The organism is Micromonospora sp. NPDC049049 (genome assembly GCF_040649115.1).
Taxonomy (GTDB): Bacteria; Actinomycetota; Actinomycetes; order Mycobacteriales; family Micromonosporaceae; genus Micromonospora.
In genome coordinates this window covers 1-101,005 of the sequence record NZ_JBEZEX010000027.1, presented here as the reverse complement: position 1 = coordinate 101,005, position 101,005 = coordinate 1, and the positions used below count along the sequence as shown (strand labels likewise).

The 101,005-nt window shown below is 70.5% G+C and carries 92 protein-coding genes, 4 tRNA genes and 1 pseudogene; 47 read left to right on the top strand and 50 right to left on the bottom strand.

Annotated features, from left to right (window positions below):
• Both AB0B68_RS24805 and AB0B68_RS24800 read right to left on the bottom strand, forming a co-directional pair.
• On the bottom strand, positions 1–128 hold a 128-nt coding region (locus AB0B68_RS24805; protein WP_357263031.1), incomplete at its 3' end, for an SUMF1/EgtB/PvdO family nonheme iron enzyme.
• A 131-nt stretch (positions 129–259) separates the two neighbouring features.
• Positions 260–922 carry a GNAT family N-acetyltransferase gene (locus tag AB0B68_RS24800; RefSeq protein WP_357263028.1) on the bottom strand — a complete coding sequence of 221 codons (663 nt, stop codon included), beginning with the start codon at positions 920–922 and terminating at the stop codon, positions 260–262.
• Between the two features lie 170 nt (positions 923–1,092).
• Here AB0B68_RS24800 and AB0B68_RS24795 point away from each other — a divergent pair, with 170 nt between their 5' ends.
• Together AB0B68_RS24795 and AB0B68_RS24790 are read left to right on the top strand one after the other, a co-directional pair.
• On the top strand, positions 1,093–1,287 hold the full coding sequence (locus tag AB0B68_RS24795) for a DNA repair protein (RefSeq protein ID WP_357199428.1): 195 nt from the start codon (positions 1,093–1,095) through the stop codon (positions 1,285–1,287).
• Between the two features lie 138 nt (positions 1,288–1,425).
• Positions 1,426–1,944 carry a hypothetical protein gene (locus AB0B68_RS24790; protein WP_357199425.1) on the top strand — a complete coding sequence of 173 codons (519 nt, stop codon included), beginning with the start codon at positions 1,426–1,428 and terminating at the stop codon, positions 1,942–1,944.
• A gap of 10 nt (positions 1,945–1,954) precedes the next feature.
• Here AB0B68_RS24790 and AB0B68_RS24785 read toward each other — a convergent pair whose 3' ends face one another.
• Together AB0B68_RS24785 and AB0B68_RS24780 are read right to left on the bottom strand one after the other, a co-directional pair.
• Positions 1,955–2,683: a Clp protease N-terminal domain-containing protein gene (locus tag AB0B68_RS24785; protein ID WP_357199422.1), complete on the bottom strand. Its 729-nt coding sequence runs from the start codon at positions 2,681–2,683 to the stop codon at positions 1,955–1,957.
• Positions 2,684–2,744: 61 nt separating this feature from the next.
• Positions 2,745–3,743, bottom strand: a complete 999-nt coding sequence (locus AB0B68_RS24780) for a glycosyltransferase (protein ID WP_357263024.1) — start codon at positions 3,741–3,743, stop codon at positions 2,745–2,747.
• Positions 3,744–3,855: 112 nt separating this feature from the next.
• On the opposite strand from AB0B68_RS24780, the gene AB0B68_RS24775 reads away from it, so the two are divergent.
• Complete coding sequence (locus AB0B68_RS24775) at positions 3,856–4,671, top strand: DUF72 domain-containing protein (protein WP_357199442.1); 816 nt, start codon at positions 3,856–3,858, stop codon at positions 4,669–4,671.
• A gap of 8 nt (positions 4,672–4,679) precedes the next feature.
• Here AB0B68_RS24775 and AB0B68_RS24770 read toward each other — a convergent pair whose 3' ends face one another.
• Complete coding sequence (locus AB0B68_RS24770) at positions 4,680–6,506, bottom strand: glycoside hydrolase family 15 protein (protein WP_357199440.1); 1,827 nt, start codon at positions 6,504–6,506, stop codon at positions 4,680–4,682.
• Positions 6,507–6,671: 165 nt separating this feature from the next.
• On the opposite strand from AB0B68_RS24770, the gene AB0B68_RS24765 reads away from it, so the two are divergent.
• Positions 6,672–7,097 (top strand): VOC family protein, encoded by a 426-nt coding sequence (locus AB0B68_RS24765; RefSeq protein ID WP_357263020.1) that lies wholly within the window; start codon positions 6,672–6,674, stop codon positions 7,095–7,097.
• A gap of 18 nt (positions 7,098–7,115) precedes the next feature.
• On the opposite strand, the gene AB0B68_RS24760 is transcribed toward AB0B68_RS24765, so the two are convergent.
• Both AB0B68_RS24760 and AB0B68_RS24755 read right to left on the bottom strand, forming a co-directional pair.
• Positions 7,116–8,330, bottom strand: coding sequence for an FUSC family protein (locus tag AB0B68_RS24760; RefSeq protein WP_357263017.1), 1,215 nt, complete (start codon positions 8,328–8,330; stop codon positions 7,116–7,118).
• Positions 8,331–8,387: 57 nt separating this feature from the next.
• Positions 8,388–8,684 carry a DUF6582 domain-containing protein gene (locus AB0B68_RS24755; RefSeq protein WP_357199412.1) on the bottom strand — a complete coding sequence of 99 codons (297 nt, stop codon included), beginning with the start codon at positions 8,682–8,684 and terminating at the stop codon, positions 8,388–8,390.
• A gap of 147 nt (positions 8,685–8,831) precedes the next feature.
• Between AB0B68_RS24755 and AB0B68_RS24750 the strand changes: the two genes are divergently transcribed.
• Both AB0B68_RS24750 and AB0B68_RS24745 read left to right on the top strand, forming a co-directional pair.
• Positions 8,832–9,131 (top strand): amphi-Trp domain-containing protein, encoded by a 300-nt coding sequence (locus AB0B68_RS24750; protein WP_357263012.1) that lies wholly within the window; start codon positions 8,832–8,834, stop codon positions 9,129–9,131.
• A 237-nt stretch (positions 9,132–9,368) separates the two neighbouring features.
• A complete protein-coding gene (locus AB0B68_RS24745; RefSeq protein ID WP_357263009.1) occupies positions 9,369–10,580 on the top strand; it encodes a DUF1996 domain-containing protein in 1,212 nt (403 codons plus the stop codon).
• Between the two features lie 45 nt (positions 10,581–10,625).
• Here the strand turns inward: AB0B68_RS24745 and AB0B68_RS24740 are convergent, their stop codons facing one another.
• The 4 genes from AB0B68_RS24740 to AB0B68_RS24725 form a co-directional block, all read right to left on the bottom strand.
• Positions 10,626–13,295, bottom strand: a complete 2,670-nt coding sequence (locus tag AB0B68_RS24740) for an RICIN domain-containing protein (RefSeq protein ID WP_357263006.1) — start codon at positions 13,293–13,295, stop codon at positions 10,626–10,628.
• A 393-nt stretch (positions 13,296–13,688) separates the two neighbouring features.
• Positions 13,689–16,673 (bottom strand): glycoside hydrolase family 3 C-terminal domain-containing protein, encoded by a 2,985-nt coding sequence (locus AB0B68_RS24735; RefSeq protein ID WP_357263002.1) that lies wholly within the window; start codon positions 16,671–16,673, stop codon positions 13,689–13,691.
• A 250-nt stretch (positions 16,674–16,923) separates the two neighbouring features.
• The gene (locus AB0B68_RS24730) at positions 16,924–17,274 is read right to left on the bottom strand and encodes a DoxX family protein (protein ID WP_357199402.1); all 351 of its coding nucleotides are present in this window, start codon (positions 17,272–17,274) and stop codon (positions 16,924–16,926) included.
• Between the two features lie 77 nt (positions 17,275–17,351).
• Positions 17,352–18,290, bottom strand: a complete 939-nt coding sequence (locus AB0B68_RS24725; RefSeq protein WP_357262999.1) for an oxidoreductase — start codon at positions 18,288–18,290, stop codon at positions 17,352–17,354.
• Between the two features lie 95 nt (positions 18,291–18,385).
• Here AB0B68_RS24725 and AB0B68_RS24720 point away from each other — a divergent pair, with 95 nt between their 5' ends.
• The 7 genes from AB0B68_RS24720 (at position 18,386) to AB0B68_RS24690 (ending at position 24,427) form a co-directional block, all read left to right on the top strand.
• Entirely contained in the window at positions 18,386–19,021 is a 636-nt protein-coding gene (locus AB0B68_RS24720; protein ID WP_357199397.1) for a TetR family transcriptional regulator, read from the top strand.
• 54 nt (positions 19,022–19,075) lie between these two features.
• A complete protein-coding gene (locus tag AB0B68_RS24715; protein ID WP_357262996.1) occupies positions 19,076–22,195 on the top strand; it encodes a hypothetical protein in 3,120 nt (1,039 codons plus the stop codon).
• 98 nt (positions 22,196–22,293) lie between these two features.
• The gene (locus AB0B68_RS24710; protein ID WP_357262993.1) at positions 22,294–22,626 is read left to right on the top strand and encodes a hypothetical protein; all 333 of its coding nucleotides are present in this window, start codon (positions 22,294–22,296) and stop codon (positions 22,624–22,626) included.
• Positions 22,623–23,051: a MerR family transcriptional regulator gene (locus tag AB0B68_RS24705; RefSeq protein ID WP_357262990.1), complete on the top strand. Its 429-nt coding sequence runs from the start codon at positions 22,623–22,625 to the stop codon at positions 23,049–23,051. The genes AB0B68_RS24710 and AB0B68_RS24705 overlap by 4 nt, the downstream gene beginning before the upstream one ends.
• Positions 23,048–23,392: a YnfA family protein gene (locus AB0B68_RS24700; RefSeq protein ID WP_355005396.1), complete on the top strand. Its 345-nt coding sequence runs from the start codon at positions 23,048–23,050 to the stop codon at positions 23,390–23,392. The genes AB0B68_RS24705 and AB0B68_RS24700 overlap by 4 nt, the downstream gene beginning before the upstream one ends.
• 183 nt (positions 23,393–23,575) lie before the next feature.
• Complete coding sequence (locus tag AB0B68_RS24695) at positions 23,576–23,992, top strand: hypothetical protein (protein WP_357262987.1); 417 nt, start codon at positions 23,576–23,578, stop codon at positions 23,990–23,992.
• A gap of 306 nt (positions 23,993–24,298) precedes the next feature.
• Positions 24,299–24,427 carry a hypothetical protein gene (locus tag AB0B68_RS24690; RefSeq protein ID WP_357199382.1) on the top strand — a complete coding sequence of 43 codons (129 nt, stop codon included), beginning with the start codon at positions 24,299–24,301 and terminating at the stop codon, positions 24,425–24,427.
• Between the two features lie 112 nt (positions 24,428–24,539).
• Here the strand turns inward: AB0B68_RS24690 and AB0B68_RS24685 are convergent, their stop codons facing one another.
• A complete protein-coding gene (locus AB0B68_RS24685) occupies positions 24,540–25,109 on the bottom strand; it encodes a kinase (protein ID WP_357262984.1) in 570 nt (189 codons plus the stop codon).
• A gap of 15 nt (positions 25,110–25,124) precedes the next feature.
• Entirely contained in the window at positions 25,125–25,787 is a 663-nt protein-coding gene (locus AB0B68_RS24680; RefSeq protein WP_357262981.1) for a pentapeptide repeat-containing protein, read from the bottom strand.
• A 259-nt stretch (positions 25,788–26,046) separates the two neighbouring features.
• Here AB0B68_RS24680 and AB0B68_RS24675 point away from each other — a divergent pair, with 259 nt between their 5' ends.
• Positions 26,047–26,937: a hypothetical protein gene (locus AB0B68_RS24675; protein ID WP_357262978.1), complete on the top strand. Its 891-nt coding sequence runs from the start codon at positions 26,047–26,049 to the stop codon at positions 26,935–26,937.
• Here the strand turns inward: AB0B68_RS24675 and AB0B68_RS24670 are convergent.
• Positions 26,927–27,151 carry a DUF4326 domain-containing protein gene (locus AB0B68_RS24670; protein WP_357199437.1) on the bottom strand — a complete coding sequence of 75 codons (225 nt, stop codon included), beginning with the start codon at positions 27,149–27,151 and terminating at the stop codon, positions 26,927–26,929. The genes AB0B68_RS24675 and AB0B68_RS24670 overlap by 11 nt on opposite strands.
• Positions 27,152–27,398: 247 nt before the next feature.
• Positions 27,399–27,474, bottom strand: a tRNA-Lys gene (locus AB0B68_RS24665).
• A 431-nt stretch (positions 27,475–27,905) separates the two neighbouring features.
• On the opposite strand from AB0B68_RS24665, the gene AB0B68_RS24660 reads away from it, so the two are divergent.
• Positions 27,906–29,570 carry a Na+/H+ antiporter gene (locus AB0B68_RS24660; RefSeq protein ID WP_357199434.1) on the top strand — a complete coding sequence of 555 codons (1,665 nt, stop codon included), beginning with the start codon at positions 27,906–27,908 and terminating at the stop codon, positions 29,568–29,570.
• A 51-nt stretch (positions 29,571–29,621) separates the two neighbouring features.
• On the opposite strand, the gene AB0B68_RS24655 is transcribed toward AB0B68_RS24660, so the two are convergent.
• Together AB0B68_RS24655 and AB0B68_RS24650 are read right to left on the bottom strand one after the other, a co-directional pair.
• Positions 29,622–32,273 (bottom strand): DUF4132 domain-containing protein, encoded by a 2,652-nt coding sequence (locus tag AB0B68_RS24655; protein ID WP_357199370.1) that lies wholly within the window; start codon positions 32,271–32,273, stop codon positions 29,622–29,624.
• Positions 32,273–32,581 (bottom strand): hypothetical protein, encoded by a 309-nt coding sequence (locus AB0B68_RS24650; protein WP_357199367.1) that lies wholly within the window; start codon positions 32,579–32,581, stop codon positions 32,273–32,275. Before AB0B68_RS24650 ends, AB0B68_RS24655 begins: the two co-directional genes overlap by 1 nt.
• 109 nt (positions 32,582–32,690) lie before the next feature.
• On the opposite strand from AB0B68_RS24650, the gene AB0B68_RS24645 reads away from it, so the two are divergent.
• Together AB0B68_RS24645 and AB0B68_RS24640 are read left to right on the top strand one after the other, a co-directional pair.
• Entirely contained in the window at positions 32,691–33,161 is a 471-nt protein-coding gene (locus AB0B68_RS24645; protein ID WP_357262974.1) for a TspO/MBR family protein, read from the top strand.
• A gap of 121 nt (positions 33,162–33,282) precedes the next feature.
• On the top strand, positions 33,283–34,857 hold the full coding sequence (locus tag AB0B68_RS24640; protein ID WP_357199361.1) for a sigma-70 family RNA polymerase sigma factor: 1,575 nt from the start codon (positions 33,283–33,285) through the stop codon (positions 34,855–34,857).
• Between the two features lie 103 nt (positions 34,858–34,960).
• Here AB0B68_RS24640 and AB0B68_RS24635 read toward each other — a convergent pair whose 3' ends face one another.
• On the bottom strand, positions 34,961–35,692 hold the full coding sequence (locus AB0B68_RS24635; protein ID WP_357200561.1) for an SDR family oxidoreductase: 732 nt from the start codon (positions 35,690–35,692) through the stop codon (positions 34,961–34,963).
• 105 nt (positions 35,693–35,797) lie between these two features.
• On the opposite strand from AB0B68_RS24635, the gene AB0B68_RS24630 reads away from it, so the two are divergent.
• Positions 35,798–36,646, top strand: a complete 849-nt coding sequence (locus AB0B68_RS24630) for a LysR family transcriptional regulator (RefSeq protein ID WP_357200564.1) — start codon at positions 35,798–35,800, stop codon at positions 36,644–36,646.
• Between the two features lie 257 nt (positions 36,647–36,903).
• Here the strand turns inward: AB0B68_RS24630 and AB0B68_RS24625 are convergent, their stop codons facing one another.
• The 6 genes from AB0B68_RS24625 to AB0B68_RS24600 all read right to left on the bottom strand — a co-directional run bounded on the left by AB0B68_RS24625 (position 36,904) and on the right by AB0B68_RS24600 (position 39,808).
• Complete coding sequence (locus tag AB0B68_RS24625) at positions 36,904–37,356, bottom strand: SitI3 family protein (protein ID WP_357200567.1); 453 nt, start codon at positions 37,354–37,356, stop codon at positions 36,904–36,906.
• A 10-nt stretch (positions 37,357–37,366) separates the two neighbouring features.
• Positions 37,367–37,765 (bottom strand): hypothetical protein, encoded by a 399-nt coding sequence (locus AB0B68_RS24620; protein WP_357262971.1) that lies wholly within the window; start codon positions 37,763–37,765, stop codon positions 37,367–37,369.
• Positions 37,766–37,920: 155 nt separating this feature from the next.
• Entirely contained in the window at positions 37,921–38,439 is a 519-nt protein-coding gene (locus AB0B68_RS24615) for a DUF6244 family protein (RefSeq protein WP_357200635.1), read from the bottom strand.
• A 241-nt stretch (positions 38,440–38,680) separates the two neighbouring features.
• Positions 38,681–38,932, bottom strand: a complete 252-nt coding sequence (gene amcA, locus AB0B68_RS24610; RefSeq protein WP_357200570.1) for a multiple cyclophane-containing RiPP AmcA — start codon at positions 38,930–38,932, stop codon at positions 38,681–38,683.
• 153 nt (positions 38,933–39,085) lie between these two features.
• On the bottom strand, positions 39,086–39,526 hold the full coding sequence (locus AB0B68_RS24605) for an NUDIX domain-containing protein (protein ID WP_357200573.1): 441 nt from the start codon (positions 39,524–39,526) through the stop codon (positions 39,086–39,088).
• A gap of 206 nt (positions 39,527–39,732) precedes the next feature.
• Positions 39,733–39,808, bottom strand: a tRNA-Lys gene (locus AB0B68_RS24600).
• Positions 39,809–39,995: 187 nt separating this feature from the next.
• Here AB0B68_RS24600 and AB0B68_RS24595 point away from each other — a divergent pair.
• Positions 39,996–41,258, top strand: coding sequence for an Ig-like domain-containing protein (locus AB0B68_RS24595; RefSeq protein WP_357200576.1), 1,263 nt, complete (start codon positions 39,996–39,998; stop codon positions 41,256–41,258).
• A 249-nt stretch (positions 41,259–41,507) separates the two neighbouring features.
• Positions 41,508–42,800 (top strand): Ig-like domain-containing protein, encoded by a 1,293-nt coding sequence (locus AB0B68_RS24590; protein WP_357200579.1) that lies wholly within the window; start codon positions 41,508–41,510, stop codon positions 42,798–42,800.
• A gap of 109 nt (positions 42,801–42,909) precedes the next feature.
• Here the strand turns inward: AB0B68_RS24590 and AB0B68_RS24585 are convergent.
• Together AB0B68_RS24585 and orn are read right to left on the bottom strand one after the other, a co-directional pair.
• Positions 42,910–42,985, bottom strand: a tRNA-His gene (locus tag AB0B68_RS24585).
• A 112-nt stretch (positions 42,986–43,097) separates the two neighbouring features.
• Positions 43,098–43,688, bottom strand: coding sequence for an oligoribonuclease (orn, locus tag AB0B68_RS24580; RefSeq protein WP_130407816.1), 591 nt, complete (start codon positions 43,686–43,688; stop codon positions 43,098–43,100).
• Between the two features lie 72 nt (positions 43,689–43,760).
• Between orn and AB0B68_RS24575 the strand changes: the two genes are divergently transcribed.
• Entirely contained in the window at positions 43,761–45,044 is a 1,284-nt protein-coding gene (locus tag AB0B68_RS24575; RefSeq protein ID WP_357200583.1) for a glycosyltransferase 87 family protein, read from the top strand.
• A gap of 381 nt (positions 45,045–45,425) precedes the next feature.
• Here the strand turns inward: AB0B68_RS24575 and AB0B68_RS24570 are convergent.
• The 3 genes and pseudogenes from AB0B68_RS24570 to AB0B68_RS24560 all read right to left on the bottom strand — a co-directional run.
• Positions 45,426–45,688, bottom strand: a pseudogene (locus AB0B68_RS24570) (hypothetical protein); the annotation flags it as partial.
• 692 nt (positions 45,689–46,380) lie between these two features.
• Positions 46,381–47,115, bottom strand: coding sequence for a YcnI family protein (locus AB0B68_RS24565; protein WP_355005409.1), 735 nt, complete (start codon positions 47,113–47,115; stop codon positions 46,381–46,383).
• Positions 47,116–47,132: 17 nt separating this feature from the next.
• On the bottom strand, positions 47,133–48,800 hold the full coding sequence (locus tag AB0B68_RS24560) for a copper resistance protein CopC (RefSeq protein ID WP_357200587.1): 1,668 nt from the start codon (positions 48,798–48,800) through the stop codon (positions 47,133–47,135).
• 172 nt (positions 48,801–48,972) lie between these two features.
• Between AB0B68_RS24560 and AB0B68_RS24555 the strand changes: the two genes are divergently transcribed.
• The 4 genes from AB0B68_RS24555 to AB0B68_RS24540 are packed head-to-tail and all read left to right on the top strand — an operon-like array spanning position 48,973 to position 51,938.
• Positions 48,973–49,563 carry a sigma-70 family RNA polymerase sigma factor gene (locus AB0B68_RS24555; RefSeq protein ID WP_357262967.1) on the top strand — a complete coding sequence of 197 codons (591 nt, stop codon included), beginning with the start codon at positions 48,973–48,975 and terminating at the stop codon, positions 49,561–49,563.
• Between the two features lie 32 nt (positions 49,564–49,595).
• On the top strand, positions 49,596–50,120 hold the full coding sequence (locus AB0B68_RS24550; protein WP_357200593.1) for a MauE/DoxX family redox-associated membrane protein: 525 nt from the start codon (positions 49,596–49,598) through the stop codon (positions 50,118–50,120).
• Entirely contained in the window at positions 50,113–50,829 is a 717-nt protein-coding gene (locus AB0B68_RS24545) for a thioredoxin domain-containing protein (protein WP_355005413.1), read from the top strand. The genes AB0B68_RS24550 and AB0B68_RS24545 overlap by 8 nt, the downstream gene beginning before the upstream one ends.
• Positions 50,826–51,938, top strand: a complete 1,113-nt coding sequence (locus AB0B68_RS24540) for a hypothetical protein (RefSeq protein WP_357262965.1) — start codon at positions 50,826–50,828, stop codon at positions 51,936–51,938. The genes AB0B68_RS24545 and AB0B68_RS24540 overlap by 4 nt, the downstream gene beginning before the upstream one ends.
• On the opposite strand, the gene AB0B68_RS24535 is transcribed toward AB0B68_RS24540, so the two are convergent.
• The 4 genes from AB0B68_RS24535 to AB0B68_RS24520 are packed head-to-tail and all read right to left on the bottom strand — an operon-like array spanning position 51,922 to position 54,603.
• Positions 51,922–52,680 (bottom strand): ABC transporter ATP-binding protein, encoded by a 759-nt coding sequence (locus AB0B68_RS24535; RefSeq protein WP_355005415.1) that lies wholly within the window; start codon positions 52,678–52,680, stop codon positions 51,922–51,924. The two genes, AB0B68_RS24540 and AB0B68_RS24535, sit on opposite strands and share 17 nt — an antisense overlap.
• Positions 52,677–53,447 (bottom strand): cobalt ECF transporter T component CbiQ, encoded by a 771-nt coding sequence (cbiQ, locus tag AB0B68_RS24530; protein WP_357200599.1) that lies wholly within the window; start codon positions 53,445–53,447, stop codon positions 52,677–52,679. The genes AB0B68_RS24535 and cbiQ overlap by 4 nt, the downstream gene beginning before the upstream one ends.
• Before the next feature lie 14 nt (positions 53,448–53,461).
• Positions 53,462–53,890, bottom strand: a complete 429-nt coding sequence (locus AB0B68_RS24525; protein WP_357262962.1) for a PDGLE domain-containing protein — start codon at positions 53,888–53,890, stop codon at positions 53,462–53,464.
• The gene (locus AB0B68_RS24520; RefSeq protein ID WP_357200605.1) at positions 53,887–54,603 is read right to left on the bottom strand and encodes an energy-coupling factor ABC transporter permease; all 717 of its coding nucleotides are present in this window, start codon (positions 54,601–54,603) and stop codon (positions 53,887–53,889) included. Before AB0B68_RS24520 ends, AB0B68_RS24525 begins: the two co-directional genes overlap by 4 nt.
• Before the next feature lie 260 nt (positions 54,604–54,863).
• Between AB0B68_RS24520 and bcp the strand changes: the two genes are divergently transcribed.
• From bcp to AB0B68_RS24500, 4 genes are all read left to right on the top strand, one after another.
• Positions 54,864–55,340, top strand: coding sequence for a thioredoxin-dependent thiol peroxidase (gene bcp, locus AB0B68_RS24515; RefSeq protein ID WP_091393498.1), 477 nt, complete (start codon positions 54,864–54,866; stop codon positions 55,338–55,340).
• A 30-nt stretch (positions 55,341–55,370) separates the two neighbouring features.
• The gene (locus AB0B68_RS24510) at positions 55,371–56,306 is read left to right on the top strand and encodes a hypothetical protein (protein ID WP_357262959.1); all 936 of its coding nucleotides are present in this window, start codon (positions 55,371–55,373) and stop codon (positions 56,304–56,306) included.
• A tRNA-Leu gene (locus AB0B68_RS24505) sits at positions 56,271–56,353 on the top strand. Before AB0B68_RS24510 ends, AB0B68_RS24505 begins: the two co-directional genes overlap by 36 nt.
• A 90-nt stretch (positions 56,354–56,443) precedes the next feature.
• Positions 56,444–56,971: a GNAT family N-acetyltransferase gene (locus tag AB0B68_RS24500; RefSeq protein ID WP_357262956.1), complete on the top strand. Its 528-nt coding sequence runs from the start codon at positions 56,444–56,446 to the stop codon at positions 56,969–56,971.
• Positions 56,972–56,975: 4 nt separating this feature from the next.
• On the opposite strand, the gene AB0B68_RS24495 is transcribed toward AB0B68_RS24500, so the two are convergent.
• The 3 genes from AB0B68_RS24495 to AB0B68_RS24485 form a co-directional block, all read right to left on the bottom strand.
• Entirely contained in the window at positions 56,976–57,965 is a 990-nt protein-coding gene (locus AB0B68_RS24495) for an expansin EXLX1 family cellulose-binding protein (RefSeq protein WP_357262953.1), read from the bottom strand.
• A 110-nt stretch (positions 57,966–58,075) separates the two neighbouring features.
• A complete protein-coding gene (locus tag AB0B68_RS24490) occupies positions 58,076–58,894 on the bottom strand; it encodes an MOSC N-terminal beta barrel domain-containing protein (protein WP_357262950.1) in 819 nt (272 codons plus the stop codon).
• Between the two features lie 4 nt (positions 58,895–58,898).
• Positions 58,899–59,732, bottom strand: coding sequence for a class I SAM-dependent methyltransferase (locus AB0B68_RS24485; RefSeq protein WP_357262947.1), 834 nt, complete (start codon positions 59,730–59,732; stop codon positions 58,899–58,901).
• 239 nt (positions 59,733–59,971) lie between these two features.
• Between AB0B68_RS24485 and AB0B68_RS24480 the strand changes: the two genes are divergently transcribed.
• The 6 genes from AB0B68_RS24480 to AB0B68_RS24455 all read left to right on the top strand — a co-directional run bounded on the left by AB0B68_RS24480 (position 59,972) and on the right by AB0B68_RS24455 (position 67,633).
• Positions 59,972–61,045 (top strand): LCP family protein, encoded by a 1,074-nt coding sequence (locus tag AB0B68_RS24480; protein ID WP_357200623.1) that lies wholly within the window; start codon positions 59,972–59,974, stop codon positions 61,043–61,045.
• 120 nt (positions 61,046–61,165) lie between these two features.
• Positions 61,166–62,809 (top strand): sugar transferase, encoded by a 1,644-nt coding sequence (locus tag AB0B68_RS24475; RefSeq protein ID WP_357262944.1) that lies wholly within the window; start codon positions 61,166–61,168, stop codon positions 62,807–62,809.
• A gap of 91 nt (positions 62,810–62,900) precedes the next feature.
• Positions 62,901–63,866 carry a glycosyltransferase family A protein gene (locus AB0B68_RS24470; RefSeq protein ID WP_357200629.1) on the top strand — a complete coding sequence of 322 codons (966 nt, stop codon included), beginning with the start codon at positions 62,901–62,903 and terminating at the stop codon, positions 63,864–63,866.
• Complete coding sequence (locus AB0B68_RS24465) at positions 63,866–64,933, top strand: glycosyltransferase (protein WP_357200632.1); 1,068 nt, start codon at positions 63,866–63,868, stop codon at positions 64,931–64,933. The genes AB0B68_RS24470 and AB0B68_RS24465 overlap by 1 nt, the downstream gene beginning before the upstream one ends.
• Positions 64,930–66,291 carry an oligosaccharide flippase family protein gene (locus AB0B68_RS24460; protein ID WP_357262941.1) on the top strand — a complete coding sequence of 454 codons (1,362 nt, stop codon included), beginning with the start codon at positions 64,930–64,932 and terminating at the stop codon, positions 66,289–66,291. The genes AB0B68_RS24465 and AB0B68_RS24460 overlap by 4 nt, the downstream gene beginning before the upstream one ends.
• Before the next feature lies 1 nt (position 66,292).
• Positions 66,293–67,633 (top strand): O-antigen ligase family protein, encoded by a 1,341-nt coding sequence (locus AB0B68_RS24455; RefSeq protein ID WP_357262938.1) that lies wholly within the window; start codon positions 66,293–66,295, stop codon positions 67,631–67,633.
• 30 nt (positions 67,634–67,663) lie between these two features.
• On the opposite strand, the gene AB0B68_RS24450 is transcribed toward AB0B68_RS24455, so the two are convergent.
• Entirely contained in the window at positions 67,664–69,841 is a 2,178-nt protein-coding gene (locus AB0B68_RS24450; protein ID WP_357262936.1) for a sialate O-acetylesterase, read from the bottom strand.
• 142 nt (positions 69,842–69,983) lie between these two features.
• Here AB0B68_RS24450 and AB0B68_RS24445 point away from each other — a divergent pair, with 142 nt between their 5' ends.
• Positions 69,984–71,012: an acyltransferase family protein gene (locus tag AB0B68_RS24445; protein ID WP_357195340.1), complete on the top strand. Its 1,029-nt coding sequence runs from the start codon at positions 69,984–69,986 to the stop codon at positions 71,010–71,012.
• Here AB0B68_RS24445 and AB0B68_RS24440 read toward each other — a convergent pair.
• Together AB0B68_RS24440 and AB0B68_RS24435 are read right to left on the bottom strand one after the other, a co-directional pair.
• Positions 71,009–73,000, bottom strand: coding sequence for a trypsin-like peptidase domain-containing protein (locus AB0B68_RS24440; RefSeq protein WP_357262933.1), 1,992 nt, complete (start codon positions 72,998–73,000; stop codon positions 71,009–71,011). The genes AB0B68_RS24445 and AB0B68_RS24440 overlap by 4 nt on opposite strands.
• A 90-nt stretch (positions 73,001–73,090) precedes the next feature.
• Positions 73,091–74,695 (bottom strand): DUF6541 family protein, encoded by a 1,605-nt coding sequence (locus tag AB0B68_RS24435; RefSeq protein WP_357262930.1) that lies wholly within the window; start codon positions 74,693–74,695, stop codon positions 73,091–73,093.
• 131 nt (positions 74,696–74,826) lie between these two features.
• Here AB0B68_RS24435 and AB0B68_RS24430 point away from each other — a divergent pair, with 131 nt between their 5' ends.
• From AB0B68_RS24430 to hutH, 6 genes are read left to right on the top strand one after another with little or no spacing between them, the layout of a single operon-like run.
• On the top strand, positions 74,827–75,678 hold the full coding sequence (locus AB0B68_RS24430) for a MurR/RpiR family transcriptional regulator (RefSeq protein ID WP_355005433.1): 852 nt from the start codon (positions 74,827–74,829) through the stop codon (positions 75,676–75,678).
• Between the two features lie 17 nt (positions 75,679–75,695).
• Positions 75,696–77,384, top strand: coding sequence for a urocanate hydratase (gene hutU / locus AB0B68_RS24425; protein WP_357195329.1), 1,689 nt, complete (start codon positions 75,696–75,698; stop codon positions 77,382–77,384).
• Positions 77,381–78,583 carry an allantoate amidohydrolase gene (locus tag AB0B68_RS24420; RefSeq protein WP_357195326.1) on the top strand — a complete coding sequence of 401 codons (1,203 nt, stop codon included), beginning with the start codon at positions 77,381–77,383 and terminating at the stop codon, positions 78,581–78,583. The genes hutU and AB0B68_RS24420 overlap by 4 nt, the downstream gene beginning before the upstream one ends.
• Positions 78,574–79,941, top strand: coding sequence for a formimidoylglutamate deiminase (locus tag AB0B68_RS24415; RefSeq protein ID WP_357195323.1), 1,368 nt, complete (start codon positions 78,574–78,576; stop codon positions 79,939–79,941). Before AB0B68_RS24420 ends, AB0B68_RS24415 begins: the two co-directional genes overlap by 10 nt.
• On the top strand, positions 79,938–81,125 hold the full coding sequence (hutI, locus tag AB0B68_RS24410; RefSeq protein WP_357262927.1) for an imidazolonepropionase: 1,188 nt from the start codon (positions 79,938–79,940) through the stop codon (positions 81,123–81,125). The genes AB0B68_RS24415 and hutI overlap by 4 nt, the downstream gene beginning before the upstream one ends.
• Positions 81,122–82,660 carry a histidine ammonia-lyase gene (gene hutH / locus AB0B68_RS24405; RefSeq protein ID WP_357195317.1) on the top strand — a complete coding sequence of 513 codons (1,539 nt, stop codon included), beginning with the start codon at positions 81,122–81,124 and terminating at the stop codon, positions 82,658–82,660. The genes hutI and hutH overlap by 4 nt, the downstream gene beginning before the upstream one ends.
• Positions 82,661–82,691: 31 nt before the next feature.
• On the opposite strand, the gene rdgB is transcribed toward hutH, so the two are convergent.
• From rdgB to AB0B68_RS24360, 9 genes are all read right to left on the bottom strand, one after another.
• Positions 82,692–83,309: an RdgB/HAM1 family non-canonical purine NTP pyrophosphatase gene (gene rdgB / locus AB0B68_RS24400; protein ID WP_357262924.1), complete on the bottom strand. Its 618-nt coding sequence runs from the start codon at positions 83,307–83,309 to the stop codon at positions 82,692–82,694.
• On the bottom strand, positions 83,306–84,031 hold the full coding sequence (gene rph / locus AB0B68_RS24395) for a ribonuclease PH (protein WP_357262921.1): 726 nt from the start codon (positions 84,029–84,031) through the stop codon (positions 83,306–83,308). Before rph ends, rdgB begins: the two co-directional genes overlap by 4 nt.
• A 135-nt stretch (positions 84,032–84,166) precedes the next feature.
• Positions 84,167–84,910 carry an MBL fold metallo-hydrolase gene (locus AB0B68_RS24390; RefSeq protein ID WP_357195310.1) on the bottom strand — a complete coding sequence of 248 codons (744 nt, stop codon included), beginning with the start codon at positions 84,908–84,910 and terminating at the stop codon, positions 84,167–84,169.
• Positions 84,911–85,133: 223 nt separating this feature from the next.
• Positions 85,134–86,099 carry a pyridoxal-phosphate dependent enzyme gene (locus tag AB0B68_RS24385; RefSeq protein WP_357262918.1) on the bottom strand — a complete coding sequence of 322 codons (966 nt, stop codon included), beginning with the start codon at positions 86,097–86,099 and terminating at the stop codon, positions 85,134–85,136.
• A gap of 11 nt (positions 86,100–86,110) precedes the next feature.
• Positions 86,111–86,512 (bottom strand): MoaD/ThiS family protein, encoded by a 402-nt coding sequence (locus tag AB0B68_RS24380; RefSeq protein WP_357262915.1) that lies wholly within the window; start codon positions 86,510–86,512, stop codon positions 86,111–86,113.
• Between the two features lie 65 nt (positions 86,513–86,577).
• Complete coding sequence (locus AB0B68_RS24375) at positions 86,578–87,066, bottom strand: M67 family metallopeptidase (RefSeq protein WP_357195301.1); 489 nt, start codon at positions 87,064–87,066, stop codon at positions 86,578–86,580.
• Positions 87,067–87,118: 52 nt separating this feature from the next.
• A complete protein-coding gene (locus AB0B68_RS24370) occupies positions 87,119–87,619 on the bottom strand; it encodes a DUF2017 domain-containing protein (protein WP_210780952.1) in 501 nt (166 codons plus the stop codon).
• Positions 87,616–87,906 carry an ATP-dependent Clp protease adapter ClpS gene (gene clpS / locus AB0B68_RS24365; RefSeq protein ID WP_357262912.1) on the bottom strand — a complete coding sequence of 97 codons (291 nt, stop codon included), beginning with the start codon at positions 87,904–87,906 and terminating at the stop codon, positions 87,616–87,618. The genes AB0B68_RS24370 and clpS overlap by 4 nt, the downstream gene beginning before the upstream one ends.
• Positions 87,907–88,054: 148 nt before the next feature.
• Positions 88,055–89,563 (bottom strand): hypothetical protein, encoded by a 1,509-nt coding sequence (locus tag AB0B68_RS24360; protein WP_357262909.1) that lies wholly within the window; start codon positions 89,561–89,563, stop codon positions 88,055–88,057.
• A gap of 235 nt (positions 89,564–89,798) precedes the next feature.
• Between AB0B68_RS24360 and AB0B68_RS24355 the strand changes: the two genes are divergently transcribed.
• From AB0B68_RS24355 to AB0B68_RS24340, 4 genes are read left to right on the top strand one after another with little or no spacing between them, the layout of a single operon-like run.
• A complete protein-coding gene (locus AB0B68_RS24355; protein ID WP_357195294.1) occupies positions 89,799–92,477 on the top strand; it encodes a LuxR C-terminal-related transcriptional regulator in 2,679 nt (892 codons plus the stop codon).
• A gap of 16 nt (positions 92,478–92,493) precedes the next feature.
• Positions 92,494–93,780, top strand: coding sequence for a nicotinate phosphoribosyltransferase (locus tag AB0B68_RS24350; protein ID WP_357195291.1), 1,287 nt, complete (start codon positions 92,494–92,496; stop codon positions 93,778–93,780).
• A 51-nt stretch (positions 93,781–93,831) separates the two neighbouring features.
• Entirely contained in the window at positions 93,832–94,413 is a 582-nt protein-coding gene (locus AB0B68_RS24345; RefSeq protein ID WP_357195288.1) for an isochorismatase family protein, read from the top strand.
• 40 nt (positions 94,414–94,453) lie between these two features.
• The gene (locus AB0B68_RS24340; protein ID WP_357195285.1) at positions 94,454–95,701 is read left to right on the top strand and encodes an MFS transporter; all 1,248 of its coding nucleotides are present in this window, start codon (positions 94,454–94,456) and stop codon (positions 95,699–95,701) included.
• 782 nt (positions 95,702–96,483) lie between these two features.
• On the opposite strand, the gene ctaD is transcribed toward AB0B68_RS24340, so the two are convergent.
• Together ctaD and AB0B68_RS24330 are read right to left on the bottom strand one after the other, a co-directional pair.
• Positions 96,484–98,244: a cytochrome c oxidase subunit I gene (gene ctaD / locus AB0B68_RS24335; RefSeq protein WP_210780947.1), complete on the bottom strand. Its 1,761-nt coding sequence runs from the start codon at positions 98,242–98,244 to the stop codon at positions 96,484–96,486.
• A gap of 130 nt (positions 98,245–98,374) precedes the next feature.
• The gene (locus AB0B68_RS24330) at positions 98,375–99,481 is read right to left on the bottom strand and encodes an FAD-dependent monooxygenase (RefSeq protein WP_357194834.1); all 1,107 of its coding nucleotides are present in this window, start codon (positions 99,479–99,481) and stop codon (positions 98,375–98,377) included.
• A gap of 299 nt (positions 99,482–99,780) precedes the next feature.
• Here AB0B68_RS24330 and AB0B68_RS24325 point away from each other — a divergent pair, with 299 nt between their 5' ends.
• Positions 99,781–100,902 carry a cellulose binding domain-containing protein gene (locus AB0B68_RS24325; protein ID WP_357194836.1) on the top strand — a complete coding sequence of 374 codons (1,122 nt, stop codon included), beginning with the start codon at positions 99,781–99,783 and terminating at the stop codon, positions 100,900–100,902.
• Positions 100,903–101,005 lie beyond the last annotated feature (103 nt).

Here is a 101,005-nt window from a genome sequence, read left to right as displayed (position 1 = left end):
TCGAACGCTGTCGAGGTCCACTCCCAGACATCGCCGATGAGCTGGTGCACACCCAACGGCGAGGCGCCGCCCGGGTACGCGCCCACCGGCATGGATCCGGCCCGGGATCCACGGTCCGCGCCCATCACCCCGCCCCGCCCTCACCCCGCCCCGCCCTCACCCCGCCGATCTTGCAGTTTCGGTGGTTGAGATGCGTGGAATGCCCGGGTGTGTCGCGACAGAAAGTGCAAGATCGCGGACAGCTGCGGCTTCGGGCCGGTCAGCGCGGATAGACCCCGTACGCGCGCCAGCCCCGGTCCGGGAAGCCAGCCGCTTCGGCGACCCGGGCCGAGGCGTGATTGTCCCGCTCATGCAGGTAGGTAGGGATCGCTCCCTCGTCGAGCACCCGCCGCGCAGCCTGGGCCACCAGCCGACGGGCGAGGCCGCGCCCTTGGGCGGCCGGCACCGTGCCGACTGCCAACTCGTGCCCGTACGCGTCGTGCCGTTTGATTGCCGCACCGGCCAGATAGGCGCCGTCCGGGTCACGGACCACCAGCACCGGCCGGTCGAAGAGTCGCAGCCACGGCGGCAGCCCGGTGGCGGTCGGATCGGTCCACTCCCCCACGTCGGGCAGCGGAGCGGGTGTCCGGCTCCACCGGAACGGACCGTCGTGTACGCAGAATTCGGGCCGGCCGACGGCCTCCGGCAACGCGGCGAGCAACCGAGCCGGCGTTTGGCGAACCAACGCGCGGATCGCCGCCACCCGGTCCGGCGCAACAGAGAGCACGGCGCTCTGCCCGGTGTCCACGGCGAGCGCGGGGCGTAGCCGGCCGTCCCAGGCCGGTTCGGCACGCCGCTGCGAGGCGACCACGTGCAACCCCGGCCCGGCCGGCCACTGGCCGAGCCAGGTGGCCAGGTGCAGGTGAAGTCGCCGGTCGAGCATGCGCACCTCCCCGCGTCACCCGACCCGTCGTCGATCACCGTACGCCGGACGGCAGGGCCGGGCGCAGGATACGTCAGGGCCGAGCGGAAAAGGGTCCGGGAACCGAGCACTGGGATTGACCGTCATATGTATTTCCATATCTGGACACCTTTGTTTGGGACGGTGAACGCATGCCGATTCAGCCGAGCGACCACTACCAGCAGGACCCCGAGCGACTCTGGCGGGCCGCGGAGGCCGTCGGGGGCAATCCGCCCCAGCCGCGCTACCGGAACCCTCGGACGGTCGGCGGCAGCGCCCTGTCGTGGGCCGGCCTGAACAAGCTGTCCGTCGGCAGCTCCAGTCGGCACCGCCTGAACAACCACTGACGCACCACCGAGCGGGTGGCCTCTGACGTTCGCTCGGGGGCCGACACACCGGAGGAGGTCCAGCGGCGGCTTTCGCACACCTGTCGGGTAATTTCTTGTGGTCCGCCATCCCGGCCTACGACAGGAGAAGCTCCGCGCATGGGCAAGAAGACGATCCACGTCTCCGACTTCACCGGCACGGTTCTGCAGCAGGACGACGAGGTGGTCCGCGTCGTCGTACTGGAGCACCCGGACCTGGTCGCCGGGCCCGTGCAGTTGGACGCCACCCCGGGCGAGGTGGAGAACATCGACGACGCCGCGTTGGACGTGGCGGTGGTGGAGATCCACGATCGGCACGGCCACGGTGAGCCCCGCCGGGTGGTGCTGACCGCCAGCGAGTTCGACGCGATGGCCACCGACGTGCCGATGGCGCAACTGTTGAAGACGGCCGAGCGGGTCCGCCCACCCAAGGCCCGCAAGACCACCGAGAAGATCGACTACGGCACGCTGGAGCACGCCGGCAAGCCACACCGGGGCCGGGTCACCGAGGAGGAGGCACGCCTGGTGCGCGAGCAGCTCGACGAGGTCAACAAGCGACTCGCCGACGCGGGCGTACGCCAGATCGACCCGGCCGATCCGGAGCACGCCCTGCGTTACGGCTTCCCTGAGGCGTCCTGACCCCGGGTTCTCACTTCTTTCCGACGGCGGCGGCGAGGGCGGCAGCCAGGTCGCCCTCGACCGTCGCCTTGTCCAGGCCCAGGTTGGTGAGCACGCCGGCGCCGTCCTCCTGCTCCAGCAGGGCGAGCAGGATGTGCTCGGTGCCGATGTAGTTGTGCCCGAGGCGCAGCGCCTCCCGGAAGGTCAGCTCCAGCGCCTTCTTGCCGCGCGCGTCGTACGGAATGAGGTCCGGCACCTGCTCGGCGCGCGATGGCAGGACGGCGGCGACCGCCTCCCGTACCGCCTCGGGGGTGGCGCCGCGACCAGCCATCACCCTGGCGGCCAGCCCTTCCGGCTCGGCCAGCAGGCCCAGCACCAGGTGCTCGGGGCCGATCTCGGCGTTGCCGCTGGCGCGGGCCTCCTCCTGCGAGGCCATCACCACGTTGCGGGCGCGCGGGGTGAACCGGCCGAAGCCGGCGTTGGGGTCGAGCGCGGCCGCGTCGGTCGCCTTCGGCACGAAGCGCTTCTGGGCGGCCTGCTTGGTGACGCCCATGCTGCGGCCGATGTCGGTCCAGGAGGCGCCCGAGCGCCGAGCCTGGTCGACGAAGTGCCCGATCAGATGATCAGCGACCTCGCCGAGGTGGTCGGCGGCGATGACCGCGTCGGTGAGCTGGTCGAGCGCGTCGGTGTGCGCCGTCTTGATCGCCTGGATCAGGTCGTCGAGCTTGACGGTGCTACCGATCTGAAGAGGATCTGTCATGCGTCAACCATAGGTTGACGCATGCGCCTCGTCAACCCCGAGTTGACGATCTCGCCTCCAGTCAGGCCGAGTACTCCGGCAGGATCCGGGCGACCGCCGCCGGCGAGGGCATGCCGGCGATCTCGTCGGCGACCGCGCGAGCCGCGTCGCGCTGCTCGGCGTTGCCGTGCTGCGGCAGCAGCCGGTGGACCTGCTCGGCGATGGCACCCGCGTCCACCTCCCCGGGGAGAAGCCGAAGACCGACCCCGGCCGCGGTGAGGGCCTCCGCGTTGGCGAACTGGTCCGCGCCCTGCGGCAGCAACAACTGGGGTACGCCGGCCGCGAGCGCACCGAGGGTGGTGCCACTACCCCCGTGGTGCACCACCACGTCAACGAGCGGCAGCAACTCCACCTGCGACACCCACTGATGCACGCTGACCTGGTCGGGGATGTCGCCCAGCTGTTCCACTGACACCCGGCCCGCCGCGACCACCACCTGCGCGCCAAGCGTCGCCAGACCGGCGATGGCCGTGCGGAGCAGCTCCGGCGTACCGAAAGCGGTGCCGAGGGTCAGATAGATCAACGGCCGGCCCAAGCGAGCGGGCAGTGGGGCCGGCGTCGAGAACGAGACCGGTCGCAGCTCGATCCGGCGTTCGGTGGCGAGGAAGCCCTTGTCCTGCAGCGAAGGTGGCCAGATGTCCAGGTGCGGCCGACCCACGACCTCGGCGTTGCTGGTCGGGAGTTCCAGGCCGATGCCCTCGGGAAACAGCCGGCCGAATCCGTGCCACAGGCCCGGGATCCCGGCCCGGTGAGCCGCCACGGCCGCCCCCGGCAACCCCCACTCGTGCACCACGAGGTCGGGCCGCAGCCGCGCCAGCTCCGGTGCGAGATCCTCGGCGTACACCTCGTAGAAGGCGTCGCCGGGACGGAACGGCCGCAGGCCGTTCGCGGCGAGTGGCGCGTGCACCTCCGTACCGGCGGCGAAGTGGACCTCGTGCCCGGCGTCCCGGGCGGCGATCGCCAGCGGGATCAGCGGGTAGGTGTGACCGACGGACGCAAGACTGGCGAACAGCACACGCATGGCGACGGACCCTACCTGGCGGACCGTGGACCCCGCCGGGTCCGCCGGCCCGGATACGGTGGGCTCCGGTCAAGTCGGGAGGGCGGTCATGCGTCTGCACGTGGGGTGCGCGATGTGGAGTCACCGGTCGTGGCCGGGGCACCGGCTGCCGCCCACCGAGCGCCTGGCGCACTACGCCAGTTGGTGTGACGCCGTGGAGGGCAACACCACGTTCTACGCGACCCCGGCCCGGGAAACCGTGGCCTCGTGGGCCGCCCAGACGGGCCCCGACTTCCGGTTCGTCCTCAAACTTCCCAAGGTCATCACGCACGAACGCCGGCTCACCCACGTCGACGAACCACTGAGCGCCTTTCTGGACGCCATCGAACCGCTCGGCCCGCGCGCCCACGCACTCTGGATCCAACTGCCCGGCTCGTTCGCGCCGGCCGACGTCCCGGCCCTGGGCCGTTTCCTGCAACAGCTTCCGCAGTCCCACAGGTACGCGGTGGAGGTGCGCCATCAGGCGTTCTTCACCGAGGAGCGGGCGGCCCGACTGCTCGGGGCGACCCTCGCCGCCGCCCACGCCGAGTGGATCCCCTTCGACACGACTGCCTTTTTCGCGAGCCCGCCTACCAGTGACGCGGAGCGGGACGCCTGGACCAAGAAGCCCCGCGTGCCGCTCCGGCCCCTCGCGCTGACCGACCGGCCGATCGTCCGCTACCTCGGCCGCGACGACCCGACGCGCACGGTCGAGGGGTGGCAGCGCTGGATCGACATGACAGTGACCTGGCTGCGCGAGGGGCGCTCGCCGACGATGTTCATCCACACCCCGGACAACGCCGAAGCGCCGACGCTCGCCCGCCGGTTCCACGACGAGGTACGGGCACGGGTTCCCGGGCTTGAGGCGTTGCCCGAGCCGATCCCGGTCGAGCCGTTGACGCTGTTCTGACCGGACCGTCAGCCCTGCTCGAGCAGGTCGTCGAGGTGGGCCGCCGTACTGATCAGCGAGAGGTGGCTGAACGCCTGCGGGAAGTTGCCGATCTGCTCGCCGGTCGGCGCGATCTCCTCGGAGTAGAGGCCGAGCGGGTTGCTGTAGGTCAGCATCTTCTCGAAGGTCAACCGGGCGTCGTCGAGCCGGCCGGCCAGGGCGAGCGCCTGCACGTACCAGAAGGTGCACATGTTGAAGGTGCCCTCGGTGCCGGCGAGACCGTCCGGCGAGGCCCTCGGGTCGTAGCGGTAGACCAGGCTGTCGGAGACGAGGTCGGTGTCCATGGCCCGCAGCGTGGACTCCCACATCGGGTCGGTCGGCGAGATGAAGTTCAGCCCGGGCATCGCCAGCAGCGAGGCGTCCAGGATGTCGGAACCGTAGTGCTGCACGAACGCGCCACGTTCCTGGTTGAACCCGCGTGTCATCACCTGCTGGTAGATGGCGTCGCGTTCGGCGGACCAGCGGGCGATGTCGCCGGGGCGGCCCCGGCGTCGCGCGATCCGGATGGCCCGGTCCAACGCGACCCAGGAGAGCACCCGGCCGTAGGTGAAGTCCTGCCGGCCGGACCGGGTCTCCCAGATCCCGTCCTCGGGCTGGTCCCAGTGGTCGCAGAGCCAGTCCATCAACCCTGCCGTCTTGCGCCACCCCTCGTACGGCGGGATCAGCCCATTGCGGTCCGCGAGTTCCAACGAGATGAGCGCCTCGCCGTAGATGTCGAGTTGCAGTTGGTCCGCCGCGCCGTTGCCGATCCGCACCGGTGCCGATCCGCGGTAGCCCTCCAGGTGACCCAGCACCTCCTCCGGAATGTCAGGTGAGCCGTCGATGCGGTACATGATTTGCAGGGGCATGTTGTCGTCCCGTGCCTCACGGATGCGCGCGTCGAGCCAGAGCAGATACTTCTGGGCCTCGTCGGTGAAGCCCAGGCGCAGCAGCGCGTGCACCGAGAAGGACGCGTCCCGGATCCAGGTGTAGCGGTAGTCCCAGTTCCGCTGCCCGCCGATCTGCTCGGGCAGCCCCGCGGTGGGCGCGGCGACAAGTGCGCCGGTCGGTGCGTACGTCATCAGCTTGATGGTCATCGCCGACCGCTCGACCACCTCCCTCCACCGGCCCTTGTAGCGGGAGCGGCCCACCCACCGCCGCCAGTGGTCGCGGGTCTCGGCGAGCAGTTCGCACGCCTCGTCGGTGGTGAGTGCGCGGGGCGCGTCCGGGCTGGCCGTCTCCAGGGCAACCCCGCCGATGTCGCCCGCGTGCAGCGTGAACCGCGCGGACACGCCGTCGGCGTCGCGGTGGAAGTCCCCCACGTGGAACGCCCGCTCCACGTCCTTGAAGGCGGCGAGGGAGAAGGTCAGCGTCGGGCTCCGGAAGACGTCGCCCTCGGGGTGCACCTCCAACTCGTACGGATCACGCCCGTAGTTGAACCGCGGGCGGCAGTGGAAGCGGAACCGCATGCTCCCCCGGACCATCCGGACCAGGCGGATCAACCGATGCCGGTCGGTGGCCTCCGCACCGGTGACGGGCATGAAGTCCAAGAGCTCCCCGACACCGTCAGCGCTGTGGAAGCGGGTGATCAGGATCGGCGTACCGGGCAGGTAGAGCTGCTTGCTGGAGTAGTCGACGCCGTCGGGCGAGAGCTGGAAGTGGCCACCGTTGCGGCGGTCGAGCAGCGCGCCGAAGACGCTCGGCGAGTCGAAGCGCGGCGCGCAGAACCAGTCGACGGTGCCGTCCGTGCTGATCAACGCAGCGGTCTGTAGGTCACCGATCAGACCGTGGTTCTCGACTGCCGGGTAGCTCTGCACGTTGTCCCCCGCCATCCGTGCTGGCAATGGCAGCGACTACCCGGGGACCGCCGAAAGATGCGGCCCGCCGCCCGACACGGTCGAGACCCACCGCTCATTGCGGAAGCGAAGCCTCCGCAGCGGTCGATAGCGTCACCACCAACGACATCGACGAGAGGACACCCGATGAGCCTGCGAGGATTCGCCACACTGAACATCTGGGCGGACGACGTGGCAGCGGCCACGGCCTGGTACGCGGACTTCCTCGGGATCGAGGCGTACTTCATGCGCCCCGGCCCCGACGGACGCCCGGCCTACACCGAGTTCCGCATCGGGGACTACCAGGCCGAGCTGGGCATCATCGACAGTAGGTACGCGCCGGCCGGCGCGGCGACCGGGCCCGGCGGCGCGGTCATGCACTGGTGCGTCGACGATCTCGAGGCGACAGTTACGCGGCTGTTGGCGATGGGTGCCACGGAGTACCAGCCGATCACCCCGCACGGGGACGAGGGGTTCGTCACGGCGGCGGTCGTCGACCCGTTCGGCAACGTGCTGGGCGTCATGAAGAACCCGCACTACCTCGACGTCCTCGCCTCGCTGAAGGCGACCTGACGGAGGTGCCGGGGCGGTTCAGTCCCACTCGTCCCGGTCCGCCGTGCGCCGCACCAGCGCTGCCGCCTCGTCGGCGTTGAGCCCGCTTGCCATCAGCAGGTCGTGTGCCGACGTGCGGAAGTCACCCGCGGCGATCATGCCGGAGTAGCCCAGCCGGTGGGTGTGCGGGCGGGTGGGATCCGACGCGGCGGGTCCCTGCGCCTTCCCGACCAACTCGACGGCGGTCAGGATCTGCTGGCGCGCCTGTTGCGGCTCTGCCCGCGCGCGGATCGCGCAGCGCAGCATCTGCACGCTGTCGGCCAGCAGGTCGATGGCCGCTGGCAACTCCTCCGGCACCGGTTCGCCGTCCCGCAGGACCCTGGTGAGTCTCCTCGCGATCGCGCGCCAGGCGTACAGGCTGCGTTCCATATGTCGGACGGCATCGGTGTAGAAGGCCAGGGATGGGCGCTCCCGCCAGCGCAGTGGCGCCAGTCGCACCACCTCCTGGGCGGCGCCGAGGCCCTCGTCGAGCACGGTCAGCCGGGAGCCGAGGCCGCGTAAAGCGCCCAGGCTCCGCTGGGCGCCGTCAAGATCCCGAAGTCGCAGCGCCGTGGCCAGGTCGTGCATGGCGGCGATGGCCGGGTCGAGGACGGGTTCGGCCAGCCGCTTCACGGTCCGCTGGGGGTGGATGGGCACCACCAGCAGACCGACCGCCAGGCCGATCAACCCGCCGACCGCGGCGTCGACGAAACGGGGCACTGACAGGTCCCGTACCGGGGGTTCCAGGGTGGCGATGAGCACCGCGGTGCCGCCGGCCTGGGTGAGCAGCGAACCGCCGCCCTTGAGCAGCACCGCGACGATGATCGCCAGCACGACGACCACACCGGTCTGCCAGGCCCCGATGCCGAAGAACGGCATGAGCGTGTCGCCGACAGCGAGCCCGAGAACCACCCCGATCAGCAGTTCGATGGTGCGCCGCAGGCGTGAGCCCATCGAGGCGGCCACGATGCCGACCGCCGTGGTGGGCGCGAGGACCGGGGTGGGATTGCCCAGGAACTGGAACACCACGAACCAGGCCAGCGCTGCCGCGACGCCGGCCTGCACGGACAGCAACCCGTAGAGGCGCAGTCGCCAGGCGCGGGTGCGCAGCCCGTGGCGCACCCGCTCGCGCAGGCCGTCCGACACCCGGCCGGCCCGGGCCCCCTCACGCGGCGACGGGTCGCCGCCGGTTGCTGGCTGCTGCTTCGCGGGCATCAGCGCCGCTTACCCGCAGCGGGCGTCCCTATCCAGCAGGTACGCGGCCAGAACCGGTCAGTGGGCCGAATTCGGCGTGTGCGGAAGTTTGCCGAGTTGACGCCAGTTCGTCTCCGCGACCTCGACATCGTAGTGCGCGGCGGCGGCGAGGATGTTCTGAAATGCCAGGTCGCGCTCCTTGTCGGTGACGCCCTGGACCTGGTCGAACCGGGCGATGGCGTTACGGACGTGGCCCGCGTCGGTCATCGGCTCCTTGCGTTTGTCGGGGAACGCGAAAACGCTCTCCGGCAACTCGCGCTTGTCCTTGTCCGACAGGCCACCGTGTTTCTCGTGGGGTTTCCAGGTCGACGTCATCTCCCACACGTACCCGCCAGATGTCCGGTAGCACCTCGCTCGGCGACATTTCCCCTGCTGACCGTCCACCACCACAAGATCCATACCATGCGGCCGACGTGCGTGCGGCCGAAGCCCTTCTCCGGCGGTCCTTTGTGGAGTGCGAGCATGGCCGGCATGGATATCTACGAGGACGCCCGTACGGTGTCACGCTCGGACCTGGCCGCCTGGCTGCGTCAGTTGGCGAACCAGTTGGAAACCGACGGGCGGCTCTTCTACGGCGCCGCGGGTGCCGTGTCCGTGGCGGACACCGTGCGCTGCGAGTTGGAGATCGAACGGGAGAGCGAGACGGAGGTGTCCGTCGAGATCGAGTTCTCCTGGACCGAGCCGACGTCCACGCCGGCGGCGAACGAGGTCGAGGAGCCTTCGAGCGGGGAGCAGCAGGCCGAGGTCACGCCGGAGGCGTGATATCGGGCGGACGACGTACCGAACGGCGGCCATCGACACCGGTGGTCGCCGCCGTCGTCACCCCCTGTGGACGCCGTCCGTCCGTGAGCACGGGACGCGGCCGCTGGGCGGGAGACGAACGACCAACCTTCTTTAAGGAAGCTTTAGGAAGCTGTCGGTCGTGATCGGGAAGCGCCTACCATACGGCGGCCGTGGCCGTCCGGGTCTGCGCCGTCGTCTGCTCGTTGGGAGTGACCCGTGTCGTACGCCTCGTTGCCCGAACCGGACGCGGGCCAACCGCCGCCCCGTCACCGCCCGCCGAGCTGGTTCACCCGCAACAGACTGGGCGCGGCCGCGGGAGCCGCAGTCGCGCTCGTCATCGCCGCCGGAGGCGTGTACCTGGCCAGTGGCGACATGACGCCCGAGCCGTCGAACGCGGCCAACGCCCTCGACTACCCCTCGCCACCGGCCGGGCAGCCGGCGTCGCCCGGGGTGGCGGCATCGACCGCTGCGACGCCGTCGACCGCCACGACCCCGTCGACCGGCGCGACACCGTCGACCGCTGCCGCGCCGAAGGCCCCGGCAACCGGCTGGATTCCGGTCGACCGGGCGACCTGGAAAGCGCAGGCCGACGCGTACCGGGCGTTGAAGATCGACCCCGTTCCGTCCGGGGTGGGCAACCTCCCGGAATTCCGGGCCGACTGCCAGTACAGCCACCGGCTACCGGACGACCCGATCGTCGCCCCCGGCCTACCGGGCGCGTCGCACATGCACTCGTTCGTCGGCAACAAGGCTGTCGACGCGAGCACCGTCGCCGGCGACCTGACGAAGTTCACTGCCACCTCCTGCAAGCCCGTCCAGGACCACTCCGCCTACTGGGTGCCCACGCTCTACGACAACGCGACGGGAAAGCCGGTCGAGACCACCGGGTTCCGGGTCTACTACCGCTCGCTGGCCAAGAACTCGACAGGCCAGATGCCGATGCCCAACGGCCTGCGCATGATCTCCGGCGACGCCAAGAAGAAGAAGCCGACCCCGCGGGGCGCGACCGGCCAGTTCTACTGCGCCTTCTACGGCCCCGGTGACCTCGACGGCATCGCCCGCAGCACCAACGGCAACTGGCCCATCTGCGGGGGCAACGCGACGCTGCACTTCATGATGCAGTTCCCCGACTGCTGGGACGGCAAGCACCTGGACAGCCCCAACCACAAGGACCACGTGGCGTACGGCGGCGGCAACGGCTGCCCGACCAGCCACCCGGTCCGGATCCCGGCGATCACCTTCGACATCAAGTACCCGGCGAAGGGCACCCCGGCGGGCTATTACCTGTCCTCCGACAAGGAAGGTAAGAGCGCCTCGTCGATGCACGGCGACGCGTTCGTGATGTGGGACGTCGACACCATGAACAAGCGCACCAAGAGCTGCGTCCTCGGCCGCCGGACCTGCGACAACTACGGCTACCAGAAGTAGCCCGGGGCCAGGCCCGTGTCGGCCTGGCCCCGGAGTCTGGGTGGATCAGCTACGCAGCGTCCACTGCTGGTTCGGACCACCGTTGCAGGACCACAGGATGATCTTGGTGCCGTTGGCGGTGCCAGCGCCGTTGGCATCGAGGCAGAGCCCGGACTGACCATTCGTGATGGTGCCGTTGCTGTTGACGTTCCACTGCTGGTTCGTGCCGCCGTGGCAGTCCCAGATGATGACCTGGGTGCCGTTGGCCGTGCCGTTCCCGGACGCGTCCAGGCACTTGTTGCCGTAGACGGTCAGTTGCTTGCTGCTGGTGGCGGTCCACCGCTGGTTCGTGCCGCTCCCGCAGTCGTATAGCTGCACCTGGGTGCCGTTCGTGGTCGACGAGTTCGGCACCTCGACACAGCGGCCGGACTGGCCACCCAGGAGCTGCCCCTGCCCCGTACCGCTGCCGCCGCCCTGCTGCTGCCGGATAATCGAAGTCGACTCGGCCGACCGGTTGCCCTGTGCGTCGACGACGTAGAGCCGGTATTCACCCTGGGTGGTGGGCACGGCGATGGACGTCGCGTTGCCGGCCGCCCTGGTCATCGTCGCCCCGGCGGTGAAGGTGGTCGTGCCGTACGGCGCCAACCAGACCGACTTGGTGGCGTCGCCGGTGCTCCGGATCGGGATCGACGCTGTGGCACTGGCGACGAACGTGCTGGCCGGCAGCACGTAGTTCGGCGCGGAGAAGTTGCTCGCCGGGATGATGTCCCGGTACGCGTCCTCAAGGCCGGAGTTCGCCGCGATGCTGTACGCCGCAGCCGGCCACACGTAGTCGGAGGAGACGAGGATGTCGGCGACCGTGCTGTTCGGCAGGTTCTTGTTGGAGACCTTGTTGATCGGGCCGTAGATCTGGGTGATGCTCAGGTCGTGCTTGCGCCCGAAGTCGTCTGAATTAATCATCCAGGTGACGTTCTTGTCGATGCTCAGCACGTTGTCCCGGAAGGTAATGAAGGCCGATCCCTCGTCCGGGTGCAGTCCGTACTTGTGGCCCGAGGGCACGCCCTGGAGATAGTTGTTGGTGATGGTGGTCCCGGGCTGGCTGCCGAGCGTGTAGATCGGCGCGGTGTCACTCAGGCGCTGCACCGTGTCGATGATGTGGTTGTAGCTGATGGTGTTGTTTCTCGCCGTCGTGGTGGGACGGTTGGGCTGGATCGAACCCGACGACCCGTCGAAGTTCCACCAGCCCCAGCCGAGCGTGATGCCCGACCACGGGGCCTTCTCGATCCGGTTGCGCTGGATGGTGAGGGTGTCGGCGAAGTACGCCGAGATGGGGCTGTGCCCGTTGAACAGGACGGCGCTGTCGTACAGGTAGTTGTTCTTGATGTCGATGTTCTTCGGCAGCCCTTCGACCGACGCGGAGTACTTCTCCCGGTTGGTCGACGTGCCGTCGCCGATGTAGACGTGCTGGGGATGACCGACATTGATGGCCGACCCCGCGATGTCGTTGGTGGCGTTCCCGATCAACTGCGTGCCCTGCACGTCGTTGACCATGCTGATGCCGTCCGCGCCGGTGTGCTCGATCCGGTTGCGTTGCAGCAGGAGGCCGTCGGCGTTCTGGATCTGGATGATGCCGGGGGTGACGTCCACGTTGCGGTAGTGGTAGACGTGGAAGTTGCCCTTCGCGTACACCTGCGCTCCGAGGTTGCCCTGCTGCGCCTGCTTGAAGGACGAGCCGGCCACGTTGAACAGGTTCCAGTCCGAGTGCCGCACCGTCAGACCGGAGAATGTGATGTTGCGGGCATGGCTCGACGTCGAGGTGCCGGCCACGCGCAGCACTGTGGTGACGTTGTTCGGCGCGTAGACCGTGGCTGTCGACATGTTCTCGGCACTGGCCTTGTAGTAGTAGACCGTCTTGGTGCCCTTGTCGAAGTAGAACTCACCGGGCGCGTCCAGGAACTCGTACGCGTTCATGAGTTTGTGGGTGCCGCCGACCTGGGCGTTGCCGTTGAACGCGCCCTGCGCGATGGCCGCACCCGGCTGCTGGAACAGGGCGACCCGGCTCCCGCCGTCGGTGGTCACCTGTCGGACGCCGACGATGGCAGTGGTCCAGGTCGTGCCCGTCTCGATCTCGATGTCGTCCTGGTTGCGCGCGATGGCGGGGAAGTCGCTCTGGTTGTACCTGGCGCCGTCACACTGCGACCCCGACTCCCAGGCCCACGCGGCCTGGTTGGCCGTGATGTTGTACGTCCCGAAGCACCCGCCCGAGCTGATCGTCTTCGTCGCCATGACAGCGCGCTTGTCGTTGACGTAGAGCGCCCGCAGCTTGTTGGCGCGGTCGAGCGGCGCCTTCCAGATGTTGCCGCTGTGCTGAGTCCACCCGGTCACCTGGACGCCACCGTCAAGGACCGGCTTCTCGTTGGCGTAGGCACCGTAGCTGATCCGGTATCCGTTGGTGCCGGAGTCACTCGACCCGAATTCGATGGTGCTGGTCACCGGATAGGTGCCGCCCCGGAGAAGGACGTTGACGTCGCCGGTCAGGTTCCCGCTTATCGTTCGAACGACGTCCCGCGCACGTTGGATCGTCTTGAACGGTGACTGCAACGTTCCCGGATTGGCGTCGTTACCGTCCGGGGCGACATAGTAGGTCGCCTGGACCGCGGCCGAGGCCGGGAGTTGGTTTGTCAGCACTGCCGGCAGTGTGGCGGCGACAAGCGCCGCCACCGCCAACACTGACATTCGAGCGGTGGATAAGGCTGACTTCACGTCTGTTCCTCTCACTGGTCGTCGATGTGGTGCCCAAAGTGCGTATCGAGCGACGAGTACGGAACAGCGACGCCACGAAGGGCCGGCGGGGATTTCCGTCGCCCCGACCGCACTCTTTGTTAACCGCCCCGAAATTCTTACTGGGAGCGTAGGTCACACGTCTGACCAATGCAACAGTCAATCGGGGAGCGTCTATGCATAAATACCCACGGACCGGGCAGATCAGCCATGTCGCCCGGACACCCGTGATCACGTCGTCCGACGAATCCACAGTGCTGCGACGACGTCGCCGCTGAGCACCGGGCGGGCACGCGGCCCGAGCCGGGTCGGGGCCGGGTCGACGATCGACCCGGCCCCGATCTCCGGTCAGCTGATGGAGAACTCCGCCAGCCGCAGCGGGGAGTCGAACACCAGGTACACGTCGTGGGTGCCGACGACCCGGGCCAACTCGGTGCTGGCGCTGACGTACCGGTAGTCGTCGCCGGTGCTGGGCACCGTGGCCGTGCCGAGCAGCCGGCCGGTGGGCGACCCCATCCGGATCTGGATCGTGCCGGCACCCGCACCGGCCTTGGCGACCTTCGCGGTGAAGGTGCGCTCGCCGGCACGCAGCGCGGAACCGTCGAAGGAGATCCACTGACCGGCGGCGGTGGCACCGACCGCCGTACCACTGGGTTTCGTCTCGTCGACGAGCCGGACCCCCGCGTACCTGTCGAAGTTCTCCGCCCGGGTGGGCCGGGACAGGTCGCGGGCCGGGATGGTCTCGCCGCGGACCCGGACCGCGGCGCGGGCGCGGATGTCCTCGACGGACGCCCCGACCATCAGGTCGTGGACTGACGACTCGACCACCCACCTGCTGCGGGTGACGTCCCAGTGCGCCAGATCCGCGGCGGGCAGACGCAGGGTCACCGTACGGGTCTGCCCAGGCGCGAGTTTCACCTGCTGGAACGCCTTGAGCTGGCGGATCGGGGTGGCGTCCCGCGAGGTGCGCTGGTGGGTGTAGAGCTGAACGACCTCGGTCCCGGTCCGGCTGCCGACGTTCGTCACGTCGACACTGGCCGTGATGGTGCCGTCGGCCGCCACCGACTGGGCACCGGCACGCAGTTGGCCGTACCGGAAGCGGGTGTACGACAGCCCGTGGCCGAGCGGGTAGAGCGGCTTCGCGCGGTTGTAGAGGTAGGTCTGCCCGGACGAGATGATGTCGTACTCCAGCAGGTCGGGCGGTAGTTGCGCGTCGGAGCGGTACCAGGTCTGGGTGAGCCGGCCGGACGGGTTACGGTCGCCGAAGAGGACGTCGGCGATGGCGTGACCGGTCTCCGCACCCGCGTGGGTGGTCCAGACGATGGCCGGTACGTGCTCCTGCTCCCATCGGATGGTGACCGGGTAGCTGGTCTGGAGCACGAGCACGGTCCGCGGGTTGGCCCTGACCACCGCCTTGACCAGCGCCTCCTGGCCGGCGCTCAGCGCCGTGGAGGTCCGGTCGTGCGCCTCCCGACCGTTGATGAACGGGTTGCTGCCGACCACCAGCACCGCGGTGTCGGCCGCCTTGGCCGCCGCCACGGCCCGGTCGATGCCGCTGCTGATCAGGTTGCGACTGAAGTGGGTCGCGGCGGCCGGGGTCGACGCGCCGAGCTTGAGGGCGCCGTCGTCGCCGACCGTCACGTACGTGTCGGCACCGAACCAGCTCTCCTTGGTCTCGTAGCCGACGTAGCGCAGCACCACAGTTCCGTCGGCCTGCGGCTCAAGCTTGAACTGCTGCTGCACGTACCACCCGTTCGGCTGCTCGTCGCGGGTGACGAACGGCCCCCAGTTGTAGCCTAGGTAGCGGCCATTGGCGGCGTTGCGCAACGTCACCACGTCCTGCCCCCAGTCGACCACGTCGAACTGGGCGACGAGCGCCGGGACGGCACCGGTCCCGAGGACCGGGTCGGCATCGGTGGTGCCGGTGGCCGAGATGTACCGGCCGGTCGACACGTCCTTCAGGGCGATCCGGTCCGCCCCGTCGAGCCCTCGCACACTGGCTGAGCCGCCCAGCCGTTCGCGGATGCCGTCGAGCGCCGTCACCTGGTAGGGCAGGTCGCCGCCGTACCAGTCCGAGTAGAGGGTGTCGGCCAGCGGGCCGAGCACCGCCACCTTGCGGGTCCGGGCCGGGTCCAGCGGTAGCGCCTGTCGCTCGTTCTTCAGCAGCACCATCGCCTCGCCGGCGGCCTGCCGGGCCAACCGCTGGTGTTCCGGACTGTTGATGACGTCCGGGGTGATGTCGCCGTACCGGCCGCCGCCCGGGTCGAACTCACCCAGCCGGAATCGGATGTTGAGGATCTCGCGGATCCGGGCGTCGATGTCGGCCTCGGTCAGCAGACCGGTGGCGAGGGCCTGCTTGATCGCGGTGATGGTCGGCTGCGCGTTCGTGTCGTCGGTGATGAAGCTGCTCAGGCCGGCCTTGATGATCGCCGCGTTGCCCTCGGCCTGGGTGGCGTAGTACTTCTGGGTGTTGACGAGATTATTCGGCGCCCAGGCGTCGGTGACGTTCATCAGCGGCCTGTCGGTCCAGTCCCGGAATACCGTCATCGGGTCCGGGTCCACCGTCGCCGGACGACCGTTGACCAGGTTGTACGACGCCATCACCCCGGTCGCCGCACCGGCCGCGATGGCCGGCTTGAAGGCGGCGCGGTCGTACTCGTTGAGCACCCGAGGCGGCACGTTCGAGGAGGTCACGTCGCGTCGGACCTCGTTGTTGTAGGCCAGGTAGTGCTTGAGGGTCGGTGCGCTCTTCAGGTGGTTCGGGTCACCGCCGGTCATTCCCGACCCGTACGCGGTGGAGATCTTCGCGGTGAGCAGAGGGTCCTCGGAGTAGCCCTCCTCGTTGCGGCCCCACCGGGGGTCGCGCAGCAGGTTGACCACCGGCGCCCAGAGATTGAGCCCCCAGACCCGGGGATTCTGCGCGTGGTAGCCGCGCGCCTCGTCGCCGACGGCCGAACCGACCTGCCGGATCAGGTCGGTGTTCCAGGTGCTCGCCATGCCCACCGGCTGTGGGAAGGCGGTGCCGCGAGCCTTGACCACCGCGCCGTTGTTGTCGATGTCGGTGGACCAGGCCACCCCGTGCAGCGCCTCGGTGCCGGTCTTGAACAGGCCGATGCCCAGCCGGGGAATGGCCGGCTGGTACTGGTGCAGCCAGGAGATCTTCTCGTCCTGCGTGAGCCGGCCGAGCAAGTCGTCGACCCTGACGTTCACGGGCAGGCTGGGATCTCGGAACGGGTAGGAGGGTTCGGCGAGCGCGGTGCCGGGAACGGCCGGTAGGGCCAGCAGGGCGAGCGCGAGCGCGGTGATTCCGCGCCGAAGGCGCCAGTTCCGCATGCGGTTCTCCTCATGTCGTACGACAGACGCCCAGCGGGCGCCGAGGCCGGCGTGACCAGGCTCGACACCCGGCTGACGGGCCTGAACGACGAATCGTCGAAGCGCTTCGACGACCCGGCCGCGTCACCACGGCCATGATTGTTGTGATCCGCGCAACTATAGATGTCTCTCGATTGTCGGGCAATAGCCGCTCCGGCAGGACGAGTTCGTCGAGCCAGCCCGGGACGTCGTGGGAGGCGTACCAACCGATTCACCAGTGATAGAAGACGTTCACTGTCAGCGCGGCCACCTCGGTGACGAAGAAGACGGCCCAGCCCACCAGCTGACGGGAGCCGACGCGCAGATGCGCGATGAGCGCGCCGATGAAATACAGCACCAGCCCAGCGGCGGCGAGAGTGCCCAGCAGCGGTACGGCGAAGCCCGCCAGCAACCCCAGCGAGCCTGCCGCCAGCGCCATGCCCAACCGCGGCACCCATGACCGTGGCACGCGCTTCATGTCCGCCTGGGCCTTCGGATAGTCGTGACCGATCAGGTAGGTGACGGCGGCGAAGCCGGTGAAGATCGACGCGACGATGGTGACCGTGACGTAGGCAGCGAACATTCTTTCCTCCGTTGTGTCTGCTCGCCCCCTGGACGATCTGGCAGGGCGGAACGTGACGGCTGCTGGATGCGCAGCGATCAGCTCGACGGTCGCAGCGCGCCGAACCGTACGCCGGTGGCCTGTTCGGACAGTTCCCACAGACGGCGGCCGTGTTCGGGGTCGGTCGCGGCGGCGGAGAGCTTCGCCGGCGCGGGGTGGCCGCGCAGTTCGCCCGGCCCGCCCGGGGCGACGAGCTTGCCCGGCTGCGCGCCGGGGTCGGTGGCGGCGAACAGCTGCGGCCAGACACCGCGATCGACCGGCTGGGCGAGGAGTGGGTTGCCGATCCGGCCCAGCAGCAGTCGCCAGATCGGCGTGGTAGCGCTGCTCTGCAGATTCGTCGCGGTGTAGCCGGGGTGGGCGAGGAAGCTGCCCAGCGAACTCGCCACGGCGCTGAGCCGCCGGTGCAGCTCGTAGCCGAAGATGGCGTTGGCCAGCTTGGATGTGTTGTAGAAGCCCATCGGAGAGTAGCTTCGCTCGCCGGTCGGGTCGTCGAAGCGCATCTTCGCCTGCCGGTGGTTGACCGAGGTGACGGTGACCACCCGTGGGTCCCGACCGGCCAGCAGGAGATCGAGCAGGAGCCCGGTGAGAGCGAAGTGCCCGAGGTGGTTCGTGGCGAACTGCATCTCGTGACCCTGCGGGCTGAGGGCGCGCGGCAGGGCCATCACCCCCGCGTTGTTGATCAGCACATCCACCCGGCGATGGTCGGCGTGCATCCCGTCGGCGAACTCCCGCACCGAGTCGAGGTCGGCGAGGTCGATCCGCCGGACTTCCAGGTCGACACCCGGCCGGGCTGCGGCGATGTCGGCCGCCACCCGGCGACCTCTCTCCTCGTCGCGCACGGCCAGCACGACGCGCGCACCGCGGACGGCGAGTGCCCGGGTCGTGACCAGGCCGAGGCCCGCCGTGGCACCGGTGACGACGAAGGTACGGCCGCTCAGGTCGGGAATCTGTTCAGTGGACCAGCCATCGACAGTCATGCGACCCACTGTGCTACCCGTGGCACTCAGTGTCAAGCAATGCGCATGATGCCAACAAAGGCACCATGCGGCAGCGAATGACGTAGCATCGGCTGATGAAATCTCGTACGGACAACAGCCTGGCCGAGCGCAAACGCCAGCTCGTCGCCGACGAGTTGCGTGACGCCGCCCTGATGCTGCTCGCGACCAAGGGTTTCGACGCCGTGACAGTCGACGACATCGTGGCGGCGGCCGGCATGTCACGGCGTACCTTCTTCCGCTACTTCGCGTCCAAGGAGGACGTGGTCGTCCGGTTCCTGGCCGACACCAGCGCGGACATCATCACCGAGCTCGCCGCCCGACCGCCCGCCGAGCCGCCGTCGGTCGCGCTGCGCCACGCACTCTGGGTGCCGCTCGCCGCCTGCAACGACCACCCGGAGCACTCCGAGCGAGCCCGGGTCGTCGTCCGTCTGATCCTGGACACCCCCGCCCTGCACGCCCGCTGGTTGGAACGCCAGATCGAGTGGCGCACCGAGCTGTCCGCCGAGTTGGCCAACCGTCGTCGCCTCGACCCGCACACCGACCCCTACCCACGGATGGCCGCCGGGATGGCACTGCTGGCACTCGACACGGTGCTTCAGCGGTGGCAGCCGGGCGACGACGAGCAGCACCTGGCCGAGCTGATGGACCAGGCGTTCGCCGTCGTGGCACCGGCCCTCGACGCGCCGGCCGCGTCACCCGCCGCCGGCTGAGCGCGAGTCAGCGCGCTTTCAGCGCCCTTTCAGGCAGCTCAATACGTTCGCGGCATGACACTCACACGTTCCACGCGCACCAGGCGCGGGACTGCCGTGCTGGCGATGATCACGGTCACCGCGGCAGGCGTGCTCTTCGGTGAGCCCGCGTCGGCCGATCCTGTCCCCGTCCCCATCCCTCAGGCAGCGCTCACCGACCGGGCCTTCGGCCAGGTCGCCGAGATCCACCTCCAGGGCGCCGCTCGGATCAAGACCGCCGTGCTGTCGGCCGAGTTCGTCCAGTGGCACCGGCTGCACCCGAACGCCACCGCCGAACAGGCACAGACCCAGCTCACCGCACGCCAGCAGCTGCTCGACGGCTCGCTGACCACGTTCGACCTCCTGCTGCCCGAACAGGACCTGCTGCTCAAGTCCGTCGACATCCTGCTCGGCGCGCCCGGCGGCGACACCCGGACCTCGCCGGAGATCACCGGCCTGGTCGGGGCCGTGATCGGCAAGACGGTCGAGCCGTGGGACACCCGCGAGGAACTCGCCTCCGGCGCGCTGCGGACCGCCCAGTGGCTGCGCGGCCGTGACGACGCTCTCACCGCGGTGTGGTCCGCGACCCGACAGGCGGGGGCAGCCAGCCCGCCGGTCGCCACCGCCTGGAACGCCGTCCTCGGTGCGCCGGTCGGGGTGGACATCACCAGCACCTACGAGGAACTCCGGCAGGATCCCGGGCTCTCGCACGTGGACCTCGACGCGATCCTGGCACTGCGGGACGACTCGGTGGCGTACGTCGCGGCCGCCAAGCAGCAGTTGGCCAACCTGCACGCGCAGCTGCTCGGCCTGAGCCTGGAGATCCGCCTCGAGATCGGCGAGAACAACAGCAAGTGCCCGCCCGAAGGGCCGCCGAGCGCCGCGTGCACAGCGGCGGCCAAGAAGGCCGCCGAGGACCGGGACAAGGCTCGGCAGCAGACGATCTCCGACGTCAAGGCCGGGTTGGGCATGGTCTCCACCATCATCGGGTTCGCCGACCCCGACGCCGGCAAGAAATCCAAGGTGATCGGGGAGGCGGTCCTCACCACCATCAGCGCGATCTCCAAGTACGCGGCGGCGATCACCGGCCGCGGCCTCGCGGGCTCGATCTTCAGCACCGCGACGTTGGCGATGACCGGCAACATCTTCGGTGCGGTGATGTCCGTCGTCGGGCTCTTCGGCAGCAGCGGACCATCGCTGGACGCGCAGATCCTTGCCCAGGTCAAAGCGTTGCGTGACGAGGTACGGGCCCTCGGCGACGAGATGCGCGCCAGCTTCGCGCGGATCGAGGCCCAGATCAACACGGTGTACGCGAACATGATGGCCCAGTTCGACAAACTGAACGCGGCGATCGCCGGCAACACCGCGCAGATCACCCTGGTGCAGCAGCAGGTCGCCCAGCTCGGCCTGCGCCTGGAGGACATCGCCGCCACCGTGCTGGCCGCGATCGGCGACGCCACCCTGCACGACGCCCGCGCCGACATCAACAAGTACATCGGTTACCGGGAGAACTTCGGTCAACCGATCCCGACGTACAACGAGTTCGTCGACCCGGAGAACGAGTTCCACCTGACCGCGACGCAGCTGGCCGGCGGCGCCGCCTTCGTCGTACCGAAGACCGACGCCGACAACCCGGCGGTCGACCCGACCACCGTCCTGAACAGCTTCGGCGAAGCCCGGTCGATCAACTACCTGGCACGGGTCGCCAACGGGCGTGACCCGTCGATGGCCGAGCCGTCGACACCGGTCGGCAACCCGGCGGTGTGGAACCTCGGCGCGCAGGCGTACGCCATGTTGATGCTCCAGAACCCGACGTACGCCGCCCAGGTCAGCGCCGGCCGCGCCGCACAGATCGAGGCCGAGGGCACCCGCATCGCCGACCTCGCGGCCAGCTTCGGTCGACCGGCCGACGGCAACGCCAACAGCCTGATCACCGGGCTGGTCAACGAGTACGTCGCCGCCACCGGTGAGCTGTCGGCAGCGCTGGCCGCCTTCCGAGCCAACGACGTCCAGGTCCGCTACGAGCCGGACGCCAACGGCGTACAGGTGAAGACTCCCAAGAACTACGACCTGTTCTGGGACACCGACAAGCCGCTCGCCCCGGCGCCGGCCAAGGCCGACGAGGCGACGGTGCCCGCGTGTGAGGGCAGCAGGCAGATCGACCGACCCAGCAACGTCAGCTATGACCTGATGTCGAACATGGTGCGGGCACTCCAGTACACGTACACACCGCGCCACGACGAGCCGCCGGCCGGGGTACGGGAGTTGCCGGAGGTCGGCTACTGCTACACGCCGAGCTGGCACCACACCCGGATCACCGACAGCGGTGGAGTGATCCGCGCCTACGGCAGGCTGCGGTTGCAGATCCACAGCCGGTTCCGGCTGAACTCGTCGGCGGCCTGGCAGAACTCGCGCACCGCCGACTACACCTGGCCGAACGAGCAGGTCTACCAGGTCTACTGCGAGTTCTTCAGCTGCGACAGCGAAACCACGCCTGAGCAGGGTCTGACCCAGAAGTGGCCGTCCGGCCGGTACGCCTTCGCGAGCGGCGCCACGGTCACCACCAACGCGGCACTGGACACCACGCTGACGCCGACCCTGCGCGGTTTCCTTCAGGCCCGGCAGAAGTCCATGTACGACCGGGTACGGGAGCAGAGCACCCAGGTCAGCGGAGCGATACCCACCGCCCTCAAGAAGGTGAACACGACGGCGCGGCTGCTCCAGGCGTACACCCGGTTGGGTCTGCCCAACGCCCTCGACTCGGACGACGTGCTGTCCGCGAACCTGTTCGGGCAGTACCAGATCCCGGTGAACATGCCGACGGACGCCAAGATCGGCAATGCCTATGCCAGGGCGAGCGGAAACTACGCCCAGTGCGGCCCCACGCCGTGCCCACTCGACCCCAGCCGCCCACTGCGCGACCAGGTCAGCCTCAAGGTGCCCTGCGAGCCCGCTGTCGACTCGTCGAACCTGCCCGGTGACCCACTGGGCGACTGCCTGATCACCAGCGCGCGGTCCCGCGCCAACACGCTCCTGCAGCGGTACGAGGTGTGGGCCGACCAGATGACCGCCGGCCTGCACCGGGAGCGGGTGCCGTGGATGAACGACACCCTGCTGGGCCTGCGCATCACCACACGCCTGACCCACGCCAACTGAGCCAGGGGGTTGCCGGCGTCTACGGGCGCCGGCAACCCCGTCTGTCGTGACCGTAGGGCTTGCATCCGGTACCCAGGTACACCCTTACCGTCGTTGGTATGACCACTGACTCCCCGGCGTGGGTGCCCGAGTCGTGCACCTTGCCGAGCGGGCGACTGCCGCTGCGGCTGGCCGAATTCGACGACCTGTTCGCCACCTTCCTGCTGGCGCAGCAGCGGCTGTCCCCCACCGAACTGCTGTGGCGTCTCGACCCGGCCGCCGAGGCGACCGCCCGGGACCTCATCGGCCGGGAAAGCTCCTGCTGCTCGTTCTTCTCGTTCACCCTCGCCGCCGACGCCGGCACGCTGCGCCTCGACGTACGGGTGCCGGCCGCGCACGTCGACGTCCTCGACGCGCTCGCGCTGCGAGCCGCCGCCGGGATGACGGCATGAGCGGATTGCGCAGCGGCCAGGTCGCCGCCGCGGCCGGGGTGAACCCGCAGACGCTGCGCTATTACGAACGCCGCGGACTGCTCGCCGAACCAGACCGAAGCCTCGGCGGGCACCGCCTCTATCCAACCGAAACGATCACCCTGCTGAAGGTGATCAAAGCGGCGCAGCGGCTCGGGTTCACCCTCGACGAGGTCGCCGAGCTTCTCGACGCGGGCGAGCACCGTCACGGTCACCACGCCGACGCCGGCCTGCGGACCCGTGCCCAGGCAAAGCTCGCCGAGGTCGAGGCGAAGATCGCCGATTTGCAGGTCATCGCCGACACACTGCGCGCCGCGGTGAAAGCCGGCTGCGACGACCTCGTCGAGTGCGCCGGGCAGCCGTGCTGCCCCATCCCCTTCACCACCATCGGTACGGTCCACGGATGACCGTCGTCCGCTCGATCCTGTTGTTCGTCGTCGCCGCCCTGTTCGAGATCGGCGGGGCGTGGCTGGTCTGGCAGGGCTGGCGCGAGCACCGCGGCCTGTGGTGGATCGCCGCCGGCGTCATCGCCCTCGGCGCGTACGGATTCGTCGCCACCTTCCAACCCGACCCGAACTTCGGACGCATCCTCGCCGCCTACGGCGGCGTGTTCGTCGCCGGATCCCTCGCCTGGGGCGTGATCGTCGACAAGTTCCGGCCCGACCGGTGGGACATCATCGGCGCCGGCATCTGCCTGATCGGCGTCGCCCTGATCATGTACGCGCCGCGTTCGGCAGGCGGCTCCTGACCGCCACCAAGCCGGTGACCTGAGGTTGCATGACACTTCGACCTGAGAAGCGGCGCACCGGAGGCGTTCGCAGTGTTCGGACCTGTTCGGAACTGCCCGCGCGTCTGTCATTCACAGACGGATCGCACCCACCATCGATCGTGACGACCACACCGGTCGTTTCTCGACGGTAGGAGGTTGCCGATGATCCGCAAGAGTTCACGCTGGTTCGGTGCCACGCTGATGGCGTTGGTGCTCACGGCCACCGGGCTCGTGGCCACCCCGAACACCGCCTCGGCGGGGTACCCAGTGGTCGTGTATTCGGCCGACCCGTACTCCGCCGGCAACGGCTTCGCCATCTACACCAACTCCGGAATCGATGCGGCGTTCCGAGCCTGTGACGAGGGCGCAGCGGACGGTCGCCGTACCATCGGCCGGATCTGGTGGGAGCCCGTGTACGCCAAGGTCACGCTCCACGCGGCGGGCGGCAGCGGCACCTGCTCCGAGCCCTACTACGTCAGACTGCTGGCGGGCACGCGGGTCTATGTCGAAGCATGCGAACGCAAAGGCGCGAACGGCGCCGACGAGAAGTGCCGAACGACCTGGGACATCGTGGCGTGACTGAAGTCGGCCGGCCGGCGTTCGTCAGCCGGCCGGCCGACTTCAGGCCGGTCGCGGCCGGAGTCATCGCCCTCGGCGCGTACGGATCCCTGATCGCCACGGAGCCGATCCTGCGCTCAGGGCCCTCGTCTCGTCGAGGCGCGCGCTTGGCCCCGCGCCGCAGCGTGGCAGGGGTGGCACCACCCCACATGGGGCTAGCCTCCGGGGCCACGCCCGATCCTGCGCCGCGTCCCTGGCTGTTCCTCGACGTGGACGGCACCCTCATCCCATTCGGAACACCCACGGCGACTCAGCCGGGCATGCCGCATGGCCACACCCCGGGCTCCGGCCCTACCGGCCGACGCGCATCCCCTGCTGCATCGGGTCGACCCACGTCGCGGGCTGACCGAGCACGACTTCACGGTCATCGAGAGCTGGCTCGTACGGGCGCGGTAGGCGAGCTTCACGCCGTCGCAGTCGCCGTGCTTGGCGGGCTGTCTGGCCATTCGGGACAGACGTTGGGGAATGGTGCGCCGAAACGGCGGCACCGGTAGCCGGTTGGGCTGCTCTACGGGGGCGGAAGGTTCGGCAGCAGGTCGTCGTCGCGTCCGGTCTGGGGCAGCCCGGCAGCAACGGCGATGGCCTCGACGGCCTCGTCCAGTCCGGTGGTCTCGGGTAGGACGAGTTCGTCGGGCCAGCCCAGGACGTCATGGGCGGCGTACCAGCCGCTCATGTGCTCGGCGGTGAACTCGCTGACCTGCGGGCGGGTGAGGTGCCGGCGCAAGGTTTCGGGCAGGGACACGTCGAGATAGCAGAACAGCGAGCGACCGCGGTGGTCGTCCCGCAGAGAGGTCAGCATGCTGAGGTGGCGGCTCGTGTGCAGAATGCCCTCCAGCACCACGTGGTACCCGTGATCCAGCGCGAACCGGACGGTCTGCCCGATCAATGCCGGTGCCGCGCCGCCGGGCTTGTCGCGCTCGCGCAGCAGGATGCGGCGCAGATAGTCCTGCTCGACCAGGGCGCAGCCCCGGCCGTGCCGGCGTCGTAGCTCGCGGGCGATGCTGCTCTTGCCGGAGCCGGAGTTGCCCCGGATGCAGACGAGGATCGTGTCCGGGCTGCCGGTGGGTTCAGCGAGCACGATGCCTCCTCGGCTTCAGTCGTTGCGCACAGTGAGTTTGAGGGCGGCGACGGCCAGCTGGGTGAGGTCAGGAAGCTGGTCCTCGCCGAGGGTGACGCCGCGCAGGTTGTCCAGCGGCGTCTTGAGGCGCTGGAGCCGGCTGCCCCGCAGGTCCGTGCCGTCGAGGTGGCAGGAGTCCAGTTCCAGTCCGGTGAGTTCACATGACCGCAGCGCGATGCTCCGTAGTCGGCAGGAGGACCACGCCCCGTTGGTGAAAGTGCAGTCGGTGAACGCGACCGAACCGGCGGCGGCGACGCGTTGGAAGGTGGAGTAGTCGAAGCGGCAGCCGTCGAACAGGACGTCCTTGAGCCGTACGTCGGTGAATCTGGTGCCGGTGAACCGGGAGCCGGTGATGGCGCAGCGTTCGATGGCTATGCCGGTCAGGGTCGCGCCAGAGAAGTCGGTGCGGACGATCTCGCAGCCGTAGACGCTTCCGGCTTCCCAGGTGCTCTCGCTCAGGTCCACGCCGGTGATCAGACTGCTGCGGATGCTGACGTCCTCAAGGTGCGAGCCGCGCCACCCTGCGCCCTCGACGAGGGCCTCGGTGAGGCCGTCGGCCAGCTCCGTCGTGGTGTCGAGGTCGTCCGGTTCGAGGTCCGGCAGCAGGACCTTCACGTCGCCGATCGAGGTGGTGCGCATGTGTCCTCAACCGCTCAAACTAGCCGGCTCGTAGAGCCACACCACATCGACCTCCGGCCACATCACCTGCCAGGTCCGGTCCGCGCTGGTTCCCTCATGCCGCCAGCGTAGGGCCAGGTGGGCAGCACGACCCCGCTGACTCCAGCACCACGCCGCGTTTGGCTGAGAGGCCAACCCTCACCCGTTACGGCTAGTGCCAGATCGATTTGATGTGAGACCGTCTGTGTAACTGAAAGTGCCTGGGCGGCTGCATTTAGCGATGTGGGTGGTTCCGTTGGAACAGCTTCCGTTGTGGGGACCGAGCACCGACGAAGATCCGAGACCGAAGCCTGTCCTGGCACGACCAACGACACTCCGCCTCCTGATCACAGTGAAGGCGGCACCCAACCCCTCCGCGCGGTACGGCGAGACGGTCTGCGTCGGGGCACTGGGCATGGACCCGCCCTGGACGGGTTGGATTCGCCTCTACCCGGTCCACTATCGAGATCTCGACGACGACGGCAAGTTCCACAAGTACGACATCATCCACGTCGACGCGCTGCCAGCCAGTCAGGACCAGCGGCACGAGAGCTGGAAGCCGATCGTGGACACCATCACCACCGAGCGGCACCTCGCCAGCCGACAGTCGCGTCGAAACCTCCTCGATCCGCTCGTCGAAGACTCCATGTGCTGGCTGAACAAACAGGCCCGCGACGACCGGAGCGCACGATCGATCGCGCTGATTCGCGTGGCCGATATCTCGTCTCTTCAGGTCAAGCGCCATCCCGGCTGGTCGGCGGAGGATCGCAAGAAGATCGCTGGCTACCTCAACCAGCTCGACCTACTGGAACCAACCAAGCGCAGCCCGCTTCAAGCACCACGCTTCATCGGCGCCTACCGGTATCGCTGCGCAGACCGTCAGTGCCGCGGTCACCAACAGACACTCTGGGATTGGGAGTTCGTCGCTCTACAACGTCGCCTGGGCCAGCTCACCGACGCCGAGGCTGCGGAACAGCTGAGAAACAAGTTCCTCACCCAACTCTGCGCCGCTGACCGCGACGTCGCCTTCTACGTAGGCAACCAAGCGGCAAGACCGCAGTCCTTCAGCATTGGCGGTGTCTACGCACCGAGGCGGCCCAGCTCGCGATACCGATTGCAGGTCAACCGATGAGGTCGGTCAGCACGTCGGCATGGCACGCATCCTCGACGCGGCACCAGCACGCCAACTGCTTCCCCGTGAGTTCCCGCCGGGCCCGGTCAACAAGGGCTGGCTGCCCCAGCAGCCACTGCCGATAGAGGCGTAACGCCTCCGCCCGATCATGCTTTCGCAGGCTGAACGGGTTGGCCCAGGGAGAACGCCGTAACCCGAACCCCTGCCGACCCACATACACGGCTCCCGGCGGCACCACCGGGTGATAGAGATCCCCCTGCACGCGAACCCGGAGCTGTCCCCCCACGCCACCAGCGTAATCGCCACCGACTGGATGCTCGCAGAAGCGCGACGGACGCCTCCGCGGTCGAATGCGCCCGGTCCACCGGGCTACCGAGCACCCGCCGAGCGACCACCCACCGCCGCCCTACGCGAGGAAGGTCCTGACCCAGTGTGAACCACCGGGTCAGGACCTTGATCGTTGGTGCGCCGCCAGGGACTCGAACCCCGAACCCGCGGATTAAGAGTCCGCTGCTCTGCCAGTTGAGCTAGCGGCGCTCACTGACAACGGGACGAGACGCTAGCACGCGGGCGTCACCCGAACAGGCAGGGGTTCGCCTCACCGCAGCGTCAGCGTGACCTGCCCGGTTGCGACTCCGGAGGGGTCCACCACCACCGTGTACGCGCCGGAGGCCGGCAGCGTCGTCGGCTCGATGTCACCAGCCCCGTTGACCCTGGCCGGGCCACAGGGCCAGGCCGAGGCCGCCGTCGGCGGGCGCCGCGACGGCGTTCACGGCACCGGCTGCCAGGGCGGTCAGCAGTACGGGAAGAGTCCAGCAGTCGGTCAGGTCGGTGCCCAGGCGGGTACGCTCGTCACTGCTGCATGCTGCGCCGACGGTGCCATCGGCCGGCTCGGCCGCGAACCCGCGGTGGCTCCGAGCAACCTCGCGCCGATCCAGGGGAATATCAACCAGGTGAGCACCCATTCGATGTTGTTGTTCGTGCTCGCTGCTGTCGCGGTCATCGTCGTCGTGCGGTGGGTGGCGGCTCGCACCGGGCTGCCGGCCGCGGCACTTCTGCCGCTCATCGGCATCGTGTACGCGCTGCTCCCCGGCCCCAACATCGGCCTTGACCCCGACCTTGTGCTCATGATCGTGCTGCCGCCGTTGCTCTACAGCGCCGCACTGGACAGCTCGCTTTTGGACATCCGCCGGAACCTCCGCATCGTGGTCAGCCTGTCCGTGCTGCTGGTGCTCCTCACCGGGGTACTGGTCGGCATCGGGTTCCACCTGTTCGTCGCCGGGGCGACGCTCGCTGCCGGGATCGCGGTCGGCGCCGCCATCGCGCCACCCGACCCGGTGGCCGCCCTGGCGGTGGGCCGCCGGGTGAACCTGCCACCGAAGATGGTCACGATCATTCAGGGCGAAGGGCTGCTCAACGACGCCACAGCGCTGACGATGCTCAGCGTCGCGGTGGCCGCCGCGGTGGGTGGTGAGTTCTCGTTCCCGTCCGCCGTTGCCCAGTTCGTCCTGGCGGCGGTGGGCGGGGTCGCCGTGGGAGCGGCAGTGGCCTGGCTGGTACGTCTGGCCCGACCGTTCACCGCGGACCCACTGTTGTCGAATGCCATCTCGCTCGCGACACCGTTCGTGGCCTACCTGTTGGGCGAGGAACTGCACGTCTCCGGGGTGCTCGCCGTGGTGATCGCCGGGCTGATCGTCGGTCACAAGACACCGCAGCTCACCTCGGGGGCCGCCCGGCTGCAGACCAGCGCGGTGTGGCGGCTGGTCGACTTCCTCCTCGAAGGCTTCGTCTTCCTGCTCATCGGCCAGCAGCTTCCCGAGGTCGTGAAGGGTCTGCGTCAGTACGACACGTCGACAATCGTCATCGCTGTCGCCATATCGGTCGGCGTGGTGCTCCTGCTGCGCCCCGCGTGGCTGGTGATGACCCAGTCCCTCCCCCGGTCGTTGCACACCCGTCTGGGCGGCATTTCCGAGCAGGACGACCCCGACGAACCCGGGAGCGCGCGGCAGATCGAGCGCGCTGACCGCAACGCCCGCCGACTCACCTCCCGTGAGGTGGTGGCGCTGAGCTGGTCCGGCACCCGTGGTGTGATCAGCCTGGCCGCGATCTTCACCCTGCCGCTGACCACCAACAGCGGCGCACCCTTTCCCGACCGTGACCTCCTGCTGTTCTGCACCTTCGTGGTCGTCCTGGTGACACTCGTCGGGCAGGGCCTGACGTTCGCGCCGCTCGTGCGGATGCTGGGCCTGCGCGCCAACGAAACCGACCAGGCCCGCGTACGAAACGAGGCCCGCTCGGCGGCGGTCGAGGCCGCCCTGGCCCGCCTCGACGAGGTTGCCGCGGCGGAGCCGGACAGCTCGGTGGCCGTCAACACCACCCGTACGCAGCTGCTGGCCCGACTGGCGCGCTACCGCGGGCGGCTGGACCTTCTGGAGCAGAGCGACTCATCGGAACTGCCCACCTCCCCGGAGTACGAGAGGGCGCTTCGGGTCCGCCGGACGGCCATCGACGCGCAACGCGAGGAGCTGGTGCGCTGGCGCGACTCCGGCCGCCTGCCGGACGAGGAACTCCGCGTCCTGGAACGTGAACTCGACCACGAGGAGCTGCTGCTCCCGAGGCGGACCTCCAGCTGACCTGCCGGGTGACGGCGCCGTGGCCTCAGCCCGGTGCCGTCACCCGCCGCCTCACAGTTGGCGCAGGATCACCGGGTCATTGATCTTCTTGTCGGCGGCCAGCAGCAACGCCTTGCTGATGATTTCGCCGAGCCGGCTGTCGCCCTCGAAGGGCAGGTACATCTCCGGCTCCTTCGCCTTCACCGAGTCGGGAATGATGCACAGGTACCGGTCGTCCGGGGCGATCAGGATGTTGCCCGAGCCGCAGTGGATGCGGTACGTGTGCAGGTCACCCCGCACTTCGAGGAACCGGTCGGTGAACGTGCACCGGTTGGCAATCGCCAGCCGGGGAATCAGCTCGGCCAGCACCTCCCGGCGGGTCTGGGCCGTCGGGGTGAGGTCGCCGAAGCTGTTCTGCGACCAGTAGTCGCGGTACCGGCCGTCCGGACCGCCGTCGTACCAGTTCGGGTCGTTGCCCACCCCGGCCGCGGCAACGAACAGGTCGACGTCACGCATCACCTCGCTCAATACGACCGCCGGGACCTCCTCCAGCGGCACCGGCGTGCGTTCCCCCCGGAGGAACACGAGTTGGTCGGTCCCCATCGTGTCGAACATCAGGTCGTCGCCCTGATCCTCGATCCCGGCGATGTGCAGCACGGTGCGCATCTCCCAGTCCGGAAGGGCAAGCCAGGGGTCCTGGTAGCTGGCGCCGTCGTTGCGGTGTCGAACGTGCGACCAGCCTCGCCGGGACAGCAGCGCGATGAGTCGGTGCTGGCGCACGATGTGCGCGGCGAACCGGTTGGAGTACGTGCCGGTGGCCCGCTCGGCGTCGGTCAGCAGGTACTGCTCGCGGTGCGCCTGCTTGAAAGGCTGGGTGATCGTGTGCCGGGCCAGGAAGTCCCGCCAGGCCGGGACCGCCGCCGGATCGTCGACCGGGTGCCACAGCCGTACCGTGGCGTCGCCGGCGGGCTCGAACACCGTGCCGTCCACGGTCCGCAGGGCGTCGCCGCCCCAGCAGCAGGCGACGCCGTCGACGGTCCAGATCAGCCGGCGGGCCAGGGTCCGGGCCAGCGGGTGGTCCAGGAACCGCTCCCGCCACTGCTCGACGGTCCACGCGCGGTCGCGCCGCAGCAGCCCTTCCAGGCGGTCGCGGGTCCCGATCAGCGTCGCGCCGATGTCCGCGACTGTCGCCTTCAGCTCCTTCAACTCCTCGCCGTGGTCCTTGCGCACCTGAGCCGGCGGAGCCTTGACCACCTTGTCGTCGGAGTTGCGCCACACCACTGTGGCATCGATGCCGCGCACCTCGACCTCGTACGAGCTGTCACCCAGCTTGTCCGCCAGCGGCAGCCCGAAGCCGGGCAGCGCCATCTCCTCGACGTCCTCACGACCGATGCCGAGCGCCTCGGCGTGCCTGGTCAGGCCCTTCTCGACGATGCGGAGCGTGCTCTTGTAGGTCAACCGCGAGGCCAGCCGGGCCAGCTGCGCGAGGGCGGCGGGGTGATCGGCGTCGACGAGCGCCGCGACGGCGAGGTTCGCCAGCTTCGGGCTCGCCGGGCCGTGCCCGGGAATCTTGCGGGCGGCCCGTTCCGCGATCTGACCGAGGCTGCGCAGGGTCTCGTCCGAGGGCGGGAGCATCGCCCGCATCCAGATCAGCCCCCACAGCAGCCCCACGTTGTAGCGGTCGATCGTCCTTGGTGAGGCATCCGCCAGGTGGCCTGGGCAACACGTCGTCATGCGCAGCGGCAGGGTGCGCGCCTGACCCACCAGCGGGAGCCAGTCGTCGAGACGCGCGGTGAACTCGTCGCCGCCGACCGCGTCGAGCAGGGACCGGGCGGTCTTGCGCCAGGCGGTCGTCGGCTTGGCCTTGTCCGCGCCGAGCGGGCAGTGGACCAACAGCGCGTGCCAGGCGGCCCGACACTCCTCCGGCATCGCCTCGATGTCGGCGACGGCGAGGTCGGCCCACCGCTCGCCGACGTTGGGGATCGGCCACATCCGATCGCCTTCGTCGCTCAGGTAGTACGAGCCGCGCTCGATCCGCGTCCGACGCCAGGTCGCCAGTGCCGCCGGGTGGGTACGTCCGGCCCGCGCCTGGGCCTGGATGGACTCCCAGGTGAGGTCGTTGAGCCCCCAGCTCCACCTGTTGAATCCCAGCCACGCCTGACCGCTCAGCCGGTCGAGCCATCCGGCACTGTCCAGCCCGCCGCCCGAGAGCACAATCTTGATCAGCTTGAGCCGCCCGTCGCTGTCCTCCCCGGGCACCGTCAACCCGTCGAACACCGCCTGCCGCACCCGCACCGGCCGCGCGGCCAGGAACTTCTCCGCCCGGGCCCACGTTTCCCGACGGGCACCGTCCCACGGTTCGCCGATGTAGGGCCGTTGCGGCCGGTACTTGATCAGCGTCAGCGCCGCGGCGACCCACCGATCCGGATCCGCGTCGGCATCATCAAGGTCTGCCAGGGCCGCGCCGAGCACCTGGACATGTTCGGTGGTCTCCGGGAGCAGCACCCGCTGGGCGGGTACGAGATCGTACGGGCCGTCCGGGTCGTTGAGCGCGGCGAGCAGCACCGGGCCCCTGACGGCCGGCGCCAACGCACAAAGCGCCGCCACCTGCCTGGCGTACTCCCGACGGTCGTACCGCGAGTCAAACCCGACGGCTTGCTCGCACCACCCGGTGCCGGTGGCGATCAGCTCGCGTAGCGCCAGCTCCGGATCGGAGTCGCTCATCAGCCACCCACCAGCGGGACGAGCTTGAGGAACGTGATCCGGGACCCGGCGTGCAGGCGGACCTTGTCGTCCAGGGCCGTCACCTGCCGGTCGTCGACCAGCACCACGAAGCCGTTGCGGCCGAACGCCTCGAGCGTCGCCCGGGTCCGCTCCTCCGGATCGACGTGCCCGCCGGACTCCGCCACCTCCAGAAAGACCCGCCGCCGAATCAACTCGCCGAGGCGTACCTCTTCCTCGAAGACGTCCATCGTCCACTCAGGACCACTCGGCGCTCCGGTCACTTCATCGGTGATGGTGATCATCGGCATGGCGCAGAGGCTAACTGAACACTCCGACAGCGTTTCGCTCTCGTTCCACCGCCGGCCAGCCGGCGAACGGGGCGCGGTTGATCCGTCGCAGGCCGGGTAGCTGAACAGCATGCGACTACCAACCCTGGCTAGGACCGCGGCAGCGGTCACCGTGACAGCCGCCGCCGGGGCGACGGTCACCGACGCTTCCTCACGCTGGTACCAACGGCTACGCAAGCCGACCTGGCAACCCCCGCCCGTGGCGTTCCCGCTGGTATGGACGCCGCTGTACGCCCTGATCGCGGTGGCCGGCGCTCGCGTGCTGGACCGCACCAGCGAAACCGACCGCGCCCCGTTCACCCGTGCCTACGGGCTCAACCTGGCCCTCAACTTCGGTTGGAGCGCGCTGTTCTTCAAGGCCCACAGACCCACCATCGCGCTGGCCGAAATCGCCGCGCTCAACGTCTCCAACCTCGTGCTGCTCCGCCGAGCCTCACAGGCCGACGGCGTCGCGGCCGTCGCACTGGCCCCGTACGTCGCGTGGACGCTCTTCGCCACCGCCCTCAACGGGACCATCGTCCGCCTCAACAGCAACAGGTGAGCCTGCTGGTGACGTCGTCACCGGCGGTGGACGATGACAATGTCAGGTTTGTGTGACCTGGACGGGTGCCAACCGATCTCCACGGTGTACGAAGATGTCCCGTGAAGGCGAGGTTGTGAGCGTGACCGAGCACGCGTACCCGAACAGGACCGACATGTCGGCGGCGGTGGACGCGGCACGCCGCGGCGACCAGGCGGCGATGGACGCGTTGGTCTCGCATTACCTGCCACTGGTGTACAACATCGTGGGCCGGGCACTGAATCGGTCGGCGGATGTCGACGACGTGGTGCAGAACACGATGTTGAGCGTCGTGCGCGGACTGGCGGGCGTACGCGATCCGCGGCTTTTCCGGTCGTGGCTGGTGGCCGTCACCATGAACGAGATCCGCGCCTACCGGCAGTACCAGCACACCACGCCGGCGCCGCCGGAGGACATCGACAATCTGGTCGTCCCGGGCTCCGACTTCGAGGACCTGACGCTGACCAAGCTTCGCCTGTCCAATGAGCGCCGGGAGGTGGTCCTGGCCACTCGCTGGCTGGACGATGACCACCGCCACCTGCTGTCCCTGTGGTGGTTGGCCGAGGCCGGTCACCTTTCCCGCGCCGACCTGGTCGATGCCCTACAGCTGGACCCGCACCACGTGACCGTCCGGGTGGCCCGGATGAAGGCACAGTTGGACACCGCTCGGCTGGTGGTAAGAGCACTCTCCGCCCGGCCCGGCTGCGCAGGCCTGATCGACACGGCGTCCGATTGGGACGGCCAGCCCGCGCAGGTGTGGCGCAAGCGACTGGCGCGGCACATTCGCACCTGCGCGCAGTGCCCGAACGCCACGTCGGATCTGGTTCCGGCCGAACGGCTGCTGGCCGGCCTGGCGCTCACACCGCTCCCGGCCGGCCTCGCGTCGGACGTCACGCACAATGCGTACACCGTCTCCGGCACGTCGCAGGGAGTCGCGCCGGCCGGCGCTCCCGTGAAGAGCGCCGGGGCGTTGCGCGACGTCGCGCCGACCGGCGGGGTGTCGCATCAGGCCGGCGTCACGGCACTGTCTCTGCCCAAGACCCTGGTCGGCGCCTTCGCGGCCGTCGCCCTGATCGGAGGCGGCGGGACCCTCATCGCCAGTTACGCGGACAGGCCCACACAACGGCCGGCGAGCGCGACCGGCGCCCAGCCCTCAACCACGATCATCGAACCCGGCTACGAAACCACCGAACCCGCGTTCGCGTCGCCCTCCCCGACGGCGCTCAAGGCATCGCCGTCCACCGCGCGAGCGACCTCCGCGCCCACCAGGTCAGCGAAGCCGACCAGGTCGCCGGCGCCGACCACGTCACCGACCAGGTCGGCACCCAAGGCTGCCAATGCGGCATCCGGTGTCTCCGCCGCCGAACAACGTCTGCTGGTGCTGCTCAACGAGCGACGCCGCGCGCTCGGGCTGCCGGAGGTCGCGCTGCGCGCCACGGAACAACGCGCCGGGGAAGCCTGCGTGAAGCAGAACCTTGATGCGGGCACGTTCGAGCACTGCGGCCATGAGGTCCTCTTCGCGTCCTCGGGCACCGCCACACCCGAGCAGATGATCGAGGCCTGGTTCAACAGTCCCGGTCACAAGACGGCACTGACCTACTCCAGCTCGCGCTTCGCCGGCCCTGCCATCGCCTCCAACGGCACCCGCCAGATCGCGGCCATCAATATCGACTACTGAGGCTTGTGCACGTGGGAGTGGATGCAGCGCCGATGGCGCGAGCGGCCCGGCGCCGACGGGCGCCGGGCCGCTCTCGTCGGGCCGGCGCGAGAGCCGCGAGCCGTCACCAGGGCACCACACCGGCGTCCTCGAAAAACCCGCCGGTGGGGCCCCCGTCGGGCAGTGTGGCCAGGCGGATGGCGGTCGCTGCGCCCTCCTGGGGAGTACGCACGCCACGGAAGCCGTTGAGGTCGGTGGCGACGAAGCCCGGGCATGCGCAGTTGATGAGGATGTTCGTGTCTGCCAGTTCCCGGACGTACTGAAGGGTCACCGCGTTGAGGAACGACTTGGAGGGCGCGTAGGCCACAGCGACCGGACCTGTGGAGGTCTCACCACCGGGGCCGGACTGCCGGGCCAGAGAGCCGACGCTGCTGGACATGTTCACAATGCGCGGCGAGGGCGAGCGGCGAAGCAACGGCAGCATGGCGTTCGTCACCCGGATGACGCCGATGACGTTGGTCTCCACCACAGTGCGGATGACGGCAGCGTCGACGCTGCTCGGCTGCTGCGGCCCGCCGCCGGTGATTCCGGCGTTGTTGACCAGGGCATCGAGGCGTCCGGCGCGTTCGGCGATCAGATCGGCTGCGGCGGCGGCACTGCTGTCGTCGGTGACATCCAACGGGACACCGAAGGCGTCGACGCCGGCGTCCCGCAGCTGTGCCACCGCCGCGTCCCGCCGGGTCTGCTCGCGGGCCCCGACACCCACGCTCCAGCCCAGCGCGCCAAGGCCTGCTGCGATCTCGTACCCGATGCCTTTGTTGGCCCCGGTGACCAGGGCGATCTTCGTTTCACTCATGTCTTCGACTGTGAGTCACGGCCCGCAAGCCGTCCAAGACCACCTGAGTCATGGGCGATACCCTGAAGGTATCGTCGCACCTCCGTTCCCGGCTAGGCTCGACACGTGGAGACACGAGAGCTGCGGTACTTCGTCGCCGTGGCCGAGGAGCTGCACTTCGGCCGAGCGGCGCAACGCCTGGGCATAGCCCAGCCGCCACTGTCGCGGGCGATCAGTCAGCTCGAACGCCGTCTGGGCGTCACCTTGCTGGAGCGTGACAGCCGCTCGGTGACGCTGACCGAGGCCGGTGCGGTCCTGCTGCACGAAGGACGAGCAGCGCTGGACGCTGTGGAAGCTGCCGAACATCGCACCCGCCGCGCAGCCCTCGCCGTCACCGGTCGCGCCAGCGTCGTCCTGGCGACCAAGGCTGGAGCGTCCAACGAGTTGCTCGCGAAGCTGCTGCACGCCTACGCCACCGAACCGGGATCGGTCGACGTCGACGTGGTGCTGTGTGGCCCCGGCGAACAAGAACGGCTGTTGCGGACCGGCCGTGCCGATGTCGCGATCCTTCACCATCCGTTCGACGACCTGACGGGGTTCGACACCGAGGAACTGCTCACCGAGGGCCAGGTCGCCATCCTCCCGGCAGGCCATCCCCTCACCACTCGCAGGAGTTTGCAGCTGAGCGAGGTGACCGAGCTGCCCGACCTGCCTCTACCGCGCTGGCCCGGGAATGACGGCACCTATCCCGACGGCCCAGGCCCTGAGGCACAGAGCCACTCACAACTTTTTCAGCTGATCGCCCTTGGCCGGACCTTGCTGGTCGTGCCTGACTCCGCCCGATCCCAGTTGAACGATGATCTCGTTGCCGTGCCGATCGTGGACGCACCGGAAGTCACCACGGTCATCGCCTGGCCCCCGCACAGCCGTTCCCGAGCCGTCGCTGATCTGGTACGAGCCGCAGTCCGCCGCTAGCCGCTGGCACCGCACCTCGTCGCAGGGGCGTACGCGAAAAAGGCCCTGACCGGCAGAGATCTGCCAGGTCAGGACCTTCATCGTTGGTGCGCCGCCAGGGACTCGAACCCCGAACCCGCGGATTAAGAGATTGATCGCCCAGGATGGCCAGCGCACGGTCCATGCCGCCCGCAGCCGGCCGAAGAAGTCCTTGCGTCTGCGGGCGCGTCAGGGCCGAGGCCCTTGCCAGTCGCGGAATAGGCTGGCCGCCGAGCCTCTTACCGGCTGAGAAGATCGTCCTCGCCGTGAACGCCCCACCAGCTCGGTGCGTGCCGGCGCAGCGTTCCCGAGAAGCGGGTCAGTAGCAGCCAGTCGGCGTCGAGGATCAGCGCGGCGTCCTCCGGTCGCTCGTCCAGCACCCGGGCCACACTCGCCAGCATCTCCCGCGTCGCCCGGTCGGAGGATTCGCTCTTAACCAGCCGGAAGCCGATGGTGACGTACCGCTCCGGTTCCCACTCCCACATCGAGCCGTCACCATCTTCGGCCTCGAAGTAGCCGTGGGACCCGTCGTGGATGCTCACCGTGTAACCACGCCGATCGCTGAGGTCCGCACTCAACACCCGGGGCCTGCCATCTACCGCCGACTCCTCAACACCTTCCGGAGCAACGACACCGGCCAGCGCATCGAGAGGAATGTCGCCGGCCAGCGTCAAGCGGTACTCGGTCGCCATGGATAGCCCTTCAGTCTCGTCGCAGGATCTGGATTATCGCCCCGCTGCGCGTCACCGCCACCAGTTCCTTCAACCCTGCTATCGGCCAGTCGTCGAACTGTCTCTGCAACGCCGGGAGATCGCCACTCCAGTCGTGGAGGTTGACCACCACCCGTTGGGTCTGCTCGCTGGTGATCTTGTCGGATACCCCGCTCCACACGCCTCGCACGCTCTTCGCTGGCATCGGGGAGTAACAGTCGAAGACGTGTCCCTCGATCAGGTAGTCGGGATCCTTGCCCGGTTTCCCGGAATCACCGGTACCGAGCCGGGCGTCAGCGATCTCCTGCCGGCTCGGGTTCTGGTGGAGTCGGTATCCCTCCGCAGCGACGGTATCGGCGCACTGGTTCTCCAGTTCCAGGGAGCGCCGCACGCGCGCGTCTTCTCTCGGAGGAATCTGGGTACGCCGGCCGGTAGGCGAACCGCCGCGCTCTCCGGTCGGCTTGCGCGTCCATGGTGTCACGCCCCTACCGGGGGATGGTGTGTTAACCGAGGCAGGGCTGGTCGGTACGGCACCGCCAGCCCCGCTCAGTTTCCCAACTGTCGTGCCTCGGCGATCGCCGCGTCTACCGCCTGGCGGGTGGTAGCGGTGCACTGGACCAGCACGACAAGCACCTGCTTGACGCTCTCCAGAGCCTGCAGCAGCCCTCCTGGCTGCCCACCCTGCAGAACTCCAACGACAAGCTGCTGCGCCTCACCGACTTGGGTGATCGTGGCGGCCGTCTGGTCACGGATGCCGTCGACCGCACTCTGCACCGGTGTCAGCCCGCTGATGGTCTCCCCCGGACTGGCCTGCCTCGGGACACCAGCGGCCACCTTCGTGGCATCACCGACAGCCCCGGTCAGACCTCCCAGTCCACCCCGGATGGTGGCGATGGCTCCGCGCACCCGCGCCATACCGGCAGCGACCGCAGCGAACCCGGCACCCGCCGCGCGCAGCGCGATCTCCTGCGCCTGCTGATCAGCAGCGGCAGCCAGACCCTGTGCACGTTCGACCCCGGCCGCCAGCGCACGTAGCTCCGTAGTGATCTTCTCGACATGCGACACGCTGCCGGATTCCTCCACCTGACGACGAGAGCTCAGGAGGTCGAACCTGCCGGCACGGCACCGACGTCACCAGACGTCACGGAGGAGTAAGTGATCAGTGGTCGCGGGCGAGAAGGCGGTAGAAGGAGAGAGCGTGAGACGGCGGGAGATCGCGGTCAGCGCGGCGATTCAGCCCCACCGTGGTGTCGGGCGGGCCAGCCGAGGAACCGGTCGAACAGGCCTTTGACATCGCCGCCGGTGCTCAGCGGCGACACAGCCAGAGCGGACGCAACGGCAGATGCTCCGCCGGCACGGGCCGGTGCTGCTCGTCAGCACCGGTTCCGTCCGTACTCATCGGCAGCGGCTTCCGTGCCTGTTGCTCGAACAGGACCCGCCAGACGTGCGTCAACAGCGGCCGTTCGGCCGAGCCCGGTCCCACCGCCGCCGGGACCACCGCTGCGCGGTCTGTCGCCAGCTCGCCGGCCACGGCGTACCGCGACACGTACACCGTCATGGCCGACCCCCGGGGCGGGGCGGTGCCTGGACCAGCGCGCCCCAGTTCCCCGCCGCCGGTCGGCTGGCCCGCCCGACGCGGCGGCCAAACCCGTACCCGGCCGTAGCCGATATCAGTTCAGACTCGACCCTGCAATGGTCTCGCCAAACTGCCCTATACCGAAAGCAGCGCCTCCTCGTTGGAGGTGATGAACTCCTTTAACGCGTCCGGCTTGAGATCCACCGCAGGAAGCTCGTCGATCCTCAACCGGTCAAGCTGGTAGCCACCACGCGACGGGTCAGCGAACTCCTGCCCCGTACGGGCGTCCTCGTTGAGCTGAAGTAGCCGACAGGCAAAGAAGTGCTGGACCGCAACGCCCTCACCACTGGGGGCGGTGAACAGGAGCACCTGGGCGAACCGGTCGGCCTCGGCACCAAGTTCTTCGTACAACTCCCGGCGAAGCGCGGCCTCCAGTGAGGCATCCGTCGACTCCACACCACCGCCCGGCGTCGTCCAGTACGGCGCCCGGCCGGGCTTGATCCGCCTGATCAGCACGAGACGGTCTTCCTCATCCAGAAGAATCGCCCGCACCGACGTACGCATGATGCGACGCACAACTAACTCCCATCCGCGCCCGGGGGATGCACCGGCGGCAGCGCGCCTCACTTGATCCATGGGCCTGTCCGCCGGCATCGCACCGCGTCCCACCGACCCCGGCCACGTCCAACGGCTCCCGAGCACCCACCGAGCGACGCCCATTATCGGCGTACGCGAAAAAGGCCCTGACCGGCAGAGATCTGCCAGGTCAGGACCTTCATCGTTGGTGCGCCGCCAGGGACTCGAACCCCGAACCCGCGGATTAAGAGTCCGCTGCTCTGCCAGTTGAGCTAGCGGCGCTCGTTCGGCAACGGAGAGAACATTAGCACCCCTCCCGAGCGGCCTCCAATTCGGTTCCCCGGGTCCCCCCTTCGGTCGAGCTTTGCCGGCAAAAGCCCCGAACCGGGCACCACCGTCAAGATCGGGACGTGGGTTGCGGCGTCGATGCGGCACGATGTCCGCCAGGTACGCGAGAACAGAGGTGGGCATGGCACGGTTCACGCGAGCCGGGGCGGTGGTGGGCGCCCTGACTCTGGCGGCGGCGCTGGCACTGACCGGATGCGGCGGCGACGGAAAGAAGCCGGAATTCGTTGGCGGTGCGTCCCCGGACGTGAGCGTCACCCCCGGCTCAGCCGCACCTTCGACACCGAGCACACCGAGTGGGCCGGCGCTCACGCTGAGCCCGGCGAACGGCACGAAGAACAGGCCGGTGAGCACGGAGATCAGCGCGAAGCTCCCGGACGGCGGGAAGGTGTCAGCTGTCACGCTGACGGCGGACGGCGGCGGCTCGATCGAGGGCAAGCTGCGGAGCGATGGTTCGTCCTGGGTGCCGTCCGCTCCGCTGAAGTGGGGCACCCGCTACACCGCCACGGTGACGGCCAGCGCGTCCGACGGTACGAGCAGCCAGGGCACCAGCAGCTTCACCACGATGGCCAAGCCGAAGTCGACGATCGGGTCGGGCCTGTACCTCTTCGACGACAAGAGTTACGGGGTGGCCATGCCGGTGGTCACCGAGTTCCACCCGGGTATCCCGAAGAAGGACCGGGCGGCGGTGCAGAAGCGGATGTTCGTCAGGACGGACCCGCCACAGCCGGGCGCGTGGCACTGGGTCAGCAACGGCACGCAGGCCTACTACCGAGCTCCGGAGTACTGGAAGCCGGGCACCACCATCACCGTGCGGATCGCCCTGGCGGGGATGCCCTTGAGCAACGGCAAATACGGTGACATCGACCGCAAGGCCACCGCCAAGATCGGCCGCTCGTTCGAGATGAAGGTCGACAACGCCAACAAGAAGATGACGGTGTTCGAGAACGGCACGCCGGTACGCACCATTCCGGTGAGCCTGGGCAAGAAGAGCACCCCGTCGTCGAGCGGCACGATGGTGGTGATGGAGAAGAAGGAAGCCACTGTCTTCGACACCCGCGACGACCCGGATCCGGCCAACCGCTACGTGACCGACATCCAGTTCGCCCAGCGGCTCACCTGGGGCGGCGAGTACATCCACGCCGCGCCCTGGTCGGAGCACGTGCAGGGGCGGCAGAACGTCTCGCACGGCTGCGTGAACGTGTCGATGGCGAACGCCAGGTGGTTGTTCGACAAGACCCGGATCGGTGACCCGATCACGATCAAGGGCACCGAGCGCAGGATCACCGCCGGCAACGGTTGGACGGCGTGGAGCCTGAGCTGGTCGGAGTTCATCAAGGGCAGCGCGTTGCCGGTGCCCAGTGGCGGGGCCGGCCCGGCGGTCTGAGTCGTCGGCCTCGTTGCGCCGGCTCGGCCGTTGGCCGGGCCGGCGTACTCTTGCACTCCCGCCGGTCGATGACGACGCGGCGACCCCCGCACTCCCGGCACGGAGACGAACCAGGCTCACGAAACGCCGGATAGTAGCAGGATTCGGGCACTATTGACGGCGTGTTTCGGTTCACCCTCGGCAACCGGGGCCGGCTCTGGCGCGTCAGTAAGAGACGATGGGGCAGCGACCACAACTGTGAGGGACTTCATGCGAGCTAGCCAGGACCAGCTGATCAGGCCCGCTGGGCGACGCCGCGTGTTCGCGGCAGGGCTCCTCGCCGTGGCGCTGGCCTTCACCTCGGCCTGCACCGACGGCGACGGCGGCAAGTCGTCCTCGTGGCACGGGGGCGGCGAGAACCCGGCACCGAAGGCCGCGGCGACGATCAGTGAGCCGGCGGCCGACGCCAAGGACGTGGCGGCCTCCACCGGCATCACCTTCACCACGAAGGACGCCGTGGAAACCGCGGTCGAGCTGAAGGACGCCGCCGGCAAGGCGGTCGAGGGCGCCCTCGCCAAGGACGGCAAGTCGTGGCTTCCGGCTGGCGCGCTGGCCTACGGCACGAGCTACACGGCCACCGTGACCGCCAAGGGCGACGACGGGCTTCCGGCCACCGCGACGAGCACCTTCACCACCATGGCCAAACCCGGCAACCAGGTGCGGGTGAGTAGCTTCCTCGGTGACAACCAGGTGGTCGGGGTGGGCATGCCGCTGATCGTGAAGTTCAGCCGGGACATCCCGGAGGACTACCGCGACGACGTGCAGCGCCGGATGACCGTCACCTCGACCCCGGCGCAGGAGGGGATCTGGCACTGGGTCAGCCCCACCGAGATCCGGTACCGGCCGAAGGAGTTCTGGAAGCCCAACAGCAAGGTTTCCTACCGGGTGCAGGCCGGCGGCCTGCCGATGGGTGCGGGTTGGTACGGCCGCGCCGACCTCTCGGTGGACGTCAAGATCGGCGCTGCGGTGGTCATGACCGTCGACAACAAGACCAAGCGGATGACGGTGACCCGCAACGGCTCTGTGATCAAGACCATTCCGGTCAGCCTGGGCAAGAAGAGCACCCCGTCGTCCAGCGGCACCATGGTCGTCATCGAGAAGTTGCGCAAGACGGTCTTCGACACGTTCGAGGAGCTGGGCCCGGACGAGGGCTACCGCACCAAGATCGACTTTGCGCAGCGTCTCACCTGGGGCGGGGAGTTCATCCACGCGGCACCCTGGTCCGAGGGGCAGCAGGGCACCACGAACGTGTCGCACGGCTGCGTCAACGTGTCGATGGCCAACGGCGACTGGCTCTTCAAGAACACCCAGATCGGCGACCCGATCACCGTCAAGGGCACCGAGCGCAAGCTCCAGAACGGCAACGGCTGGACCGACTGGAACATGAGCTGGGACGAGTACGTCAAGGGCAGCGCCCTCCCGTACGAGCCTCCGGCCGACCCGGACGCCACCACCCCGGCCCCGGACGGGGCGGTCACCCCATCCCCCACACCGACCGCCTGAGCCAGCCGACGAAAGCCCCCTCCTCGGAGGGGGCTTTCGCGTCGCCCCTGTCTCGGCCCCACAACGACTCAGGCCCCCTCCGAGGAGGGGGCCTGAGCAGTGAAACCAGTGGGGTGACTGAGGGGAATTGAACCCCCGACAACCGGGACCACAACCCGGTGCTCTGCCAACTGAGCTACAGCCACCATGCCGCCGTCGCCCGGCTGATCGCTCCGGGCGGGGTGCGGACCAATAATAGCCACACCCCGACGTACCTCGTCCAGCGGGTTCCCTGCTCCCCGGGACGAGCCGGCGCGGTCAGAGTTCGGCGGCGATGGCCTTGGCGGTCTCGACGTCCGGGCCGGGCAGCGGAACGAAGACGGTGCGCCGGTAGTACTCCAACTCCCGGATGCTCTCCCGGATGTCGGCGAGCGCCCGGTGCGCGAGACCCTTCTGCGGCTGACCGAAGTACACGCGGGGGTACCAGCGGCGGCAGAGTTCCTTGATCGACGACACGTCGATCATCCGGTAGTGCAGGTGGGCGTCGAGGCGGGGCATGTCCCGGGCAATGAAGCCCCGGTCGGTGGCGATCGAGTTGCCGCAGAGCGGAGCCGTACGCGGATCCTTGACGAAGGTGCGGACGTACTCCAGCACCAGGTCCTCGGCCTCGGCGAGGGTGACCGCCGAACGACGGACCTCCTCGGTGAGGCCGGACTTGGCGTGCATCGTCTGCACGATCTCCGGCATCCCCTCCAGCGCCGCTTCGTCGGCGTGGATGACCACGTCGACACCGTCACCCAGCACGTTGAGGTCGGGATCGGTGACCAGTGCCGCAACCTCGATCAGTTTGTCCCTGCCGAGGTCCAACCCAGTCATCTCACAGTCGATCCAGACGAGGAGATCAGCCACCGGGACAGCCTACGCGCAGCCCACGCCCCGCGGCTGCGCGCTCTCGGCGGACCGGACCGCTAGGGTTTCGGGGTGCCAGCAGAACCCGTCGCACCGCCCGCCGTCACCGAAGACGATCCCGGCGGCCGTACGGTCCGTCGCCTGGTCGCGGTGGTGGCCCTCGGCGCTGTGCTGCCAGCGCTGTACCTGCCCGGCCTCGTGCACAACTTCTTCGATCTCAAGATTTACATGTCCGCGATGGACTGGTGGCGCGTCGGCCACCCGCTCTACGACTACGTCCAGCCCGACCGGGTGCAGGGCGAGTTGTACTTCACCTACCCACCCTTCAGCGCGCTGCTGCTGTGGCCGTTCGGTCTGTTACGGCTCGGCGCCACCGTGGCGATCTTCACGGCGCTCACAGTGCTGGCCGTGGTGCTGACCACCCGGTGGCTGGTGACGCCGGTGATCGCCCGACACGCCCTGCCCCGCACGTTCACCCTGGTCGCCGCCGTCCTGCTGGTGCTGGCGGTGGAGAGCATCCGCGAAACGATCACCTTCGGCCAGATCAACATGCTGCTGGTCGTGCTGATCCTGGCCGATCTGCTGTTCGCGGTGCCGCAGGCGCGACGCTGGGCCGGGGTGGGCGTGGGGCTGGCGACGGCCCTCAAGCTCTTTCCCGGCATCTTCATCGTCTACCTGCTGGCCACGCGGCGGTGGCGGGCCGCGGCGGTGGCGAGCGCGACCGCGGCGGCGGCGACCCTGCTCGCGGCGGCGATCGCCCCTCGTGACTCGTGGCGGTTCTGGACACACGAGCTGTGGACAACCGAGCGGGTGGGACGCACCGACATCGTCGGCAACCAGTCGCTGTTCGGCCTGCTCAGCCGGTTCACCGAGCCGGAGAAGCCGGACCGCCTGCTCTGGTTGCTGCTGGTGGCCGCGGTCGCCGGCTACGGGCTGTGGCGGGCCGCCCGCGCGGCGCGGGCCGGTGACGCGTTGACCGGCCTGACGTTGACCGGGTTGGTCGGTTCCCTGGCCAGCCCGATCACCTGGACCCACCACATCTACTGGTTCGTGCCGGCGGTGGTGCTGCTCGCCGACGCGGCGTTGAGCGCGGACCGCCCGGACGAGGCACGCCGGCGTCGGTGGCTGGCCGGGCTCGCGCTGGGCATCACCGCCGTGACGATCTACGGCGTGGTGACGTTCCAGGCCTGGGGCGCGGGACCGGTCCACACCCACGATCCGGTGGACTTCGTCGTGCAGAACACCTACGTGCTGCTCAGCCTGCTACTGCTGGCGGCGTTGCCGGTGCGCTCGGGGCTCCATGCGGAAAATCGCACCAAATGGACAGACCTCCCGAGTGGCCATGTTCGTCGCTAATCTGTCCTCATCTACCTCAAGCGTCGCTCGGGTAGCACCGCTCCCCCGGTGAGGGTGGCCCTCCGCGTCGGCAGCGCGGCGGGCCACTCGCCGTCTCACCCACCACCACCGACCGGGCCGTCACCCGACCGGGCCGTCACCCGACCGGGCCGTCACCCGACCGGGCCGCCACCGGCCGGGCCGCCACCGGCCGGGCCGTCGCCCGGCGCGGCCGCCACCGGCCGGGCCGTGGGCTCGTCCACGTCGGCCGGCGGCCAGGCGAGACTCAACGTCACCTCCGGCGGGCGGGGCAGCCGAACCGGTTCGTCCAGGTCGGCGAGGGTGGCCGCGCGGGCCGCCCCGATCGCCGACCGGGCGGGTTCCGGGGCGCCGGAGCCGACCGGGGCGAGTTGTCGGAGCGGCAACCGCGGGGTCGGCTCGGGTTGCCGGGGGCCCAGGCCACTCAGCGAGGTGACCCCGAGCCGGCCGGAGAGCACCGGCACCTGGTCCGGCTCGACCACGAAGATCACCTCGCGTGGCCGAAGTGGCCGCAGCAGAAGCAGCGCCGCGCACACCACCAGCAGCACGCCGACCGTCAACAGACCCCAGGTGACCGGGCCGGTCCACCCGACCCGCAACTCGGCGTGCAGGTCCAGAGCGAGGTCGTCCTCCCCGTCGGGGCGCATCACCACCAGGCTCATGGGTTCGCCGGCGAGGTCGTCCGCGCTCCAGTCCAGCGAGCCGATCCCCTCGCGTACCCAGAAGGGTTGGCCCAGCGGCGTGACGGACCCGGCGGCCGGCGCGACACCGGGGGTGTCGGCGGCCGGTCCGGCCGGATCGAGCCGGACCGGCAGCGGGCCTCGGGCCAGCGCCATCCGGCGGACCGTGGCGTGCGGCACCGCCTCCAGCCACCCACGCACCTCGGCGGCGGGCGCCAAGCCGATGAAGGCCGGCCCGCCCGTGGTGCGGGCGTCCAGGCGCAGCCGGGTCTGGGCGGTACGCGCGAAGGGCGCCTCCTGCCGCAGCAACCGGTCGAGGTCGGTGACGACGATCGCGTGACCGGGCGTGCGGACCGTTTCGAAGCGGGCGGCGAAGGACCCGCCGGGGTCGGCGTGTCGGGTCACCAGCCACAGCCCGCCACCGGCGAACAGCGCCGGAATCCCCACCACCAACAGCAACACTCCGGCGATCATCCGCACGAACCGCATCCGCACCGTCCCCCTCCGTAGCCAAATACCCGGCCGACCTTACCGACGTACACCGTCTGATCAGGGGATATCCACGGCACGGTCGACATCGGCTCCGGAAAGCACGCTGGCCCGCCGGAAGATCCGGCGGGCCAGCGGGTGAAACAGGGTCAGACCTTCGCGACCGGTTCCCGGCGGGTACGCGTGAACGCCAGCCCGCCCAGCACCAGACCGGCCAGGCCGGCGACGAGACCGGCCACACCGAGGCCGACCGCGAGCCCGTTGCCGTCGTCGTCGTCATCGTCGTCGGGCGAGGCCACGGCTGCGCTGGGCGAGGCCGAACCCGCCGGCGCCGCCGCGGCGGCCAGGGTGAGCACCGGAGCGGGGTTCTCCGGCTCCTCGGCACCCGGCGCCGGCTCGTCGATCCACCGCGAGATGTTGCCGTCCGAGTAGGTCTGCAGGACCTTGAAGACCATCGAGTCGACCTGCGGCAGCGGCCCCATCGAGACGGGGAACTCCTGGAACTGACCCGGCTTCACCCCCGCGTCGGCGGAGGCCGTCCAGGTGATCTTGGAGACGGCCTCGGTGAGCTGACTGCCGTGCACCTCGATCGGCGGGTCCACCTTGCGCTTCTCCGTGGCGACCGTCCAGCCGGGCACCGGCATCGTCGACACCGAGCCGACCGGGGCGTTCTCCGGCAGCACGACCTCCAATTTGGTGGTCGACGCGGTGTCGCTCTCGTTGGGCACCCGGAACGCCACCCGGGCGTAGCCACCCTGGGTTGCCTCCTTCGGGTTCACCGTGACGTGCGCGGACGCCGGTCCGGCGAAGCCGAGCACAGCGGTGGCGGCGGCGGTGAACGCCAGGGCGGCAGCGGCGGTTGCGGTACGCCGGAATCGGGTCATGGGTTTCGCGAACCTCTCTAACGGATGGGCACGGTGGCGGTCACCGTGGCCTGGTCGATGTCGGTCGTTCGGGCGGTGATCTTCAGCTGCCAATCGCCGGACGTCGGCATGCTGACGTCGCCGTAAGCGTGACTGTCCGTCAACCGCAGCAACGGCACCTCGATCGGCTCGATCCCGGCCGAGGGCAGCGCGGCTGTCGCCTTCCACTCCGCGACCAGCAGTGGCTGGTTGGCCTTGTCGTACGCGTACAGGTGCACCGTGTTGTTGCCCCGCCCGGCCGGGCTCACCTCGACCTCGACGGACAGGAGCGGGCTGGAGAGCCTGGTGCTGAAGAGGCCGGACTCGGCCCCGGCGGACGGCCCGGCCGCGGCGGTGCGCGCGGGCGTGGTCTGCACGAGCGTGGCGGACACGGCCAGCACCACGACGGTGACGGCCAGCTCCACCAGGACCGCCCGGCGCACCGGTACCGGGCGTTGCGCCGCGACGCGGCTGCGCACCAACTTCCGGGAGTACGCGGCCACGGCGATGACAATCGCGAACAGCCCGATCTTGGCGAGCAGCAGGCGCCCGTACGTGGTGTCGAAGAGCGCCTGCGGGGTGGCCACCTCGATCAGCGCCTGGACGGTGCCGGCCAGCAGCAGCGCCGAGACGGCGAGCGCCGCCCAGCGCGACCAGATCGGCAGGATCGCGCCCAACTCCCGCTCGTCGGCCTGGCGCAGCAGGAAGACGGCGAGCATGAGCAGGCCACCCAGCCAGACCGCCATGCTGCCCAGGTGGACCGCGTCGACCACCACCGAGACCGCCGGTGCTGGGGAGGCCGCCGCGTGCCCGGCCAGCGGCCAGGTCAGCAGGGCGGCGCCACCGAGCACGGCCAGGATGATCGCGTCCGCGCGGCCGGCGGGCCGGGCCAGCAGCGGGCGGAGCAGGAAGATGGACGCTGCCAGCAAGCCGAGTCGGACCAGGTGGGCGGCGCCGAAGGTGCTGCCGAAGACAGTGCCGAACCCCTCGCCGGTGACGTCGAAGAGACCACCACCGGCCGTGTAGGGCACCTGCAACCACAGGTCGGCGAGGGTGGCGAAGGCCACCAGACCGAGGCCGGTCCAGGCCAGCCGGGTCGGCCCCCGGCGGGAGAGCCGGCGCGGCCACAGGGCGGCGAGCACCAGCGCCGGCCCGACCAGCAGCACCAGACCGGCGTAGCCGAGGAAGCGGGCGACCTTCACCGCCGTCTCCACCACCGGGTTGGCGCGGCTGTCAGTGCCGGAGTCGACCGGTGGGGTCGAGGGCGCGCCGACCGAGTAGGTGAACGCGCCGGAAACCGGGTGGCTGTCGGCGGAGATCACCCGGAAACTGACCAGGTAGGTGCCGCGCGAGCCGGCCGGGTCCACCGGGATGGTCACGACAGCGTCACCGAACGACGGTTCGCCCCGGTCGGCCCGGGAACCGTCCGGTGCGATGATCCGGATCTTGCCGGGCACCTTACGGACCGACTCACTGAACGTGAGGACCACCTCGGACGGCCCGCTCGGCACGATGGAGGACGCGGCCGGGCTGCTGCTCTCCAGCACCGCGTGGGCGCTGGCGGAGGTGGCTGGCGCGATCAACAGGGCGACGACGGTGACGAGCAGGCCGGCGGCTGCCGCCAGCCTGGCGGCCCAGCGGCGGGGGGCGACAGTCATGCCGGACATGGTCGCCGATAGGTGTGCCTTTCGGCGACCCGAGGGGGGTGGGGGCGTCGGTGGTCGCACGTCATGAACTGGTAGTCGGCCCGGAACGGAGAAAAGTTCCCGACGTGGCGCAGACCATCCAAGGGTCGAACGACCCTGACGCGCCGCCGGCTGCCGCGTAACCTGGTGAGTCGTGATCCCTGTCCCGCGTGACTCCGGTGTCGTCAGTCCGGCAGAGCCGGCCGACGAGGTCGCCCGGGACCCGGCAACCGAGTGGGCGCTGACCGCCCGCGACGGCGACCCGACCGCCCAGGCGGCGTTCGTCCGGCTGACCCAGGCCGAGGTCTGGCGGTTCGCCGCCGCCCTGGTCGACCCGGACAGCGCCGACGACCTGACCCAGGAAACCTACCTGCGGGCGTTCCGGGCACTTCCCGCCTTCGAGGGTCGCTCCAGCGCCCGCACCTGGCTGCTCGGCATCGCCCGCCGGGCCTGCGCCGACCACCTGCGCACTGTCATCAGGCGTCGGCGGCTCGACGAGCGCCTGGCGGCGAACGCGTACACCGACCGACCGCACCCCGACCCGGCCGGCCAGTTCGGCGCCGCCGACCTCGTCCTTCGCCTCGGCCCCGAGCGGCGCTCCGCGTTCGTGCTCACCCAACTGCTCGGCCTGTCGTACGCCGAGGCCGCCGCCGTCGAAGGGGTGCCGGTGGGCACCATCCGGTCCCGGGTCGCCCGGGCCCGGGACGACCTGGTCGAGGCGGTCGGCGACGCCCTGGCCGGCTGAACGCGGAACTTCCGGCGCGGACGGGACGACAAATGAGCGTGACAGCACCTTCCACCCGGTGGGGCCGATGGCCACTGGTCCGCCCGTGGCTCGGCATCGCGGCCCGACTCGGCCTCGCCGCCGTCTGGCTGGTCGCCGGCGCGTCGAAGGTCAGCGACCTCGCCGCATCCGGGCGGGCGGTCAACGCGTACCAGGTGATGCCGTACGACGTGGCGACAGTGATCGGCGCGGCGCTGCCCTTCGTCGAGCTGGCGTTGGGCGTGCTGCTGCTGCTCGGGCTGGCCACCCGGCTCGTCGCCGGGGTGTCCGCCGCGCTGCTGGTGGTCTTCATCGCGGGGATCGCCTCGGCCTGGGCGCGGGGGCTGGCCATCGACTGCGGCTGCTTCGGCAGCGGCGGGCAACTGGCGGCGGGGCAGGCACCCAGTTACCTCCCGGAGATCCTCCGGGACCTGGGATTCTTGGTCTTGGCCGGATTCCTGCTGATCTGGCCACGTACGCCGGTATCGGTGGACGGGTGGTTGTCCGGCGAACCCGTTGTGGAGGACGAGGATGAGTAGTCGCAAGGGGCAGCGGGACGCCGCCCGGGTGGTCCGCGAGCAGTTGGCCCGCGAGCGGCGCCGCCGCCGCACGATCTGGGTCTCCGCCGCCGCGGTCGTCGTCCTGGTCATCGCCGCCGGCATCGGCTGGGCCGTCTGGTCCAGCCAGCGCTCCGACGACTTCACCACCCCACCCGGCGCCAACGCGGAGGGCACCGGCATCGTCACCGGCGGCGGGCCGGTCACCGTCGACGTCTACGAGGACTTCCTCTGCCCGGCCTGCAAGCAGTTCGAGCAGACCAGCGGGTCCACCCTCGAACAGTTGGTGGCCGACAACAAGGCGAAAGTGGTCTACCACCCGGTCGCGTACCTCAACCGCTTCTCCACCACCCAGTACTCCACCCGCTCCTCGGCCGCCTCCGGCTGCGCTGCAGCGGGCGGCAAGTACCACGAGTACGCCAAGGCGCTCTTCGCCCAGCAGCCGCCGGAGGGCAGCGCCGGGCTCACCGACGACACGCTCATCGACATCGGCACCAGCGTGGGCCTCGACCGGGGCTCCTTCGGCAGCTGCGTGAAGGACGGGACGTACAAGGGTTGGACCGAACACGTGACCGACGACGCCAGCCGGAGCAACGTCACCGGCACGCCGACCGTCAAGGTCAACGGTCAACCGGTCGAGAACCCCACCCCGGACGCTCTCACCGCAGCCGTGGCGGCGGCCGGCAAGTGATCCGTACCTTGCTGGGCCGCGCCGGCCTGATCGCCGCCACAGCCGGCCTGGCCACAGTGATCAGCGCGGCGCCCGCCGCCGCCCACGGCGCGGACGCACCGGACGGCACCGACTACCGCACCCGGACCACCGGCGTCACACCGGCACGGCCAGGGCTTGAGGTACGCGTCATCGAGGCGGGCGCCCGACTGGAACTGACCAACCGCACCGGCCGCACCATCGAGGTCATCGGCTACTCCGGCGAGCCGTACCTGCGCGTCGGCCCGGACGGGGTCTTCGAGAACAGCCACTCCCCCGCCACGTACCTGAACCGCACCATCGACGGGGACACCGAACTCCCGGCCGAGGCCGACCCGGCCGCCGCACCCTCCTGGCAACGGGTCGACGACGGCACCACAGCACGCTGGCACGACCAACGCGCGCTGTGGCAGGAGTCGGCACCACCGGCCGCGGTACGCGCCGCACCGGACCGCGAGCACCGGGTCCGGGACTGGACCATCCCGCTGCGTGACGGCACCGACACGATGGTGATCGGCGGCACCCTGGACTGGGTGCCACCGCCGGACTCGTACACCTGGTGGGCCGTGACCATCGTGGGGCTGCTCGCGGTGGGCGCGCTCGGCCTGTTCGCCGCCACCGCCCCGGCCGGCGCCCGCGCGATGTCCGCGCTCGGCGTGCTGCTGATCGTCGGCGGCGCGCTGGCCGTCGGGTACCCGGTGGGACGGGAATTGGACGCGGGTGCCCAGGGCGTGGGCGGAGTGCTCGTCGGGCTGCTCTCCGGGCAGATCTGGCCCCTGGTCACCGGCCTCGGCGCGATCGCCGCCGGCTGGTACGCGCTGAGCCGCCGCCCGGCCGCCGACTTCGTGGTCGCACTGGCCGGGGCCTGCCTGGCGCTCTTCGCCGGAGCGTCGAACGCCGCCGTGTTCGCCCGCGCCATCGCCCCGGTGCCCTGGTCGCCCGCGGCCGCCCGGGTGATGGTGGCGCTCTTCCTGATCACCGGGGCCGGCGCGACAGCCGCCGGCATCCTGCGCCTGCACGCCACCTCCCGCACCACCTCGGCGGCACCTCGGGTGGAGACCGCCGAGAGCGGGTTTACGGCTGGGGGGTGAAGCCGTAGGGCAGTTCCAGACGGTGTCTGGCCAGCAGGGGCGCGTTGTTGAGCAGGGTGGTGGTGGGGGCGTCCGCGACGATCCGGCCGTCGTCGAGGATCACCGAACGCTCGCACAGCTCCGCCGCGTACGGCAGGTCGTGCGTGACCATCAGCAGGGTCACCGGCAGGCCGCGCAGGATCTCGGCGAGCTCCCGACGGGCCGCCGGGTCCAGGTTCGACGACGGCTCGTCGAGCACCAGGATCTCCGGGTGCATGGCGAGCACTGTGGCCACCGCCACCCGGCGACGCTGCCCGAACGACAGGTGCTGCGGGGCCCGGCCCCGGTGCTCGCTCATCCCCACCGCGGCGAGCGCCTCGTCCACCCGGGCGGCCAACTCGGCCCCGCGCAGACCCAGGTTCGCCGGCCCGAACGCCACGTCCTCCGCCACCGTGGGCAGGAACAACTGGTCGTCCGGGTCCTGGAAGACGATGCCCACCCGGCGGCGGACCTCGGCCAGGGTGGCCCGATCCGGGGTGACGGTCAACCCGCCGACGCTCACGCTGCCCTCGGTCGGGGTGAGGATGCCGTTGAGGTGCAGCACCAGGGTGGTCTTGCCGGCGCCGTTGGGCCCGAGCAGCGCCACCCGGTCGCCCCGCGGCACGTTCAGGTCGACCCCCTGAAGGGCGACGTGCCCGTCCGGGTACGCGTAACGAACACCCCGAACGTCCAGCGAGACAGCGGTCTGCACGACACCGATCATGACAGCACGACGGCGGTCGCGGCGATGGAGGCCGCCAACACCGGTACGGTCGCCGCGACCAGCCACTGACCGGCGCTCGCCGCACCCTCGCCCTGCCACACGGCGGGCATCCTCCCGGTGTAGCCACGGGACAGCATCGCCAGATAGACCCGCTCGCCGCGCTCGAAGGCGCGCAGGAACAACGCCCCGATCCCGGCCGCGAAGCCACGCAGCTGCCACAGGAAACGTGGGTCGTCGCCCCGGGAGATCCGGGCCACCCGCATCCGCCGCGCCTCGCCGACCAGCACGTCGAGGTAGCGCAGCATGAACGAGGCGATCTGGGTGAGCACCTGCGGGCAGTGCAGCCGGTCCAGCCCCACGATCAGGTCGCGGGTGGTGGTGGTCGCGGCGAGCAGCAGCGAGGCGAGCACCCCCAGGGTGCCCTTGGCCATGATGTTCCACGCGCCGTGCAGCCCGTCCTCGGACAGCCGCAGGCCCAGCACCTCGACCCGGTCGCCGCTGCCGAGGAACGGCAGGGCGACCGCGAACAACACGAACGGCAGCTCGATCAACGCGCGGCTGAGCAACCACCATGGGCCCACCCTGGCCAGCGTCGCCACCGCCGCCACCAGCACGGCGTACGCGCCGAAGGCCCAGAACGCCTCCCGTGGGGTGGCCACCACGGCGAGGGTGAAGACCACCATCGCCACGATCTTGACCTCGGGCGGGAGCCGGTGCACCGGCGAGTCCGACTCGCGGTACAGCACGTGCCCGTGACCGGCTCCCATCCGCGTACCCCTGTTCAGCTTGTCGTGGCGGCGTGCGACGTCGCCGCGTCATCCTCGGCGGGCGTGGCGTCCCCGGTGGGCGTGGCCGCGTCAGCGTCGGTCGGCGTGCCGCCCCGGCGGCGCAGCAGCCAGAACCCGCCGGCTCCGACCGCGAAGGTGACCAGCACCCCGAGCACCCCGGACAGGCCGGTGGAGACGAAGCTGTTCCGCACGCCCCGTACGCCGTAGTCGGCGAGCGGGCTGTCGGCCAACTCGTGGTCCTTCGCCTGCTGGGCCGGGCAGCTGCCGCCGACGATGTTGTCGTCGGCGTCGACGGTGCAGCCCTTGAGCAGCGACGAGTCCAACCCGTCCGGGTGGGACGAGGCGTAGTTGCTGACCACGCCGGCGAGCAGCAGGGCGACCAGCAGGCCGCCGGCCAGGAAGGCCCAGGAACGGTTCTTCATCGGACACCTCCGGAGACCGGGACAGCCGGGGTGGTGGGGGTGCGCAGGGAGCGCAGCGCGTACACCAGGTCGGGTCGCACCTTCGCGACGGTGAGCACTGTGGTCGCGGTGATCAGGCCCTCGCCGATGCCGATCAGCAGGTGGGTTCCGGCCATCGTGCCGGCCAGGCCGGCCAGGTTGCCGCCCAGGTCGGTGGTGCCGCCCAGCCAGTACTGCACGACGAAGCCCTGGGACGCGACCACCACGCTGAGCATCGCCGCGACGAACGCGGTCACCGCCAGACCAGCCCGCGTCCGGGGCAGCACCCGCAGCAGCAGCGCGATCAGCGCGTACGCCGCGGCGGTGCCGAGCAGCGCCATGTTGGTGATGTTGAGGCCGAGCATCGCCACGCCGCCGTCGCCGAAGACCAGCGCCTGTACGACCAGCACCACGGAGACGCAGAGCGCGCCGACCCACGGACCGACAAGCATCGCGGCGAGCGCCCCACCGAGCAGGTGGCCGCTGACACCGGCCGTGAAGATCGGGAAGTTGAGCATCTGGACGGCGAAGATGAACGCCGCCACCAGGCCGGCCATCGGGGCCAGCCGGTCGTCCAGGTCGCGCCGGCTGCGCAGAACGCAGAAGGTGAGCGCGGCAAGAGCGAGCGCAGCGAAGATCGCTGCCACGGGACCGTCGATGATCCCGTTCGAGATGTGCATCGCCAGTGTCTCCACGCGACCTCCTACGCGTCAGCTGGCCCGACCGGGCCGGCGTGGGACAGCCTATTTCCCAGGAGTAGTTGTTGCCAGAGTCTGGCAACAGGGCATGGCCTTGATCACCTCTACCTGGTCAGGCGCATGAACGGCGGGTTTCCACCAGCCGACCCCCTGATGATCACCCCCGCATCCCAGCCCACAGACGACCGGCGCGCGTCGTAGCGACGGCCCGCGTCGTCGGTGATGGCGCTGGCCGGCACGGCGGTAGGGTCGGGGCCATGACCTCGCCCGACCGACTCTCCCCCGGTGACCCAGCGCCCGAGTTCACCCTCGCCACCGACACCGGCGACCAGCTCTCCCTCGCCGACCTGCGAGGTCGCAAGGTGGTCCTGTACGCCTACCCGGCCGCGATGACTCCCGGCTGCACCAAGCAGGCCTGCGACTTCCGCGACTCACTCGCCTCACTCCAGGCCGCCGGCTACGAGGTCGTCGGCATCTCCCCGGACAAGCCGGAGAAACTGGCGAAGTTCCGCGAGCGCGACGCCATCACCTTCCCGCTGGTGTCCGACCCGGACAAGTCGGTGCTGACCGCCTACGGCGCGTACGGCGAGAAGCAGCTCTACGGCAAGACCGTCACCGGCGTGATCCGCTCGACGTTCGTGATCGACGCTGACGGCAAGGTCGAGCGGGCGCTCTACAACGTCAAGGCCACCGGGCACGTCGCCAAGCTCCGCCGCGACCTCGGCCTGGACTGACCTGTCGTACCGGGGCGCTACGGTCCGTCAGTGGTCCGATACAAGTACACGCCGGAAGCACTGGCCGCCGCTGCCGCCGTCGCCCGCAACGTCACCGAGGTGATGCGGTTGCTCGGCGTTCGGGTCAGCGGCGGCTCACACGCGCACATCAGCCGACAGCTCAAACGGTTCGGCATCGACACGTCGCACTTCACGAGGCAGGCACACAACAAGGGGCGACGTGGCGAACGGCGCATCACCTCCTCGCAGCTCCTGGTCGTGCTGCCCGACGGGTCCCGGCGGACGCCAGGCGTGCGGTTGAAGTGGGCGCTGGGCACGATCGGCGTGCTGGAGGAGTGCGAGGGGTGCGGGATAGGGCCGGTGTGGCGGGCCGCGTCGCTCATCCTGCACGTCGACCACATCAACGGGGATTTCCTCGACAACCGGCCACCGAACCTGCGGATTCTCTGCCCGAACTGCCACAGCCAGACCGACACCTACGCCGGCCGCCGGAACCGTTCTTCTGAACTTCCCATCGTCGCGACGCAGACCGATGGAGAGGAACGCGCGTCCAGCTCCGAACGCCGACCGGCCACTCGCCAAGAAATTGTCGACGTGTTCGGCCGGGTCGATGCCCAGCAGGTGACGGCCACGGAGGCGGCACGACAGTTGGGCTGGACCCCGGCGTATCTGCACAAGATTCGGCGAAGACTGGAGCAGGACGGTGTGTTGAGACCACGTCCGAACCGTGGTTGGCGTTCAAGGGCTCATCGTGAGGCGGTAATAGAACAGGCGCTGGAGCACCCTGATATCGGACCGAAGCGGCTGTCCGGCATCCTTCGCGATCTGCCCCGTGGGGGATGCAGAGTTGGTCACGGCACGATCTCGACCATTCTCAAGGAGGCCGGGCTCAACACCGTCGCAGCCAGACGTTCTAGACTCAGCGGGTTGGCGGGAGTGGCGGAACGGCAGACGCGCAGGTCTTAGGAACCTGTATCCGGAAGGATGTGGGGGTTCGAATCCCCTCTCCCGCACAGGCAACACCGATCACGTACCCGCGCACGGTTGTCGGGCACGTCACTGCCGCGGGTCGTGGCCCTGGTCGTTGAGCCAGGATGGCGAGCGTGAGTCTGCGCTTCGTCTTTGATCCTGACCTGACCCCGCAGCTACGCGCCGAGATCGTCGACCTCTGGGTGGACGTCAGCAACGCGGGCGGGGCGGTCGGCTTCGTACCACCGGTCACCGCCGCTGACGTGCACGTCACCGCCGATCCGACCTTCGCCGGCATCGCCGACGGACCGGACCGGCTGTTGGTCGGCTATTCCGGGGACCGGCTGGCGGCGATGCTGATCTTCAGTGACAACCGTTTTCCGCTCACGGCGCACTGGTGCACAGTGAAGCGGGTGATGGTCCACCCGGACACCCAGTGCGCCGGCTTCGGCTCGGCGCTGATGGTGGAGGCCGAGCGACTGGGCAGGGCGTTGGGCCACGAGGCACTGCACGTCACGGTGCGCGACGGGCTGGGGTTGGACAAGTTCTACGGTCGCCTCGGGTACCGGGAGGTCGGCCGGCTTCCGGGTGCGTTGCGGGTGGCCCCCGATGACGACCGGGACGAGATCCTGATGTGGCTCGATCTGACGGTGGCCGGCTGAGCGGTCAGCCCTCGCACCACCGGGCGTTGGCCCGGGCCGAACTGGTGGTCGGTGCGTCGGTGGCCGGGGCGCTCGCCCTCGCCACCTCGACGGAGCGACGGGTCGGCGTCGGCGTGACGGCGGGTCGGCTGCTCGGCGGACGGGTCGATGCGGACGGACGGCGGGTGGCGGCCCCGGCACCGGGTGCGTACATCCGGATCGTGCTGTTCTGCACCTGGCCCGGTGCCATTCTGATGCCGCCGGCTGTGACCCGGTTGCCGTACACGTCGGTGACCCGGACGGTGAACGGGCCCGGCCCGGCGCCGGAGGCGATCAGCCAGTAGTTGTAGTCCTGCCGGGCGGCCGACTGCCAGGGGTCGCTGTCGCGCTGCCGGACCTCGACGGACCGCAGCGGGTTGCCGTGGTTGCCGACGCGGACGGCGAACCACCACTGCGACGCGCCCTCCTTGATCCGGAAGCTGAGTGGTCCGGGCAGCGGCGGGTTGACCACCGCGCGGTAGGTCACCGGGACGAGGCCCTGGACGGGGTCGGCGATCCGGGCGAACGCCTCGCGGGACAGGTCGAGGTGGCCGGGCTCGCACTCCGGGCACTGGTCCATGATGAGCACCCGGACGGTGCCCTTGGGGCCGACGACGTCGAGGAATCCGCCGCAGGCGGCACCGGCGGAGTATTCCGTCGGACCGAGCGCGACGTAGAGCCGGTTGGCGGGGGCGGCCGGGTTCGAGCAGTTGCCGCCGGCGCCCTTGGAGTCGTAGAAGGTGGCCTTGCCGGTGTGCGTGGCGTTGCCGGTGGGTGGCGCGGCGGCCAGCGTCCGGCCGGCGGCGCAGGCCGGGGTGGAGCCGGATCGCAGGGTGAGGGTGAGCCCGAGCGTCGCCGCGAGGACTGTGACGCCGGTGGCTACCAGCCAGGGTTTCGCGCCGGACGACGGCGCGGGCCGGTCCTCTGGAGGATGGTCCAGGTCGATGTTGATGTCGACAGCGCTTCCGTCCGTCACGACGGCGATGCTGCCGGACCCGGTCGGGTACGGACAAGCGGGCTAAGCCAAAGCTAAGACAGCATCGACGGACGGTGACCGTGGGGTGCCGGTTGCTGGTCGGCGACCGGTCAGGGCGCGAGGACCACCGGGGCGTCCACCGCCAGCGGTCCGCTGTCGAGCGGCACCAGGTTCAGTCCGAAGAGGAGTTTCTGCTTGACGTTGCGGTGCCGCCCGAGGGTGCGCAGCGGCTCCCTGGTGCGTACCCCGGTCTCCTGGTCGGTGGTGGTCACCACGCAGCGGTCGCACGGCCCGGCGGCCTGGAACGTCCGGTCGCCGATGCGCAGCCGCCGACCCACCCAATCGTCCTCGGCCCAGGCCGGCGCACCGCTGACGACCAGGTTGGGTCGGAAGCGGGTCATCGGTACCGGTTCCTCCCCCGCCTCGGCCAGCCAGTCGTTGAGTGCGTCGAGGGAGGTGGCGTTGGCCAGCAGCACCGGGTAGGCGTCGGCGAAGCTGACCTGGTCACCGGTGTCGTGTTCGCGGGTCCCGGCGGCCAGGTGGCGGGTCGGCTGGGCCAGCCAGACCAGTCGGACCGGTCGGCCGAGCAGGGCTCCGAGCCAGTCGTCGGCCGCGTGGCCGGCCGGCAGCGCGGGGACACCGAAGGTGCGGCTGCGGAAGGTACGGACCGCGACCGGTTCGCCGCCGGCCGGCTCGGGCACGTCGAGGTCGGGTTGCCCGTCGGCGCGCAGTGACAGACCCCCGGGGTGCACGGAGGCGCGCAGGCCGACGAGTCGGGTCGTGTCCCGCTGCGTGACGCCGACCCCGTCGGCGTCCACGAGCATCCAACGCCGGTCGCCGGCCAGACCCCACCGGTGCACGAACGCGCCGTCGTGGTCGAGCCGGTGACAGCCCTTGACGGGGTACGTGTGAATCGAGGTCAGCCGCACCCGGCTACCATGCCACGCCGATCCCGTCGCCCGGGTACCAGTGGTTGGCCGGGGTCTCCCGGTAGGCGAGGAACCGTCGGCCGGTGCGTTCGGCGTGGTTAGCGAGCACGTTGGTGCTGGTGACGTTGTCGGTGAGCAGGATCGCGCCGGGTGCGAGCTTGGGTTCCACGGCGTCGAACTCACGCTTCTCGTGGGCTCGGCTGTGATCGCTGTCGTGCAGGAACAGGTCTACCGGGCGGTCCAGCGCGCCGATCGAGGCGATCGAGTCGCCGATCACCAGGTCGACGACCTCCGACCACGGCGCGACACGGGCGAGGTAGCCGGCCTCGGGGTTGATGTCCAGGGAGGTGACGCGGCCCGGGTGCCCCTCCTGCGCGTTGCGCAGCAGGGCGGACGCCAGGACGACGCTGCCGAGTCCCTTGTCGACGCCGGTCTCGACGACGTGGGTGGGGCGGGTGGCGCGGACGATGGCGTACCAGCCGATCCGCCGGGCGTAGCGGATCTCCCTGTCGGCGAGGCCGCGCCGGTCCGAGGCGGCGATCGCCGCCAGGAGGTGTTGGCGCAGGCCGTCGTCGGACTCGATCTCGCCGAGGTACGCCCGTACCTGTTTGACCGGGATGTCGCAGACCACGCTGACGAACCAGGCGAGGTGGTTGCGGCTCAACGAGGTGAGGTCGTACGTGTAGTTGTGGTGCTCGCGGGAGGTCAGCAGCCAGCGCGCTGAGCGGCGCAGCATCTTCGCGTCGTGCCGCGCGACCGCGCGAAGCCTCTTGGGAAAGGCGGCGATCGGGGCGAGTGGAGTACGCGCGACGGCCCGTCGGAGCTTGATTCGATCCACGGCTGCCGTTGTAGCAGGGTTCGGGCGGCAGCGGGAGCGTCCTCGCGAAACCCGATGTTCACATTGCTTTCACCCAACCGCAGGGGCAGCAGAATAGGGCCTGAAAAACGTTCCCGGGCCGGCGTTACCGGCAGTCCGTCCGAACGCAGGGTCGGGTTCGCCGCCCCGGTCGGCAGGCATGCGATAGCCGAAAGGACGAGGGTGCACGACAGGCGCACTCAATCAGTAGCATCGCCCACATGTCTGGTGCTCAGCGGTACACCGATGCCGACACCCAGTTCGTCGATCCACACGCAGTCGATCCGCACGAGGATGTCCCGGCCGGGGGCAAGCGGCGACGTCGTGGCCCTCGCTGGCGTCGCGTCCTCGTCATCTGCCTGGTAGTCGCAGCGATCCTGGGCGGCGGCAGCATGATCGGTGGCGCCCTCTATCTTCGCTCGGTCGAGAAGGACATCGACCGGGTGGATGCCTTCGCCGACGTTCCCGAGGAGGGGCGTCCGCAGGCGGTGGCCGGCGGCGCGATGAACATCCTGATCCTGGGCAGCGATTCCCGCGACCCGGAGAGCACTGGCGGCTCGCGCACGGACACCATCATCGTCGCGCACATCCCGAAGGACCGGGCCAGCGCGCAACTCGTCTCGATCCCTCGGGACACCTGGGTGAACGTGCCGAAGGCCAAGAACGGGGGGCACGGCGGCCGCGATGCGAAGATCAACGCAGCGTACGCCTGGGGTGGCGTTCCGCTGATGGTGCAAACAGTCGAATCGTTCACGACGGTGCGAATCGACCACGTCATGATTGTCGACTTCGCTGGCTTCAAGGAAATCATCGACGCCCTGGACGGCGTCGACATCAACGCGGAGAAGTCGTTCACGTCGATCCACCCGCCGTTCCGCAAGTTCGAGCAGGGAATGCAGCGGATGGACGGCGAGACGGCCCTGGACTACTCCCGCCAGCGCAAACAGTTCGCTGACGGCGACTTCGCCCGCATCCGTCACCAGCAGCAGGTCATCAAGGCCATTCTCGACAAGGCCGTGTCCGGTGGCATCGTCACCAATCCCGGGCGGCTCAACTCCTTCGTCAAGGCGACCTCGAGCGCCGTGGCGGTGGACGAGAAGATGTCGCTCGTCAGCATGGCGACAGACCTGCGGAGCCTCCGTGGTCGTAACCTCACCTTCGTTACCAGCCCGACGAAGGGCACCGGTCGAGTGGGCAGCGAGAGCGTCGTCTTCGCGAACACCGAGAAGGCAAAGACCTTCTATGATGCCGTGCGCCGGGACTCCGTCGACGAGATTCTCGCCAGCGCCAAGTAACCCCTGGGCCGGTGGCCGTTGCCGTCCGCCGCCTTGTCTCGAATTACGGACCGGCCAGGTCAGCCGGCCCTCACGGGGAGGTCCACAATGTCCAATCAGCCCGCTATGTGGCATCGACCGGTGCCGGCCGAGGACCGGGCCGGGAACGCCACCGACGCCCAGGGCGACGGTGAGGGGGACGACGAGGGGAGCCGCGGCGGGAGTCGCCCTCCCGCCTACCAGTTCCCCGGTTACCAGCCTGCCGGCTACCAACCTCCCGGTTACCAGCCTGCCGGCCACCAGACTTCCGGCCACCAGACCCCGGCCTTCCCGGCGCCCGCCGACCGGCGCTCGACCTCGCCGGCCCCGGCACCCGCAGCCGCCCCCGCCCCCGCCCCCGAAGAGCACGAGCCTCGCGCCGGCCTGGACACGACCGCCGTCCTGCCGTACGCCGGCTCGCGCGCCTCGACCCGGACCCGGTGGCTGCGGGCCTGGATGATGACCGCGCCGGTCGACGTCCTGGCACTGCTGACGCCGCTGCTCGTCACTCAGCAGTACTGGCGCGGCACCCTGGCCATGACGGTCCTGACCGTGATCGTCTTTGCCAGCGGCGGCCTCTACCGGGCACGACGGCACGTGAGCTTCCTCGACGAGGTGCCGAGCCTCTGCGGGCGTCTGCTGGCCGCGGCGTCCGCGGTCGCCATCGTCGCGGCGATGCGTCACGAATCCGCCGAGTACGTCTTCGGCTTCACCCGCGGTGTCGCCGCGTCGGCGGGGCTGGTCATCCTCGGGCGGGCCTTCACCCGAGAATTCGCCATCGTCGCCCGCAAGCGCCGGTGGGTCGAGCACAACACCATCATCGTCGGCAGTGGCCCCACCGCCGTGGAACTCGCCCGGCTCCTGCGCCGCTACCCCCAGTACGGCCTCCGCTTCGTGGGTTGTGTCGACACCCCGGACGGCCCGTCGGCGCTGCCGCTGATCGGATCCCTCGACGACCTCGACAGCCTCGTACGTCTGCGCGAGTGCGACGTGGTGATCGTCGCGGACGCGAACTGCTCCGAGACCTCACTCATGGAGATCCTGGCCCGGCCACGGACGGCGGAGTGCGACCTGTGGGCGGCCACCCCCCTCTGGGGGTCCCGTTCGCACGGCGACCACATCGGCGCGGTCCCGGTCGTCAGCATCGGCGACATCACCCTCTCCGGCCCGCAGTCCGCGCTCAAGCGCGCGTCGGACATCGCGTTCGCCTCGGTGGCGCTGCTCCTGCTGAGCCCGGTGCTCCTCATCTGCGCTGTCGCCACGCTCATCGACGGCGGCCCCGGCATCTTCTTCTACCAGGAGCGCATCGGTCGGCACGGCCGACCTTTCAACATCATCAAGTTCCGGTCCATGCGCCCCGTCGACGAGCACGAGTCGCAGACCAACTGGTCCATCGCCAACGACCGGCGGGTGGGGCCGATCGGCCGGATCATGCGCAGGACCTCCCTCGACGAGCTGCCGCAGCTCTGGAACATCCTCCGTGGCGACATGAGCGTTGTCGGCCCCCGACCCGAGCGCCCCTACTTCGTCGAGAAGTTCTCGGCCGAGTACCCCCAGTACGCGATGCGCCACCGCGTTCCGGTCGGGCTCACCGGTCTGGCGCAGGTCAGCGGGTTGCGCGGCGACACCCCGATCTCCGACCGGGCCCGCTTCGACAACTTCTACATCGAGAACTGGTCCCTCTGGCTCGACGTCAAGGTGGTGCTCCGTACGGTGACCGAGGTGTTCCGCGCCGGCGGCCGCTGATCCGCCCACGCACCGGCACACCGCCGGGTACGGCCAACGGCCGTGCCCGGCGGCCGTGTGCAGGTCGTACCCCCAACGCCTGGAGAACGCAATGCCGAACGTATCCGTCGTGATCCCCACCACCGGCCGCCCCAGCATCGCCGACGCGGTGCTCTCCGCCCGATCCCAGCAGGGCACATCCGTCCACATCGTGGTCGTCTGTGACACCCCGGAGGTGCCGCAGACGGTGCGGAACCTGGGGCAGCACATCGACCGGGTGGTCTGCACCGGCGGCGGCCGGCGCGGGTCGTACGCCCGCAACCTCGGAGTCACCCACGCCATCCCGGGCAGCCACGTCGCGTTCCTCGACGACGACGACACCTGGCTGCCGACCAAGCTGGCGGCACAGGTCCCCGCGCTCGAGCGGGTCGCGGCGGCCGGGTTCCGCCCCGTCGTGTCGTCCCGGATCCTGCAACGCAAGGACGGCGCGGAGCCGCTGCCGGCACCGGCACCCGCCGAGGTGATCCCCGACGGCATGCTGCCGGAGGACTACCTGTTCCGCCGCCGTCACCTCGGCATCGGCCGGCAGTCGCTGCCCACGTCGACGCTCCTGACGACGTACGAGTTGGCGACCGAGTGCCGCTGGGACGAGACGCTCCCCCGACACCAGGACTGGGACTGGCTGGTCCGGGTCGCCCGGCTTCCCCGGGTGAAGATCGTCCAGGTGGAGGAGGCGACGGCCGTCTACACGGTGGGCAGCCCCGGGTCGATCTCGGCCGGGGCCGACTGGCGTACCTCGTGGCACTGGGCCCAGCGCTGGGAGGGAGTGTGGGCACCGGGGACCTTCTCGGACTTCATCGCGGCCCAGACCCTCCGCTACGCTCTCCAGGCCCGGGACCGGGAGGGCGTGCGGGAGATGGTGCGGGCGATCCGCCGCAACTCACCTCCGTCCGCCCGGAACGCGGTGCTGGCGGCGCTCGGGCTCGTACCTCGGTCGACCCTGGAACGGGTCGCCATGCGCAAGTCGAAGGCCCCCAGCAGCCCCACTCGACCGCTTGAGACCGAACGGCCACACTGATGCGTCTGCACTTCGTACTGCCGCAGCTCGAACCGCTCTACGGCATGGAGCTGGCGGCGGCGCTGCTGATCCGCGGCCTCCAGGCCCAGGGGGTCGAGGTCTCGGCAACCGTCGTGTCCCGGGGGGTCCCCGCCGAACTGGCCGACCTGGAAGTCGACACCCTGGGCCTCGGTTCCCGGATCACCCGGTTGATGGAGTCTGTTCCGCCGCTGCGCCGGCGCCTGCAGAACCTGGCACCGGACGTCCAGATCGTGGCCAGCGGGCTGTGGGGCAGCGTGCCGGTTGGTGCCGCCCTCGCCGGTTCCGGCCGCAGCTACGTCGCCTGGGAGCACTCCCTGCTGCCGGAACGTCTGCGGATCGACCGCCGGGTGCGCACGCTGGCCCGGTTCTCGCGGCTCAAGGGACTGCGGCCACGGCTCGTCGTCGCCGTCTCCAACGGTGTCGCCCGCACGGTTGCGCAGCTGGCGCCGGGGCAGCCGGTGGTCACCATCACCAACCCGATGCCACCTCGGCCCTTCGTGGCACCGCGCGAGGTGGTGGACCACCGACGGATCAACCTCCTCACCACTGCCGCCTTCCGCCCGTACAAGAACCACTCCTGCGCCATCGCCGCGCTGGCCCTGCTGCCGGAGGCGTACCACCTCACGCTCGCCGGCGACGGCGAGGAACGGGATCTGCTGCACGCGAAGGCCCAGGAACTGGGTGTGCAACACCGGACCACGTTCCTCGGACGGGTGCCGGGCGTCGCCCAGCTACTCGCCGAAGCGGACCTCCTGGTCCACCCGTCCCGCGCCGAGACCTTCGGGTTCAGCCTGGTCGAGGCCGCCGAGGCGGGCCTGCCGGTGGCGGCCCTCCCGGTGCCCGCGCTGGACGAGATGATCCCGACCTTCGTGCCTGGAGCCTTGGCGGCGGACACGTCGCCGGCCGCCCTCGCGGACGCGGTGCTCCGGCTGACCGGTGCCCAGCGGCCGACACTGGCCGACTTCGAGAAGTCCTGGCACGCCCGGTGCGCGGCACTGGATCCCGCCGAGGTCGGCCGCCAGTGGGTGGAGGCGTTGAACAGGTGAGTACGCCCTCCGGTGCGGTCGGCTCCGTCGAGCCGACCGCACCGCGGCCACGGTCGCATCGGCGTCCCCCGAGCGGACGCGACACCTTCCTGAAGCGGTCCGGGAAGTTCTTCACCGGCACACTGCTACGGACCCTCGCGCAGGGCGTGCTCTTCGTCCTGCTCGCCCGGGAGATGTCTATCGACACCTACGGGCTCTTCGTCGGTGTCACCGCCCTCGTCGCCGTGGTCTCCCCGTTCGCGTCCGCCGGCGCACCAAGTCTGATCTTCCAGAGCTACGCCGAGGCCCCCGGCGAGTGGGCCCGACACCTCACGCGGGGCCTGGTCCTGACCGTCGTCTTCGGTGTGGGCGCGACAGTGTTGGTGAGCGCGGCCGGGGTGGCGATCTGGGGTAGCGAGGTCAGTGCCGTCGACATGCTCTGCCTCGCTGCCGCCGACCTGGTGGCCTGGCGGCTCATCGAGGCCGTGGCCGCGTCGGTGCAGGCCCGGGGCAAGGTCTTCGTCGCCTCGGTCATCCCCGCTCTGCTGCACGTGTTCCGGCTGGTCGGCGCGCTGGTCCTCGCCACGGCGGACGAGCCGATCTCCCTTCGGAACTGGGCTCTCACCGCGCTGGCGGTCTCCGTCGTGGTCTGCGTGCTGGCCACCTGGTACGGCTTGCGCGGCGGAGGGGGTGCTTCCTGGTCCGTCGGGCCGGCACTCCGCCAGGCCCGCAGCGGACTGCTGTTCGCCGTCGGCCTCTCCGCCCAGACGGTCTACAACGACATCGACAAGGTCATGCTGTCCCGGATCGGCACCACCGAGGCGGCGGCGATCTACGCTGCGGCCTACCGGGTGGTGGACTTCGCGTACACCCCGGCCCGGTCGATGTCCGCGGTCGCCTACCCCCGCTTCTTCGAGGTTGGCCGCGAGGGACCCCGGGCGGCGCTCGGGCTCGCCCGTCGCCTTCTGCCTCGCTTCCTGATGTTCAGCGTGCCGAGCAGCCTGCTGCTGGTAGCAATGGCCTGGACCATGCCGCTGATCTTCGGACCGGAGTACGAGGACGCGACCCTGGCACTGCAGGGCCTCAGCGCGATCCTGGTCCTGAAGTCGATCCACTACCTGGCCGCCGACGCCCTCTCGGGAAGCCGACTCCAGGGCCGTCGTACGGTGTGCCAGATCGCGGTGGGCGTCGTCAACGCGGGGCTCAACGTGTGGCTCATCCCCGCCTACGGATGGCAGGGCGCGGTCGTGTCGAGCCTCCTGTGCGACGCTCTGCTCGGCATTCTGCTGTGGGGATGCCTCGTCATCGCCCTGCGGCGACACCCGCACCGCGATGCCGTCGCCGCTCCGGCAGCGGCACCTGACCGAGAAAGGGTCTGACGTGACCACCATCTTCGGTGTCCTACTGACCGTCGGTGGCGTAGCGGTGGCTCTGTGGTTGATCCGAATGAGGCGGTCCGTCGCCACGGCATTCGGCGACCCCGCATCGGCGGTTGCCCTGGTCGGCTTCGCGTTGCTCACCAACGCGGCCCCGGCGCTCGCCGGCAGCCACAGTTCGATGCTGATCGGCGTGCTGGTGGTCGCCCTGCTGGCCTGGCTGGTGCTCTCCGGCCGTGGTCTCCTCCGCGGCCCGTCCGATCTGTGGCTGCGGATCTCGCTGGCGATGGCCGGCGGGCTGCTCGTCTGGTGCGCCCTCATCGACGTCGTCACCGGCACCGGGATCTACGGGTCGCGGTTGCCGGCGTACGGGGCGGCCGGGCTCCTGCTGATCGCCGTCTGGATGATGGCCGCCCGCACCACTGTCAGCGTACGGGCGATGGCCTACACCGGGCTGGCGGTCCTGGCGCTGCTGGCCATTCCGACCGCTCTGTCCGGGCACGCGGCGTGGCGGGCGTGCACCGGCGGGAAGCTGGAGAAGTGCTCTCTGGCCGGCGCGCTGTTCAAGAGCTTCTACAACTCCGAGAACTATGCGGCGATGCTGGCGTCGTTCACCCTGGTCGCCGCGTTCTGCGCGATGCGCCGCGCCGAACTGGTGGCGACGGCGTCGTTCTGCCTGCTGGTGATCGTCGCCACCGGCTCCCGCACCAGCTATCTGGCTGTCGGCGCGGTAGCCGTCTGGATGCTGGGCGCACTGCTCGTGCAGCGTCTGCGACCGAGCCCACGGATCCCCTTCGCGCTCTGCGTGGCGCTCGTCGTCGGCGCCCTGACAGCCGCCACATACCTGATGTGGAGCGCGTCGAAGACCACGCTGAGCAACCGCGGCAACATCTGGGTCGCCGCCCGCGAATACCTCAGCGGCCGGGAGGCCGTCGGCGTGGGCGTCTCGAAGTGGTACTACCTCCAGGACATCGAGAAGGCACCGACCCACTTCTTCCACTCCGGGTACGTCCTGGTCATCTTCTCCGGCGGGCTGATCGCGCTGACCCTGTTCGGTCTGTGGATGGCCACCCTGCTGCACCGCAACGTCGAGGACGGGCACGCCTTCACCGCCAAGGCGCCGGTGGTGCTCCTCGTCGTCTACTCGTTCACCGAGGTCGTCTGGAACCCGCTGTCGGTGGACGGGCTGACCTGGATCATCGTGCTGCTGGCCCTCACCGCGTCGGCGTCCGCCGCCCCGGCCCGCAACCCGGCCCCGGGGCCGGTGGACCTGGTGGACCGCCCAGGTCGGTTCGCCGCCCTCAAGCGGTTGACGGGTCGGCACGACGCCGTCGCCGCGCGGTAGGGACCCAGGACGCCGCGCCGGTCGGAGTGACTAGGCAGCACCGATCGGCAGGCCCTTGAACGCCAGCAGACCGACCCCGGTGGCGTTGACGCACCAGGGCCCGGCGTCGCCCCGGTAACTCAGCCCGGTCGCGCCGTCGGCCGGGCCGGACAGGCTCAGCACGAGCCGCCCTCCCTCGCGGTACTCGACGGCGGTGACGGTGGCGGTGCTGCCGTCGATCGTGAAGTCGGTGCCCGCGCCGGCCCGGACCGTCAGCGGGTCGGTGCTACGGAGCTGAACCACCACCTGGGTACGCCGAGCGTCGGTGAAGGCGGCCGACCGAGGGTTCGGGGCTGACACGCCCTCGCTGGGGCCGCGGTGGATGTCTCGGGCCAACACGGCGAACGCCTGATCGCCCAACTCGCGGTAGCCCTGCTCCCAGGCGAAGTGGCAATCCTCCCGGCCCGACAGGGCCGTTGTCGACAGCACCGTCACCTTCAGGGTGTCGACCATCCGTCGCTGGGCCTCACGCAGCGGGCCGCCGGAGGTGTTCCCGCACGGTGAGCTGCCGACCTGGACGACGTAGTACCGGGTGCCGCCGGCGGTTCGGAAACCCACCTCCCGACGCCAGTCCGTCAGCAGCGCGGTGAACCCGGCGACGTGCCCTGTGGCGTTGTTGTTGTCGGCCTCGCCCTGGTACCAGAACACCGCCCGGACCTCGCCGATGACGTTCGCGGCGCTGAGCCGTTGCCGCAAGCGGCCGTAGTTGGTGCGCAGGTCACCGGGGTTGCCGTCGTTGCGTTGGAAGAACGACACGACCTTGCTGCTCTCCGCGCCGTTGATCACGGCTACCGGCACCTGGTAGGTGTCCATGAGTCGGTGGGCCGCGCGGATCCCCCACTGGCCGACCGAGCCGGGCTGCCGGACCGTACCCGAGACGGCGTAGTTCCAGGTACGGTCCGCGCCGGAGAGGACCCGGTCCCCGGTTGTCGAGCCGAAACTGCGGACGTACGGGGACTCCTCGCCGATCGACGAGCCCCGATGACTGGCCGCCACCGCGTTGGACTGGCCCTGGATGACGTACACGTCGCCGGACACCACGCCCTCCCAGAGTGCCGCCCGTCGGGCGACGCCGTCGCCGAGCACGTGCAACTCGAATCGGTACTCCCGAAGCGCGGCGGTGATCCGTTGCCGGAACGCGAACTCACCGCCGGGCCCGATGGGCACCGTCTCGTCCCAGCCGTCGGCCCCGCTGACGACCTTGAGGCGTACGGCGCGGACCCGCGGGTCGGTAGCCTTTCCCGCCACCGGCACGACAGCGCCGCCGGCTGCGTCCCGGGGGTACAGCTGCCGGTCCCGAGGGTGCTGACCGACGGTGAGGACCGAGGCGCGGGCGTAGACCGTCAGCCGCCGTTGGGTGTACGTGCCGGCGTTGCCGGCGGCCGTCCAGTCGGGCTGACCGGTGGGGGCGGTCCCGATGCCCACCGACAGCGGCTGGACGTCCGAGGTGAAGCCGTTGACCGCGAGAACCGTCTGCGGGGCCGCCGCTGCCGGGCGGGTGGCAGCGATCGTGTGCACCTGGAAGGAGCCGTACCCGATCGACGAGTACACGTCGTCGTCGGCGTCGTACCGGTCGGTGGTGGCGCCGGGGACCTGGCCGGAGTTGACCGGCCCGTACTTGTTCGGCCACATCTCCAGATAGCCCGTGAGACCGGTGCCGGTGGCCAGGCCCGGCGCGTTGGTGGCGACCTCCAGATCGGCGATCCGTTGGCGGACGATCTGACCGGCGCGGGTCGGCAGGCCGAGGCGTCGGGCGTCGGTCGTGAACGGCGACATGGCGGTCCACACCCACTGCGTCCCGGTGGGGCCGGTCAACTCCAGGCAGTAGCCGATCCGGTCGAACCCGCCGGCCACCGCCCCGGCCCGGTCGAACAGGAGGGCAAACGGCCTCTTGGGGTCGTTCCGCTCGGGCAGATCGAGGGCGCTGACCGGGGTGAAGCCGGCCATACCGTGCGCGTTGGCGGCACAGGCGGTGCCGTCTATGGGCGCGACGGGCGGCGGGGTGTCCACGTCGGCTGCCGACCAGGCCGCGTCCGGTGCGCCGGTTTTCGTCGGCCACCAGCCGAGCACGGGGACGGCCGCCAGGAGCAGGACGACCACCCCGAAGCCGATCCAGGCCGGTCGGGGCAGCGATCCGAGGCGGGCCCACGGAGGGTGGGGACGAGACACCCGGGAACCTCCACAGTGTGGGCAGCGTGTCGTGCCCCAGATTAGGCGATGCGCCGTACCCGACGACGCCGGCACGACCTCCGGCCGAACCGGTGCTGATCCGGGGCGTAGGTCGGTCCCGCTGTCTGAAATGATGCCGGCCATGGCCGCAACGAGCACGACAACGGCGGCGGGTAACCGCTCCGCCGGTGTCGACCTCCTCCGGATTGTCGGAATCGCCGCGGTTGTCGCGGGCCACGTCTGGAGCGACGATCTGACCCGGGCGTCCATCTACACCTGGCACGTTCCCGTGTTCTTCGTCCTGACCGGCTACTTCTGGTCGCCCGGCCGACCGCTCGGTGGGGAACTGCGTAAGCGGTGGACGACCCTGGGCGTGCCCTACGTGGTGTGGTTCCTCATCCTGGTCGCGGCACTGCTCGCCGCGGACGCCGCGACCGGCCAGGTCGCACCGGGCACCATCGGTGACGCGCTCTACGGCGGCACGGCAGCGGTCCGACCGTTCTCCGCCTTCTGGTTCGTCTCGGTGCTCTTCATCGCGGCGGTCGCGTTCCGGTGGCTGGAGCGGTTCCCCGCCGCGGTCGCCTGGACGGTCGCGGTGGTCGGCCTGGTCACGGCGTACCTCGCGCCCAGCGTTGTCACCGCCGGCCCGCTCGGGCTCTTCCTGGTCCCGGCGTGCCTGGTCTTCGTGCTGGCGGGGCGGCTGCTGCGGCGGTTCCGCCCGCGTCTTCCGGCCAGCGCCGGTGCGGCGTCACTCTCGATCGGCGTCGGCTTCGTGCTGCTCGGCCTCAACCGGGACCTGGACCTCAAGGCCGGCGACTTCGGCTCCCCGGTGCTGGGGGTGCTGACCGCGGTCCTGATCAGCGTCGGTCTCATCCGGCTCGCGGAGGAACTCGACCTGCGCATCGGCGCGCGGGCGTCGCGGGTGATCAGTCGACTGGCCGGCTGCGGCATCGCCGTCGTGCTCAGTCACGCGGGCATCCTGTGGGTGCTGAAGACGCCCAGGTCCGGTGGGGTGCTCGACCTGGTCGCCGCTCTCGTGGTCCCCTGGGTGTTCGCGTGGATCGTCATCAGCACGCCGCTGGGCCCGTGGTTGACCGGCACCCGGATCGGCGGTTCCGCGCGGGCCGCCAGCGGTGTGGCGCCTCGACCGGGTGCCGCCCAGACGCACTAGAAACGGCTGTTGCGCCGCCGCGCCAGGAGCATCGCCACCGCCACCACGATGGCGACAGCGAGCGCGCCTCCGGCCGCGGCGATCACCGGCACGGCCCAGCTCGACCCGCCTGAATCGTCGCCGGGCCCCCGGCTGTCGACGGCCGCCTGTCGGTACGACTGGGCCAGCAGGTTGGTCGGGGAGGTCCGCGCGGCCTCGTCGAACCGCGCGATGGCCTTCGACTCGTCTCCGGCGAAGTACGCGTCGAGGCCACTGCGGTACTGGTTGTCACCCTTGCCGAGTGTGTTCGTGACGCCGGCAGCCTGGAGGAGTGCGGTCATGGCGGAGACCGGCACGACGAGGCGGTTCGCCTTGTCAGGCCGCAGAACGTCGTTGTCCAGCATGCCCACCACGCGGCCGCTCGGGTCGATGGCGATCCCGCCCCGCGAATAGAGCCCGAGATCCTCGTTGATCCGGTACGGGTTCAGCGGAGTCGAGGAGTCGATCCCGGTCACTGTCACCGTCTTCGACAGCACCGTGTAGGTGGCGGCGCGGAAGCTGGTGTCGGTGGTGCCGTAGCCCAGAACGAGCAGCGACGTCTCCGGGCTGACGCTGGCCGACGTGTTCAGCTCCGACGTGGGCAGGTTCTTCTGCTCCAGCTTGATCAGGGCGACGTTCCCCGCCTCGATCGGGAGGGCCTGGACGACGGTGCCGGCAATCGCCGGGCTGTCCGTGACCTCGCCCTTGGCGATGTTGAGCTGCCCGTACAGCCGGGTCTCCGGCTGGTCGCCGGCGTTCGCGCCGGTCAGGACCGAGGTGCTCAACCGACTGCGGGTGTAGGTGCTGATGTCCTTGGCCTGGAGGCTGCCCTCGGAGACGAGCCGGTTGGCCACGGCGTTCAGGGCACCCCCGACCAGGACGTCGGGGGTGGGCTGCACGCACTGGCTGTTGCTGAGGACGTACCCCTCGTGTTGGACGACCACGCCGCTACAGCGCCGGCTGAAGGTCACCGGGGCCTTGTCCAGCAGGGCGCCGCCGGCCTTGTTGCGGACGTACCCGGTGAACACGACCTCCACGAAGACCATGGACGGCCCGGCAACGGCCAGTGCCCGCTCCTCGGGGCTGCGCAGGGCGGCCTGCGCCCAGGGCTTGAGGCCCGGGGCGAGCGGGGTCGCGGCAGGGAAGCCGCTGGAGGTGGCGGTCGGCGGGACGTCCGGTTCGTCGGGCTCATCCGAGCTGAGGGAGTAGATGCCGGCACCGCCGCCGACCACTGCCACCAGGGCCAGCGCGGCCACACCCGCCCAGAGGCCGGTACGCCGCTTGGGCGGCTCCGACGGCTTGATCCGCCGTACGGGTGCGGCGTACGGGTCGAACGGGGGCACGTCGGCCGGTGGGCCGGACACGGTGGCCGGCGTCGGCGCGACGTCGTGGCCGGCCGGTCCGGCGGGCGAGGCGGGTGCGCCCGACGCCGGCGCGGCCGAGACGGGGTGGGCAGGCGACTGGTTCGGAATCGCGGCCGACTGCACCGCCCACGGGGCATGCGGCATGTCGACGACCGGCTGCGGCACACCAGACACGGGTTGCGGCATACCGGAGACCGGCTGCGGCACGCCAGAGACGGGTTGCGGCACACCTGACACGGGTTGCGGCACACCCGACACCGGCTGGGGAGGGGCGGAGACGGGTCGGGGGGCGGCGGGCACCGGTTGGTACTCCACGCCGAGCGCGCGGAACAGCTTCTCCGGGGCGGGTCCGGCCTCGGCGGCGTACGCCACCCAGGGCGCGGCGGCCGAGAAGTCGGCGTACGTGATCGGGGGTCCGTCGGGGGTCTGGGCGAGCGCGTTCGCGACCTCGGCGAACGCCTCCCGCCAACCGGGGGCGGCGGCAACCGTCGCGTCCAGCACGGCCACGCTCACGAACCGGCCCTGCTCGTCGATGGCGGCCCAGGCCTTGCCCACCGGTGAACCGCCCAGCAAGTGGGTGAACCTGTAGGGGCCTTCCGGCTGCATGCCAACTCCTCCGCTCGACCGCCAGGCGCATGGTACCGACCGGTGCCACAGTCAGTCGCCTGGCGGTCACCCGTCAACTCGTCGTCGCCGTCACCTTTGGCTGATCAGGACCACCGGCTCCGGTCCGGACGTGACGCGTTCCACGCGATAGTCGGCGAGCGCGGCCTGCCACACCGGCTCGCTCGGGTGGGTGTACGTGCGGACCAGCCAGACCCGGGTGCCGGGCGGCTGTTTCGCGGCCCGGGCCAGAATCTCGTCGAGGGCGTCCTTGATGGACGGTGCGTCGGCGGCTTTCGGGAGGATCACGTCGGCGCGGGTGGGCATGGCGACTGTCCAACCGACGGTGCCACTGACCGGCGCGACCAGCTTCAGTGGATCCTGGTCGGAGTAGAGCGTGAACCCGAACCAGGCGGGCCCGCTGACCACGACGAGGTCGTGCGGCCCCTTGTGCGCCGCGACGTACCGGGTCGACGACCCGATGTCGGTGATGGCCTGGTGTGCCCGCCAGACCCCGGGTTCGTCGCCGTCCAGGCGGTACCAGCGGTGGTTGACGGCGGCGAAGCTGGCGAGCAGGACAGCGCAGGTCACGGCGGCCACCACGCCCGGTGCCAGCCTGGGCAGCCCGCGGCGGACCAGGGCGACGGTCAAATCGGCCAGACCGACGATGCCGATGCCGGCCACCAGGCCCGCCACCACGATCAGGAAGTGGGACGTGCGCGGGTCGAGCAGCGGGTAGATCCCCGCGACACCCAGCCCGCTGGCCGCCACCGGCAGCAGGAGGACGGCGATCGCCGGGGCCGCGTGTCCGCGTCGGAACAGCGTGACGACGCCGAGCACGAGCAGCACGGCGAGGATCGGCACGGGTGCGCCGAGCATCGGTGACAGGGCCTTGATCTGCCGCGCGAGGTGTGCGGGCAGTTCGGAGATGCTCGGCAGGAAGTCGTCCCAGTAGTCCCGCATGGCATCGCTGTTGCCCCGGGCAGACACTCCGAAGTAGACGGCCGCGACGAGTACGCCGGCGACCAGGCCGGCGACGGTCGCCTCGACCGTCCTCGCCCACTCCCGACGAACGGCGACGGAGAGCAGCAGACCGCCGAGTACACAGACCGCGACGATGGCGGTGGTGTGACTCAGCAGCATGCCCAGACCCACAGCGGCCACCACCACCGCGAGCCGTCGCCGGGACCAGGAGCGCCCGGTCCAGGTGGCCAGGGCGAGCAGGCAGACCGCCACCGCGGCGTCAGCCGTGTACTGCTTCAGGTCGTGGCGGGTCTGCTGGACCGGCAGGAGCAGGACGGCGAGACCGCTGACGACACCGATGAGGATGCCCCGGGCGCGCTCGGACGCCAGCGAGCGGCCCAGCAGGTAGGCGGCGACGACGGTCAGCAGTTGGAAACCCAGGGGTACGACCCGGAGGTGATCGATGTCCGGGACCAGTCGGAGCAGGAAACTCCACCCGATCGGGCTCGACGAGGTCGTCACCGGCAGGTCGGCGAGGGGAAAGCGGACCGAGAGCGCGACCCACGCCTCGTCGCCCCAGTACTGGGCTGTCAGCCACGACCGGATGTCGTTGACGACGAAGAAGGCCCCGATCAGGGCGATGATCGGCAGCGCCTCGCCGACCGTCGCCCGGACGCGCCGCTCGGGCGCCGGCGGGGCGACGCGAATGGGCGGGGCGTCCTCGACTGCGACCACGACGCTCCTTCTCGCTGGCGCGATCCTGCTCGCGCTGGACGCCCGCATGTTACGAGCCGCGACGGCTGAATGGGGGGCGGGGGTGACCCGAGGCGGTTGTCTATGAAAGTTTCTATGCATAGAGTCAGCTCATGAATGAAGGAGCTGTCGCGGCACCCGCTGACCGGGTGCTCGACCTGTTCCAAGGGGTGCGGCTCACCCCCACCCAGCGCCGAATCGCGCACTGCCTGGTGCAGCACGCCCCCGGCGTGGCGTACCTGTCCGCCGCCGAGGTCGCCGAGCTGGCCGGCGTGAGTCAGCCGTCGGTCACCCGGTTCGCCGTCGCGCTCGGCCACGACGGCTACCCGGCCCTGCGCCGCCGGCTGCGCGACCTCACCGGCTCGACTCCGGGCGGATCGACCGACACCGGCAACGAACTCCAGCAGGCGGTACGCGCGGAGATGGGCAACCTGGACCGGCTGGCCGGTCAGCTCGCCGACCGGGACCGGATCGCCGAGACCGGGCGGTTGCTCGCCGAGAGCCGCCCACTGCCGGTGCTCGGCCTGCGCGCCGCCGCGCCGTTGGCCGCGTACTTCGCCTACTTCGCGGCGAAGGTGCACCCGGACGTACGGGTCCTCGACGACGGCGGCAGCCTGCTCACCGACCGCCTGGAGCAGGCGGCCGAGGCCGGGGCGTCCGCCGTCCTGGCCTTCGTGCTGCCCCGCTACCCCCGGGAAACCCTGGACGCGCTGCGCGACGCCCGCCACGCCGGGTTGACGGTGGTCGCGATCACCGACTCACCGGTCAGCCCGGCCACCGAGCACGCCGACGTGGTGCTCGCCGCAGCGGTCGGCGCGCAGCTCGTCTTCGACCTGCACACCGCCCCGATGACCCTGGCCATGGTGCTGTTGCAGGCGATCTGCGACGCCACACCGGGCGAAACCCAGCGCCGACTGGAGGCATTCGAAGCCTCCGCGGCCCGCCGACAGTTGTTCCTCGGTTGACCGGAGGAGAACCAGAGATGACCCAGCCCATTCGTGCCGCACGGGGCAGCCAGCTCACCACCCGCGGGTGGCAGCAGGAGGGCGCCCTGCGGATGTTGATGAACAACCTCGACCCCGAGGTGGCCGAACGCCCCGACGACCTGGTGGTCTACGGCGGCACCGGCAAGGCGGCGCGGGACTGGCCGTCGTACCACGCGTTGGTCCGCACGCTGACCGACCTGCGCGAGGACGAGACGATGCTGGTGCAGTCGGGCCGTCCGGTCGGGGTGATGCGCACCCACGAGTGGGCGCCGCGGGTGCTGCTGGCCAACTCGAACCTGGTCGGCGACTGGGCGACCTGGCCGGAGTTCCGCCGCCTCGAACAGCTCGGCCTGACCATGTACGGGCAGATGACGGCCGGTTCGTGGATCTACATCGGCACCCAGGGGATCCTCCAGGGCACCTACGAGACGTTCGCGGCGGTGGCCGCCAAGATCGCCGACGCCCGCGGCGACGGGCAGGGGCAGGGCGCAAGCACCCTCGCCGGCACGCTGACGCTGACCGCCGGCTGCGGCGGGATGGGCGGCGCGCAGCCGCTCGCGGTCACCATGAACGGCGGCGTCTGCCTGATCGTGGACGTGGACCGCACCCGGCTCGACCGTCGGGTGCACGACCGCTACCTGGATGAGGTCGCCGACTCCCTGGATGACGCGATCGCTCGGGTCCGCGCCGCGAAGCGGGAGCGCCGGGCCCTGAGCGTGGGCGTGGTCGGCAACGCGGCCGAGGTCTTCCCGGACTTGCTGAACCGGGGCGTCGAGATCGACATCGTGACCGACCAGACCAGCGCGCACGACCCACTGGCGTACCTGCCGGTGGGGGTGGAGCTGGCCGAGGCCCGGGACTACGCCGCCGCGAAGCCGGCCGAGTTCACCGACCGGGCCCGCGCGTCGATGGCCCGGCACGTCGAGGCGATGGTCGGTTTCCTCGACGCGGGCGCCGAGGTGTTCGACTACGGCAACTCGATCCGGGGTGAGGCGCAGCTCGGCGGCTATCAGCGCGCCTTCGACTTCCCGGGCTTCGTGCCCGCGTACATCCGGCCGTTGTTCTGCGAGGGCAGGGGTCCGTTCCGGTGGGCGGCGCTCTCCGGCGACCCGGCCGACATCGCTGCCACCGACCGCGCCATCCTCGACCTGTTCCCGGAGAACGAGTCGCTGGCCCGGTGGATCAAGCTGGCCGGCGAGCGGGTCGCCTTCCAGGGCCTGCCGGCCCGGATCTGCTGGCTCGGTCAGGGCGAACGGGACCGGGCGGGCGTGCGGTTCAACGACATGGTCGCCTCCGGCGAACTCTCCGCCCCGGTAGTGATCGGCCGGGACCACCTGGACACCGGCAGCGTCGCGAGCCCGTACCGGGAGACCGAGGGGATGGCCGACGGCTCCGACGCCATCGCCGACTGGCCGCTGCTCAACGCCCTGGTCAACACGGCAAGCGGGGCGTCCTGGGTGTCCATCCACCACGGCGGCGGGGTGGGTATCGGCCGGTCGATCCACGCCGGGCAGGTGTGCGTGGCCGACGGCACCGCCCTCGCCGGTCAGAAGATCGAGCGGGTGCTCACCAACGACCCGGCGATGGGCGTCATCCGGCACGTCGACGCCGGCTACGAGAGCGCCCGCGAGGTAGCCGACCGCACCGGGGTCCGGGTGCCGATGACGGAGGGCGACCCCGCGTGAGCGACGACCTTTCCGCCCGGTTCCGGGCGCTGTGGGACGAGATCGCGCCGGTCGGGCGGGACGCCGACAGCGGCGGCTATCTGCGGTACGCGCTGACCGAGCCGGAGCGGGAGCTGCGCGCCTGGTTCCGGGCGCAGGCCGAGCACCGTGCCATGCCGGTCACCGAGGACGGCAACGGCAACCTCTTCGCCCACTGGGGTGACCCGGAGGCGTCCGACGCGGTGCTCACCGGCAGCCACTTCGACTCGGTGCCGCACGGCGGGGCGTACGACGGGCCACTCGGCATCGTGAGCGCGTTCCTCGCCGTTGACGAGCTACGCGCCGCCGGGGTCACCCCGGACCGGCCGCTGGTGCTGGGTGCCTTCGTCGAGGAGGAGGGGGCGCGTTTCGGCGTACCCTGCCTGGGGTCTCGGCTGCTCACCGGGGCGCTGGCGCCCGAGCGCGCGGCCGGCCTGCGCGACGCGGCCGGGGTGAGCTTCGCCGAGGCGCTCGGTGACCGGCCGGCGGGCGCCCGCCCGGAGCTGCTGGGCCGGTTCGGGGCGTTCGTCGAGTTGCACGTCGAGCAGGGCCGCGCACTCGTCGACACTGACGCGCCGGTCGCGGTGGCCAGCGCGATCTGGCCGCACGGCCGGTGGCGCTTCGACGTCGTCGGCGAGGGCAACCACGCGGGTACGACCCGGATGGCCGACCGCCGCGACCCGATGCTGACCTACGCGTTCACGGTGCTGGCGGCCAACAAGGAGGCCCGGCTGCGCGGCGCGCACGCCACTGTGGGCCGGGTCGCCGTCGAACCCAACGCCACAAACGCGATCCCGTCGAAGGTGACCGGCTGGCTGGACGCCCGGGCCGCCGACCCGGAAACGCTCGCCGGGCTGGTCGACGCGGTACGTGGCAAGCTTGCCGAGCGGGCCCGCCGTGACGGTACGACGGTGACCGTCACCGAGGAGTCGGCCACAGCGGTGGTCGCCTTCGACGGCGGGCTTGCCAAACGCCTCGCCACGCTGCTCGACGCGCCGGTGCTGCCCACCGGGGCGGGGCACGACGCCGGGGTGCTCGCCGCGTACCTGCCCACCGCGATGCTCTTCGTGCGCAACCCGACCGGTGTCTCGCACTCCCCCGCCGAGGCCGCCACCGACGACGACTGCGCCGCCGGGGTACGGGCGCTGGCCCGGGTGCTGGAGGAGCTGACATGCCGGTGACACCGAACCGCTGGCTCGCCGAGTACGCCTGGCTGCCCGAGCACGCCGAACCCACCCCCGACGTGCTGATCGAGGTCGAGGACGGCCGGATCACCGCGGTGACGCCGCTGCTGGGAGCACACGGACCGGAGGCCGGGGTCGAGGTGTACGCCGACGCGGTGCCACTGCCCGGCCTCACCCTGCCGGGCCTGTCCAACGTGCACTCGCACGCCTTCCACCGGGCGCTACGCGGGCGTACCCACGGCGGCCGGGGTGACTTCTGGACCTGGCGGGACCAGATGTACGCCGTCGCGGACCGGCTGGACCCGGACACCTACCTCGCGCTGGCAAGGGCCGTCTACGCCGAGATGGCGCTCGCCGGGATCACCTGCGTGGGCGAGTTCCACTACCTGCACCACCGACCGGACAGCGGCGCCTACGACGACCCGAACGCGATGGGCGCGGCGCTGGTGGAGGCCGCCGCGCACGCCGGGATCCGGCTCACACTGCTGGACGCCTGCTACCTGACCTCCAGCGTGGACGGTCAGCCCCTCGCCGGGCCGCAACGTCGCTTCGGCGACGGTGACGCGGGCCGCTGGGCCGAGCGGGCCGCGGCGTTCCAACCGACGGACCCGCACGTCCGGGTCGGCGCGGCCGTGCACTCGGTGCGGGCCGTCCCGGCCGATCAGTTGCGCACTGTCGCCGACTGGGCCCGGGAGCGGCAGGCGCCGCTGCACGTGCACCTCTCCGAACAGCCCGCCGAGAACGACGAGTGCCGGGCCGTGCACGGGCACTCGCCCACCGCGCTGCTCGCCGAGCACGGGGTGCTCGGGCCGCACACCACCGCCGTCCACGCCACCCACCCCACCAGCGCGGACCTGTCAGTGCTCGCCGACAGCCTGACCGGGGTGTGCCTCTGCCCGACCACCGAGCGGGACCTCGCCGACGGCATCGGCCCGGCCCGGCTGATGGCCGACGCCGGCATCCGGTTGAGCCTCGGCAGCGACAGTCACGCCGTGATCGACCTGTTCGAGGAGGCTCGGGCGGTCGAGCTGGACGAGCGGCTGCGGACCCGCCGGCGCGGCCACTTCGCGCCGCTCGACCTGCTGAACGCGGCCAGCCTCGCCGGGCACGCCGCGCTGGGCTGGGCCGACGCCGGAAGGATCGCGGTGGGCACCCGCGCCGACCTGGTGACGGTACGCCTGGACAGCGCCCGCACCGCCGGGGTGCCGCCGGTGGGCGCGTTCTTCGCCGCCGGCGCGGCGGACGTCGAGCAGGTGGTGGTCGACGGCCGGGTGGTGGTGGCCGAGGGCCGGCACCTGACCGTCGACGTGCCGGCCGAACTGTCGTCCGCGATCGAGGCGGTGACGCCCGCATGAGCGGCAGCCTGCTCGTCGACAACATCGGGGAACTGGTCACCAACGGCGCCGGCGAGGGCCCGCTCGGCATCCGCCGCGACGCCGCCGTGCTGGTCGAGGCGGGTCGGGTGGTCTGGGTCGGGCCGTCCGCGTACGCGCCGTCCGCCGACCATCACGTCGATGCCGGTGGTGCCGCCGTGCTGCCCGGGTTCGTGGACAGCCACGCCCACCTGGTCTTCGCCGGGGACCGGGCCCCCGAGTTCGCCGCCCGGATGGCCGGTCAGCCCTACACCGGCGGCGGCATCCGGACCACAGTCGGTGCCACCCGGGCCGCCACCGACGAGGAACTGCGTGCCACGGTGCGCCGGCTGCGCGGGGAGGCGCTGCGCCAGGGCACCACGACCATGGAGATCAAGAGTGGGTACGGCCTGACCGTCGCCGACGAGGCCCGCTCGCTGCGGATCGCCGCCGAGACCAGCACCGAGACCACCTTCCTGGGCGCGCACGTGGTGCCCGCCGAGTACGCCGACCGCCCCGACGACTACGTGGGGTTGGTCTGCGGGCCGATGCTGGCCGCCGCCGCTCCGTACGCGAAGTGGATCGACGTGTTCTGCGAGCGGGGTGCCTTCGACGTGGACCACGCCCGCGCCATCCTGGCCTGCGGTCAGGCCGCCGGCCTGGGCGTACGGCTGCACGCCAACCAGCTCGGCCCCGGCCCCGGGGTGCAACTGGGCGTGGAGCTGGATGCGGCCAGCGTCGACCACTGCACCCACCTGAGCGACGCCGACGTGGCCGCGCTGGCTGACACGGCCCACAGCGACGGGTCGGGCACCCGCACCGTGGCGACCCTGCTGCCCGGCGCGGAGTTCTCCACCCGCTCGCCCTACCCGGATGCCCGCCGGCTGCTCGACGCCGGTGTCACGGTGGCGCTGGCGACGGACTGCAACCCCGGCTCGTCGTACACCTCGTCGATGCCGTTCTGCGTGGCCCTCGCGGTCCGCGAGATGCGGATGACCCCGGCGGAGGCGGTCTGGGCCGCCACCGCCGGTGGCGCACGGGCGCTGCGCCGCGACGACATCGGTGTCCTCACCCCCGGCGCGCGGGCCGACCTCGTCGTCCTCGACGCGCCGTCACACCTGCACCTGGCCTACCGGCCCGGTGTCCCCCTGATCCGCCAGGTAATACGCAACGGAGTTCCGCAATGACGCACGTGACCATCCAGCCCACCGGAGTCTCCGCCGACGACGTGCTCGCGGTGGCCCGCGGCACCGCCACCGTCGTCCTCGCCCCGGCCACCATCGACGCGATGGCGACCAGCCGGGCCATCGTGGACGGCATCGAGTCGTCGGGCCGTCCCGTCTACGGGGTCTCCACCGGGTTCGGCGCGTTGGCAAACACCTTCGTCGCGCCGGAGCGGCGGGCCGAGCTGCAACACGCGCTGATCCGCTCGCACGCCGCCGGGGTGGGCGCCCCGATGCCGCGCGAGGTGGTCCGGGCCATGATGCTGCTGCGCGTCCGGTCCCTCGCCCTGGGCCGCTCCGGGGTCCGGCCGCTGGTCGCGGAAGCGCTGGTCGACCTGCTCAATCACGACATCACCCCGTGGGTCCCGGAGCACGGCTCGCTGGGCGCCTCCGGTGACCTGGCGCCGCTGGCGCACTGCGCGCTGGTACTGCTCGGCGAGGGCTGGGTGCTCGGCCCGGCCGGTGAACGGCAGGACGCCTCCGACGCGTTGACCGCCGCCGGGCTCAAGCCGATCGAGCTGGCCGCCAAGGAGGGGCTGGCGCTGATCAACGGCACCGACGGCATGCTCGGCATGCTGCTGCTGGCCATCCACGACGCGGAGCACCTGTTCGCCATGGCCGACGTGACGGCCGCGCTGGCCATCGAGGCGATGCTCGGCTCGGAGCGGCCGTTCCTGCCCGAGCTGCACGCGATCCGCCCACACCCCGGTCAGGCGACGTCGGCGGCGAACATCCACCGCCTGTTGCAGGACTCCCGGGTGATGGACTCGCACCGCGACGACCTCGCGCACGCCGTGCAGGACGCGTACTCGATGCGCTGCGCGCCGCAGGTGGCCGGCGCGGCCCGCGACACCCTGGACTTCGTCCGCACCGTCGCCGGCCGGGAGCTGGTGTCCGTTGTGGACAACCCGGTGGTGCTGCCGGACGGCCGGGTCGAGTCGACCGGGAACTTCCACGGCGCACCGCTCGGCTTCGCCGCGGACTTCCTCGCCATCGCCGCCGCCGAGGTGGGCGCGATCGCCGAGCGGCGGGTCGACCGGCTGCTCGACGTGACCCGCTCCCGGGAACTGCCGGCGTTCCTCTCCCCCGACGCCGGGGTCAACTCCGGGCTGATGATCGCCCAGTACACGGCGGCGGGGATCGTGGCCGAGAACCGTCGACTGGCCGCCCCCGCCTCGGTGGACTCGCTGCCCACCAGCGGAATGCAGGAGGACCACGTCTCGATGGGCTGGGCCGCCGCGAAGAAGCTGCGCACCGTCCTGGACAACCTGACCAGCCTGCTCGCGGTGGAGCTGCTGGCCGGCGTACGCGGCCTCCAACTGCGCGCCCCGCTGGAGCCGTCCCCGGCCGGCCGGGCGGCCGTCGCCGCGCTCGGTACGGCAGCCGGCGAGCCCGGCCCGGACGTGTTCCTCGCCCCGGTGATGGAGGCGGCCCGTGCCGTCGTCGCCGGGCCGGAGTTGCGCGCCGCCATCGAACGGGAGGTCGGCCCGCTGGGCTGATCTCCGGCGGGTCGCTGTCGTCCGCCGCGGGTCAGGCGGCGGGCGGCAGCACCTTGGCGACCAGCTTGGCCAGCTCGCGCAACGCCTTGCCCCGGTGACTGATCGCGTCCTTCTCCGCCGGGGTCAGCTCGGCGTTGGTCCGGTCCTGTCCGTCGCCCAGGAAGATCGGGTCGTAGCCGAACCCACCGTCACCACGCGGCGCGCGCAGCACCCGACCGGACTGCCGGCCGTCGACGAGGTGCTCCTTGCCGCCCGGCAGCACCAACGCGACGGTGCAGACGAACGAGGCGGCCCGCTGCTCGTCGGGCACGTCGCCGATCTGGTCCAGCACCAGCTGAAGGTTGGCCCGGTCGTCGCCGTGCTTGCCGGACCAGCGGGCGCTGAACACACCCGGCATCCCGTTGAGCGCGTCGACAGCGAGCCCGGAGTCGTCGGCGATGGTCGGCAGGCCACTCTGCCGGCAGCCCTCCCGCGCCTTGATCAGCGCGTTCTCGCCGAAGGTCAGGCCGGTCTCCGGCAGCTCCGCGTACTGCTCGATGTCATCCAGCCCGAGCAGGGCGATCCGGTGCGCGCCGAGCGCGCCGTCCAGGATCCGCTGAAGCTCGACCAGCTTCTTACGGTTACGGGTGGCGAGCAGGACCTTGTTCATGCGAGTGCCTTCCGCTGGGCTTCGGCCAACTCGGCGCAGCCGGCGACGGCCAGGTCGAGCAGGGCGTCGAGCTGGTCGCGGGCGAACACGCCCGCCTCGCCGGTGCCCTGCACCTCGACGAAGTCGCCAGCGCCGGTGCACACCACGTTCATGTCCACCTCGGCGGCGACGTCCTCCTCGTAGCAGAGATCGAGCCGGGCCTCCCCGGCGATGATCCCCACGCTGACCGCGGCCACCGAGCGGTGCATCACCTTCTCCGGCTTACCGGCCAACGACTTGCGGGCGGCGAGCCAGCCCACCGCGTCGTGCAACGCGACGTACGCGCCGGTGATCGCGGCCGTGCGGGTGCCGCCGTCGGCCTGGAGCACGTCGCAGTCGAGCACTATCGAGTTCTCGCCGAGCGCCTTGAGGTCGATGCTGGCCCGCAGACTACGGCCGATCAACCGGGAGATCTCATGGGTACGGCCACCGACCCGGCCCTTGACGCTTTCCCGGTCGGAGCGGGTGTTGGTGGCCCGGGGCAGCATCGCGTACTCAGCGGTCACCCAACCGAGCCCGGAGCCCTTGCGCCAGCGAGGCACCCCCTCGGTGACGCTCGCCGTGCAGAGCACCCGGGTGCCGCCGAACTCGACGAGCACCGAGCCCTCCGGATGGGTGCTCCAGCCTCGGGTCAGGGTCACCGGTCGGAGTTGAGAGGGCCCTCGCCCGTCAGGTCGCGCCATGCCTGCACCCTATGCGGTGCGGCGATCCACCCCGCTCGCGGTGCCCAGGAGAACGTCCGCGTCGTGCACACCGAGGAACCCGGCAACCGCGGCCGGCCAGCCGAACTCCTCGGCCCGCGCCCGGGACCCGGTGCGTCAGATGTCGTAGCTGGCGCCGGGCCGGACCACCTCGAGCGGCCCGCTGTACGCGGCGGCGGCCGACTCCAACGTGTGCGCCTCGCTGCCCCAGGCGGGCACCAGGTGGGTGAGCAGCAGTCGACCCACAGCGGCCTTGGTCGCCGCCTCGCCGGCCTCCCGGCCGGTCAGGTGCAGATCCGGCGGATTGTCCACGCCGTCGAGGTAACTGGCCTCGCAGAGGAACACGTCGGCGTTCTGGGCCAGCCGCAGCAGCGCCTCACAGGGCGCAGTGTCCGACGAGTAGCACAGCGAACGGCCGTCGTGCTCCAGCCGCACACCGTACGTCTCGACGGGGTGGTTGACCCGGTCGACGGTGACGGCGAACGGGCCGATCGGGAAGGTGCCCGGCTGGAGCGCGTAGAACTGGTACACGTCCTCCACCGAACCGTCGTCCCCGTAGGCGGCGCTGAGCCGGTCCGGCGCGCCGGCGGGCGCGTACACCGGCAGCGCCGGGTAGGGGCCGTCCGGGGCGTACCGGCGCACCACCACGTAGAGCACGGCGTCGAACATGTGATCACAGTGCAGGTGGGTCAGCAGGATGGCGTCCGGGGCGTGCAACCCCGCGTACCGCTGGAGGCTGGACAGCGACCCCGAGCCGAAGTCGACCAGGAGCCGGAAACCGTCGGCCTCGACGAGGTAGGCCGAGCAGGGCGACTCGGGGCCAGGGAAACTGCCGGCGCTCCCCAGAACGGTCAGTCGCATCGAGTGGTCTCGCTGTCACTGTCAGTAGCAGCTGTGCCGGCGATAGTCCCAGCCATGATCTCTACCGACGCGTACGCCACGCTGCGCAGCCTACGCTGGCGCACCCGGCAGCAAGAATCATCCAACGGAAGTTGTCACGAACGTGACACCTGCTCGCGGTACATCACAACGCGGACGGGCCGTCGACGAATGTCGACGGCCCGTAGTCGGCAGACCAGATCGGTCAGGCCCAGAGCTGCCCCTCCAGGGCGTCCTCGGCGTCGGCGAGGGTGCCGCCGTACGCGCCGGTGGACAGGTACTTCCATCCACCGTCGCAGACCACGAAGGCCACATCGGCCCGCCGGCCGTCGCGCACCGCCTCGTGCGCCACCGCCAGCGCGGCGTGCAGGATCGCACCGGTGGAGAAACCGGCGAAGATGCCCTCCACCTCCACCAGCTGGCGGGTGCGCAGCACCGCGTCCCGGGTGCCGACCGAGAACCGCCGGGAGAGCACCGAGGCGTCGTAGAGCTCCGGAACGTACCCCTCGTCGATGTTGCGCAGCCCGTAGACCAACTCGCCGTAGCGCGGCTCGGCAGCCACGACCTGAATGCCCTCGACCTTTTCCCGCAGATAACGCCCGGTGCCCATCAGGGTGCCGGTGGTGCCCAGCCCGGCCACGAAGTGCGTGATGCTGGGCAGGTCGTGCAGCAGCTCCGGCCCGGTCGTCTCGTAGTGCGCCCGCGCGTTCGCCTCGTTGCCGTACTGGTAGAGCATCACCCAGTCGGGGTGCTCGACGGCGATCTGCTTCGCCGTGGCGACCGCCTGGTTGGAACCACCCGCCGCCGGCGAGAAGATGATCTCGGCCCCGTACATCCGGAGCAGCTGCACCCGCTCGGTGGAGACGTTCTCCGGCATCACGCAGACCAGCCGGTAGCCGCGCATCTTCGCCACCATGGCCAACGAGATGCCGGTGTTGCCGCTCGTCGGCTCGAGGATGGTGTCACCAGTGCGGAGCCGGCCAGCCTCCTCCGCCGCCCGGACCATGAACAGCGCCGCGCGGTCCTTGATGCTGCCGGTGGGGTTGCGGTCCTCCAGCTTGGCCCAGAGCCGCACCGGAGGGGCACCCTCGGGCGCCGTCGGGGACAGTCGGGGCAGGCCGACCAGCGGAGTACCCCCGCAGGCGTCGAGCAGGCTTTCGTACCGCGCCATGGCGGCCGACCTCAGCGAGCCGCGACGGCGTCGCGGGCCAGCACGTCGACGGCACCCTGCGAGCTGATGCTGTGCGAGCTGATCGCCGCTGCCGCAGCGCTGTGCGAGCTGATCGCCGCTGCCGCAGCGAAGCCGAACGCACCGCCGGCCACCGCCGGCAGGATGGTGACGCTGTCGCCGTCGGAGAGCTTCGCGTCGAGCGCACCGAGGAAGCGGACGTCCTCGTCGTTGACGTAGACGTTGACGAAGCGGTGCAGCGTGCCCGCGTCGGTGATCAGCCGGCCGCGCAGACCGCCGTGCCGGGAATCCAGGTCGGTGAGCAGATCGGCGAGCGTGTCGCCGGTGCCGTCGACGACCTTGGCGCCGCCGGTGTAGCTGCGCAGGATGGTGGGGATGCGAACCTCAATAGCCATGATGGGGAACTCCTCGATCGGGTGTGCCTACGGTGACGGGACGAGATGGCTGCGGCGCTGACAGGTCAGCGGCCGGAACACTCGTAATCGACCGTCGCCGGGCTCTGCCCGAACATGTAGGACTGGACGGCGTGCGGGTCGACACCGGCCTCCACGACACGGACCGGCTCCTCGGTGATCACGCCGTCGACGATCCGGAACGACCGGATCTCCTCCGAGTCGGGCTCACGGGTCGAGACGAGCAGGTAGTGCGCCCCCGGCTCACCGGCGAAGGCGACGTCCGTCCGCGACGGGTACGCCTCGGTGGCGGTGTGCGAGTGGTAGATGACGACGGGCTCCTCGTCCCGGTCGTCCATCTCCCGCCACACACGCAGATGCTCCATCGAGTCGAACTCGTAGAAGGTCATCGACCGCGCCGCGTTGTCCATCGGGATGTGCCGGGTCGGAGTGTCACTGCCGACGGGACCGGCGACCACGCCGCACGCCTCGTCAGGGTGATCCCGGCGCGCGTGGGCGACGATCGCGTCAATGATCGACCGGTCGATGCTCAGCACGTGCACCAGCCTAACGCCTGCCGGGCACAGGTCGAAGTGGTGCCGGTCACCCTTAGTCGATCAAGGCGTTGAGCAGCGACTCCTGTAGATACCCGAGATAGGCGTAGACCGAAAGCTGGAACACCCGGCTGGAACCCGGGTCCTCAGCGACAGCGTCGTCCAGCTCCTCGCCCAGATCTGTGCCGTCCTTGATCTCCAGGCGGACGCCCATCGCGAGCCGTGCGTCGTTCAGCGCCCGCAACCACGCCTCGGCGGCCTCGGCGTCCAGCCGCACCTCGCCGCCGGCCTCGTCCGGCAACGCGGCCAGGATCGCCCCCGCCTGATCGATCTTCGCGGTCTTCAGGTCGCCCTCGGTGTAGCGGCGAAACTCGGCGGTGCCCGGAGCGTCCTGCGGGTAGACCGCCGGAAAGAGCCGACCGACCACCGGGTCGGTGTGGTCGAAGCCATCGGTGAGCAGACCCACCACCTCGGAGGCGACCTTGCGCAGCACCCGCACCTCGTCGACGGCGAAGACGGCGACGTAGTGACCGGCCTGGCGATGGAACATGCTCATGATCTGTCCACCGTCGCCCACAGCCCGTACGCGTGCAGCTGCGACGCGTCGTGCTCCATCCGTTCGCGGGCACCGGTGGAGACCACGGCACGGCCCTTGTGGTGCACGTCCAGCATCAGCTGTTCGGCCCTCTCCCGGCTGTAGCCGAAAAGCTTCTGGAAGACCCAGGTCACGTACGTCATCAGATTGACCGGGTCGTCCCACACGATCGTCACCCACTGCCGGTCGGACGCCGGCACCTCTTCAGTGTCCGGCGTCTCGACCGGTGCAACCTGCGGAGCCGCCATGCCCCCCATCGTGCCACCGGTTTCCCGGAACCGAGGAACCGGAACGCCGGACCGGCGCGGATCACCCACCCCGGCCCCTCCCGACCCGCCCCGGACGCCATCGGCGGCGGGGTCCGGCCCGGACCCGGACCAACCGGTGGGCGCGCCGTCAGGCGAGCAGAATGCCGTGATCGACTGCATCGGAGAGCACCACGCCCAGCGAGAGGCGGATCACCTCGAACCGTCGGGAGATCTCCCTGGACAACCCCAACTCGACCTCGCGCACCGCCCGCTGGGACCAGGCTCGCGCCGCGCTGTGGTCGCCGTTGCCCGGCGTACGCCACTGCTGCCAGCACCCGCCGGAGAGCGCCACCGCAATGGGCGGGAGCACCTCGTCCCGGGACGCCATCGGATAGCTGGCGGCGGCGTCGATCGCCTCCAGGCCGGTCAACTCGGCCACGCCCGCCGTGCTGGTGATCAACAGCACCTTGTCCAATTCGTGGCCGGGCCGGTGATCGGCCAGGCCGTACTGCACAGCGGTGGCGATCCGGCGGCGCACGCCTTCGGCCGGCGGCGCGCCGAGCACCTGGGACGCGACGTCGGTCATGATGCCGCGCACCGCCTGGTCGCACTGCGCGGTCGCCAACAACGACAACGCCGCCATCTCACGGTCGAGGAGATCGGGTAGGCCGGCAAGGCCGACTCCGAACACGATCTCCTGAACGGCCCGAAGGTGGATGTTCGCCAACTCCAGGGCGAGGTGCTGGCGGATCCGCTGAGCACACGAGCGGGCATGGCGGTCGAGCCGCTCGGACCAGTCACCCGGATCGGCGGCCACGGCCACGCGGCCCTGCTGGCCCGGCAGGATCGGTGGGTCGACGCTGGCCCGCTGCAACCCCTCACGCGACGCCCAACCCACCAGCGCCCGCCGCAGGTCGGCGGCAGTGTCGGCGCCGTCGACCGGGAACCACCGCGCGCCGGCCAGCGCCGGCACCGCGGCCAGGAGCGCCGCCCGATGCGCCTCCACAGTGACCGCGACCGCATCCACCTCGGTCTCCGCATCCCCGACCGGCGGGACGGACGCCCCCGCGCCCTCCGTAGTCGCCGTGCCGTCGGCCAGCGGAGCCCACCCCGCCGCGCCCGGGGTGACCGCGAAGACGACCTCCACCGAGGTCGGGGCGACTTCGGCGAGCAGGTTCAACTCGGCGGCGGTGAAGGCCTGGTCGGCGGCGATCACGAAGAGCAACACGCCGGCCCGGCCCACCGCTTCGAGCAGCACCCGGGTGCCGGACACACCGAGGGTGGCGGTGTCCGGAACGTCGACCAGGGTGAAGTGCCGCAGCAGCGGCTGGGGCACGCTCAGCTCGACACGCCGGGGCGGGCGGGCCAACGCCGGACCGGCGGCGTCCCGGTCCGCGCCGTACGAGTGCGGCTGCCGGTAACCGGGCACGAACGCCGCCCGGGTGGGCACCTTGGCGTCGCGCATCACCAACCAGCTGCCCGCCGGCACTGTGAGCATGACCGGGTCGAGCTCGAGCAGGGTGGCCAGCACAGCACGCCGCTCAGCACCGGCCGGGCCAACGGCGACCACACCAAGCGGCTCATCCGGGGCAGCGCCGGACACGCCGACCCGGGTGGGGAGGGGGCCGCAGGTCGGTAGGTCTGCTGGACCGGTCATGTCGTCCGGCGAATCGACCGAGGGGAGAGGGCCCTGCTTCATCAGGTGCCTCCCGTTGCGGGTGACCGGAGATCCGGTCGCGGAATTTCCGGTACGTCAATCGGATGTCGGAAGACTACGGGCGGGCCGACGACCGGGCGGAACACCTCGAATACTCAGCGGTAATTGTGCGATTACTCAACTTCGCACGGTGACGGTACGGGCGCGGACGGATTCCGGTCGATATGCTGCGCGAATGAGTCGATGGGAGTTCGTCGGCCGCACAGATGAGCTCAACCGTTTGCTGGAGGCCGTGACCGGCGAGGCCGGCCGCGGGCTCTTCTTCAGCGGCAGCGCTGGCATCGGCAAGAGTCGCCTGCTGCGCGAGGGCGTGGGCGCGTTGCCCACCGACCGGTTCGCGATCTGGTCCATCGCCGCCAGCGCCACCACTGCGGCGCTGCCATTCGGTGGGCTCGTCCAGGTCCTCCCCGCCGAGCAGCCGCAGGGCCTCTCCCCCGCCGGCATCCTGCGCTGGGCGCTCAACGTGCTGCAACAGCAGGCGGCCGGCCGACGGATCGTGCTCGCCATCGACGACGCCCACCTGCTCGATCCCCCCTCGGCCGCACTCGTGCATCTCGTCGCCCGCGCCGAGAACGCCACAGTGGTCGGCACCCTGCGCGACGGTGAGCAGATCCCGCTGCCGATCCGCGCGCTCTGGACCGACGACCTGGTCGAGCACGTCGAGCTGACCCCGATGCCGCAGGAGGAGACAACCGACCTGCTGGCGGCGATCCTGGGCGGCCCGGTCGACGCCAACTCGGCCGACCGGCTCGGCCGGCTGTCGGCCGGCAACCCGCTGCTGCTGCGCGAGCTGGTGCACGCGGCCAACGGCAGCGCCGAGTTGAAGCGCACGTACGGGATCTGGAAGTGGACCGGGCGACTGGAACTGGCGCCCAACCTGACCGACCTCATCGACACCCGGGTCGGCAAACTCACCGACGGCGTCCGCGCGGTCGTCGAGCTGGTCGCGTTCGGCGAACCACTGGGCCTGCACCTCCTGAGGCAGGCCGCCGAACAGTCGGACGTGGAGACCGCCGAGGAACGCGGGCTGATCACCGTCATCCAGCACGACCGGCGCACCAACGTCCGGCTGGCACACCCGCTCTACGGCGAGGTGATGCGCCGTCGCTGCCCGGTCAGCCGCACCCGCCGGCTTCAGGCACACCTCGCCGAGTTGCTCGAGCAGGTCGGCAAACGCCGACGCGACGACCTGTTGCGGGTGGCGGTCTGGCGACTCGACTCGGGCACCGCACAGGATCCGGCTCTGCTGCTGGACGCCGCGGTGCAGGCGTTCACCCGCTACGACGTGCCGCTGGCGACCCGCCTGGCGCGGGCCGCGCTGCACACCGACGGCGGCTACGACGCGGCGGAGCTGCTGGCCACCATTCTGATGTTCGCCGACCGGCCCGACGAGGCGATCGACGTCCTCGACGCGGTCACCCCCAAGCCCGGCGACGAGCGGCGGCTCTGCCGGTGGCTGACCGTACGCGGCATGGTCAGCTACTGGGGGCTGAGCCGGCAGTCCACGGTGGAGGAGATCGCAAGCCGGGCCGAGCAGCTCAGTGACTCCGCCGACCGGTCCCGGGTGCACGCATTCGAGGCGATCATGCGCCTGCACCGCCTGGACACGGCCACCGCCGTGCAGCTCAGCCGACGGGTGCTCGACCGTCCGGCGGCAGGCGTCGCCGCCCGCGAGCTGGCCCGCTCCACCATCGCGTACGTCCAGGCCGCGCAGGGCGAGCTGACCCGCAGCGGTACGGCGATCGCCCAGGTGCACTCGGCCGCGGCGAGCTGGCGCACCGACATGCCGTACCTCCAGCTGGCCCTGGAACTGGCCCGAGGCACCCGGCTCATGCTCACCGGCGACCTGGCCGGGATCGACGCGATCGTGGCCGACGAGTTCGCCGACCTCGCCGGAGCCGGCGACTTCCGCCTCGGCACCGGCTACCTGGCCATCCTCCAGGCGTACGCGGCCCGGCTGCGTGGGCAGAGCGACGCGGCCATGCGGACCTCGCTGGGTGCCTGCGCGGTGCTGGCCACGAGCCGGGTCTACGCCGGTCTGGCCCAGGCCGAACGCGCCCAGGCGGCGGCGCTGCGCGGTGACGCCGCGCAGGCGGTTGCGGCGATGGCCGAAGCCGACCGCACGCACGCGCCGGGCATGGCGGTGCTCTACCCGTGGCTGGAGCAGGCCCGGGGCGCGTCGCTCGCCGCGTCGGGCGACCTGCCGGGCGCGGTCAAACACCTCGGTGACCTGGTGGACCGGCTGCGCTCCGACGGCTTCGCCGGGCACGAGGTGCATGTCCTGCACGACCTCGTCCGACTCGACCAGGCGGGCATGGCTGTCGGCCCCACCTGCTCCGACGGCAGCCGCCGCACCGTCGCGCAGCGCCTCGCCGAGCTCTCGGAGCGGGTCGACGGGGTGCTCCCGCCGCTGCTGGCCCGGCACGCCCGCGCCGCGGTGACCGACTCCCCCACCGATCTGCTGGCGGTCGCCGACGACTACGCCGCCCTGGAGTTGACCGTGTACGCCGCAGAGGCCACCTCCCAGGCCGTCCAGCGGCTACGCCGGCAACACTCGGCCGCCGCCAACGACGCCCGGGAACGCCTCGCCGGGTTGCTCGGGCGCTGTGACCTGATCCGGACGCCGGCGCTCCAGGCCGGCGCGCCAGTGCTCACCGAGCGGGAGTGGCAGGTGGCGCGCCTCGCCGCGCACGGCGCTCCCAGCCGGGCCATCGCCGAACGGCTCTACCTCTCGGCGCGCACAGTGGAGAACCACCTCCAGCGGATCTACGCCAAGCTCGGCGTCACCGCCCGGGCCGAACTGTGGGCGGCGTTGCGCTCGATCCCGGGCCACGACGGCGGCGACCCGAGCTGAACCTTAGGCTGGGGCGGTGAGCAACCACCGCCCCGCGCTCCTGACCGACCACTACGAGCTGACCATGGTCAGCGCGGCATTGAAGGACGGCACCGCCGACCGCCGGTGCGTCTTCGAGGTGTTCAGCCGCCGGCTGCCCAGCGGCCGCCGGTACGGCGTGGTCGCCGGGACGGCCCGGCTGATCGAGCTGATCCGCGACTTCCGGTTCGACCCCACCGAGGTCGATTTCCTGCTGCGGACCGGGGTGGTCGACGAGACGGCGGCGGCGTGGCTCACCGACTACCGCTTCACCGGCGACATCGACGGGTACGCCGAGGGTGAGCTGTTCTTCCCCGGTTCACCGATCCTCACCGTCTCCGGCGGCTTCGCCGAATGCGTGGTGCTGGAGACGGTGGCGCTGTCCGTGCTCAACCACGATTGCGCGGTGGCCGCCGCGGCGGCCCGGATGGTGACCGCGGCGCGGGGCCGGACGCTGATCGAGATGGGGTCGCGTCGGGCACACGAGGAGGCGGCGGTGGCCGCGGCGCGGTCCGCGTACCTGGCCGGGTTCCGGTTCACGTCCAACCTCGCCGCCGGCGCGCGCTACGGCATCCCGACGGCGGGCACGGCAGCGCACGCGTTCACCCTGCTGCACGACGACGAGCGGGCGGCGTTCGCCTCGCAGGTCGCCACGCTGGGCAAGGACACCACGCTCCTGGTCGACACGTACGACATCAGCCAGGGCATCCGCAACGCCATCGCGGTGGCCGGGCCGGACCTGCGGGCGATACGGATCGACTCCGGCGACCTCGCGGTGATCGCTCAGCAGTCCCGGGAGTTGCTCGACTCGCTGGGCGCCACCGAGACCAAGATCATCGTTTCCGGTGACCTGGACGAGTACGCGATCGCAGCGCTGGCCGCCGAACCGGTGGACATGTACGGCGCCGGCACTGCCGTGGTCACCGGCTCCGGGGCACCGACCGCCGGGCTGGTCTACAAATTGGTCGAGGTCGAGGGCCGGCCGGTCGTGAAGCGATCCGAGCACAAGGCCACCATCGGCGGTCGGAAGGTAGCGGTCCGCCGGCACAAGCCGACCGGCACCGCCACCGAGGAGGTCATCGTCCCGCAGGGCGTTCCCGACCGGCAGCCCAACGACCGCCTGCTCCAGCAGTCGTACGTGGTCGCCGGCGAGTCGGTGACGCTGCCCACCCTCGACGAGTCACGGGAGCACCTGCGGGAGTGCCTGATCTCCATCCCGTGGGAGGGACTGAAGCTCTCGGCCGGCGACCCGGCCGTGCCGGTCACCGTCGTACCCGCTGGCTGAGCCATCCCCCGAGCACCACCGACCGACAGTGCGGAGAGAGGAAACCCCCCGATGGCCAACGCGCTGATCATCGTGGACGTGCAGAACGACTTCTGCGAGGGCGGCTCGCTGGCCGTCGCGGGCGGCGCAGGGGTGGCCGCCGGCATCTCCCGGTTGCTCGCCGCCGAGCCGGACCGGTGGACGCACGTGGTCGCCACCAAGGACTACCACGTCGACCCGGGTGCCCACTTCGGCGATCCCCCGGACTTCGTGGAGTCCTGGCCCCGGCACTGCGTGGTCGGCACCAGCGGTTCGGAGTTCCACCCGGAACTGAACACCGCGAAGGTCGAGGCGATCTTCCACAAGGGCGAGCACGCGGCGGCGTACTCCGGTTTCGAGGGCCATGCCGAGGACGGCGAGTGCCTGGCCGACTGGCTGCGCCGGCGCGACGTGGACCGGGTCGACGTGGTCGGCATAGCCACTGACCACTGCGTCCGGGCGACCGCGCTGGACGCCGCCCGCGAGGGTTTCGCCACCACCGTGCTGCTGGAGTTGACCGCCGCCGTCGCCCCGGCGACCACCGACGTGGCCCTACGCGCGATGGAGGGCGCCGGGGTGCTCATGCACGGCCAGCCTGTGATCAGGGCCGCATGAGGCGCTAATTGGTTGGCCAAGGGGCCGCCGCCGGTCGAGGATGTCGCCGGAGGTACGGACCCACGTGAACATGAAGCCTTACCGGCGGGCGCTCGCCCTGCCCGGCCTGCGGTCGCTGCTACTGGTTGCCGTCCTCGCCCGCATCCCGCTCACCGCGACCGGGGTGACGCTCACCTTCCACGTGGTCCTCGATCTTGATCGTGGCTATGGGGCGGCCGGCCTGGTGGGCGCGGCGGTCACGGTGGGCGCGGCGATCGGCGGGCCGCTGCTCGGCCGACTCGTGGACCGGCGTGGACTGCGCCCGGTCCTGGTGCTCACCGCGATCGCTGAGGCGATCTTCTGGTCCACCGCGCCGTCCCTGGCGTACCCCGTGCTCCTGCCGGCCGCCTTCGTGGCCGGCTCCCTGGCCCTGCCCATCTTCTCCGTGGTCCGTCAGTCGATCGCCGCGCTGGTACCCGAGGACCAACGCCGCCAGGCCTACGCACTGGACTCGATGTCGGTGGAGCTGTCCTTCATGATCGGCCCAGCGTTGGCGGTGGCCCTGGTCACCGCGATCTCCGCGCAGACCACCATGTATCTGGTTGGCGGCGGCATCGTCGCCGCCGGGATCGCCCTGTGGGTCGTCAACCCACCGATCCGGGAGGCCAACGAACCCACCGGCCCACAACGCCGGGTGCCACGCCGGGAGTGGCTGACCCCGCGACTGCTCGCCATCCTGGCGCTCAGCGCGGCCGCGACCCTGGTGCTCGGGGGCACCGACGTGGCGGTGGTCGCTGTCCTGCGAGCCAGCGGCGAGGTCGGCTGGACCGGCGTGGTCCTGGCCATCTGGGCGGTCGCCTCGCTGGCCGGCGGTTTCGCCTACGGGGCAGTACACCGCTCGTTCTCCCCGCTGGCACTGACCGCCGCGCTGGCCCTGTGCACCATTCCGGTGGGGCTGGGCGGTGCGCACTGGTGGCTGCTGTGCCTGGCGCTGATCCCCGCCGGCGCGCTCTGCGCGCCGACCATCGCGGCCGGCTCGGACGCGGTCAGCCGCCTGGTTCCGGCCGAGGTACGCGGCGAAGCGATGGGCCTGCACGGCTCTGCGGTCACCGTCGGCATCGCGGTCGGCGCACCGCTCGCCGGCGCGGTGATCGACGCCAGCGCGCCACTCTGGGGCTTCGTGGTGACCGGGGCGCTCGGCGCACTGGTCACCCTGGTGGTGCTCCCGATCGAGTTGCGCCGCCGCCGCATCGCCGAAGCGGCCACCCCGCCGCCCGCCGAGGCCGACCTCACCCTCACCGCCCGCTGACAGCCGGGCCCAGATCCAACGGCCCGGCCCGGACAGGGCAATCTAAGCCGGGCACGCCCCGGGCAGCAGCCCAGGCCGGGCCGCGCACTGCGGGCCAGGGCCGCGCAGTGCAGGCGGGGCCGCGCACTGCAGGCCGGACACTGCCGGCCGTGCGGGCCAGACACTGCCTGCCGGGCGGGCCAGACACTGCCTGCCGGGCGGGCCGAGCGCTGCGGGCCGGGCAGGGCAGCCGGGCAGGGCAGGGCAGCCGGGCAGGGCAGCCGGGCACGAGGCGGGGCGTGGCGCTCAATATCTGACGTAGCTACATCGGCCCCGTCAGTCTCAGGCATGCCGGGATAACTGCAGATCGCGGTATCCGCCCGACAGCCGGCAGGCATACACGCCATGAAGCGTGATGTCTGTGAGTCATCGTGATGACTCACAGACATCACGCTCATGAGCGACTTCGCCTGCCCTGGCGCCGCGCCGCCGCCGGACGGGCCGAGCCGCCGCCAGCCGGGGCCAAGCTGCACCGGGCCAGGCCGAACCGAGCCAGGCCAGGCCAGGCCAGACCGAGCCAGGCCGGACCAGGCCAGGCCGGACCGAGCCGGTCCAACGCTAGGCCGGGCAGAAACGGACCGAGCGAACCGTCCCGGGACGGGCCGACGCCGAGCGGGCCTGGGGAGCGAAGGGGAGCGGCCGGAACGAGGGCGAGCAGTAGGAGTGACAGTGACTGGAAATGGCGACGGGCGCCGCTCCCGGTGTCCCGGGGGCGGCGCCCGTCGTACTGCTGAGCTTGAGCGTCAGTGCCGGTCGACGTCGCTCGCGGTGTCCTCGCGGTAGCTGGCTCCGCCGTCCGACTCGCTGGTGAGCGGCTTGGCGCCACCCTCCGGCGGACCGGCCAGGCTCTGGCCACCGGCCGCCAACTCCGGGAACTTCGCGTCGAACGCCGGCCGCTCGGAGCGGATCCGCGGCATCCGGTCGAAGTTGCGCAGCGGCGGCGGGCTGCTGGTCGCCCACTCCAACGAGTTGCCGTGACCCCAGGGGTCGTTCACCTCGACCACCGGGCCGGTCTTGTACGACTTCCAGCAGTTGTAGATGAACGGCAGCGTGGAGATACCGGTGATGAACGCGCCGATCGTGGAGATCGTGTTCAGCGTGGTGAAGCCGTCGCTGGGCAGGTAGTCGGCGTACCGACGGGGCATGCCCTCGTTGCCGAGCCAGTGCTGCACCAGGAACGTGGTGTGGAAGCCGATCATGGTGAGCCAGAAGTGCACCTTGCCCAGGCGCTCGTCGAGCATCCGGCCGAACATCTTCGGGAACCAGAAGTAGATGCCAGCGAAGACCGCGAACACGATGGTGCCGAAGAGCACGTAGTGGAAGTGCGCCACCACGAAGTACGAGTCCGACACGTGGAAGTCGATCGGCGGGCTGGCCAGCAGCACACCGGTGAGACCACCGAAGAGGAACGTGACCAGGAAGCCGACCGCCCAGAGCATGGGCGTCTCGAAGCTGATCTGGCCCCGCCACATGGTGCCGATCCAGTTGAAGAACTTCATACCGGTCGGCACGGCGATCAGGTAGCTCAGGAAGCTGAAGAACGGCAGCAGCACCTGGCCGGTGGCGAACATGTGGTGCGCCCAGACGCTCATGGAGAGCGCGGCGATCGCGACGGTCGCGGCGACCAGACCCTTGTAGCCGAAGATCGGCTTGCGGGAGAAGACCGGGATGACCTCGCTGATGATGCCGAAGAACGGCAACGCCACGATGTAGACCTCGGGGTGCCCGAAGAACCAGAACAGGTGCTGCCAGAGCATCGGCCCACCGGTTGCCGGGTCGTACACGTGCGCGCCGAGGATGCGGTCCGCGGCGAGCGCGAAGAGCGCGGCGGCCAGCAGCGGGAAGACCAGGATCACCAGAAGGCTGGTGACCAGGATGTTCCACGTGAAGATCGGCATCCGGAACATGGTCATGCCGGGCGCACGCAGGGTCAGCACCGTAGTGATCATGTTCACGGCGCCGAGGATGGTGCCCAGGCCGGAGATGGCCAGACCCATGATCCACATGTTGGCGCCGACGCCCGGCGAGTGCTCGACGCTGCTCAGAGGCGCGTACGCGAACCAGCCGAAGTCAGCGGCGCCACCCGGGGTGATGAACCCGGCGGTCGCCATCGTTCCGCCGAACAGGTACAGCCAGTAGGCGAAGCTGTTCAGCCGGGGGAAGGAGACGTCAGGCGCGCCGATCTGGATCGGCACGATGTAGTTCGCGAAGGCGAACACGATCGGCGTCGCGAAGAACAGCAACATGATCGTGCCGTGCATCGTGAAGAGCTGGTTGTACTGCTCGGGCGACAGGAACTGCAGCCCGGGTCGTGCCAGCTCAGCACGCATGACCAGAGCCATCAGGCCACCGATCATGAAGAACACGAACGCGGTGATCATGTACATGATCCCGATCTGCTTCGCGTCCGTGGTTCGCAGCAGCCGCGCGATGGCCGACCCCTTGACCGGCTCCCGGACCGGCCAGGGCCGGGTCACGACCGGCTTGGGTGCGACGGTGGTCACGAATGGCCTCCGGTTCTCGGTTGTCCCGCTCGGCACACGCTGGTTATCGGCGGGCCGTCATCCGCAAGGAGGATAGTCCCCGGCAGGTCGCAGCGCCGCGTGGGGTGGCGTGACACGATCTACTACGGGCCTACAGCGGGCCGAGCAGGAGCCGGTAGTGCTCCCCGAAGATCCGGTCGCCGCGTCCGCGCAGCAACGGGTCGCGCAGCGCCGGCGGGACGTCCCTGGTGCGGTTGCGGTCCCGGGTCCGGTCCCGCACCCATCGGGTACGCGGACGGCGACGACTCTCGTACGCCACCAGGGCCGCCTCCACGCTGTTGGCGGCGCGCAGCGACTCGGCCAGCACCACGGCGTCCTCCAGGGCCATTGCCGCACCCTGCGACAGCGTCGGCGCGGTGGCGTGCGCGGCGTCGCCTACCAGCAGGACTCGCCCCCGGTACCAGCGACCCAACTCCACCTCGTCGGTGATCCCGACGTGCACCTCGTCGAGGGCCGCCAGCACCTCGGGCACCGGGCCGCGGTACTCGGCGAAGAGGTCCCGCAGCCGGGCGAGGGGGTCGGCGGGCTCCTCGGTGCCGGCCTCGTCGGCATAGATGTGCAGCCGTCCGGCACCGATCGGCACCATTAGGAACCCGGAGCGCTGGCCGAGCAGCGCGGTCCACTCGGTGACCGGTGGGCCGTCGCGCAGGAGGGCCCGGTAGACGACCTGCCCGACGGGGCGCGGCGGCCCACCGAGCGCGGCCAGCGCGCGGACCGAGGAGCGTGGCCCGTCGGCACCGATGACCAGGTCGTACTCCGTGGTGGTGCCGTCGGTGAAGGTGACGCCCACCGCGCCCGGGAGCAGCTCCAGGGTGCGGACCTCGGCGCCGTGCCGGACGGCGCCGCCGGCACCGCTGAGCAGCACCCGGTGCAGGTCGGCCCGGGGCAGCGCCCGGCACTCGCCGACGCCGGCCCAGAGGGCGTCGAGGTCGACCTCGCAGAGTTGCGCGCCAGCGGCGTCGTAGAACCGCTGCCGGTGGATCACCTGCCCGACCGGCCTGACCGGGTCGTGCAGGTCGAGCCGGTGCAGCGCGCGGGCGGCGTTGCCGGGCAGGTAGAGACCGGTCTCGGTGGACTCCCCCGGTGGCAGCTTGTCGGTGACGTCGGGCCGGAAGCCCGCCAGGCGCAGCGCCCGGGCTACGGCCAGGCCGGCGATGCCCGCGCCGACGACGAGGATGCGCAGGGGGGAGCCACCCATGGTGGTGTACGCCTCCGGAGGGGGAGCGGCACGCGTTGGAGGCAACACGCTACTCGGAGCGATCGGCGCACACCAGGCCCAATCGGTCCGCTCCCCGCCGCTCGTCGGCGACCCGAGCCGCTTGGCCGGCCGTCCGTCGGCAGCCGTCCGGCGGGGCATGGCAATCCTCACAATTCACCAGTTCGACGCGGACGGTTGCGCACCAGTTTCAGACATGTAAATGTGTCGTTGAGCGTGGGAGCGCTCCCGCACCACCCCACCACATCCGGCGCCCGGCACGCGCCGAGTCGAGGAGTGTCATGAAACGTCAACTTCGGGCCTTGGCCGCCGCCGGGTTGCTGGTCGCCAGTTCACTGGTGGCCGTGGCCCTCGGCGGGAGCGCCTCCGCCGACACCCAGATCTGCGAACAGTACGGCTCGACAGTCATCCAGGGCCGCTACGTGGTGCAGAACAACCGCTGGGGCACCACCGCCCAGCAGTGCATCAACGCCACCAGCAACGGCTTCGAGATCACCACGCTGAACGGGAGCAGCCCCACCAACGGGGCGCCCACGGCGTACCCCTCGGTGTTCTTCGGTTGTCACTACACCAACTGCTCCCCCGGCACGAACCTGCCGATCCAGGTGAGCCAGATCAGCAGCGCCACCAGCAGCATCTCCTACCGCTACGTCAGCGGCGCCACCTACAACGCGTCGTACGACATCTGGCTGGACCCGTCGCCCAAGCGGGACGGGGTGAACCAGATGGAGATCATGATCTGGCTCAACCGGCAGGGCCCGATCCAGCCCATCGGCTCGGTCGTCGGCACCACGAACCTGGCCGGCCGGACCTGGGAGGTCTGGCGGGGCAGCAACGGCTCCAACAACGTCATCTCCTACGTCGCGTCCTCGGCGATCTCCAGCCTGAACTTCAGCGTGCTGGACTTCATCAACGACACCCGTAACCGGGGCGCGATCACCAACTCCTGGTACCTGACCAGCATCCAGGCCGGCTTCGAGCCGTGGCAGGGCGGTGTCGGCCTCGCGGTGACCTCGTTCTCGGCCAACGTCAACGGTGGCGGTCAGCCGCCCACCAACCCGACGACCCCGCCGCCGAGCGGTGGCGCGAGCTGCGCGGTGAAGTACACGGCGAATTCGTGGAACAACGGCTTCACGGCCGACGTGCAGATCACCAACACCGGGTCCAGCGCGATCAACGGTTGGACGCTGAACTACAGCCTGCCCGGCGGGCAGACGGTCACCAACGCCTGGAACGCCACGGTGAGCCAGAGCGGGTCATCGGTGACCGCCCGCAACGTCGGCCACAACGGGTCGGTCGCACCGGGGGGCACGGCCAGCTTCGGCTACCAGGGCACCCTGAGCGGGGCCTACTCGTCCCCGACCAGTTTCTCGCTCAACGGGGCGACCTGCTCCCGCTCGTGAACTGACGGTGGGGGCGCGACCGTACGGTCTCGACCACCAGCAGCCGCAGCCCACCGGGCAGGGCACGCTGCGCGGCAAGCAGGCGGTCCACGACACCCGCGCG

Bases quoted from the DNA above. Each gene is read 5' to 3' on its own strand.
- AB0B68_RS24415 (WP_357195323.1), top strand. From the start codon at position 78,574: ATGCCGGTGACACCGAACCGCTGGCTCGCCGAGTACGCCTGGCTGCCC.
- AB0B68_RS24655 (WP_357199370.1), bottom strand. From the start codon at position 32,273: ATGAGCGACTCCGATCCGGAGCTGGCGCTACGCGAGCTGATCGCCACC.
- AB0B68_RS24750 (WP_357263012.1), top strand. From the start codon at position 8,832: ATGGCCGGCATGGATATCTACGAGGACGCCCGTACGGTGTCACGCTCG.
- bcp (WP_091393498.1), top strand. From the start codon at position 54,864: ATGACCTCGCCCGACCGACTCTCCCCCGGTGACCCAGCGCCCGAGTTC.
- AB0B68_RS24550 (WP_357200593.1), top strand. From the start codon at position 49,596: ATGAGCGTGACAGCACCTTCCACCCGGTGGGGCCGATGGCCACTGGTC.
- AB0B68_RS24690 (WP_357199382.1), top strand. From the start codon at position 24,299: ATGGCCACACCCCGGGCTCCGGCCCTACCGGCCGACGCGCATCCCCTG.
- AB0B68_RS24730 (WP_357199402.1), bottom strand. From the start codon at position 17,274: ATGTTCGCTGCCTACGTCACGGTCACCATCGTCGCGTCGATCTTCACC.
- AB0B68_RS24725 (WP_357262999.1), bottom strand. From the start codon at position 18,290: ATGACTGTCGATGGCTGGTCCACTGAACAGATTCCCGACCTGAGCGGC.
- amcA (WP_357200570.1), bottom strand. From the start codon at position 38,932: ATGACGGTGTACGTGTCGCGGTACGCCGTGGCCGGCGAGCTGGCGACA.
- AB0B68_RS24740 (WP_357263006.1), bottom strand. From the start codon at position 13,295: ATGTCAGTGTTGGCGGTGGCGGCGCTTGTCGCCGCCACACTGCCGGCA.
- AB0B68_RS24360 (WP_357262909.1), bottom strand. From the start codon at position 89,563: ATGACCGGTCCAGCAGACCTACCGACCTGCGGCCCCCTCCCCACCCGG.
- AB0B68_RS24440 (WP_357262933.1), bottom strand. From the start codon at position 73,000: ATGCAGCCGGAAGGCCCCTACAGGTTCACCCACTTGCTGGGCGGTTCA.
- AB0B68_RS24595 (WP_357200576.1), top strand. From the start codon at position 39,996: ATGGCACGGTTCACGCGAGCCGGGGCGGTGGTGGGCGCCCTGACTCTG.
- AB0B68_RS24755 (WP_357199412.1), bottom strand. From the start codon at position 8,684: ATGACGTCGACCTGGAAACCCCACGAGAAACACGGTGGCCTGTCGGAC.
- AB0B68_RS24545 (WP_355005413.1), top strand. From the start codon at position 50,113: ATGAGTAGTCGCAAGGGGCAGCGGGACGCCGCCCGGGTGGTCCGCGAG.
- AB0B68_RS24700 (WP_355005396.1), top strand. From the start codon at position 23,048: ATGACCGTCGTCCGCTCGATCCTGTTGTTCGTCGTCGCCGCCCTGTTC.
- AB0B68_RS24675 (WP_357262978.1), top strand. From the start codon at position 26,047: ATGTGGGTGGTTCCGTTGGAACAGCTTCCGTTGTGGGGACCGAGCACC.
- AB0B68_RS24560 (WP_357200587.1), bottom strand. From the start codon at position 48,800: ATGTCCGGCATGACTGTCGCCCCCCGCCGCTGGGCCGCCAGGCTGGCG.
- hutI (WP_357262927.1), top strand. From the start codon at position 79,938: ATGAGCGGCAGCCTGCTCGTCGACAACATCGGGGAACTGGTCACCAAC.
- AB0B68_RS24650 (WP_357199367.1), bottom strand. From the start codon at position 32,581: ATGCCGATGATCACCATCACCGATGAAGTGACCGGAGCGCCGAGTGGT.
- AB0B68_RS24345 (WP_357195288.1), top strand. From the start codon at position 93,832: ATGGCCAACGCGCTGATCATCGTGGACGTGCAGAACGACTTCTGCGAG.
- AB0B68_RS24625 (WP_357200567.1), bottom strand. From the start codon at position 37,356: ATGGCGACCGAGTACCGCTTGACGCTGGCCGGCGACATTCCTCTCGAT.
- AB0B68_RS24760 (WP_357263017.1), bottom strand. From the start codon at position 8,330: ATGCCCGCGAAGCAGCAGCCAGCAACCGGCGGCGACCCGTCGCCGCGT.
- rph (WP_357262921.1), bottom strand. From the start codon at position 84,031: ATGGCGCGACCTGACGGGCGAGGGCCCTCTCAACTCCGACCGGTGACC.
- AB0B68_RS24780 (WP_357263024.1), bottom strand. From the start codon at position 3,743: ATGCGTGTGCTGTTCGCCAGTCTTGCGTCCGTCGGTCACACCTACCCG.
- AB0B68_RS24645 (WP_357262974.1), top strand. From the start codon at position 32,691: ATGCGACTACCAACCCTGGCTAGGACCGCGGCAGCGGTCACCGTGACA.
- AB0B68_RS24800 (WP_357263028.1), bottom strand. From the start codon at position 922: ATGCTCGACCGGCGACTTCACCTGCACCTGGCCACCTGGCTCGGCCAG.
- hutH (WP_357195317.1), top strand. From the start codon at position 81,122: ATGACGCACGTGACCATCCAGCCCACCGGAGTCTCCGCCGACGACGTG.
- AB0B68_RS24325 (WP_357194836.1), top strand. From the start codon at position 99,781: ATGAAACGTCAACTTCGGGCCTTGGCCGCCGCCGGGTTGCTGGTCGCC.
- AB0B68_RS24775 (WP_357199442.1), top strand. From the start codon at position 3,856: ATGTGGAGTCACCGGTCGTGGCCGGGGCACCGGCTGCCGCCCACCGAG.
- AB0B68_RS24535 (WP_355005415.1), bottom strand. From the start codon at position 52,680: ATGATCGGTGTCGTGCAGACCGCTGTCTCGCTGGACGTTCGGGGTGTT.
- AB0B68_RS24705 (WP_357262990.1), top strand. From the start codon at position 22,623: ATGAGCGGATTGCGCAGCGGCCAGGTCGCCGCCGCGGCCGGGGTGAAC.
- clpS (WP_357262912.1), bottom strand. From the start codon at position 87,906: ATGGCGGCTCCGCAGGTTGCACCGGTCGAGACGCCGGACACTGAAGAG.
- AB0B68_RS24680 (WP_357262981.1), bottom strand. From the start codon at position 25,787: ATGCGCACCACCTCGATCGGCGACGTGAAGGTCCTGCTGCCGGACCTC.
- AB0B68_RS24635 (WP_357200561.1), bottom strand. From the start codon at position 35,692: ATGAGTGAAACGAAGATCGCCCTGGTCACCGGGGCCAACAAAGGCATC.
- AB0B68_RS24710 (WP_357262993.1), top strand. From the start codon at position 22,294: ATGACCACTGACTCCCCGGCGTGGGTGCCCGAGTCGTGCACCTTGCCG.
- AB0B68_RS24715 (WP_357262996.1), top strand. From the start codon at position 19,076: ATGACACTCACACGTTCCACGCGCACCAGGCGCGGGACTGCCGTGCTG.
- rdgB (WP_357262924.1), bottom strand. From the start codon at position 83,309: ATGAACAAGGTCCTGCTCGCCACCCGTAACCGTAAGAAGCTGGTCGAG.
- AB0B68_RS24525 (WP_357262962.1), bottom strand. From the start codon at position 53,890: ATGAAGAACCGTTCCTGGGCCTTCCTGGCCGGCGGCCTGCTGGTCGCC.
- AB0B68_RS24470 (WP_357200629.1), top strand. From the start codon at position 62,901: ATGCCGAACGTATCCGTCGTGATCCCCACCACCGGCCGCCCCAGCATC.
- AB0B68_RS24355 (WP_357195294.1), top strand. From the start codon at position 89,799: ATGAGTCGATGGGAGTTCGTCGGCCGCACAGATGAGCTCAACCGTTTG.
- AB0B68_RS24390 (WP_357195310.1), bottom strand. From the start codon at position 84,910: ATGCGACTGACCGTTCTGGGGAGCGCCGGCAGTTTCCCTGGCCCCGAG.
- AB0B68_RS24430 (WP_355005433.1), top strand. From the start codon at position 74,827: ATGAATGAAGGAGCTGTCGCGGCACCCGCTGACCGGGTGCTCGACCTG.
- AB0B68_RS24380 (WP_357262915.1), bottom strand. From the start codon at position 86,512: ATGGCTATTGAGGTTCGCATCCCCACCATCCTGCGCAGCTACACCGGC.
- AB0B68_RS24330 (WP_357194834.1), bottom strand. From the start codon at position 99,481: ATGGGTGGCTCCCCCCTGCGCATCCTCGTCGTCGGCGCGGGCATCGCC.
- AB0B68_RS24565 (WP_355005409.1), bottom strand. From the start codon at position 47,115: ATGACCCGATTCCGGCGTACCGCAACCGCCGCTGCCGCCCTGGCGTTC.
- AB0B68_RS24795 (WP_357199428.1), top strand. From the start codon at position 1,093: ATGCCGATTCAGCCGAGCGACCACTACCAGCAGGACCCCGAGCGACTC.
- AB0B68_RS24445 (WP_357195340.1), top strand. From the start codon at position 69,984: ATGGCCGCAACGAGCACGACAACGGCGGCGGGTAACCGCTCCGCCGGT.
- AB0B68_RS24590 (WP_357200579.1), top strand. From the start codon at position 41,508: ATGCGAGCTAGCCAGGACCAGCTGATCAGGCCCGCTGGGCGACGCCGC.
- AB0B68_RS24480 (WP_357200623.1), top strand. From the start codon at position 59,972: ATGTCTGGTGCTCAGCGGTACACCGATGCCGACACCCAGTTCGTCGAT.
- AB0B68_RS24695 (WP_357262987.1), top strand. From the start codon at position 23,576: ATGATCCGCAAGAGTTCACGCTGGTTCGGTGCCACGCTGATGGCGTTG.
- AB0B68_RS24465 (WP_357200632.1), top strand. From the start codon at position 63,866: ATGCGTCTGCACTTCGTACTGCCGCAGCTCGAACCGCTCTACGGCATG.
- AB0B68_RS24790 (WP_357199425.1), top strand. From the start codon at position 1,426: ATGGGCAAGAAGACGATCCACGTCTCCGACTTCACCGGCACGGTTCTG.
- AB0B68_RS24720 (WP_357199397.1), top strand. From the start codon at position 18,386: ATGAAATCTCGTACGGACAACAGCCTGGCCGAGCGCAAACGCCAGCTC.
- AB0B68_RS24385 (WP_357262918.1), bottom strand. From the start codon at position 86,099: ATGGCGCGGTACGAAAGCCTGCTCGACGCCTGCGGGGGTACTCCGCTG.
- AB0B68_RS24735 (WP_357263002.1), bottom strand. From the start codon at position 16,673: ATGCGGAACTGGCGCCTTCGGCGCGGAATCACCGCGCTCGCGCTCGCC.
- AB0B68_RS24785 (WP_357199422.1), bottom strand. From the start codon at position 2,683: ATGACAGATCCTCTTCAGATCGGTAGCACCGTCAAGCTCGACGACCTG.
- AB0B68_RS24765 (WP_357263020.1), top strand. From the start codon at position 6,672: ATGAGCCTGCGAGGATTCGCCACACTGAACATCTGGGCGGACGACGTG.
- AB0B68_RS24370 (WP_210780952.1), bottom strand. From the start codon at position 87,619: ATGAGCATGTTCCATCGCCAGGCCGGTCACTACGTCGCCGTCTTCGCC.
- cbiQ (WP_357200599.1), bottom strand. From the start codon at position 53,447: ATGGGAGCCGGTCACGGGCACGTGCTGTACCGCGAGTCGGACTCGCCG.
- AB0B68_RS24660 (WP_357199434.1), top strand. From the start codon at position 27,906: ATGTTGTTGTTCGTGCTCGCTGCTGTCGCGGTCATCGTCGTCGTGCGG.
- AB0B68_RS24340 (WP_357195285.1), top strand. From the start codon at position 94,454: ATGTCGCCGGAGGTACGGACCCACGTGAACATGAAGCCTTACCGGCGG.
- hutU (WP_357195329.1), top strand. From the start codon at position 75,696: ATGACCCAGCCCATTCGTGCCGCACGGGGCAGCCAGCTCACCACCCGC.